A 101,242-nucleotide genomic window follows, 5' to 3' on the forward strand; every position below is an offset into this window, starting at 1 on the left:
AAGCACTTTTTCACCTATTTATGCATTTTTCTTCACGAGGCTAAGGATTGAGGGAATTGTCGTTCAGTTTTGGCGCAAGCAACGGGAATTCCCCCGCGATACCGCCTGGTTGCCGGTGCGAATGCGGCTATACCCCGGTGTGTATCCCATGGGGGTCGGGCCCCATGGGATACACACCGGGGTCCAACCGTTGTCGGACCGGGTCCGCGCCCCGTCTCAACTGCCGTAACCGTGCGCCTTGGCCCGCCAGCCGAGCGCGCAGGCGAGCGTGCCGATGCCGGCGACGATGAGCATGCCGATGAACCCGGCATCCCAGCCATAGGTCTGCACGAGCTTGCCCAGGCCCCAGCCGGAAAGGGTGGTGCTGGCGTAACCGAAGAAACCGGTCAGCCCCACGGCGCTGGCGGCGGCTCGCTTGGTCGCAAGGTTGGCCGCGGCAATGCTGATGAGGCATTGCGGGCCGTAGATGAAAAAGCCGGAGGCGCACAGCAGCAGGGTGTTGAGGAACATGGACTGGCCGGCCACTTTCCAGAACAGCAGCACCGAGACGCCGGCCATCGCCATGTAAAACACGCAGGAACGGAAGCCGCGTCCGCCGAACAGCCGGTCGGTCAGCCAGCCGCCGATCAGCGCCCCCGTCATTCCCGAAATCTCATACCCCGCCACCATCCACCCGGCGTGGGTCAGTTGAAGACCCTTCGCTTGCGTCAGCAGCGTGGGGCCCCAGTCCAGCATGGCGTAGCGGATGGTGTAGACAAAGAAGTTCGCCACCGCCAGCAGCCAGATGTAGGGATTGCTGAAAACGTATTTGACGGCGACGGCTTTCCAGTCGCCTTTGTCCCCCGCGTCGGTCTTGACCTGAGTGCCTTGAACTTCCGGGAGGCCGACGGATTGCGGCGTGTCGGGCAACGCAAACCAAAGGAACGCCGCGCACAGGAAGGCCAGCCCGGCCGGCACAAAAAAGCAGAGCCGCCAGTTGCCGAAGTAACTGAGCAGGTAGCTGCACAGCACCACCACCATCCCCGCGCCGATGTTGGTCGAGGCATTCCAGATGGACATCTTGGTCGCCAGCTCCTGGGGCGGGACCCAGTGGGTGAAGGCCCGCGCGCACGGCGGAAAGCCCATGCCCTGGAACCAGCCGTTGATCATCCAAAAGAACCCCAGCGCGGCCACCGCCGAGCTAAAGCCGAAGCACACGTTCACGATTGCCGACAAGACCAGGCCCGTGGCCATGAAGGTGCGCACGTTGGAGCGGTCGCCGAAGAAGCCGTTGGCAAACTTGGACACCCCATACAGCACGCCGTGCAGCGTCAGAAACAGCCCGAGGTCGGCCTTGGTCACGCCGAGCGTCTGCTCCATCACCGGCATGGCGATGCTGAGGTTCTTCCGAACGAAATAGAAGGTCGCGTAGCCGATGATGGTGGCGACGATCATGCGCCGCTCCCAATAACGGTGTTTGGCCTTGATCTGCGCCGGGTCGGTCAGCATCACCGCCGCGGGCGGGGCCGGCTCGAAAATCCGCAGCAGCCAGGGGAACCGTTTGCGCCCGGCGGGCTGCGGGCCGGGAGCTTCCGTTGGGAGCGTCGGCGCTGACATTTCGGCGGAGCCTGCCTTAACGGCTTCGGGAGGGGAAGCCTACTTTTGCTGGCCCGTCATCCGGGCATACCGCTCCAGCTCGGCCTTTCGGGTTTCGCCGGACCAGCCCAGCAACTCGCCCATCCACTCGGCGACCTCCCGCGCCTTGCCGGCGGCATCGCGGTAGAACCAGTGCCAGCTTGTCCGCCGCACCATCACGTCGTCCAGGTGCACCGCCCATTCGCGGTTCACGTAGTGCTCGACCGGCGCGCGGCTGAATGGCGGCGGCGCAATGGCGCTCACGCCGGCCGTCTCGCTCGGTGGCAGCAACGGCTCCTGCGCCGTCCGGCATGCCCCCACCGCCCCGTTCGACCCTTTCAACTGCTTCAACTTCCTGACAATCTGATCCACCGTCTGCTCGCCCATGTGCCGGTAGGTAGTGAGCTTGCCTCCGGCCACATCCCACCAGCCCGGCTCCGGATTATGAATCTCGTGCGCGCGCGACACGTCCGACGGCCCGCCGTTCGGGTTGGCCACCAGCGGACGCAGCCCGGCCCACGCGCTGATCACATCCTTCTCCGTCAGCTTCGCCTTCGGGAAGAACTGGTTGGTCACTTGCAGCACATACCCGATGTCCGCGGCGTCGGCCCACACATCCTCCAGCGACCCCTGGTAATCGGTGTCGGTCGTGCCGATGATGGTCCGCTCGCCCCACGGAATCACAAAGAGAATGCGCTTGCCTTCGGTCATCACCACCGTCTCGCTCACCGGCGCCCGCGCGTGGTCCACGACCAGGTGAATGCCCTTGGTGGCGCGCAGTTTCACGCGGCTGTGCGGCAAACCGTCCGCCCACGGCCCGGTGGCGTTCACCACGGCATAAGCGCGTGCCTTGAAAGTCCTCCCGGCCAGGACATCCTCAACCTCGCACTCCCAAAGCCCGGACCGCGTCGCGTTGTGGTAGCGGCAGTAATTGAGCAACGTCGCCCCCTTCGCCGCCGCCGAGCGCAGCGTGTCAATTGTCAGGCGCGCGTCGTTGGTAAACCCGTCGAAATAGCGCACCGCGCCCGTGAGGCCGTCAGGCGTCAGGCCCGGCACCATCTGCAGCACCTCGCGCTGGTTGTGCCACGTGGACTTGCCCAGGTTGCGCCCGCCGCACAGCAAGTCATAAATCTTCACCCCGATCTTCAACTGCCACAGCACCCAGTCCTTGTTGCCGCGATAGGTGGGAAAGATGAACGGCAGCGGGTCCGCCAGGTGCGGCGCGATGTGATGAATCACCTTCTTCTCGACGCTCGCCTCGTGCACCAGGCCCACCCGCCCCTGCGCCAAATAGCGCAGCCCGCCGTGCAGCAACCGGCTCGAGCGGCTGCTCGTCCCAAATGCAAAGTCGTGCCGCTCCACCAGCGCCACCCGCAGCCCGCGCATCGCCGCGTCCCGGGCCACCCCGGAGCCGACAATGCCGCCGCCGATCACCAAAACATCAAACGCGTCTTCCTCCAAAGCCCGCACCGCGGCCTGCCGCTGCGCGCCCGGGCCCGCCTTCTCTTTGCTTGTATTCGTGTTCATCAATTCAATCCTTTCGCTTGCCGCGCCGCTTTCAACCGCTCGCCCAGCTCCGCCAGCCCGGACAAAACCAGGTCCGGCGGCGGCGAGCACTTGGCGGCCGCCGCCGCCGTCGTCTCACCCGTCAACACCAGCACCCCCAACGCCCCGGCCTTCCGGGCCATCGCCATATCCGTGTACAAACGGTCCCCCACCATCGCCAGCTCCGCCGCCGCCAGCGCGTGCCGATGCAGGATCCCGCGCAACATGCACGGGTCCGGCTTGCCCAGCACCACATCCGGCCCCCGCCCCGCCGCCTGTTCCAACGCCGCGCACACCGCCCCGCAATCCACCAGCACCGTCGGCTGGTCCGTCGGGCAAATCCGATCCGGATGCGTGGCCACAAACGGCTTGCCCCGGCTGATCCAGTACGCCGTGCGGCACAAACGGGCGTAAGTCAGCTCCGTGTCGAAGCCCGCCACCACCGCGTCCGGCTCATCCTGCGCGCTGTCCGCCGTCAACGCAAACCCGGCGGCCGCCATCTCCTCCCGCATGCTCGCGGTGCCCAGAATGAACAGCCGCCGCGCCGCCGGCATCCGCTCCCGCAGATACTCGATCGTCGCCTGCGTGGAGGTGTAGAGCTGATCCGCGCCCGCCGAAATGCCGATCTGGCGCAGCCGGGCCAGGTAATCCTTGCTGCTCTTGGACGAGTTATTCGTCAGGAACGTGTGCCCAATGCCCAGCTCCCCCAGCAAGCCCAGGAATGGCCGGGTCGAATCAAAAAGCGTGCCGCCGCTGTAAATGGTCCCATCCATATCCAGCGCGACATGGCGAATACATTGCAAACGACTATTCATCAAACGACGGCCAGCAGCCGTAAATCTCACCACGCCCCGTGATCGAGCGTTAACGCACTAAGTATCAAACCGCGAACCCACTGTCAACCCTGCAACGTCCAAAGGTGAGAGACAGCATTCTTCCGGAGTGAGAGCATCCACGGAAGACAAGGGGTCCGGCATCCAGGTTGCCAGGCACCGAGACCGGCAACCTCTCATTAACACCCCGCTTGAGCGGGGTGTCACGGTGTGATGACGGTATCGCAACCGTTTCAACGGTTTGCCAGACACCGGGCCGGCTTGGAAACCGTTGAAACGGTTCTGTTCCTTTGGCGGTCCTGGCCACCCCGCTCAAGCGGGGTGTTAATGAGAGACGCTGGCAGAATTCCGTCGCACACCCAATCCCCAACCAAGTCCGCCCCAACTCCCCGCCCTGAGGCGCCAGGCGCCTTCCACGCGCCGACCGCCAGGCGATCGAGTCCATCTGACCCCGAAACCCGGCCCCCCCGCGCCAGGGATCCCCTCCGTATCCGCACCGTATCCACACCGTATCCACACCGTAGGTTCAATTCAGTAACCTATTGTGGTTGCTTCACTTGCGGCCACTTGCCGGGTGGCATCCCTCAACTGCCGGGTCAAGGCCCGGACAATGGGTTTCCGCGGTAAATCCGCAGAAAATACACCAGCGCGGCAAAATCATAAGCGGCATGCGTGATCATCGGGGTCAACAGGTTCCCAGTCCAACTCCACAGCAATCCCAAATACACTCCAATGCAAGTTGCCATGATGGCGTAAGTCCAGGTCAGCAAGTGGCAGGCGCCAAACAGCGCGGAAGCCAAAACCAAAGCCACCAGCATAGTGACCCGCTCCGACAGGCTTCCCTGAATGGCGCCCCGGAAGAACGCCTCCTCGGCGATGCCGGCGATCGCCGAAATCGTGAACAACTGCAGCATTGACCACTGCCCGAACAAAGGCCGGAGCAGAGAATCCAGCAGGTCGCGATGACGGGCGAAGGGCTGAAGATTTGACCTGAGCGACCAGAAGAAGAACAGCAGGGGAGGAATAGCCGCGATGATTCCAAGAACCGCTGATCGGACGTTCCACTGGATGTCCGAAAGAGCGGGCCGATGAAACAGCCCGCTCCACCCCGCCGCCAGGACCAACAACGCCAGTTCGCACAGACAGGCGGCAGTGAATGACAGGCTTCGGTTTGGGCCAGCCATCATTTCCTCCTGGGCGCGAGGTTGGTCCCTGGGCTGGCGACCTACAGGGAATCCGGACGTTGGAAGTTGATGTCGCCCTTAATCGAAACAGAACGGGCCGGGAACGCCAACCACAAGAAAGTCCGTGCGCAAGGAATCAACTTCATGTGCCGACGAAATCAAACCAGCGACAGGGTGTAAAGGATGGATGTCGCCCCTCCCCGGCATGCTCTGCGCCCTGAAATCCCTCAGGGAGGGCTCTTGCGGCCACTGGCTTTGCCATCCAGCAAGCAGGCGGAGGTCTTGCGGCGGCGTCGGTCCCGTCGGGGGCACCACCGGCGACGCCGGTCGCGCCGGCGCAGTGCGGCGGGTCAGGAAAGCCGAGCCCACAACGGTAATGCTGGCCCCGCCTCCTCCGGTCAGACTTAAAGCAGTAATGTTCATGCCGGCCGATTGCGGCGCGTATTGAAGCGTGATGACCTGGTTCTGTGAGTCTCGCAAGGCATACCGGCTGCCCTCGACAATTCTAAACGGAGCCGACACCTTGGCCTCACCGCTGAGAGTGCCCGCACCCGCGTTTTGCACCGTCAAAGAAAGCTGGATGATTCTACCCACGGGGACCGACGCAAAATCCAGCCGGCGGGGTGAAACCGCGATGGCCGGCCTCCCGGAACCTGTGCTCGTGGCCGTGACCGGAGCGACCTTGACGTGATCCGCCGCCGCCGTCCTCTCAGTGGCGGGAGCCGATTCCATCTGTGCACCCGCATTCCGGGCCACCAGCAACTGCAAGGTGGCCAGAATCGCGCACAGAACCGTCTTCATCGTCATGTGCCTTAGGTCTTCTGACATTTTGGCCGACAACCAATCCTATCCTAGATTCAGACGCAAAGACGGCAATTCCGCCCAATACGGAGGCGCGTCCAAAGAAGTACGGAGAGCACCCCGGCTTTCCTCCTGGCAGGCCATGAGCAGGGAGCACCAATCGGCCCGGGCGGAGCCGCCCCTTGTAGTCCTATGCCCTACAAAAGCGCAAGTGTTTCACCTGACAGACAGAGGCCAGCCAATCATGTAAATACTGTGCACATAGCGGCGAAGTAATGAAGTAGCCACCGGGACGAGACGGCGTGTCGCGAGTGCCCGTCCTCACGCGGTGAAATTCTCGGACACCGGCAGGGCAGTCCGTTGCCTCGCCCTTTGGTCCATGAAGAATCGCTACGAGATCACCAGGCAGTGTCCGCGAGATCGGGAACGAAGGGGATGCTGCTGAGAAACGAATGAAAGTGCTTTTGCGGAAGACAAACAACAGCCACTACTACGTCGGAAAAGACCACTGGACGGCTGACTCCAGGTGCGCGCGGGATTTTGGAGAGGTGGAAACGGCCATCCAACTGCATCGGGACGAACGGTTGACGGATGTGGAGGTGGTGCTGAGTTTTGATGACCCCCAGTGCGAGTTGGTATTGCCCATTCGGCCGGGTAGTTAGCGCAGCAACTGACCCCGCTTAGGGCCTGAGCCGAAGCAAGCCAGGCTGAGCCGGAAGCTGCGCGGAGAGGCGGGACCCCATTCGCTGACCAAATTGCCCTCGCAGGAATTCAGGGCTGCCGCTGCAACTTGATCGCTTCATCCAGCAGTTGAAACAGCGCCTCCTTGTTGATCAATCCCACACTCGTCTTCACAACCTTGCCATCCACAATCACCAGCAACGTTGGGATGGAGCGTATCTCATACTTCTCGGCGAGCTTCGGCTCCTGGTCAACATTGACCTTCCCAAAAACGACATCCGGCCGCTCAATCGATGCCGCGGCGAAGATGGGGTCCAGCTTCCGGCAAGGGCCGCACCAGGGCGCCCAGAAATCCAGGACAATGGGTTTGTTCGCTTCCTTGACGAGCTGATCAAAAGCAGCTGTCGTAACCACTACCCGGGCGTCGGGTGTCTCCGGCTTGGTGCATCCGGCCAACGCGACGAGCGATGCCAGAAGCACACAGAAAAGGACTTGCGGCAGGTAATGTCTAAGCGGTGTTTTCATCATTGGTCCTGTACTGGACGGTTGTTACTCCGTCATTGTTATCTTCAAAACTCTCAGAATGGCCGCGCCTCGACTTGCTCTCCCAAGTTGCCGCAGGTCCACATCACAGCGCAGCTTTGCCCACCAATCTAAGGCTTCAACGCGCCCGCCACAAGCCCTGTTCCCGGGCTTGTCCAGCCTCTGTTTCAGGGAGCTGCGACGCCCCGGAAGGCCCGGTGGCCGCCGGTCGCAAAATCCTGGCAGGTCACCAGCAGGGAACCGTCGCGCAGGGACAGAGCGCCAGGAACATAGCAGTGGTGCGTGCCCGCAAAGATCGTCTCCGCGGCGGGCGGCCAGGTCCGCCCTTCATCAGGGCTGATCACGCATTTTACATCCGCCTTGATATGCCGGGGGTGGGTGCCGGATCGGCTGGGAACAGGCCGGTCTTCGTCCGTTGCGAAGACGCAGAGCAGTTGTCCGCCCGGCAGGCGGGTGATCCACGGCGACACGGCCAGGTGGTTGGGTTTGCCGCTCTGAAACACAATGTTCCGCTCCCGGTGCTGCCAGCTCCAGTTGTGTCCGCCGTCATCACTGGTGACCTGGCGGATGCAGTTGGCGTGGGGCGGAGAGGTCTGAACACTTTCAAACGCGCAGAGCAACCGGCCGGAGGGCAACTCCACCACGCTCGGCATCCCGTCGCGGGATAAGTGCCGGCGACGGTGCGCGCGGGAAACCGTAACCGGGTTTACCCACCGCTGCCGGGCCGCATCCCAGGTTTTCATGGTCAGCCACTGGTGCCGGAAAAAGCCGGCTCGATGCGGCGTATCCTCGTCGTCGAAGTAGCATTGCAGTGTGCCGTCGCGTTTCAACAGCAGGTAGCTCGACCAAAGCCCGCGCAGGGTCTGGTGTTCCGCGGCCGGAGCCAGCACGGATTCGGCCACAACTGAATGCGGCTGCCAGGTCTGCCCCGCGTCACGGCTGATTGTTGTTCGGATGGAATAACGGCGCAGACCGGCCTCGTTGGTGCGAATCTGGTTATCCCGGTAGCTGAACAACACCGCGCCATCGGGCAACTGGATCAGGTGCCCGTCGCCCATATCCCGTCCAGGCCGGGCCTGTGCGATCACCGAAAGGTCCCGCCAGCGCCTTCCCCCATCGCTGCTGCGGGAGCAAACGACGGCGGTCTCGCCCGCGCGCCATTCCGTGCGGGTAGCCAGGATGTCTCCCGTGGCCAAGAGCAAGGCCCCCTTCGCCCCGCCGGCTTGCGCGGACAGTTCGGACCAGTGGATCCGCCAATGCGATTGCACTGGCCGCAAGCTGCTGCAAGCGAACAGCAGCCCGGCCAAAAGGACCAGGGGGGCCGCGCCCAGCAAGGGGACTTTTGAACGCAGAGTCTGGCGGACGTTCATCCTCATGCCCTATCTCAACTCGGTGCCGTGTTCCGGCGTCGCAGCGTGCGCATCGCCCGCCAACTAAACATTTTCAATCCCACCTGTCAGCTTGTAGATTCAAGCCAACACGTCGCCGTGAAAAGAAATTACATTACCTTGGTCCTCCTGGCCGCTGCCGGAGGGTTGTGCATGAGTTGGTGCGGTTGCCGCAGCAATCCCGCCGCCGGCGCTGAAGAGCCAACCGCTTCCGTCCGGCCCATTGACGCGCGATTAACAGTGGTCGCCAGCCAATTCAAGCGAGCCGGCGATGGAAGCTGGGTGACCGGCGAACTGACCCCGAAGTTTGCGTTTGATGAATTGATTTATTCATGGCACCTCCGCCTCGCGCCGCAAGAAGGATTCCGGCTTTACTTGCGGGTCAAGCCGGCGGAGGGCGACTCCTCGCCCTGGCTCTACGGCGGTTACTGGGGTACGGTTCGGCGTCTGGAGAAGCGCAAGGAGCCTGCCTTCGATTGGGGGAAGGTGGCCATGGACCAACTCCTCCTCCAACGCAAAGCCAAAGCCTTCCAATTCAAGATCGTGGACGAAGGCCCCTTGCCCTTGAAACAGCCTCCCTCCCTCTCGGTGCTGGTCACCGACAACTCCCCGACGCCGGCGCTCGCTCAGCGCCATGCGTCCAGGCAGGCCCGGTCCTCCGCGCCCAGCGTCATTCTGGACCTGCCTTTTCGACGCCAGGCCGACTCACAAGGCAACCCGATGCCCGATCGCTGCCAGTCCGCAGCCCTGGCGACCGCCATGGAATACTTCAACAAGCCCATCGGATTGGAGAATATAGTGCCCTTGGCTTACGACGAAGAGTATGACTATCCCGGCATCTGGCCGCGAACCATTGGCGCCGGCATTCAACATGGATTTAAAGGCTACATTGACCGTTTCCGGGACTGGGACTATGTCCGCAAGACTGTTGCCGAGAACAAGGTCATCCTTTGCTCGATTAACATGCCTCCCGGGGAATACAAAGCCCCTCCCTACCCCAAAATCGGCGGACACATCGTCGCGCTCAATGGTGTCACCGATGACGGGCGGGTGGTGGTGACCGACTCAGCCCTTTGGCGGGATGGCCGCGGCTACCGGCTGCAGTGGTTCAAACAGGACTTTGAGAAAGTCTGGATGAAGACCAAAGGCGGCGTCGGCATGGTGATCTGTCCGCCGGCCAAAGCCCCGATGAAGCTCGTCAGCGATCTCCCGCCGTTTCCCGCGGACCGCCTAAAGCCTGCCGCCTCAGCGAAGGCGATTGGGACAAATCCGTAATTGCTGCTCACTGGCGCTACGCCGTCATCAAGCTGCCGTTCCGGTTAGGCGAAAACCGACCCCCCGGCTCCACACTATCCCGCCTGCACCCTGGTTCGGCCTGAGAGGTCCAGGGTGATGGCGTCGAACTCGAAGCCGTGCAGGTTCCGGCGAGTGCTGGGCACGGGCTGCCCATTCACCGCGATGCTCCGCCCCTCCGGACCGGAGCGCAGCAGCAACAACGTCGCCTGGGATAGGGCGTGCGGCGCTCGCAACGTCACCATGCCCGCTGCCTCGAAGGCGGCCGTCACGCCTCGCCGCCGGCTTTCCCATTGATGAATCTGCTCATTGGTCCACCACTCCAGCCGCTGCGCCCGGCCGTATTCAACCAGGCGGGTCAGCGCTTCGGCCACACCGGGCTTGAGGATGTGCGCGGGATGAAACAGAAAATGCGCAACGCCGTGATGCCGCAATGCGGAATCAAGCAGTTGTGAGCCGTATTCGGGCGGGCAGGTCACCACGAGGTCCTGCGTCTGCAAATTGACCTCCAGCACGTTCAGCCGGCGTGGTGAAGCGGCTTCGTCATCGAGCGGGAAATAGGGTTGCGACCCGCCCAGCGGAAAGCCGATCGTGCCTTTCTTGCTCGGCCCGCGGGTTTGGTCCGAATGCATGCCGACCTCCTCGCACCAGCGCCAGAAATCAAGCCGGCCCTCCCACCGCGTGTAATGGTTCTTGTTCGAGCAGAGCTGGTCGAGCCCGGCCGTCTGGCGCAGCCAGCGGTGCTGGAGCAGGAAGTTCTCTTTCGACCAGGAGGTTTGCGGCCCGCCGGTAATGGCGTCGTAATGCAGGCCGATCTCGCAGCCGTACTGTTTCAACTCACGGTAGAATTCGGGCGGGTAGCCGCCGGGATAGAGCAGAAGCCAGGTGGATTGCACTTGGCACCGCCGCAGCACTTCCTGCAGCGCGGAGGCCTTCGCCGGGTCGTTCCCATCGGTGTCGTGTGAGATAAGTCCCACGCCTTCAAGCGCGCGCGGCCAGTAATAAAGCACGGGCAGCAGCAAACGCTGCAGCCGGGCGAGATGGAAGACGCCGCGCAGGATGAGTTCGCGCAGTTCGTCACTGATGGGTTCGAGGAAGATCTGCCCGCCGTCCGGCATGGCGGGCGCCCGGTCCCGCTGCCAGTCGAGCACGAGTCCATCTTCGGCCTTCAGCAGGCCTTCGTTGACCGGCGCCGAGCCGTCGGGCGCCGGCTTGCCATCCTGCAGCACGCTCATGCCTTGCTGGATATGCACTACGGAGAAGACCAAGTCGGGTCCCAGCAACAATGTCCGGCCGTTGCCATGGCGGTTTTCCAGAATGGCACTGCCATGCGCGGCGTGGGTGGCGGTCTCGGCTTCGGCCAGCACCACTGCCGAACCCGGCGTGAGAGTGTAGCCGCCAAACACATGCAAGGAGCTGCGCAACCCGCTCGTCACCGGATGATCGCCGGCGGTGACCTTCAGCCAGCCTTCCGCCAGCGGACGCTCGTTCTTGACGCCAAACACCGCCTCCAATCCCGACGTGCCACTCAGACCGAGCAGGGAACCGCCGCGGTTCACCCAGGTCGCGAGGGCGTGGCGCTGCCTGGTTGTGAGGGGCAAGTGGCCGGCCAATATCACAACGCACGGGGGTCGCCGCAGCAATTCCTCCAAGCGAGTCGGCGGCATGGACTCGAAGAACAACCCCGCTCTCCTCAGGATCTCCGCAATGCAGCACCAGGTGCTCGCCCGCGGGTTTGCGTCGGTAGCGACCGGCAGGGTGACAACGACGACGGGGGCGGCCCCCCGCGAAGCAAGTTCCGTAGTGGAGGCGGCTGTGGCCGGCGATCGCAACCCGTGGAGCACGAGGCCGCAACTGGCAGCAGCAGTCCGCTGGAGAAAGCGACGTCGGGGTAGCCGAATGGCGCTCATTCAGGTCGGATGCTAGTAATTGCCTGCGGCGATGAGCAATATGAAAGCGGCACAGAACAATCCGCTGCCGCTCTGCGGCGCGTCATGACCTCATGCCATGGGGCCGCGCGCCCGCGTTCATTTCGGCGGCCGGCTGAAGAACTCCCGTTGCAGCCGCAGCAGCAGCGGAACGGAGGCCAGCAGGCCGATCATATTGGGAATCGCCATCAAGCCGTTAAGCGTGTCGGCGATGTCCCATACCAGGTGCAGCGAGCCGGTCGCGCCCAGGTAAACAAACACCAGCCAGGCAAACCGATAGGGCAGAGCGGCCTTTGCCCCCAGCAAATAGACGATGCCTGTTTCCCCGTAATAACTCCAACCGATCACCGTCGAGTAGGCGAACAACACCAGCCCGCTGGTGACGACAATGGCTCCGAAATTCCCGGGCAGCCCGGTCTCAAATGCCTTCACCGACAACGCCGCTCCGGTCAGGCCGCCGCTCCAGGTATCCGTCAATAGAATTACCAGCGCGGTTGTCGTGCAAATCAGGATGGTGTCCACGAAGACCTCGAACACGCCATACATCCCCTGGCGCACGGGATGGTCCGTGTCCGCCGCGCAGTGGACCATCGGCGCGCTGCCCAGCCCGGCTTCGTTTGAGAACAGGCCCCGGGCGATGCCATAGCGCAGAGCCATCATCATTGTGCTGCCGGCGAAGCCGCCCACCGCCGCCGTGCCGGAAAACGCGCCTTCGAAGATCAGCCTGAAAACGTGTGGCAGTTTGTCGGCGCAGAGCGCCAACACTACTGCGGCCCCGGCCAGGTAGAATATCGCCATGATCGGCACCAGCCACTGGGTTACCCTGGCAATGGACTTGATGCCCCCCAGAATGACCAGCGCGGTCAGAACCACCAGCCCGAGGCCGGTCACCCAGGTCGGGACATTCAAAGTGGACTGGAGCGCGTCGGCGACTGAATTGGCCTGCACCATGTTACCGATGCCGAAAGCCGCCAGCGCCGTCAGCAACGCGAATGCGCCCCCCAGCCACGGCCAACCCAGCCCTTTCTTCAGCACATACATCGCCCCGCCCCGCATCGCGCCCGAGGCATCCGGCTCCCGGTAATGCAGTGCCACTACGATTTCCGCATACTTGGTGGCCATCCCAAACAGGCCGGACACCCATAGCCAGAACACCGCACCGGGGCCGCCGATGCTGATGGCCGTGGCCACGCCGGCAATGTTGCCGACCCCCACTGTTGAGGCCAGCGCCGTGGCCACCGCTTGAAACGGCCGGACGTCGCCTTGCCCGCCGCCGCGGCACGTGACCTTGCCCAGCACTTCGCGCAAGGTAAATCCCAGGCGGCGGAACTGCACCCCGCCCGTTAGAATGGTCAGCAGCAGGCCGGTGCCGACCAGCAGCACGATCATTGGCCAGCCCCAGACATAACCGTTGAGGGTCGAGTTCAGCCGCAGAAGCGTCTCGGTCATGATGTGGGCACGACTCTAAATCGGAGGGCCTCCAACTTCAAGCAGCGGCGTCGGCAACAAAAGTGAGTGCGGCGGCCCTTCTGTCCGGCCTGCTGGCGCTTTGGGTTTACGCGCCCGGCTTGGCTTGTTACCGTCCCGCCCATGAAACAGGCGATAGACCCAGGCGCGCCTTTGCTCAACCCCAATCCATGACGCCGGAGCAATTGCCTTACCTTGCCGTCGGCATGTTACTGGTGGCGTTCCTCTACTCGTCGGTGGGCCACGCCGGGGCCTCCGGCTATATCGCCGTCATGTCCCTGTTCAGCCTGGCTCCCGCCGTGATCAAGCCTACAGCCCTCCTGCTCAACATCCTGGTCGCCAGCATTGGCGCCTTTCAATTCTGGCGCGCGGGGCACTTCTCGTGGAGACTATTCTGGCCATTCGCCGTTCTTTCAATTCCGGCGGCCTTCCTGGGCGGCTACGTCAACCTTCCCACTCACGTATTCAAAGTGATTGTCGGTCTGGTGCTCTGGTTCTCGGCCGCGCGGTTTCTGCTGCGGCCCGGCCCCGACGAAGTGCTCCGCGAACCCTCCCGCCCGTCAGCCCTCTCCATCGGGGCGGGCCTGGGCTTGCTCTCCGGGTTGACGGGCACCGGCGGGGGCATCTTCCTGACGCCGCTGCTCCTGCTCATGCGCTGGGCCCGCACCAGGACCGCAGCCGCCGTATCCGCCTTGTTCATCCTGGTGAACTCGGCTTCCGGTCTCCTGGGCAACTTTGCCAGCACGCGCTACCTGCCGCCGCTTGCCTTGGTTCTTGCGGCAACCGTTATCATCGGCGGCACAGCCGGTTCCTACTTCGGCAGCCGGCGCTTTCCCCATTTCGTGATCAAACGCCTCCTGTCGGTCGTTCTCCTCATCGCCGGGGCCAAGTTGATTTTTACTCCCTAGCCCGAACGAGGGAGCATCGCCGCGAAGAGCCAGAGCGCCCGCGGGCGAGTTTGGGCGGAAGAAGTTTGTGGCGTTCTGCCGGGCGCGGGACATTGCACGCGCTGTGCGGGGCGTTCGGGGATGGGCGCGCGGGTGCGCCCGGTTACACACTTGCTTGAAATTTATACTTCCCCAGTGGGGGGGTCAGGGCCGATGATGCGAGGCAAACCGAAAGATAATTTATGGGTCTGATCAATTACTTAAAGACACAGTTCCTCGAGATCATACAGTGGGAAGACGATTCCCGTGATACCATCTCGTTCCGCTACCCGGATCAGGACAAGGAAATCAAGCGGGGCGCACAGCTCATTGTCCGCGAGTCCCAGGCCGCCCAGTTCGTGTATCTTGGGCAATACGGCGACACCTTCGGCCCGGGCAAACACACCCTGACGACCGACAATATTCCCATCCTCTCCACGCTCAAGGGGTGGAAGTACGGTCTCGAATCGCCCTTCAAGGCCGACGTCTATTTCATCAACACGCGCCTGTTCACCGGCAACAAGTGGGGCACGGCCAATCCCATCATGATGCGCGATCCGGACTTCGGCATCGTGCGGGTGCGGGCCTACGGCACGTTCGATTTCCATGTCGTGGACCCGCAGGTCTTTCTGCGGGAGGTCGCCGGCACGGACAATCATTTCCGCCTGGACGAGTTCGCCGACACGATGCGGTCGCGGATCGTCAGCGTGTTCAGCGACGCGCTGGCCTCCGCGAAAGTGCCGGTGCTGGACGCGGCGTCGCGCTTCCAGGAATTGGGCGAGGCGCTCCAGCCGCTGATCAACCCGGCGATGACGGCCAAGTACGGCATCGAGATCCCCAGCTTCATTGTGGAGAACATCTCGGTGCCGCCGGAAGTCGAGCAGGCAATTGACAAGCGTTCGAGCATGTCGGCGGTCGGCAATCTCAACGACTACGTGAAGTTCCAGTTGGCTGAGGGCCTGGCCAAGGGCGAAGGCGGCGGCCCCGCCGGCGCCGCGGCGCAGCTTGGCGCCGGCCTGGCCCTGGGACAGCAGATGGCCGCGGCCTTTGGCGCCGGGGCACAGCCCGGTGCTGTGCCGGGCGCGGTCCCTCCGCCAATTCAGGGTGCCGCTGCCGCCGCGCCGGCCGCCGGACTCCCGGAGTTGCTCAGCCCGGCTGACGCCGCCAGGATGCTCGGAGTCAGCGAGAACGATGTGCTGGCGACGCTGGCGGACGGCTCGCTCAAGGGCAAGAAGATCGGCACAACGTGGCGCATTACCCGCGCTGCCATAGACGAGTTTCTCAAGTCCTAGCTCCGCGGCCATGGCTGACGCAGTAGCCCGGAAGAAGTTCTCCTGCCCCGCCTGTGGGGGCGAGGCCCAGTGGAATCCGGCCAAGAGAAGCCTGGTCTGCCCGTTCTGCGGCACCGTTTCGCCGGCGCAAGTCGAGCTCACCGCTGCCGGTGAGGAGAAGATCGTCGAGCACGACCTCGTTGCGGCGCTGCGCAACATCCCGGACGAGCAGCGCGGGTGGCAGGCGGAGAAGACCTCCGTCAAATGCCAAAGTTGCCAGGCCATCTCCGTCTTTGACCCGGCGCGCGTCAGCCAGAGCTGTGATTTTTGCGGCTCCACGGCGCTGGTTCCTTATGAGGAGGTCAAGGCCGCTTTCCGCCCGGAGAGCCTGCTGCCGATGAAGGTAAGCGAAACCCAGGTGCGCGACTCCATCCGGCGCTGGTACGGCAACCGGTGGTTTGCCCCCAACCGGCTCAAACGCGCCGCTCTCACCGACATCGTCAAGGGTCTCTATATTCCATACTGGACCTTCGATGCCCAGGTGCATGCTGACTGGACTGCGGAGAGCGGTTACTTCTACTACGAGACCGAGACCTACCGGGACGCGAACGGCAAGACCCAGACGCGGCAGGTCCAGAGAGTCCGTTGGCAGCCAAGCAGCGGCTCGGTGGACCACTTCTTCGACGATGAACTGGTGCCGGCCTCGCGTGGCGTGCAACCGGAGATGCTGCGGCGCATCGAGCCGTTTCCCACCCAGGCGCTGGTGCCCTACAACGCCGGCTTCCTGTCTGGCTGGGTCGTCGAGCGCTACCAGATTGACCTCGTGGCCGCCGCCCAGGCCGCGCGCGGAAAGATGGACGCCCAGATGGTGAGCCTCTGCGGCAGCCAGGTGCCCGGCGACACGCATCGGAATTTGAATGTCGCCACGAACTATTCCGGCCAGACCTTCAAGCACATCCTGGCTCCCCTCTGGCTGCTCACCTACAACTACGGCGCTCGCAACTTCCAGGTCGTTATCAACGGCTACACCGGCGCCATCGCTGGCAAGTATCCCAAGAGTTGGGTTAAGATCTCCCTGGCGGTCCTGATGGCGACAATCGTGCTGGCGCTGGTTCTTTTCTTCGCCAACCGTTGACGCCTGCGGGGGGCCGGCCCACACTTCCTCCAACGCCAGCCCCTGGCGCGGAATCCAACCTGGCCACTATCGGTTGGAATCATCTCGCCGGGCAGGCAGGCCCAAGCCCCGCGCCGTAAGCCGGGTGTATCCAGCCGCCGCCCCTCCCCCCCACACCCAAGCCGGCTACGGCGATGGGACGGTGACAATCCGGCGGGACCCCGGTGTGGTTCCCATGGGGGTCGGGCCCCATGGGAACCACACCGGGATGCAACGGGTGTCACAGCGTTGTCACACCGGGGCTGCTGTTCGGCCCAGGATTAGTAGATTGCGGTGCCACGGATTGAGGCCTCGGCGCGCTCCCCCAAAATAGGGGTCGAAATCCCTTCCGCGTTGGCGCATTCTGCCTCGGCGCGGTGCTGTGTCTCGCGCCGGATGTCCTGATGGCCCAGACCAACCAAACCGATGCGGCCCGCTGGCTGGCGAAGTCCGAAGTCGCCCCGCGGTTCACCGTGCCCGCTTCCCGGACCGCCTGGGAGAAAAAGCGCCGCCAGGTGCGGGCTCGCCTTTGGGAATTGCTGGGCAAACTGCCGCCACGCCCAAAGCTGCCCAAGGTTGAAACGCTCTCCCGGAAGACCCGGGGCGACTGTGTGGTCGAGAAGTTACAGTTCGACAATGGCGCGGGGGCCACCGTGCCCGGATACCTGCTCCGGCCAAAGGGGCTTTCCAGAAGAGCGCCGGCCGTTCTCTATTGCCATTGGCACGGCGGCGAATACGACATTGGCAAAGAGGAGCTGTTTCAGGCCAGGCACACACCCGAGGCCCCGGGACCGACCCTGGTGAAGCGTGGCTTCGTCGTCCTGGCGATTGACGCCTATTGCTTCGGCGAGCGGAATGGGCGCGGGCCGGGCGGCACCGCCGAGACGGGCCGCGAAGGTGAAATGACGGCCAGCAAGTTCAATCTCTGGGTCGGGCGCACGCTCTGGGGCATGATGCTGCGCGATGACCTGATGGCGCTGGACTACCTTGCGTCACGCCCGGAAGTGGACGCGCGGCGGATGGGCGTGACCGGCATCAGCATGGGCGCGACGCGTTCGTGGTGGCTGATGGCGCTGGATGAGCGAATCCGGGCGGGCGTCGCCGTCGCTTGCCTCACCCGCTACCAGAACCTGATTGAGCGCGAGGCGCTCCAGGCGCACGGCATCTACTACTTCGTGCCACGGCTGCTAAATCACTTCGACACCGAGGCAGTCGTGGCGCTGATCGCGCCGCGCCCCGCCCTGTTCATGAACGGCGACCAGGATGACGGGTCGCCACCGGACGGCATTCACTCCATCGAAGCGGTGGCCCGTCCCGCTTATCGGCTGTACGGCAGAGAGAGCGATTTCCTCAGCGTAATCTACCCCGGTCAGGGGCATGTATACACTCCCGAGATGTGGTGCAGGACCCTTGACTGGCTGGACGCAAAGCTGAAGAGCGGCAAGCCACAGCCGTCAGCCACTGGGACGCGGCCTCGACCGGTGGGTCCCTCCGGTGCCCGCCGCTAATCCGGATTGCGGCTTGGCCGGGGGCCGCCTAAGTTCGAAGGGTGAGCTTGTCGGTAAAGAGTGATTACGCGACGCGCGCGGTCTTGAGTCTGGCGCGGCATTATCCCACCGGCAGAGTCGTGCGCATTGAGGATGTGGCGCGGGATCAAGGGGTGCCGCCGCCGTATCTCTCCGCGATTCTGGCGGAGTTGAAGGGTAAGGGGATTGTCCAAAGCGTGCGCGGCAAGGACGGCGGCTATTTGCTCAGTCGCCCCCCCGCGGAGATTACGATGGGCGATGTGCTGCGCGCGGTGGATGCCAAGATGTTTGACATTCCGGCGCTGCGGGCGCCGAAGTGTCCCCCTGAACTGCGGCGCGCCTGGAAGCAGATGATCAAGGCGGTCGAGGGCGCCGCCGACGGCATCACCTTCCAGCAACTGCTCGACGAGGGCGCCGAGAAGGACAGGATGTACTACATCTAAGCCCGGCCCGCCCCGGGCCCCGGTGTGCCGCGTCAAATCCCGCTGAAGACTCTGACGAGGCGGTTATTGACGTAAAGGCGGTTCTTGCAGCCCAACAGCGGCAGGCGCTCCTTCTCGATCCGGACGTTGGATTTTTCGTGGTCGCCGACCATGAACGCATGCACCTCCAGCACCGGCTCATTGATCAGCCGGACCGATTGCTTGATCGGCTTCTCGTTGACTTTGATGACCAGGCTGCCGAGGAGCTGGTTGAAATTGTATTCCAAACGGTGTTTCTCGGCGTCTCCTATTTCGATGGCAAACTTCACAGGCCACTCACTTTCGCAAACAACATTGACCTGCTCCACGCAGGTGTTGTGCCAAGGCAGGCAAATTCAGCCGTCTTTATCCCCTTCCGTGCGAATTGAGTATCCACCGCCGTTACTACCCAAAAACCGGGGCAAACAGGCACCGGCGCAGCCGGGCCGGGGGCGGGTGCCGGTTGCCGCCCAACTACCCCCCCTGACTGCCGACCGCCCAGGTTGTCTCACTTCGGAACAAGGCAGCCCTCAATTAAAGCAGGCGCGGCCAGCAAGCCCCAGCCGGGCTATCGGTATTCCGGAGCGGCTCCGGCAGGACCTCAACCGCTTCTCACGAACATCTTCCCCGGCAATTGCCGAATGAGCCGCTTCATCTCCAGGCTCAGCAGCGCTACCGACACCGCCGAACTGGGCAACCCGCTCTTGCGGATCACGTCGTCAATGCTGATCGCCTCGTTGCTTAGCGTGTCATGAACCTTCTGCTCGCTCTCGCTCAGCTCCAGCGCGGGCAGGACGCCGGTATCGCCGGGTGTGGGGGGGCGGTTGCTGGCCGGAAAGAGATATTCGAACTCGCTCAGAATATCCTCCGCGCCCTCGCAGAGCTTGGCGCCTTTCTTGATGAGGTCGTGGCAGCCCTTGCTGCGCGGCGAATCAATCCGCCCCGGGACGGCAAACACCTGCCGCCCATATTCCGTGGCGAAATTGGCCGTGATCAACGCGCCGCTGGTGAGGTTGGCCTCCACCACCACCGTGCCGAGCGTCATGCCGGCCACGATGCGGTTGCGGATGGGGAAGGATTGTTTGTCGGCGGGCCGGTTGAAAGGGAATTGAGTAATCACCGCTCCGCTGGCGGCGACCTGCTCGAACAGCTTAGCGTTCTCGGGTGGCGTAACCAAGTTGATGCCCGTGCCGAGCACCGCGATCGTCCGGCCTTTGCCGCTCAAGGCGCCCTGATGCGCCGCCGTGTCAATCCCGCGCGCACCCCCGCTGACCACAGTCACGCCGAGATACGCGAGCTGGTAGGCCAGCTTGCGGGCGGTCTCGATGCCGTAATGTGTAGTCATCCGCGAGCCGACCATGGCCACCGAGTTCTTGTCCTTGGCGCTCAACTCACCTTTGACGTAGAGCACAATGGGCGGGTCATAAATCTGCCGCAACAGCTCCGGATACTCCAAGTCGGCTTGCGTCACGATGCGGCAGCCGAACTCCGCGATGCGCTTCATCTCGGCAGCCAGGTCGGTGGTTTGCTCCCAGTTGGCGATGGCCGCGGCGGTGTCCTCGCCGATGCCGCGGACCTGGAGCAACTGCTGCCGGGAGGCGCGCAGAATGGCCGTGGCGTCGCCGAAATGTTCGATCAATTGCCGCACGCGGACTGGGCCGACGTGCTCGATCAGATTCAGCGCCACGAGGGCTTCGCGTTGCTCCATGCCGCACCGATAACCGTTTCATTCTCGCCCCGCAAGGCAAAACCATGCGCCACCTGTCGTTGGCGGCTACCATCCCCGGGATGATTGAATCTACTCTGGCACCTCGCGGGGGACGCGTTTGAAACGCCGGATCAGGGGCACCAGCCAGACGCCAATCCCAGCCAGCATAGTGCCGATCATGGCCCAGGTTGTGGCCGACGAAAGCTGCGGCTCCGCCAGCCGGTTGGCTTGGATGGTCGTCAAGTGCGTCCCGATGACAAAGCCGGCCATCAGCGGAGCGAGCCATAGCGAGTGACTGAAGAGATAGGCGAGCGTCTCCCTCCGCCTCTCCGGGGCGAGCCAGTAGCCGCGGTGTGGGATGTTGCATAACCAGTCCGGCAGGAACCGGGCCGCATAGCAGACGGCTGGCGCGAACAGCGGGAAGGCCAGGCCAAACACCAGCATGAACCGCACATACGACGCGCGGCTGCTCCAGCCGTCGGGCTGGCCGCCGGCATCAAAGTGCGTGGCCATGCGCTCCGGCAGTCCTGAAATCGAACTTGTCAGGTGGCCGACCAGCGCCAGGTAGAGTAGAGCAGCGATGACCAGGGGTATGCTTGCTTTCTTCATAGCATGAGTTGTCAGGGGCGCTTTCACATCTGCCCGTTGTCCATAGGCGTTTAACACTCAAACCGATACCCGATATCCCGGATCGTATGAATAAACTGCGGGCTGCGCGGGTCCGGCTCGATCTTGCTCCGCAGCGTCGTCACGCACCGGTCCACGCTCCGGTCGGTCACGATCACCTCGTTGCCCCAGACCGCCTCCAGAATGCTGTCCCGCGTCAGCGCCCTGCCCACCCGCTTCACAAAGAACTCCAGCAGCCGGAACTCCTTGGCCGTCAGCACGATCTCCTTCCCCTTCCGGAACAGCTTGTGCGCCGTCAAATCCAGCCGGCAATCGCCAAACTCGTGCACCGCCGCCTCCGGCCCCTGTCGCCGCAGAAACGCCTTCACCCGCGCGAGCAACTCCCGGATGCTGAATGGCTTGGTCACGTAATCGTCGGCCCCAAGCTCCAACCCTCGCACAATGTCGTCCTCCTGCCCCTTGGCCGTCAGCATCATGATCGGCATGTCCAGTTGCCGCGCCCGGGCCGCCTGGCAAATCTCGTAGCCGTTGACCTTGGGCAGCATCAGGTCCAGCAGCAACAGGTCCGGCGGCGCCGTCAGCAGCGCCTCCAAGCCCTTCTGGCCGTCCCGCGCCGCGCGCACCACGTAGCCCTGCGCCTCGAAGTTGTCCTTTAACCCGCGCAGCAACACCGGGTCGTCTTCAATGATCAAGATGGTCTTGGCGCTCATTGTGTGGGTTGTCGGCCTGGCGCAGGAGCCCCGCTTCGGCTCAAACGTTTTGCACGCGCGAGCAGGTCGCGGATGCCGAAGGGCTTGGTCAGATAATCGTCTGCGCCCACCGCAAGGCCGCGAAGGACATCGTCCACCCGGCATTTGGCCGACAGCATGATGATCGGGGTGCTCAGGCGGCGCGACCGGGCCAGGCGGCAGATTTCGTAGCCGTTAACCTTGGGCAGCATAACGTCAAGCAGCGCCAGATCCGGCGGGTCGCGGAACAGCGCCTCCAGACCCGTCTCGCCGTCGCGGGCGGTGCGTACTTGGTAGCCTTGCGCCTGAAAGTTGTCCTTCAGACCGCGCAGCAAGGCGGTATCATCTTCGACAATCAGTATCTTTATCGCGGTCATACAAGTCTCCTGTTTAACCGGCATTTGGTAGTGGTTTTTGTTCCGGATCGGGGCGGGCGGCCGCCCGGGGCAGGGAGATGATAAACGTGCTGCCGCGGCCGGGTTGGCTTTCGACGCGCACACTGCCGTGGTGGGCGGTGACAATGAACTTCACGATGCTCAAGCCCAGGCCGCAGCCGCCGCCGCTCCGGGACAGGCGCTGGTCCACCTGGAAGAAGCGCCTGAAGATGCGTCTGGTATCGCGCGGGGACAAGCCGATCCCGTTGTCCTTGACGGCGAAGAAAACGCTGCCGTTCGCCGCGCCGGCGCTCAAGGTAATTTGCTTTTCCTCCCCCGAATACTTGTAGGCATTATCCAGCAGGTTGACCAGGGCGGTGACCATCGCGTCGGGGTCTGCCATCACCTCCGGCAGCGCCGGCGGGACTTCGGTCTTGAACTCGCAGCCGGAGGCGTTAAAGCGCTCCCGCACCGCCGTCACCGCTCCTTCGACGATTACCGCCGCGGGCACTTCCTTGAAGCCGAAGGAATACTTATTGCGTTCCATGCGCGAGAAGGTGAGGAAGTTGTCAATCAGCCGGCTGAGCCGGAGGTTCTCTTGGGCGATGAGCTGGAGATACTCGCGGGCGGTCTGCTCGTGGAGCGGCTGCGAGTTCAACAACGTGTCCACCAACAGGCGCATGGAGGACAGCGGCGTTTTCAGCTCGTGCGTCACGTTCGCCACCAGATCGTTCCGGAGTTGCGTTAGCGCCATCTGCCGACGCACCAACCGCAGCGCCAGCGCTGCCAGCACGATCACCGCCGCCAATACCAGCACCCCGATCCACACATACGCCGTCACCCGCTGCTCCGCCGCCGTCTCAAACAGCCCTTCCCCCTCCGGCGACAACGCCAGCCGCCACCCCGATAAACTCGCCCCCGCCGGCACGCTCATGAGGAAGCGCTCGAACTCCTTGCCCGGTGGCACAAACGCCAGCTTCACATCCTCTGGCAACAATTGCGCCGACACCGCGCCCCGCATCCGCCCCACTACGCCTTCAGTCCGGTGCAGCGTTAGTACCCGTCCCCGACCGCACGCAAGCTGCCACACTCCCGGCAGCGCCGTCCCGCGCAACCCGGGCTCGGGGGAAATCTCCACGCCTGTCTCCACCCACCGCGCCGCCAGGTCTTCCGCCGCCAGCAACCGCTGCAGCGCCTCATCCGGCGACAGCCGCTGCAACTCGCGCATGAGGAAACGCCGCTGCGGCGCAGACATCCCCGCGTCGTCATAATCCAACACGCGCTGCCGCAACCGTTTCAGCGGCTCGCGCGCCCGTTCCGGCGTGGAGTCCTTCAGCAGTTCGACCGCCATCAGCTCCGCGTTCGGCGCCACCAGCCGGCCCTGTGCATCCGTCGCCGCCCGAAAGCGCTCCTCCGCCAGCGGCCCCGTCAGCACCGCCAACGCCTCCTCTCGCTTCCCGGCCTTGACCAGGCAGCGCGCCTGCGCCTGCAACCCGCGCGCCGCCAAACAGCTGTCGGTCGCTTGCGCCGCCAGCCGGGCGAACGCGGCTGCCGCCCCCGCCGGATCGCTTTGCTCCAGTTTCTCGGCCTCGGTCCAGTCGGCGCCTGCCGCATCCGGCTCCGGCGCCGGAGCGGGTCCCGGGTAACTTGCCTTCCCCTCGGCATCAACGCAGACAACCGCTTCCGCCAGTCCCGCGCGGACCGTCTTGGCGAACAACGCCGCCGGCGTTAACCGCTCCGCATCCGTTTCCAACTCCGCGATCGTCCGCGCCCAGTAGCCTTCCACCTCTTTCTGCGCCAGCCCCAGGTTGACCCGGTAGGCGTCCGCCAGCTTTTGCCGCGCCGCCAACCGCTCGTTGTGCGCGGCCTGGCTCATGAACCACAGCAGGCACACCGACGGCACCAGCACCGCCAGCAACAGCAGCAGCATCAGCCACGACCCGCTCGGTCGCCCGCCGCCCATCGCCAGCTTTGCCCTGATTGCCTTCACGTTATCACTGCTCTCACACTTAAACCGTAAGGAGGCAGGGCGCGCCGTCCCCAGCGCGCCCTCCCCATGTATCTCATGTAATCCATGTAACTCTTCTAACTCTCTTAACTCCCCGCCTGCAGCTCAGCCTCGCTTCTCTCTATACGAATCCACAACTGCCTCGAACGCAGGTTTGCACCCCTCAAAGTCCTTCTCCGGGACGATCAACGTCATTACTGCCGTGTTGGCCTTGCCGGGCACGAATACCGCATAGCCAACCTTCTTCTCTTTCTTGTCCATGAAGTCACCGACCACGCTCATCCCGGCCTGGCCCGCGACTGTTCGTTCCTGCCAGCTCTCCGGCCGGATCTTCAGCGCCTTCAACGTCTTGACCGCCTCGCCCGCGATCACTTCCTTCTCCGCCCACTCGCGCAACGACTGCCCCGCCTTCGGCCCATGAATCTCGCGGCTCCCCACGTTCACCGCGATCATCGCCACGGCATCCGGATCGAGCACCACCACGCGGGTTGTGTCCTTCTCGTCGTCCGTTTCCGCGGCATGGAACACCCACTCCGCCGGCGCCGTCAGCCCGAACCCCAGCTCCGCATCCTTGTAGGCCACCGGCTCCCCGGCCTTCCGCTGCGTCACCTGCGCCAGCTCCGCCACCACTCCGCCCGCTTCGAACTTCACCAGATAACGGTGCGCATCCGCCGAGTAGTAGAACGTCTGGTTCACCGGGGTGAGCTCGATCTTGTAGCAGTCGAACTCTCCCGCCGGCACCTTCACCTTCTCCTCGCCCGCCACCTTGACCCCCAACGGGATGATGTTCCCGCCTCCCAGCCCGCTGAAGATGCGCAGCGTCGTCTTATAGCCCGACCTCAACGGCAGCCGTCGAATCAACTGCGCCGCCTCCTCGTTGTCATACACCACCCCCGCCAGGTTCACCTTTTTGATTCCGTCCTTGCCTGCAATTCTCACCTCTGCCTGCCCGTCCGAATAGGCTACCTCGGTCTCCCCCATCAGATCCACCTTCCACCAGGCGCGCAGCGGCTTGAACGTCTCCGCCTCCGCCTCCACCCGGCTCGCCTGCTGCGTCGTCGCGAACAGCCGCGAGGACACCCGCCATAGCTTCTGCCCGTTGGTCTCCCCCGCATTGATCCGGTAAACCACCGTCCCGAGCTTGAAGCCGGTCGGGAACTTGATATCCAACTGCATCTCCTCCCCCTCCACCCACGGCGCCCGCAGCAACGGCGTCGCTCCGGTCAGGTATCGGCTGGCCAGCGCCACCAGGTCCCGCTGTTCCGGGTAGTCCCGCACCACCCGCTCGAACGCCGCCGTCGCCTCGGCGTAGTTCTTCTTCTTGTGGAAACACATCCCCAGCCGGTATTGCGCCTGCGCCGCCACCGCCTGCCCCGCTTTGCCCTCCGCCACCACCTGCTGATACAGCTTCATCGCCTCGTCAATGTCTCCCTTGGTCTGCTCCGAGTAGAGGCCCTGTTCGAGCAGCTCGGCGGGCGAAGGGGCAGCGGCGGCCAGCGCCGTTGGGAGCGGGTTTGCAAGCGAAAGCAGGAGGAGCGTCGCACCGGTCCTGCGTGCCAATTTGGTTACAAGATTTGTTGTTTTCATACGCCACAACCTAAAGCGTGATTGTTACCGGCGTATTACCAGCATATCCGTTGTTTGTCACCTTCAGCCTCTGAAGGCAGGGCCGCCAAATTCGCCGCAGCCCGCCTGTAACCAACTCGACTCGCGGGGAAGGTCGCCGGCTCCACCGCGGAATTGCTCCGGAGGGGATACGGGTCAATTACTGAGGGTAATGGCTGTTCGGACGGGGGGGATTCTGGGTTGCGCAAGGGGCGGCGGCCTTGCCGCTCCGTTATCGTGGCGGCGCCTCAGCCAGCACTTTCTCAATCTTCGGTGCCAGCCGTTGCGCCATTCTCTCGTTGCCCTCGTCGTTGGGATGCGTGAAGTCGGTGAACAGGTTCTTGTCCGCCTCGCCGAATAACTCCAGGCCCTCGACCACGAACATCAGCTTATCCCCAGCCTGACGGCGGTCCAGCGCGGCCTGGCGCATCACGGTCCGCAAATCTTCGGACCGCTTTTTATAGTCAGGCTGGCTCGCCTCTTTGTCCGAGTAGATTGGGGTGACGCAGAAGATGGGGGCTTGGGGGTGCGAGGCGCGTATGGTGTCGAGCATGCGACTGTACCGTTCGGGCGTGGGTGCGCCGTAGGATTTGCCCAGGTCGAACAGGTAGCAGCAGGCGTCCAGTTGGTTGACCAGCGCGACCACTTCCGCCTCGGCTTTGCCGGCGCCGCCGAAGCCAAGATTCACGAAATCCAGGTTCAGCCGGCGAGCCACCGCGGCCGGATAGGTCCGGGAGGGATGGGCAGCGCCAGTCCCTTGCAGGACAGAGGAGCCATAGCAAACCATGGGACGCTTCCCGGCGAAGGCCGGCGGCGTTCTGAACTTGGCATCGCCGTCCACCCCCACGGCGAAGACCCGAATTTCACGGTTGTGGGGCAGGTAGATCGTGATGTCTTTCCAGCCGTGATCCTTCTTCTCGAAGAAGACCAGGTCCACCCGCTGAGTCCCTGTCGCGCTGACGGAGCCGGCGTATTCGCCATTTACAAAGGCATCAAAGAACCATCGCTTCCCACCTTGCTGGAGGGTTTGGACCCTAATGCCGAGCCATGTGCTGTTGCAGGACAAGCGGATCCGCCCGCCGTCGGGAGCTACCGCCCGGTTCCAAACCGCCTTGGGCACTTGTTCTTTGGCGCTCCTGGGCAGGCGCCACAGATCCGGCGCATTCTCGGCCAGCCACGGCAGCCCGCGCATTTCGAGTTGGGGGTGAGGCAGGGCGAGCCATTTTACGGCCGCCGACTTTCCAGCCGCGGCCGGTGCTGCCGCCTTTACCCCGGCGGGCCAGAATAGGGCCGCCGCCAAGCCAACCTTAAGAACCGCAGCCTTGCGCATAATATTTTCAATTCCCCGCACCCACGACGCTGCCCGGGTGCGTCTCGATTCGCCGGGACGATCCCGCGGCGCACGATTATTCAAGTGTCGAAGGCCCGATTCTGGCGTAAGCTCCCGCCATGCGCTATCGAATTCTGGGCAGCACGGGTCTGCGCGTGTCAGTCATTGGTCTGGGCACCTGGCAGTTTGGGGGCGAGTGGGGCCGCGCGTTCTCCCAGGCTGACGTTGACGCCATCCTCGACCAGGCCGCCGAACGCGGCGTGAACTTCCTCGACACCGCCGAGTGCTACGGGGACCACCTGTCCGAGAGTTTGATCGGCGATTACCTCGGCCGGCACGACCGCTCACGCTGGATCGTCGCGACCAAGTTCGGCCATCGCTTCAACGGATTCCTGGACCGGACCGCGGAGTTCTCTGCTGCGGACATGTGCCGGCAACTCGAGGCCTCGCTTCGGGCGCTACGCACGGAGACCGTTGACCTCTACCAATTCCATTCCGGCTCGGACGAGCAACTGCTGAATGAGGACTTATGGACCTTGCTGGCCGAGCAGAAACGGTTGGGCAAGATCCGGCATCTGGGCATCTCAGTGCTAGGCAAGGGCAGCGAGTTGCAGGCCCGCGAAGCGCGGCGGCTCGGAGTGGAGGCGCTCCAGGTGATCTACAGCCGGCTGGATCGCCGGTCGGAGCAGCTCCATTTTCCTTATGCCCAAAAGGACAACCTCGGCATCCTCGCGCGCGTCCCGTTGGCTTGCGGGTTGTTGAGCGGCAAATACCGTTCCGGCGCAACCTTCCCGGCCAATGATCGGCGCTCCGCTCTGGAGGCCAGGCAAATGCACGACGATCTCGCGGAGGTGGAGCGCATCCGCCAAACCGAACTGCCCGCGGGCGTGCCGATGGCGCAGTGGGCCCTGGCGTGGTGTTTGAAGCATCCCGCGGTCACAACGGTTATTCCTGGCTGCAAAGATCCGGCGCAGGTCGCCGCCAACGCCGCCGCGGCCGAGGTAGAACTTCCATAGGAAAGAGGCGCGCGCTGGGTGCCGCTGGCGCTTTGCCGGTGTCTCCTGGCGCCTAAGGGGCGCGCTTCCGCCACCAAGCCAACAGGACAAACCCAGTGAGTGTCACGACCCCCACGCTGGGCTCGGGGATAATCGCTACGCGGAAGCCAATTTCCCACCGCTCTTCCGTCGGGTCAGTGGATCCTATGAGGCCTGCGGATCCGCCGTCCGTGGAGTTCCAGCTTCCGCCGAGCAGCACACACAAACCGTCGCTGACGGTCTCAGTCCATTCCACCACATTGCCGGCCTGATCGAAGGTGCCGTAATAGCTGCGAGCCAAGGTATAGGCCCCCGCGTCCGTCAACGCGTTGCCCGACGGCAGGTTAATGGAATTGTTGAGGGCATTGCCACCGTTGTAGCCATTGGCGATGCCGTCGTCGTAGTAGTAGTTAGCACTGTTTGGGTCGGATGAATTCCCCGGCCGGCTGTTGGGCTGGTCGTTGCTGCGCGTGGGGTAAAGCCAGTAGCCGGCGTTGCCCGAGGCGCCGGTCGGATCGTAATACGCGGCCTTGTGCCACTCATCCTGGGTGGAGAGGCAGAAAAGCGCCCCAGGGTCCCTGGCAAAGCCGGTGCCACTGGTCGCGCCATTAAGGGTGTAAACCCCGGCCTCAGTCGTGGCCGGCCCTTGCAATCCGGTCGGTTGGCCGTTCTGGAGCCAGTTGACGAAGCGCGCCGCGTCAAACCAGCTTACATACGTCACGGGCCGGTTGCCGCTCCCGAAGACGGAGTAGTGGTAGCTGCCGGAGGAGCCGGTCCGTATAATGCCGCGGACCTGCGGCAGCGAGTTCAGCAAGGGGTTGTAGAGGCTATAGGTATCAGTGGCGCCGACGGCGTTGAGGAAAGCGCAATACTGATTAAGGGTCACCTCGTACTTGCCCATGGAATAATCGTAACCGACGGAGCCCGCATCGAACATCCAGTCTGCGGGGTTGTTGATGTTCCCGACCGGCACGGATTGGATGGTGATCAGGGCCGAGGCGTTTCCCACCAGCAGTCCCAAAGTCCCCAGTACCAGGGGCAACATGTTGGATGCTCGCTTCATGATAAGTGCGGATTGTGGCCAATTGCCGGCTTGATGTCGAGGCCTGTTAGCTTGCATTCTTCCGCCAGACCGCCAGGCCACCGGCGACGTTCAGCAGCGCCGTCAGCAGGCAGACGCCTCCGACACCAATCAGCGGGATTAACACGGTGCAAGCCAGCAGCGCGCCCAGGCAGGCGCCGACAAAGTCCGCCTCGTAGAGCCGGGCGGCGCCGCGGATCGTGCCGTCATATTCCAGGCGGTTGGCCAGCGGGAACTGCATTCCGACCAGTATTGCCAGTATCAGCGTCAGGAGCGCGATGATTGCTTGAACCATTGCCAGGGAAGCAGCCGACCCGCCCATCCGGTTTAGCAGCGGCAGCCAGAGCGGTAGCAGTGCGGCGAAGCCCGCGATGAGAAACGCCAGCAGCGACAAGCTGCCACTACCGAGACTCAGGAGCTTGTTGGTGGATTCGCAGGTATGACTACCTGCAACGCCTGTTTCTTCCCCGCCCCGTCCGGGTCTGTTGTGGAGCGTGGGAGGCGCAGTCAGCCTTTCGTTTGCGCCGGACGGGCTCACCTCGCTGGCAGACTGGCGAGGGCTCTCTCTCTGTCCAAGAGAGAAGGGGAATGAAGCGTGCGTCTTGCCAAAAAGATCATTCTTGGGACCTCCCGCCACCCGGACTCCAAAGAGGCCCGGAACGGCACGCCAATCCTCGCCCTTTACTGCAAGCCGGTTCACCACGAGCGCCCCCAGCGCCAATCCCGCCATGAAGACCGTTACAATGACCCCCACCTGGTGATAGACTGAGCCACAAAGGACCTGGAAGGCCAGCAGCAGAACTAACTCCAGGGCGGAGGCGGCGAAGCCTGAAGCAAACAGTACAAAAGCATTGCCGCGAAACCGCACAAGGTACAAGCCAAGCGCCAGCAGCAATCCCGCCTCGATCAGTCCGACCCGGACGTCGAACTGACTCATCCAGTGGCGAAGGTAGTAATAGTAGAGGACGGGGCTGAAGTCCTTATTCGTCGCCGCCGGCTGTTCCGCGGCGTTGGCGAGGGACGCCATGCGGTCCGGCGTCAGCATGGCGGACAGGTAGTGGCGATTTACCAGGCGTGTCTTGATCTGCCGCTGCTCCAGGCGCGAGGCAACATCGGCAAACAGCGGCCCGTCCGACGCCAGGAAAAACACCCGTCCGCCGGGGATCAGCAGCACATTGCGGAACGATCGCCGCGCCGCCATCCTCGCCGAGGACAGCATGCGTGCCAGCTCCGGGCTAACGTAGTTCTCATACTGGCCGAGCGCGAAGCACACCACTCCGTTGCCGACCAGCACGCTTTTGACCTCGGCCAGGAATTCCGCGGTATAGAAGCGGTTGATCTGAGCGCTGGCAGGAGCGGGAACGTCCACAATGACCACATCGTATTGCTCCTTGGCCTGCTTCACGAACAGCCGCCCATCCGTGTTGATGATTCGGATCCGGCTGTCGGCCAGGTTCTGCGGCAGATACTTCCTGCCGAGCGCCAGGATCAGCGGGTCCAGCTCCACGTAATCCACCGTCCGGACGCCATGCTTGAGAATCTCGCGCGCCGTGCCCGAGATGCCGCCGCCAACGAGCAACACCCGCTGCGACTCCGGGCGCTGCGCCATCGCATAGTGCACGGTTTCCTCCACGCGCTGGTCGTCGCGGGTCGAGGTGATGGGGATGCCGTTTTCAATGAAATCATACTGTCCAGCCGATTTGGTCACGACCACCTTGCCGTAGGGCGAGTTGGCATGGGCGACAACGCGCGACCGAGGATATTGCAGACAGGTTGAAATGCTGTCCAGGTCCGCCAGGAACGTGATGCCGACCAATCCAACCCCCAGTGCGGGGGCAAATGCGGGAACCAGGCGGGCAGCCAACCCCGTCCCCTGCTCCTCCAGCCCCACCCGCCATGCCAGTGCCAGGTTGAGCGCGGCGGGACAGACGAGGATAGCGATATGGTCGAGCCAGTGAACCAGCACCAGGCTGAATAGGACGCCGCCGGTGATGCTGCCGATGCTGTCCGCGACGTAGGCGCGACCGATTCCCGCCGCTCCCTCTTCGCGCACCAGGATTGCGCATGCCAGGGTCAGCGCATAGCCCGCCAACAGGCAATATGGCAGAAGCAATACGAACGTGGCTCCCACCGTCTCCGTGGCGCCCGCCGCCGCGCCGCGGACGAATACCACATTGCGCAATGTCCGCAACAGGAACACCTGCGCGAGCGGCAGCACCGCCACCAGCATCTGGATTCCCGCCAGAGCGCTGAATTGGTTGCGCAGCTTCGCCGCGGTGCGCCCCAGCCCCGCGCCAAGGCCCATCAACAGGAGCCACAAGCCGAGCACCACGCCCAGCACCATCTCATTGCCGGAGAATACGGCCAGCAACTCGCGCATTAGCGCCAGTTGCGTCATCACGCACGACACCCCGAGCGCCGCTACGCTCGCCAGCACCAGCCGCCGGCGATCAGGAGCGCGGATGTTCTTCCTCAAAGCATTCCACGTGATAGGTGGAAACCGAGACATCCGTTCCTCGCCACGCGGAGGGTTCGCAGCCGGCCTTCTGGGAGAGATGGTTGAGGAATGCAGTCTTGTCGGGTATCTGCGCCCAGACCTGCGGCAGAAACGTCGCGGTGCGCGGGCCGATGTGCAGCAGCACCCCGTCCTCGTTCGGGTGCAGCTTGCTCAGCAGGTCGTCCGGCGAAGTGAACGCCAGCGGCTGCGGCTCCGTCAGCACGCTGATCTCGATCTTGATGTCGCCCAATTCGCCCGGCTGGACTGGTGGGAAGCGCGGGTCGCGCAGGGCGGCGTTCCGGGCGTTTTCGGCTACCGCCCGGTGCAACGGCTCGATAGCAGTCAGGTGGCCGATGCAGCCTCGCAGCGCCCCGCTCTTGGTCAACGTGACGAAGCAGGCCTTCTTTTCGAGCAGTTTCGGCGGCAGGCTCCTGGCTTCCGACTCCGGCAGGCTCCCTGTGGCCGTCACGCTCTTCAACGTTCTGCGCGCGAGGTCCAGCAGTGATTTCCGCTCCTCCGCCGACAGGGTCTCCGATGTCGGCGCGTAAAACGCCACTGCCGTGTATCCCACCACACGGTCTTTCTCGCCGGCCACATCGCCACTATTACGGTAATCGAGCAATTGCGCCTTCCAACCCTTCTGCCGCGCCAGGTGCAGCAGCGCCAGCACCGGAAGCTTGCCGCACGCTTCCTGCGCCTTCATCGCGTCAATGTCCAGGTCGCAGATGGCTTTGACGCAACGGCTGTCCAGCCCTTTCGCGGACTCGTAGGAATGATAATGGCTCAAGTCTGTGCTGGCGACAAATATCGTCCGATCATCCATTCGCTCCGCCAGCGCCCTCGCCAACTGTTCCGGGTCTGCCTCGCCAACTACCACGGGCAAGAGCTGGAAGTTCTTGAGCACCTTCTGCAGGAAAGGCACCTGGACCTCGACTGAGTGCTCCCACGTCTCAGGCGTGTCCTGACCAGCTTCGGGCGCGGTCTTTGGCGCCTGCCGCCACCAACCCGGGCGCTGGACCATGCACTGCGGTTCCAGCACAAAGGGCGCGACCGACGCCAGCCCCTTCGCTTTGTCTGAGATCGGGACCAGACCCAGCGGCGTCCGGTAAGCCTCCGCGTTTGGGACGCACGCCCCTTGGAACAGCGCGTAGTGGCTGGCGCCAATGACGACCACCGTGCGCACGTCGCGCCCGGCCAACTGCTTGTAGGCTATGGCCGCCGTCTGTCCGGAGAAATCATAACCCGCGTGCGGACAGACCAGGCCCTTTAGCCGCGAGATATGGCGGTCCGGCGCGGCCGCCAGCAGCCGGTCGAGCGCATCGGAAAGCTTCGCCGCCTCGCCCGGGTAGAAGAGCCCCGCCACCGCGGGCTCACGGATTCGCTGCGCGCTCTTGTTGGACGCCGCCAACCCCACCTGGTTTGTGGGCTGCGTGTCATGGAACGAATCCGGTCGGGCTCCGCACCCAAAGCCGGCAAGCAGCAGCGCCAACGCGATACCGCCGCCACACCCTCTAGCACAGCCTTGCGAGTGATTTGCCATGCCTGCAAGGCATACTCCTTCGCCGGCCGATGGCAAGGCCAAAATCATGACCTTCACCACTGCTTCCCTTCCTTGGCAGAGCCAGCTTATCCTTCAGTTTGAGTACAATCGGCTGGATTGCGCCCGAAACACCCGCCAGACCCCGATGCGAGCCCGCCGATACCCCGGTGTGTATCCCATGGGGAGCGCTCCCCATGGGATACACACCGGGGTATCGCCATGGTCTAGCCGAAGTCAGCCCGTGCAAACGCGCCGTACTGTCCATTTTTGAGACAGCCGGAGGAAGGGTGACAGCCAGGGATCAGCGCGCTTTGCTCTGCGCAGCCTGCCGCAGTTGAATCTCGAACAGACGGAAATGTCGACGTTCCTCCGCAAGAAACCGGGATACGCCCGCCGCCTTTGTTGTTCGCGCGAAAGGTATTGGCAATTCTGAAACGTCGCACTACCATGGAAAGGCAAAGCAAGTATGTGCCGCTTCACCCAGCACCTCGGGGTAACCGTCAGCCGAAGCCTCGCACTGCTTGCACTGGTGCTGGGTAGTGCTTCTGGCTTGGGAGCAGACAACGCGGTTTACCTCTGGAGGACCTTCGCGGGACAACCGGGCAGTTGGGGCACCAACGATGGCGCGGGCGGCGCGGCGCGTTTCTACTATCCGGGCGGAGTAGCGGCGGACGGCGCGGGCAACCTCTTTGTGGCGGACACCATCAATCACACCATCCGGAAAGTGACGAGCGCCGGGGCAGTGACGACCCTGGCGGGCAGCGCGGGCAACGCCGGCACCAACGATGGCACTGGCAGCGCGGCGCGGTTCTGGTATCCGTCCGGGGTGGCGGTGGACGGCACGGGTAACGTTTATGTGGCGGACCAGGGCAGCCACACCATCCGCCGCATCACGAGCGGCGGGGCAGTGTCAACGCTCGCGGGCTTGGGGGGAAATAGCGGCACCAACGATGGTACCGGCAGCGCGGCGCGGTTCTCGTCTCCGTCCGGGGTGGCGGTGGATGGCGCGGGCACCGTGTATGTGGCCGATTACTTCAACCACACCATCCGCCAGGTGACCAGCGCCGGGATCGTCACCACACTTGCGGGTTGGGCGGGGCAGAGTGGGACGAACGATTCCCAGGGCACCGCGGCGCGGTTCTCGCTTCCCTCAAGTGTCGCGGTGGATACTGACGGAAATGTGTTTGTGGCGGATTTCGGGAACCACACCGTCCGCATGATCACCAGCGGCGGAATCGTCTCAACGCTTGCCGGGTTGGCGGGAAATCCCGGCAGCGATGACGGGCCGGGCGGCAGCGCGCGGTTTTACTATCCGCAAGGCGTCGCCGTGGACGCCGCGGGCAATGTGCTCGTGGCTGACCGCTTCAACCACACGATCCGGAAAGTGACGGGCGCAGGGGCGGTGACGACGTTGGGGGGTAGTGCGGAACTGAGCGGCACCAACGATGGCCCCGGCAACGCGGCACGGTTTAACTTGCCTTACGGCGTGGCGGCGGACAGCGCAGGCAATGTCTATGTGGCCGACACCTATAATCATCGCATCAGCAAAGGCATCTCCCTGCCAGTGCTTGCCATCCGGCAGTCTGGCAACAGCAGCATCGTGTTCTGGCCGTCGCCGTCCGCGAGTTTTGTGCTGGAAGAGAATTCCGACCCGGCCAATGCCACCGGCTGGGTGACCTGCGGCTACCCGATCGCCGACGACGGTACCAACAAGAGCATCACCATCACTTCGCCGACGGACAACCAATTCTTCCGGCTTGTGTCCGACTAACGGCGGCGGAAACGAAGCCGGTGTTTGTTCGCGCGGCCTTTCCCACCGGCTCCCATTTCCGAATTGCGCTTTCTAACGGGTTGGCCCATAACGGTGCGGATGTTGGCCAAGGTCTGCTCCGCCGCGGTCAGCGGCATCGAAGCGTATCCGGTCGAGGTGGAAGTCAATGCCGGCTACGGCGACACGCTCATCGTGATTGTTGTCAACAAAACACCCAAAGATTCTTTCGCTCATTTTCCCCTAATTTTACAGGGGTTTCGTGAGGTTTAGCCCCATTGACCCGAAAAAATGAAAGCCGAACAGAGGGAAATTGCCATTGTCGGGGGCATCCTGTTTGCCCTGCTTCTCGGGGCATGGTTTTTCACGGGACACAAGCCTCTCGAAAAAGACCAAGTGGGGGCGGTGATGGTCTTGCTGGCCTTGTTTTGCGTAGGGGTGTTTCTGGACAGGTGAACATTGAATGAAGGCACAATCGCTAAAGAGGATTACAAAATCACTGGAAACGGTTCTGGCCGAGATTGCGGCTTCGGGGCTTAGGGACCGAGACATCAGGCACAGGTATGCGGAGTTTTTGGTTGCCTCTGCTCTGGCCGAGCGGGGGCACGCCGTCCAAGTCCTGGGCGAAAGAGAGGACACCAGTGCAGACATTTACTTGCCCGCAACCCGCAAAAAGGTAGAGGTCAAATCCTGCAAGGCTCACGATGGCAATGGGGAAACCGATTGGGCCTACGCATCATTTGGAAAGGGGACTCAGATAAAACGCGGCAAGTTTGATTACTGCGTCTTCGTGGTGTTCGACAAATTGAGCGAAAGCGTTAGGGAGATTCTCATTTTCACGAGAGGCGAATTGAAAGAAGTCACCAAGATAAGGAAGGGCCTTGCCGCACATGAGGACACCAACCCTTGCCTGCTGATTTGTGCGCCAACCATTCAGGCTTATGACAGCAATCTAAAGCTGTGGGGCATCACGCCATTACAAATTGAGCGCGACCTTCGCCAGTATCCGAGAAGATTCGTGAACGCCTGGAGCAAGATAAAGTAACCGCATGGAAAACAACACCATGCTGGACGAGAACGCGGTTGTGGAAGCCGTTTGCTCGTTCCTAGGTCAGAAGGGATACGTCATCAAAAGCAAGTGCTCAACCACTGAGCAGGGGATTGACGTTTGCGCCGAAAAACCTTCCACGGGAGAGAGAATCGAAGTCGAAGCAAAAGGGGGCACCAGTTCGCGACAAGGGAGCAATCGGTTCGGGAAACCATACACTGAATCGCAGGTTATTGACCGAGTCGCGAAGGGATTCTATACGGTTTTCAAAATGAAGGGAGAGGGCTTGCCGAATACTCGATTTGTTCTGGCCGTGCCAGACACCCGATGGTTCCGCAAGCACTTAAATCCCGTAAGGCCAGCCTGTGAGGCAGCAGGAATCGGCGTCTTGTTGGTGACTGACGGGGCACAAGTGAAAATGTTCACTAGCTTTCAATTGTGAAAATCGTCTCAGGCGGTCAAACTGGCGCTGACCGTGCTGCCCTTGATTGGGCCATCGAGCGAGGCATTCCGCATGGGGGCTGGTGCCCGAAAGGCAGGCTGGCCGAGGATGGACCCATCGCCCCGCGCTACCAATTGCAGGAAACCCCAACCAGCAACTATCCTCAGCGGACAGAATGGAACGTGCGGGACAGTGACGGAACGGTGGTTTTCTCCATCGGCGCAGTTTTGTCTGGCGGTTCAAAGAAAACGGTTTCCCTTGCCCACAAGCACGGCAAACCAGTCCTCCACATTTCGCGAGACGGTGGGCCAGCGTTTCCAGACCAAGAATTGGTGCGGTTTATTCAGGCGCACAACATCCGCGTGCTTAACGTGGCAGGGCCGCGAGGGTCCAAAGAGCGAGAGGTTGCGGCTTTCGTCAAAACCGTTCTGCAACAGGCTTTGGGTTAACAGCGTGAACGCCACTGACCGCAGACACCTTGAACACGCCCAAGGCTGGTTGGGCTTGGGCAACTGGCAAGAAGCCAACGCGGAGTTGGAAGAAATTTCACCCGCCATGCGAGCACACCCCGAAACGTTGCGCGTGCGGTGTGGCGTTTACGCACTGGCCAAGAAATGGGACGGGGCTTACGAGATTGCGAGCGCACTTTGCCAGCGTCCAAAAACCAGTTGGCAGGACGCCTACAACCTTGCGCGTGCTGCCTGTCAGGTGGGACGCTTGAAAGAAGCCTACGCCAGCTTGCAACGGGCGATTGAATTGGCGGGGCGTGAGGACATCCGATTAACCGCCTTGAACGATGCGACTTTGGAACCGCTTTGGTTGAGGATTGGAGAATCCTGAAAAAGGAATTGTTTCACGTGCGGCCTTTCGGCATTTGTTTGCCCGCGCAAGCTCGACAGACCGAGTTTATTCAGTGAGTATTCGCAGTATGCAAGTAACAACCGTCACAGGCGAGACAATCCGTTTCAGCAGATGGGGAGCGCTGGCCCTGAATCACGTCATTGAATGCGGGCATGATTGGGTTGCAAATGTTTCGGTCATAGACGGAAAAAAGCAGAAGAACAGTCGCCGCGTTCACGTGTTTGTTTCACGGAATCCAGACGTGGCGCATTTAATGCAACTGGCGTTGCAACGGCATGACCTCAATATTCAATCAGGGAATGGGTAGCGTGATGATGCGAGCGCACTTGTCGCACGCAAGAGCCGACTTGTGAAGACCTCTGCAACCTTGCGCGTGCTGCCTTCCAGCTTGGACGCCTGAAAGAAGCCTACGCCAGCTTGCAACGGGCGATTGAGTTGGCGGGGCGTGAGGACATCCGATTAACCGCTCTGAACCATACGACTTTAGAACCTCTTTGGGTGCGGATTGGCGAGACGTGAAATCGGATGGTTGCTGGGCCTCAATATGTCAACAGCAACCTGTCTGAGACGTGTTCGCCCTCAAGGGTCTTCCCGTTCATTTGAAACCGTCTCAACATGGACCTGCCGCAATGCACTGAAAGCTCACGTTCAAACAGACCCTTTGGAAGCGGCAGGGCACAGACGGTCTTCCCCGATTTCTTCGTCCCGTCAATGCTGAGGGCGACGTAAACGCCCCTCGCCTTGCATTCCGCGATTCGTTGAAGGAGGTCTTCAAGCGAGAATGATTGAGCACCATACAAGATTGATTGCGTGTGACTGTATGGCGGGTCGCAGTAAACGAGGTCGCCAGCCTTGGCCATCGTCAACGCGGTGCCGTATTCCATCCGCAGAAATCTGGTGTTGGCCACTCGTTTCCGCCAAGCGTCAACGCGCTCCGCGAACGAATGGGGCGCTATTGGCTTATGAATGCCCACGGGGGTTGAAATGTAGCCATCCTTCTGACGAAAGCGAACAACACCGCCGTAGCAGCTACGGCAGATAAACAGCAAGTCCGCTCCGTTCGGCTTGGCGTTGTATCGAGCCTTAATGCGCTCGAAAACTTTCACCTTGTCGCCAGACATCATTTCGTGCCAGCGGTCTGCATACCACTGCTTCAAAGTTTCGGGGGCATCGTGCAAGGTCTTCCAAATCTCAATCAGAGGTTGGAATGAATCAGACCCTACACCGTGAGCAGGTGCCAGTGTTCCGAGGACACCCCCACTGCCCAAAAACGGCTCGTAGTACGTGCCAAAGCGTGGCGGGAAAAACGATATAATTTCCTCAGCCATACGCTGCTTGTTGCCAATCCACTTGAGCAACTGGCCCTTCAACGGGGCTGGCTCTGTGCCGAATAGTGGCATCTGTGCTTTGTCTCGCATCTTTTACCTGGGCCGACGGTATCCGAAAATGGGATAGTTGTCAAAGGTTCATATCGTCACCGCGTTTATGCAGAAGTCAATCTATAGTCGTGAGCAAAAGTGCTTACAGGGTTTGCTGCGAACGCTGCGCGTTGACGCTGGCCTGACACAAACGGCGATGGCAGCACGGCTCAAGCTCCCTCAATCATTTGTCAGCAAGTACGAGTCTGGCGAACGGATGCTAGATTTTGTGGAAATTCGCAACGTGTGCAAACACCTTGGAATTTCGCTCGCTGAGTTCGCAAAGCGGTTTGAAAGGGAGTTGAACAATGAAGCCCGATAACAGGTTTCTTGCTCAACCGAAACAATTTTGGGCGTGTGTCAGGTCAATTAGTCAATTGGTCGGATACACCGTAAGGGGGGAGGGCACAATTAAAGTGCCGTCAGTTGCCGAAATTCGTCAAGCATTCAGACAGCTAACGCTAGACGTTGACAAGATTGCTGACGCAACTGGCCACCCTACAGAGCTTGCAGAGATTCTGCGCCTCTATTTCCAACATCGTGCTACGGTTCTATATGACTCGGTACGGCCAAATCTGATGGACCTGGCGAGGGCACGTCAAACATTTCAACGGATACACGATGCCCGTTTGCACAATTGCCCTATGCCCATGAACAAGCAAAAGGGCGAAAAGAGGGCTGTTGCCTTCCTGACGGCAATAACCAACATGCTGATTGAGGAAAACTTAGGAGGGCTTCCCTGTTGCCATGACCCAAGAGTTTTGACAACCGTTACCAAGGATGGACTTCCATTGCGGACACTATCCCGCAGAGTTGACGGCGCATTTCCTGACACAATTAACCCGATAGCTATTTGGGAAATCAAAGAATACTACTACACAACTACCTTTGGCAGTCGGGTTGCGGACGGCGTTTATGAAACCCTAGTTGACGGGATGGAGCTTGAAGAACTGCATACCACAGAAAAGGTTAAGGTTAGACACTACCTAATGCTAGACGATTACAATACATGGTGGAACGATGGCAGGTCTTATCTTTGTCGAATAATAGACCTGCTACACATGGGCTACCTTGACGAAGTATTGTTTGGGCAGGAAATCGTTCAGGAATTGCCACGCATCGTGCGAGAGTGGGTGCAAGTTTATCGAGAGCAGCAACTCGTATTGCAACAAGCTGGAAGGGCATAATCATTGGCACACTCTGCTTTAATGAATGAACTTTCTAAAATCGCGTTAATGCGCGAACATATACCACTGCCGACGCCAAGGGGCACGGAGCTAGTTCATCATGTCCTAGGCGAGTACAGGCACATGGCAAGCACCATTGGGCCAAACAAGTCCGTTAATCTAGTATGCTGTGTCGGGGGGCGTGAATTTGACGTTTACAGCATTGGCAAGTATGGAGACATTCTATCTGTAGTAGGCAAGACTGCGGATGGGACAGAGTTTAGGACCTACGCGCCTATTGAGCTTGTTAGCTTTACCATCATCTTAAGCAAGAAGGTTAAGGCAGGAGCGCCACGCGAAATCGGCTTCTCTGCCGAAATGAAACGGCAACGGGCAAAGTAGCTAATACTACTTGGTTGCTGGCGGTTGTAATGCGGTGGAGGCAGTGGTGCCCATGCCAGTTTTCTGTGCCTGCTTCAAGCGGTCTAAAGCCTTCTTAGCTTCTTGAACCATGAATGGCGCACTGTAGAGATACTCTAAAATAGCACAGGTCATGTTCTCTAAGATTGGAACTTCCCTTACGGTCAGTGTGCCCAAGCCTGCGTGTGCGCCGACATTGCGAAAAATCCGCAGTTTATCCGCAACTGGCATCAGGTTGTCGGGAATTGCGCCGTGTTTTGAGAGGTATGCCAGTTTGTTATAGAGGTCTTTTCCTTTTGCGTTCCTATCTGCGCAAACTAAGTCAATCACACGCCCAATTATTCCACCGTAGGCATTAGCAGAAACGTTTCTAACCTTGAGTGCTTCGTTGTAAGCCTTAGCAATTGCTGGCGGTAGTCCGCGAGGAACTTTCGGGCCAATAGGGTAAAGAGTGTCATAGACAACATCCCTTCCGTCCATCCATTCGGCCCATCCGTAGCTGCGAAGCTCCATTTTTTGGCAGGCGGGGCATTTCAACAATTCGTAACCTGTCCCTTGCTCGAATGCTTCTCCCGTCCCTTCATCAACATAGTTCGCATTATCAAAGTAGTGAACAACACGCTCCATTGGTGCTGTGTTGCCACAATGCCTACACCGCTTAACCTCACTAAATTCAGGTTGTTTAGGTTTCTTTACCATGACCTCACTGTTTTTGAAGCGGGCTTTGCTTGCAAGAATAATCAGCGTTGCTGTGGTGCCCACGCTTGCGCCGTCAATCCCGTCAACTCGTGGGCAGCGTTGCTAACGGTCTGGTGCGAGCCGTTTAGCCTGTCGGCAATTCCCCGTATGTGGAAGCCATTAGCCAGGTTCTCGCACAACCCGCTTTCGTGCTGCCCGTTCACCAGCCCCACAAGGTAGTAGGTGCTTTCAGGCTCAGGTGTGGTCAGGTTCGGGCTGCTGGCGGGCACACAAAAAGGAAAGGGCGAGCCGCACGCCAAGGCGGAAAATCACAAATCGCCTTAACACGCGACCCGCCCCAAGGCTGGACTTGCGCCAGCCTCGCTTAGGGGTAGTAAACGCACCAAACGTCATTTGGCGGGAGCTTGGCGACAATCACACAACCAAGCCAACTGCCCCTGTAGAATCTAATAGCGGACGGTTAACTCCAACTTCACTGGCTTGCCCCCATTGTCGGCCAGGGCAACAAACTTTTCCTCTCGGGTGAGCACTTTGGGCAACTTAAGAGCGATATTCTTCCTGTCTCTACGCGCAATCGCTAGTTGCGCCCGCTGGTGGTCTGTCAGCTTTGATTCGTCAATCCCCGACACTTCAATGTCTAGCTTGCCAACCCTATCGTTGAATTGACGAACGTAGCGCCTTAATCTCGTTAGGGGATTTGCGTCAATACCCGCGTGCTCGCGATTCAACCGCTCTAGCTCGCTCTGGATTGATGTTACAGCCGCCTCTGCCGATTCATTGCCGTAGTCCTCAATCATGTTCCGAAACACAAGCTCAGGGCTTCTCTGCGCGGCAATGGCTTCGTAGAACCTGCCAACCAACGTTTGCACTTGGTCAGTGTTCATTCCCGCGTTTACAGCAAGGCAGTACTTGAGGCGGTTGGCATAAACGTCATTCGTGTTCATGGGGTCTAGTCCTCGCCTTTCAAACCCAAATCTTCGTGCGTCTGGTCAATAAGGTCTTGCAGCCTGTCCTCTGCCTCCTGCCTGTCTTGTTCAGTGATGCTCTCAAATTCGGCAGGAGCGTCTATGCCTTCGTTGAACGCCTTGCCTTTCCTAAGTGGATTGTATTTTGTTTCCATACTGTTAATTACACGATTTCAAAGATTGTGGCCCCGTCGTAACAACTAGGGACTTCGCTAACCCTGCCATTCTTGACGGCGACCTTAATCCAGCGCGAAAAGAGGCTTTCCACTTCGTCTAGTGGCAAATCATACCTGCGCGTTAACTGGATAACGTCATTTATGCGAAACGTCCTGTAGCTGCCAGATGCCAAGAGGAAGGAGACTACGGAAAGGAACTCGGCAACATGACTGTTAGAACCCTCACGGGCCGCTGGCAGTGAGGCGATGAACGCCTTGCTAAGCTCCGCGTCAGAGACGCGCAAGACGCCAGGTGTGGGCTTTGGGGCAGTGTGTAGTGTGGTCCTTTTCATGGTTACTTCCTCGCAGTCTTAGGCACGTTAGCCTTTGCCTGTTCGACAATCCCTAATACCTGCTCGCGGGGCACAAGCCTGTTGCGCCTAGTAATGGGACTAACCGTAAGCACGCCTCGCGCAATAAGGCGATACAGCGTTGACTTCGACAGGCTGAGGGCGTGGCCTACCTCTGGTAACGTCATCAATAGCGGTTCATTCATCATTGTTTTATGTTCGGGTCTATTGCCCATTGCCGCGCAATAGCACCGTTCCATTTCTTATTACACACAAATATGCCTATTGTCCCTGTTAGCTGCCGAAAAGTTAATTAAGCAGGGGGTAGCGCCATTGGTGTGCTAACATATTAAATAGAAGTCAGAGAGGCTCCTTCGTCCATGAAATAGGCTGGTTTAAGGCTACGTAGGGGCGGCGGATTTCTCTTTTTCCAAATAGCAAATAGAGGCGCACTAGACGGGTGCGTTTGTAGGTAGGTAGGTGCGACACAACCCTAGCGGGGACTTTAGCTGCCAGGTAGAGTGACTTGGGCCTAGTGTACTATTGTTGGGTGCTCTAGCTTGGGTGGGGATAGTGGATTGTAGCAGTTTAGAGTAGAGTCTAGGTGTGTCGGTATAGTGCCTAGCAGGTGGCGGGCTTTATGCTCTAGTAGAGTGACACAAATGTGATAGAAAAGAGCCTAGACGCATTGACACGTGAACTAGTAATTGGGTATTCTATGCACATGAAATTGAACGTTGCTAGAGTAAGGAACCTAGCACTGCCAATTCTATTGTGGCTGACATGGAGTGCCGCCCAAGCCCTCGGCCAGAGTTACCAAAACCAAGGGCAACGTGCTTGCAACACGGGGCGGCAGAACAGAGTTACAATGAACGAAGCAGTATATCAAGTAGTAACAGACCGCATTATTGCCCTTTTGGAAAAGGGCGTTATCCCGTGGCATCAGCCTTGGAACTGCGGAGAACAAGCCCCACAGAACCTTTTGAGTCGCAAAGCTTACAGGGGCGTGAATGTGTTCCTGTTGCAATCCATGCACTACGCCAGCCCGTTTTGGCTCAGCTATAAGCAGGCGCAAGACTTGGGCGGGCACGTCAAACGGGGCGAGAAGGGGTGCCCCGTGATTTTTTGGCGCTGGCTGGACACGAAAGACAAGGCGACAGGGGAAACGCAAAGGGTGCCCCTCTTGCGCTATTACACCGTCTTTCACGTCAGCCAGTGTGAGGGCATACCCGCAGACAAAATCCCCGCTCTGAAGGGCAGCGAACGCCAGCACAGCCCACTAGAGCAGGCAGAGAAAATCGTTGCCGCGATGCCAAAGCGGCCAGAAATCAAACAGGGGCTTGACCGTGCTTTCTATTCCCCTGCGGGTGACTTTGTGGGCATCCCTTCTGCCAATCAGTTCAAGACGGGTGAAGATTACTATTCCGTTCTTTTCCATGAACTGACGCACAGCACAGGGCACCAGAGCCGATTAAATCGCAAGGGTTTTGCGGGCACGGATGGCGACTGGTCGGCCTTTGGCTCTACGCCCTACGCCCGCGAGGAATTAGTTGCGGAAATGGGGGCGGCTTTCCTCTGCGGGCAGGTTGGCATTGTCGAGCGCACGATTGAAAACTCTGCGGCCTATGTTGGTTCATGGCTTAAGCGGTTGAAGGACGATGCCAAGTTAGTTGTGCAAGCTGCCGCTCAGGCTCAAAAGGCGGCAGACTGGATACTTGCCAAGCAATGGCAGGATGAACCGTCAGCCGAGAGCTAACCAACCAGAAGCGGAAGCCTGTCGCTATACGGTGGCAGGCTTCCATTACCTTATACCTATATGCAAGCCGCTACGGCACCGCGCAAAAACGAGCTAACCAACCCGCTCGAAAATGTCCGAAGTCGGGAGAGTCTTATTTCAGCCGAGCAGGAAAATGGCACGGTTGTCGAAGTCACCTTTCCCCATGCCAATACTCGTTTTCGGCCCACTAGCCCAAAACCCCCGAGAAAACCCCGCAATGCAGACAGACGCAGCAGGGAGTACTTAACCCCTGCTGAGGTTGAAAGCCTTATCAAGGCTGCTGACGGAATCGGCAGGTATGGGCATAGGGATTCGACTCTAATCCTCCTAGCGTATCGCCATGCGCTCAGGGTGTCTGAGCTTGTCTCGTTGCGATGGGACCAGATTAACCTCGGTCAGGGTTTGATTCACATTAACAGGTTAAAAAACGGCAATCCAAGCACGCACCCATTACGCGGCCCTGAACTACGGGCACTGCGCCGACTGCAACGCGATTATCCTAGCGCCTCCTACCTGTTCATTGGCGAGCGCGGCCCGCTGACAGACTCCGCAGTAAGGAAAATTGTGGCGAGGGCTGGCAGGAAAGCGGGGTTGCCGTTCCCTGTTCACCCTCACATGCTGAGACATGCGGCGGGCTACAAGCTCGCGAACGATGGTCAGGACACCAGAGCAATTCAGCACTACTTGGGCCACAGGAACATAACGCACACCGTCAGATACACCGAGTTGAGTCCCGAGCGTTTCAAAGACTTCTGGCAAGACTAGCCAGTTCATAAGCATCGCAACGCGCCCGCTCGACTGAGCGGGCGTTTTTGTTATACGCATTAGCCAGGTTAATGAAAAAATCGCCACGCCCATGCCGACAAATCGGCAGGGGGTGTTGTGTTTCTCTCGGCCCAGGCTGCGAGTCCAAAATTTGTCAATGCCAGAACTGCGGGGCTTAACACTCCTTGGGCAATGGCGGCACTCGCTTACGTTCACGGGCTTTTGCCTCTTTGATGTAGTTTGCACCCTGCGGGTAACAATGCTCCAAGAACTCTATTACCTTTGGGTTAAGTATGAGCATAACGGCTTGCGCCGTGTCTGGCACCATCACCGCACCAAGTCTTTGGTAAAGCCTTACCAGTTTGTAGCTCGGCATGGACTCGCTTGACGCATGGCCTATGAGGCGATGCACGGTGAACGACTTTAGCCCAAACAAAGTCCCCGCGACTTCATCAATCAAGAAGCTCCGCAGACCAAAGAAACTCCCCCTCCAGGGCTGTTCCACTTTCAACATAAGGGTGTTAACAGCAAACCCTGCGCGGAATGGTTCCAAGGTGAAAGTGAAGTGTGCATGGTGGTTGCCAGACGCCAAGCGATATGCGTAACCCGCGTAAACCCGTGCGCCGACAGGCCACGTTTCAGGTTCGGAAAATGGGAACTCCGCTTCCGCACGGCTGAGCGCGAGGCCAGTTCCTTGTCTCATAATTGTGGAAAGCACGTCCAGTTCAAAGGGTAGTTTGTCGGGCCAGTCAGTTTCAAAGCTCCCGATGGTAGGGCTACTTCCCTCGGGGCAGATTGACAGGAAACCTTGCTGTGCGGAGCGTTGCACTTCCGAATAATCGAGCACGATGCGGGCGCGGGGCCGCGTAAAAACATCTGCGTTGCTGGCAGTAAAAGAGTTCACTACTAAGAGTTACACCGCAAAGTGGGGGTTATCGCCACAAACGACAACCCCACTAGTCGCAACGGACTAGCGGGGCTGTTGTCAAACGGAATAGCGGCCTAGACGCTAGAACCGTTCACCTTGGCAGGACAAAGTAGTTGAGAGGCTTGGCTACAAGTTCACCGTCCATCACCATGCAATGCAGTTCCGTATGTAGTTCTTGGGTCAATGCCTCACGGGCAACCGCTGAGAGACTGTAGTTGCGGTATAAGTTCAATGACATACACTCAGCAATGTCTTTCGCTTTCAATCCCCGCCATCTACCGTAGCGTTTTCGGAAGCTCCATACGATGCCCGCTCGTATGTCGGGCTTACCCTTGAACTTGCGTGCGCCTAGTTGGTCGTCAATTACGTCTATCGCTCTCGCGTAGTCTTCTCTCTCGGCCAGTAGCTCGTTAACATCTTCTCGCTTCGTGTATTTACGTTTCATGGATACGCTGGATATAGAGCCTCACACAAACTGTAAGCGGATAGACTTGCCAGCCTGCGCCCGCTCGCGTATCGCATTCAGGATTCCCCGCGTTGCAATGACGTAGTATCCGTCACAGTCAGGGCAACATCTGCCATTCGTTAGCGGATAAGCATTCCGCCCGCCCGTCCAGCCTGTTGCTAGCTCTATGGGTATCGGCCCGCCGCATACGCTACAGATGCGGCGCTTGCTGGTTGTTTCGGTTGCACTGGTTTTGGTGACTTTCTCACCCCGATTCCTATTACTTGTAGGAGTTTTCATGCGGAGCATGGTATAGATTCAAACGCACTTGTCAAGCTTTTCCTACAATGTGCATTCCACCCGCATAAACATTGGTCGGGAACGCTGTTGCCCATAAGGGCCAGAAAGGAAAAAGGCTGGCATTCCGCTAGAATGCCAGCCGAATTGAGTAGAAACGGGAACTAGAGCCTAGATTTGCCTGCGGCTTTGGCCTTTTTCCAGCGTGCCTTTGCTGCCGCCGACAGCATTGCCTTTGCTGCCGCGCTCATTTTGCGCCTGCCCCTCTTGGCGGTGGGTGCGGGTGCTGCCCCCGCCTTGGCGGGTCTGCCCCTGCGCTTTGGAGCTTCTGCCCCCATGTCGGCAATGACCTTGTTTACGGCCTCTAGTTTCGCTTCTAGTTCTGCTTTGTATTTGAATATGTCCATAGCGTGCTTGCTTTCGATTTGTAACCGATGATGCGTTAGACTCTAGCGCACGGGCGTTAGCTGTCAACACCCCTCTTTGCGTCTTGCACGTGACTGCGCGCCTGATACCCTACAACGCAGCAATCGTGAAAGGCTCTTTATGGACTACAACCAACTACTTGCACAGCAACAGGCGGCAGTGAATCAGGCAATGCAGCTTTACTGGACAATTCTTTTAGGCGCAGCATTGATACAGCTTATTTTGTTTGGCGTGGGCTGTTGGGTCATTTACATGTTCTACGCTCGCCTGCGAGACATTGCAAACGAAGTGCGTAAACTTCGCGTTGCTTACGAAGCTGGACACACCGCGCAAAGCGGTTCAACGCCCCGACAGCCGTATTGGTCGCCCGAACAAGAAAACCCGTTTGCACCCGCAGGAGGGGACGCGAAGTACATGCCCAAGCATTAGCCGCTAGCCACTCGCATACTTCTGAGCGAGCTTTTCGAGTCCTGCGAGCCGTAAACCAAGGCGCAACTCGCCAGTCCACCGAGAACGGGCACTAGAACCTGTAACACGTATGTTCTTATCCTGAACGTATGATGACCTAAGAGAAGAAAGAGAAGATTGATTATTGTACTCTATACGTGGTACAAGTTCCTTGCTGGCGTTAAGCGTCATACGCTCCATAGTAATGACAGGTAAACAGCCTACTAGACTCTTGGCGGCATCCCTTACGATTTGCGAGACTGCGTAACGCTCCGCAACCAGCCCCAGCCAACCATCGTGCATAGGCACATAAAAAAGTCCACGCCTAGCGCACTCGGCCCCCACGGTTTCAACCATGATGTGGGCTTCTAGGTTTTGGAGCGTTGCGGCCATGTTTTCCCTGCCTAGCTCTTGGACACGCGTGGCGATGCCAGGAAAGTGAGCTTTGTAGAAGTCGAAAAAGTAGTTTTCAATCGCTCCGTTACAGAACCGCATGAAGTCCACATGCTTGACGGTATCCCTATCTGACTTGACCCCCGCCCAGTCGCGCACATGAATGTAGATGTCAGTAGATTCCAACAGCGCGTAGTATCGGGCCTGCTCCGCTTTGTCTCGTGTGAACGTGCCAAGCAACCACGGGTGACACGCCTTCAAGTCAAATTCGGCCAGTTCCCTCTTGCCTTTGTGCCTAATGAACTTGCGCCCCTCTTTGGGCATTTCAACAATCGTGTGGTACAGCCTGTTAACCACGCGCCCCTTAACCAAGTTTACCGCACCCGAATGCACCTTGGCCAGACCGTCCAGGGCTTTTGCGCTCAACTGCTGACGGGGTGCGATGTCCCGAGCCTCTAGTTGCTGGCAGCACGCAATTATCCAGTCCGCTACGGTGCCCTGTGCCGTGGAATGGTCCGCTTTCTTGCGGAGCCTCTTTGCATTGAACCGTGCCCAAGTGGTTCCTGTGGCGCGTGCCTGTGCGGGTATTCTGTAGGACTTTGTGAAGCCGCGCTTGTCCTCAGTGCTTTCTTGGTAGGACTCATTAACCTCTATCTCGCCCATGCTCACAAGCTGGTTAATGTATTTGCGGTAGTTCTCCCCGAGGCCGTCATTGAAGTATCGTGCCCCGATGTTGACGAAAAACGCGGGGTTGCGCTGTTTCTTGCTCAGGTAAACAATGATGTCTTGTGCGTAAGCCAGGTTGCGAGCCTCACGGTCGGGCAGTGCGGCCAGCTTGGCGTGCAATGAACTGGTTACTTGGAAGGACTTGGCTTTGAGCCAAAAAGGAGCAGGGGGCGATGGGAAGATGCTGCGGTCAGAAACCGCGTTTTGGTGCCCACCGCCCCCGTTCACCAAATTGAAATTGCTGCAATTCTGAGTTTGCATCTTACTGTATATTACACGTAGAAGACCTGACCTTACACAATTTCTACTTGTGCCTCTATAGGTTGCCCTCTAGTCAACTCAGCCTAGACGGGTTTCGAGCGATTCTATTCACCCGCGCCTAATCCAATCACACGATTGACCCATTTTGGACACAATCCTGTTACACGCTTGCGCCCGCCTGCCTAATCCAATCACACTTAAGCCCGATTGCTGAGCAAAAACGCGCACGCCTAATGGCGTGCCGTATTATATTGTTAATTATTGTAGGGCTGAGCTACTCGCGTGCTAGACTTGACCTATTTAGGAGTTGACAAGTTGCCAAGTCCTTGGTCTAATGGAGCTATAATGGAAAACACACTGCTCACACGCTATTCGGTCTATTTCGCTTACGTAAGAACGTTTGTCCGCAACTGTCTCAGGAGGAAACGCCAACGGTGGACTAACCCGCAAACGGGTCAGGTGTGTATGCGCGGTACTGACGGCAGGTTTGTTTCGTCGGGTAGAAGTGGCAATTGCCCGAACTATACTTAACATGTCGGGCAACTCGAAAATCTCTTGGACACACCATACGTTTAACCCGTGGTGGGGCTGTGAGAAGATTTCAGAAGGCTGTGCGAACTGCTACGCGGACAGTCTTAGCTCACGGTATGGTTTCGACGTGTGGGGCAAAGGCAAGCCCCGTAGAACTTTCGGCGCGACACATTGGGCCGAGCCTCTACGGTGGAACAGGAAAGCCGAGTCCGCCCGAACCCGTGCCCGTGTATTCTGCGGGTCTATGTGTGACTGGTTGGAGCAGCACCCCACGATGAACGCTCAGCGGCCTAAACTGTGGTCCCTGATACGCCAGACACCCTGCTTAGACTGGCTTCTACTAACGAAGCGGCCCGAACGGCTCGCGGAAACCCTTCCGAACGATTGGGGCACGGGGTATCCTAATGTCTGGTTAGGGGTAACAGCGGAATCAGACAGCTACACAGACCGTTTCAACAGATACCTCGCCCCGCTTCCCGCAACCGTCCGCTTTGTCAGTTGCGAGCCTGCTCTTGGCCCCATTACAAGACTGAATTGGCCGCGCTTGGATTGGCTGATTTATGGCGCGGAAAGTGGCGCACATTACAGGCCGCATAATGTGCAATGGGCCAGGGACGTTAAGGCACGGTGCAGCGAGCATGGTATTGCGTTCTTTTACAAACAAGGCAACGGGGTCCGTGCAGGTCAGGATACGTTGCTAGACGGTGAGCTGGTCCAACAGTTTCCAAATCAGCTTCATTGCCGTGCCGTAGCGAATCGAGCCGCATTGATGCGAGCCGAAATGCAACGCCTAAACTGAGCTTCCTTTCATCCCACAACGCCACGCGAGCGCGGCAGGTCACTCCTGCCGCGCTTTTTATTTTGTTTATTAGAGTTACGCCCCGCCCGCCCTACCATAAAGCGTTATGCTCTCAGAAGCGGAATACCAAGACAAAGTGATATGCGGGGATAGTGCTCAGGTATTGGCCAGGTTGCCCGATTGTTGCATTCATCTAATCGTGACCTCGCCGCCTTACGACCTGCAAAGAACGTATCACAACTTCAAGGGCTTTGACTTTGAGGCAATAGCTAAACAACTATACCGCGTAGCGTGCGAGGGCGGGGTTGTGGTCTGGATTGTGAACGATGCCACCGTAAACGGGAGCGAGACAGGCACGAGTATGCGCCAAGCCCTCTACTTTATGGACATTGGCTTTCGACTGCATGACACCATGATTCACGAAAAGTGCGGGGCGAATTTCCCTGATAGGGTCCGCTACTGGCAGGCATGGGAATACATGTTTGTGCTGTCCAAGGGTAAGCCCCGCGTAGTCAACCTGATTGCCGACAGGCGCAACATTTACGCAGGCCAGAAAACACACGGTTGCGACAGGTTAGCCAATGGCGGGTTTAAGCCCAAGGTGCAGGGCAGATTAACGCCCGAGTTTGGGCCGCGCTTCAATGTGTGGAAGATTTGTCATAACAAGCGGGGGAGGTTTGACCATCCTGCGAGCTTTGCGCCCGAGCTAGCGCGTGACCATATTGCCAGTTGGTCAAGTATCGGGGATACAGTTCTGGACTGCTTTGCAGGCTCAGGAACTACCCTTTGCGCGGCAAAAGCTCTTGGAAGGCACTTTCTAGGCGTTGAAATTAGCCCCGAGTATTGCAAGCTGGCCGAAAGCAGACTGGCCGAGACGAAAGCACCAGAGAGGCAGGCACTTGCGTTCGCCGCTTGATTTTGATATGCGAAGGCCGTGAAACCGCTTGAAATCGAATCTTGGGCACTGCGCGTCCTGCAACTAGTAGAAAGCCGCCAGCGTGTGGAAGACCTAAAAGTGGAGCTAAAGAGCGAATGGCCTACCGATTTTAACAAGACCGCTAGACAGTTGGCGGGACATGCCAACTTCGCACGTGGGGAAAACATACTCTGGCTGATTGGCGCTGATGAGAAGCAAGGCGTCATTCGTGGTGCGAACTATGCCGACCTAGCTAGCTGGTTTCAGCAAGTCCAGTCGCCTTTCGAGAGTGTTTACCCGTCATTGGCGGGAGACATGAGCGTTGCATACAAGGGTAAGACGGTTGCTGCTTTATGCTTTGACACGTCCCGCTTTCCTTACCTAGTTCAGAATCCCGCATTTGGTAGGACCGCAGGGGATGGGGTGCAATTTGAAGTTCCTTGGCGTGAAGGCACAAGGACGCGCACGGCGACACGAAACGAATTGGTCTTGATGCTCGGGTCATTAGGCACTGTGCCAAAGGTTGAGATTCTGTACGCCGAGGCCATTTATGTTGTTGGCAAGCATTGGAATATCACTCTAGCGGTTTATGTGGTGCCCTTGGGTAGTGCAACGTTGACTTATCCGTTTCACAAGACCTCTGCGGTCCTCACGGTGGAGAATGAACGACTTGCAGATGAATTTGTTATCATGCTAGACACTCCCGAAGGTAAGCATCGGCGGTCACAACAGCGGTGGACAGAGTGGCACAAGAGGCACGAGACAATACCTGAGTCGCCTCCTGCACGGACGGAGATAATTGAGGCTACGCGAAGTGAATTAGTAATTCGCGGGTGCGGCAGAATTGAAATCGAGGGCACAGCCGAAACTCAGGTGGGCACTGAATGCGAAACTATTCAACTACAGGTAACACTTATTGAAGCTGCATCGGACTCACGGATACTCCTATCCGCGACGTTGACCAAACAGGCAGGCGGAACAGAGCAGGCGTGGCGCTATGACCCGCCAGCACAATAGGCTCAATTCCACCCCAAACACTAGTGGCGTGTCCGTTTCCTCTTTGTTCCAGCCGTAGTAATCTTTACATCATTCACGCTTACAAAAAGCCGCATTGAGCCTGCCTCGGGGAAGAAAAACCCGCAGTCGCAGCCCTCGACAAGGGGCTCGTAACGGCCTCGTATCCCGTAGCGCCCAAAGAAATGCTCAAGCTGCTGGTGCTCGTCGCACCATATTCTCTCATCAATGGTCTCGCCTATGTAAATCGCGGGCTTCACTTTTCGTATTCTTCCCAATTAAAGTAGAACATCTTGGAGGGAGAGTAAAAGAAACTCCCGACTACTCCATCACGTTTGCGCCTCACCGCTACATACGGAAACTCAAAACCAATGACCTCATACTTCTGGGCCAATTGCTGAGAAGTGAGGACATTTTCAGGCCCGTAGATTCTATCAAGCAACGCCCGCACTTCCAGTGCTTCTGTGTTTATCGCCTTTGCCATGTTGTCTATAAGCGTAGTTCCAGCGCGGTTACGAAGTGCCTGTACGACGCATGGAGTATTTCAATAAGGAAAAAGCACCAGACAGAGCAGCAAAGCCCGCAAGGCAACCCGTTGCTAATTCAAACCAAGGGAGACCCTGTTTATTTCTGTAATACTCAGCTTTTGAGTAGTCGTGGTCTTCCACAGCTTGGCGCTCAAGGAAGCTACGCCCCGAGTTCATGTCATCATAGAACGCCTTTGTGCGGTAAGTAGCCCTGAACATAACCACGGCGACTATGACTAGGAGAACACTACCCACACCACCGAGTATTCGCTTCATAAGAGGCGCGGGGCTATTTGGTTATCAGTTGAAGTGCTGCTTGACCTCCGCACCGCCTCGCTTCATGCCAAGGAACACTTCGCGGTGTTCGCCAATTCTTACCATAACATTGTCTGGCGCGACGTATTCCCAACACCAGACTTGGTTTTCGTTCAAGGTCCACGTCATCTTGGGAATGTTGTATGCCTGAGAAAAGGTTTTCATAAATGCCTCTGCGCTCAGGTCGCCCGCATTGAAAAGCAACCTAGAGCAGTTTTGACCAATACCGATGGCGGTTGCGTGTTTTGATGTATCTAACCAAACGTTTATCGCATAATCAGGTTTATCGAGCAGGCAGTTTAGGTCTTTGCTGAGTATTTCGATGAAGTAGGGTTGTTCTTTGCTCGGGTATAGATGCCAACGCGGCCCTAGTTTGTCTCGCACCACTTGTGGCAGTTCTTGGGCGCTCATGCCGATGTATAAGCCCTTCACCACGATTGGAGTTGCCTCGGAGGCTCGTGGGGGTGTTGGTTGCGGGCTGGCCTTCGTCTTGGGCTTGTCGCAGCCTACTACGGCCAGCGCAACGAGTGCCACGAGTAGAACGGAACGGGAGCAAGCAAGCAGTCTCATGGGCTTTTTCCCCACGCGAGGCGACAGCGGAAATGAAAGGGCGTGGAACTTGACAGACCGCCGCACCAGAAGCAAACCAAGACCGCTAACCATGAGCAGTGCGCTGCACGGTTCAGGAATCTCGCTCACGTTTATCCAATCAAGCTCTGTCACACTGCCATCGCTTATCCAACTACCACCGCCACCGCCTTCGCGGTTGGAAAGGCCGATTGCATTCCCATAGACGGATGAATCACTCGCCGTCAAAAGTGGATTAACCAAATCGTTGACGTAAAGAGCTACGTTATTTCCGTCGTCAGTGATGCGAAAATCGTAGAAGGTGTTGAGGGCCATTGGAAAAGTCCCGCGAGCCAGTTCCGTGCTGACACCAGGCCAGCCGTGAGTGACAATGAAAACGTTCCCTGCCGTTTGGTTGGAATCGTTCTCAATCGAGAAACTAAAACCGATGCCGTGGTCAAACTCTGCCCACGGATTCGACGTTATACCATCCGTTCTCGTAACTATCCTGAAAACGTCGTGGATGCTGCCCGCGAACTCGAACCTGCCAGTAATGTCCAGAGCGGCGGGAAATGATGCAGTGGTCAGCAACCTGCCTCGGTTTTGAAAGACGGCAGACCCGCCATTCTCAGTAATGGAGGAATCTGAGAAGGGTGTTGATGCTTGCCAAAGGGAGGGGTTTATCGTGCTTCCGTTGAAGTCATCATACAAGAGCGTCTGCCCTGCGGCCTGCCATGTGATGAACGCCAAAACCGCCGTCAGTAGTGTATCCAATCTGGTGCTGCTGTGTTTCATGCTGCGTTTCCTCGCGAGCCGACAGCGGAAATGAAAGGGCGTGGAACTCAACGCTCCACCGCCCTCAAGGCTCTGGACGAGCCTGTTACGGGATGAAACGCCAAGCCCACGCCGATTGTCGGCGTGAACTCGGCGCGGTCCCGTAACTAAAATTGTCCAGATTTTGAGGGCAACCGCAGCCAAAGCTACGCAAATTCGATTATTAGGTTTTCAGTCTATTCTCTCTGCAATGTCCTTTCGTTCAGGAAGCTTAAACCAGTTTCCCCGTGTGCTGCAATGTCAAAGTCGCTAGACTTGCGCGGACCCCTGTAAACAAAGGGCGAAACGATGTTCGGGGCATGGGGATTTTTAAGCATAAAAAAGCCCGCCAGCGGTTAAACTGGCAGGGCGTGCGGTGTGCGGGTGCCTCTAGGCTTCTACTAGCGCGGCCTCGCCTACCTGTATCGCCTGCTTAGGGTTGTCAGCAATCGTAACCTTGCCAATTTTCACGCTATGCGGGGTTTTCCACACTAGCACATGGTCAAGGTAGTCCTGTCTCTCGCCCCACAACAGGAAGCTGGTTGCGGCCTCATTCTTGTTTACTTGGTTGGCGGGTGTGGGGTTCCAAGCCAGTTCAAACCGCCCCTTGGGGGCTTTTGGTTCCTTAAGCTGTAGTGTGGCGGTGCGTTTCTCAGCGTCCAAGGTTAGGCTTTCAATCTGGTTTGCGAGCACAGCTTGAAGGCGTAGGCGGTTGTCAATCGTGGGCGGCACTTGCTGCCAGCCCGTTAGCGGGTTGTCCTCAATCGTGGCCGATAGGCTTTCAATCCGCCTACTCAGTGCCTTTGCTTTAGTCTCGTAAGCGTTCATCTTCTGCATGGCAATCGCGGGCTTGGCCTCTGCCGAGTCTAGCGCGTCAGCCCATATTTTGAGCTTGGCTTGCACGTCCTTTAGTTCCCCGTGCAACTTTGCTAGTTCATCGTGGCGCGTATCGGTTTCGGCCATTACTGGCAACACCTTTAACCAGAGCGTTGTTAAAATGGCGCGTTCAACCCATGAGTATTGGATTGTTTTGTAATCGCACCCGTTGCCGCGTAGAGCGTTGCTGCAAATCAAAGAGGTATAGTGATAGTGCCGCTCGCCGTGTGTGCAAGGGCTTTGCTTAATCACCATAGACGCCCCGCACTTGGCGCACTTCACAAGACCCGTGAAAAGGTTTGTTGCATTTGTCTTTGGTCCCTTAGCTTGGCCCCCCGCCCAACGGGGTTTACCCGTTTTGCTTTTTGGGTAAAGTATCTTCTTTCCCGTCACGGGGTCTGTTACGGTTTTGGGTAACATTTCTTGGACTTTGTAGAACGTGGCCTTGTCCACAACGGCGGGGTAGTAATCCGTAACTGATGGGCCAACGGGAACGCGCTCGCGGTCAACGTAGTTGCAAGGCTGGTACTCGCCAATGACGCCACGAAAGCAAAGGATTCGGCGCAAGTGAGTGTTTGACCAGCTTTTGCTTCTGTTTTGGTTGCCTTTGCCAAAGGTCGGGATTTTGTCTGCGTTCAACTCGCGCATTATGGTGCGAATGCCTTTGCCGTTGGCGTACGAATTAAAAATGCGCCTGACAACCTCGGCCTTTTCGTTAGGGGTAATCGTGTTGTGTTCCTTGTCCACGTCCAACCATGCGGGGGCCATCGTCGTTAGTTTCACCCCATCGGCGGCACGGGCTTTCTTCTGCTTCCAAGCCTTGCCCACACGGTCAGACAGTCTAGCGGCGTATTCGTTAGCTGCCGCTAGTTCAAGCAGGGCTATAATGCGGTCAATCGGCCTGTTAAGGCTTTCCCTAGTTAAGTGGTGCCCTCCCCTGTCAACGTAGATTTCAAGGCCCGCTCGCAGCATGTCTTTCAGCACGTCCTCTGCTGTGTCAATGTCGGCACGGGAAAAGCGGTCAAAGGCTTCAATAATCATCACTGCCCCCTGCGGTATTTTGCCTGCCCTGACTGCCTCAGTAATGGCTTTCAAGGTTTTGATGTTGTCGCCCTTGAAGGCGCTAACGCCCAAGTCTGCGGCGTTCAAGTCCTCCCTGAGAATCCATCCTTTTTCCTTGGCCACGCGAGGGGCAATTTCACACTGCCGCCTCTCACTGTCGCCTTTTGCTTGTATGCGGGAACTGAACCGAATATACGAGAAACAGATTTTAGCTGTTGAAACCTGTTCCTGAGTTTTAACTGTCGTTTTCATCTTAGTTGTGACATTTAATTTTCACTGCAACCCAAGTTGCCGTGCGAGTGGTACGACCTCTGGCACCGCAACTTTATTCGGTGAAAAGTTACCGCCTATTGTCATCGTGGGCCTCCCGGACGCCGCCGTCAAAGAATCGCGCGACCGGGTGATGACGGCGCTGATTAATTCCGGTTACAGTTTCACCTTTGGCCGCACCACGATCAACCTGGCGCCGGCGGATGTGAAGAAGGAGGGGCCGAGCTTCGATTTGCCGATCGCGGTGGGGATGGTGGCGGCGAGCGAGCAGCTTGAGACCGACCAACTCGATAATTTCGTGATGGTGGGTGAACTGGCCCTCACCGGCGCGGTGCGATCGGTCAAAGGGGTGCTGCCCATAGCATTGCGGGCGCGGGCGGCGGGCAAGGTGGGCATCCTGGTCCCGCCAGACAATGCCGCCGAGGCAGCGGTCGTTGCCGGCCTGCAGGTCATCCCCGTGCAGAACCTGCGCGAGGCGGTGAGTTTCCTGGAAGGCGAAACGAAGCTATCGCCGACGAAAGTGGACATCGCGCAGATCTTTGAGCAGGTGCCGGACGGGGAGCTGGACTTTGCGGAGGTCAAGGGGCAGGAATCGGTCAAGCGGGCGCTGGAGATCGCCGCGGCTGGGGGACATAACGTGCTTCTGATTGGGCCGCCGGGAACCGGCAAATCCATGCTGGCCAAGCGCCTGCCCACCATACTACCGCCGCTGACGCTGGACGAGGCGCTGGAGACCACCAAGATTCACAGCATCGCCGGGCTCCTGTCGCCCGGCCAGGCGCTGGTGACGCAGCGGCCGTTTCGCGCGCCGCATCACACGGCCAGCGACGCCGGTTTGTTGGGCGGGAACGCCAATCCCACGCCCGGCGAGATCTCTCTGGCGCACCATGGTGTGCTGTTCCTGGACGAACTGCCGGAGTTCAAACGCGGCGTGCTGGAGACCATGCGCCAGCCGCTGGAAGAAGGCCGGGTGACGATTTCGCGCGCGGCGGGCACGATGACTTTTCCTTCCCAATTCATGAACTGAGATGCTAGTTGACAGACTCGCTTTGTCGGGCATTCTGGCCGCATGAAGCGATTAGCAATCAGTTACCTGAGATTCTCAAGCTCAAAACAACGCAAAGGCGCGTCCTACACCCGTCAGATTGAGGCAACGGAAGCCTACTGCCGCAACCACGGTTTGACACTCGTTGACCAGTTGGAAGATTTGGGCGTGTCGGGGTGGAACGGGGCCAATCTTGATGACACAGCAGCATTGGGCGGTTTCCTCAAGCTGGCCCAAGATGGCAGAATCTCAAAAGGCACAACGCTCATTATTGAGAATCTGGACCGCCTGAGCCGCGCCAAGATTACCAAGGCTGTAAATGTGCTGACAGGCATTCTGCTACTGGACATTGCCATTGTAACCACGATGGACGGCAAGCGATACGCCAAGGATTGTGAGCCAACAGACTTGCTCATTGCCGTTACCATCCTGTCCCGTGGCAACGAGGAATCGGAAACCAAGTCCAAGCGCGTAAAAGACGCATGGATTAAGAAACGTGCCGCAATCAATCGGGGCGAATTTGTGAAGATGACACAGCACCCGAATTGGCTGGAAGTGAAAGACGGAAAGTATGTCCCCAAGACAGACGCGGCCAAGACGGTAAAAGCCATCTTTGAACTGTATGCCAGTGGCAAGGGCAGTCACGTTATCGCCAAGGAACTCAACAACGATGGGGTGCATACCTACTCGCGCCGTGGCGAGAAGTTCACCTTTTCCTCTATTGAGCGACTTTTGAAGTCGGAAGCTGTTATCGGCACTTGTGACGTTGTGGACCCGCCCAAGAAAGGTTACTGGCCTCGCGTTATATCGGATGAGCTTTGGTATAAAGTCCAAGCCCTGCGCCAACAGAACAACCATTACAAAGGCACGCGCAACGATGTTCAAAAGGTCAACTTCCTTGGCGGGTTGGCTGTGTGTGCAAAGTGCGAAGCTAAGGGCATCAAAAGCAGCATGGTTCGCTATTCCTGCACCGGGAAGAATGGTCAGCGTTACCACTACCTGACTTGTCACAACGCGAAGTATGGCGAGCACCCCCTTAACTTGGCACCTTATCAGGCAATCCAAGAATCGTTCATCTCAGGAATGAGCATCAACGGTTTCCTTGAACCATTCTTGAAGGCGAAAACGGATACCAGAATCCAAGACAAGACCCCTGAACTAGAGGGCAAGCTGATTGAACTGAATCAGCGGATTGCACGGTTAGCCCGACGCATAGAAGAAACGGACAACAACCAAGACGTTGTTAACCGTCTCAACGAGCTTCAAGCGGAACGCAAAGCCATACAGGCCGAGATTGAGGCAGAAGCCATTAGGGTCAAGGGTGCAACCAATGCCAACGCTGCCTATTACGAGTTGCTCAAACACCTAGACAAGAAGATTCAGGACAACGCTTTCCGCATGTCCCTGCGGAACTTCCTTCGCACCGTCATTGACAAAGTAAAAATCGGGCGCGATGAACAACGCAACCCGTTCTACTCTGTCCACTTCAAGAAATCCAAAGACGTTGTAACCGTTGAGCATTCAAACTCTCACAAGCCCGATAAATCCTATCGCGTTAGCCTGAATGGCACTTGGCAGGTTGGCGTTACTGAATTTGCTTAATTCCACAACGACACAACGCGCCCCGCTAGATTGACTCTGGCGGGGCTTTTTTGTTGGGGCAAGGGGTCATGCTCCCCTAAAGAATTTGGGCGGGGGCATCGTGCGTTGTGCATCGTCTATCGCAGTAGGCGCACACGATAACCCCCGCCCGTGGCTAGCAGAGAAGCGAGGGGCTAGCCAAAGGTTGGCCGTATGGGTTGCCAACCAAAGATTCCTTAACTGATAACGTCCAAGGTCAGCTTCTTAACCTTGCTGTTTTTGTCTGCCGCGTGCGCGACATACGTTGTCCTGCCAGCCGCGAAGCAGGACGGCACTTTGGGCAACGCACTTTCAATTTCCTCTTGGCTCAAAGCTTTGCCGTTAACTTCAACCGAGCATTTCAGGATATTCTGCCTGAGTCTTTCAATCACGCTGCGTAACCGGAGCAAACTGTTTGTTTCAATCTTCTGCTTGTTGGCAACCTCCAGTTGCTCGCGGATTGCTTGTGCATTTGGACTGAGGGGCAGAGAGGCTTTCGCTTCAAGTTGCTGCTTGAACTTCTGGCAGGCTTCCAGAATCACGGTCAGTGCTGTGTCCTCTCCGTAGTGCTGCACCAAAGTATCAAAGTGCCGCATAATTTCCTCAGAGTGTGAACCAAACTTTGAGGCAACCATGATTTGGAAGATAGCCCTTGTGTTCATGTCAGTCCTCACAATCTCTGGGCAGGGGGTCCAAGCTGCTGCTAGTATGGTCCATCAGGGCTTGCAGATTGTCCTGTGCGCGTTGCCTGTCATCGTCTGTGATTTGGTGGAACGTGACAGAGGGCTGATAATTGATTGGCTGTCCGTTATCGGCTGGGTTAGCTGGTGCGATGCTTGGTTGCATAATTCTAATTACACCTAGACAACCTGAAAAACAGGCTCGTCAACACTTTGAAGCAAGACAATGTGACCGGATTTCAGAGCCTTCTTGATGTATTTTTGAGTCAACTTCTTTACCTCTTGCGGGTCGAGGTCGAGGCTCTTGGTCAGGCTGTAAAAGTCCTGTGCTGTGAATGTCCTGTAATTGGCCAAGACCATTTTCCAGACTGCCGAAAATTCGGTTTCATGGCTGTTGCTGCCAGTGTCTTTGAGGTTGTCAATTCCGCTGGCAGGCAAGGGCTGGAATGAACAGTTTAGTTGAGGGGTTGGCATAGGCTTACTTCTCTTTCTTGGTTTCTTTTTGCTCAACGAATTGAACAAGGTCTGAGAATCTAAAAAGCTGGTTGCGCCGTGGGGCTGGTGGTGGTAGTGGCTTGAACACCCCTTTCCTGCGAAGCACGTAAAAATTCCCGCGAGACATAGAGAGCAGGGCTGCGGCTTGTTTTGCTGTCACTGTTAATGGTTGTAAATGCATAAAGTCTTTGTCTCTCTGTAATACACTTCTGATAGCACAAGAGAAATGGCGTCTATATGCAAAGCGGGAAGAGCCTCTAAGGATTTTCCTAGTCCCTGCTTGTGACCAAGAAAAAGCTCCAATCGCTTAGTCTCATTTCTCAGTGGCACGGTTCTAGGTGTAACTGTTTATGGTAGTCACTATGTTAAATGTTTTACTAAGAATCTTGTTGCGGGTCGTAGAGGATTTATCTTTCTCAAATATCTTTTGCGCCCGTGGCAGTGGCTACCCCCTCACTCAACAGAAGATGCTGAGTGAGGAAGGAATAGACCGGGGAAGCGAGTAAGGGTGTTGCTCTGGCCACTCTGCTTGCCTCTTACGTCAGAGACGGTCTGACATGGCGAACCGTCCAAGTATTATAGTTTTTCTAAGCCGATTTGTCGGGGGAAGTTTGATTGCTCCAAGCTCCCCAGAGCAAGGCAGGTTGGCGATTCTTTGCTGATACTTTGAAACCCAAGCAACGCCTTATGGCGAACGGCTTGGGAATTGTGGGCAACCCTCACCGCCGTTGACTAGCTTTCACTTGGGCTAGCCGCAACTCCCCGGCCTGTTCATTCCTTGAATGACAATCATTGTTGTTCAAGGAGAGTGGCCCCATTTATTGATTAAATTAGATTTACTATGCAAACAGACATTATCCCGGTCAGTGACCTTTTGAGGAAGAAACCGGATTGTCTCATCTACCACTTTTGCGGGAAGCCGATAACGGAAAGCGAGGTCCAGATTGAAGCCCAAATTCTAAGCTCAATTGAGCGTAACGGAACTGGCCTGTCTCTCTTTAGGACAGAGGGGATAGTCAAGGGGGAATTCTTTACACAGAGGAGAAGCACCGTTTATCAATTAAGACAGGGGCATACCAGAGCCGACTTTGCGTTTCTTAAGCACAATGAGCAAACCGTGGCAGACATCATTATGCTGTATCGTAATCCGATTTCTCAGGGTGACTATTTTTCTTTGAAGGACTTCGTTCTTAGAAAACTTTGCCTGACCTTATTTGATGTTGGAATTTCTATGATTTTGGGGACAGCGAGCCCCAACTCGATGGTTGTGAAAAAAAAGCGAACCGAAGAGGCCCTTGTGAAGCTCTACCAGCACCTTGGCTTTTCAAGGGTTCCCGGCTCCAATGAGGTCTTTATGACCAAGCAGGTTTTTACTGAGGCACTAACCGGAAGAAAAGTGCATTCCAGTTTTCAACGTCCCAGTAATTTGTCGGACGCCAGTAGGAGTCTGTTGCGGTGAAAGGTGCGCCCTGATTGGTCCAGTTCACCATGTCGGAGGAAACTTGGAATTGATAATTTGAGCCAAAGGTGAGGTTGCTCGAATCCACATACACCGCCTTGTGAATCATTATGCTGCTGTTGGATTCCACAAAATACAATTGTGCCACTTCATTTGATGACAGGGCGCGATTGTAAATGCGGATGTCGTCCAAGGCTCCTATCCAACGAAGGTAAGGATTGGCAGGCTCGTATCCGACATAAAGCGGCGTATTTGTGGTTGTATTCCACGAAGAAAACTCTGAGGCCGAAATGTATGATGGTATCGCCACACCGTTCGTGTAGAGACGAATCCCAGACAGACTATTCGAGTAGGTGTAAGCCAAGTGAAGCCAATGGCCCGTGCCTACATCCATACTCGTTCTCACGCTGGTCACATCGGAATAGATTCCGTTGGCCTGAAATACTCCCGGCACTAGGAAAAGTAGTCTTGAAGCCCTGCCATGCGAGGCGTTATCACCCCACCTGAGCAGGATACCATCTTGGATATTTGTTCGATAGCACCAAAGCGATACGGTTCGCGCCATGTTGCTGACAATGGGAAAGGCACTGGTCGAGGCCAAGTATCCAGTGCCGTCAAACCAATAGCTTCGCCCCGGCATACCAAAACGGTCAGGTTGTAGGGTTGCGCCATGATTGACCAAATGGATGCCGTTCCCGCTTGCGTCAACCCCGCTTCCATTAAACGGGTAGTAGGCAACCAAGCCGTTAGTAAGCCAAGCTTGCCCTTGTGCGGTTGTGACCATCGCGGCCACAACGCCCAGAAATAGATTTAGTTTTCTCATTGAGCGATGAGATTACCAACCCATTAGTAAAACCACAATAGCAGCGGATTGGTAAAATATCATTGGCGGCTATGGGCAGAACACCCAAAAGCCGCCGGGACAAATACGGCGCATGGCTTCAACACCTGAGAAAAGAGAAAGGGCTGTCGCAGGACGCTCTGGCCGAAATGACCGGGGTTCCGCAGTCCACGCTGGCCTATTGGGAACGAACCGGGAAGCTGACGGGCCGGGAAACCATTTTCAAGCTGGCCAAAGCCCTTGGCGTCTCAGTCACCAAACTCTTGCGGGAAGGCGATTAAACGCCCCGCCCCGCGCTCCCAGTGGCCCCAGAGCCATCCTGAGGCACTGGTTGAGGCGTTGACACCCCCAGACTTGCCCAAGCCCCGTAGCGGCTTGCCCAAGAATTATCATCTAGAAACGAATGTTACTAGTTGACACAAGAGGGCTTTTTGAGGTAATTTGGGGGCCATGAAACGATTAAAGTTCGTCGCCTACTACCGGGTAAGCACCGGAAAACAAGACAACGGCATTGACGCCCAAAAGGCGGCTGTAGCCCGATACCTCGCCTCCCTCGACTGTGACTTGCTGGCCAGTTTTGAGGAAGTGGAAACCGGAAAGCACAACAAGAGGCCGCAACTACAGGCTGCGATTCAACTCGCGAAGTCCAAGAAAGCGATTTTGGTTATCGCCAAGCTGGACAGGTTGAGCCGCAACGCGGCTTTCCTGCTACAACTACAGGATAGCGGGATTGATTTTGTTTGCTGCGATATGCCGAACGCAGACAAGTTGAGCGTTGGCATTTTTGCCCTGCTAGCGCAGAAGGAAAGGGAGATGATTTCTCAGCGCACCAAAGAGGGGCTGGCAGTCGTCAAGGCGCGTGGGGTGAAGCTTGGCAACCCAAACCCTGTCCCGTCTCTGAAAAAGGCTAGGGCAGCCTTCCAAGCGCAAAAGCGAGCCTTTGCCGCAGAAGCCTTGAAAGCAATCCGCGAAATTCAAAGCACAGGAATTGAGAGCCTGAACCGGATTGCCGATTGCCTGAACAAGCGGGGCGAAAAAACGGCAAGGGGCTGTAGTTGGACGGCAACGGCGGTCAAACGTTGCTTGGCTTGTGCGGTCTGAACAGCTAACCTTAAGGAAGCCAATGATTCCCAAAAACAAAGTCGGCAAAGCCTTTACTCGCCTGCTTGAGAAAATGGACCGCTCTGCGGTTAGCGCGATGCTGGGCGATTGGAACGGCTCTGACTTGTCAGAGGACGGCGCAAAGATTTTTTGGATTGATGAGCGGAGCGGGACTGGAAAGCTGTATTACAGCAAGAGTGAGTTTTTTGCATGGCTGTTCAGCGATGAACCACTAGACCCCGCGCAGTATGCCCTAGACCAAGAATGGGTTGACCGGGTGAAGCTGGCGCGGCAAATCGCAACGGAGGTTTGACCATGAATGCCCGAACTGCTCACCGCAGCTTGCGCCGAGTCCTCCCGCAGGTCACCCCGCAGGAAGTGGCCGAACTGCTTTTGCGGGAACAAAAGCGCAAACAGGCTAAGGCAGAACAGGGCAGGCTTTTGGGGCAGATTTCTGATTTGCTTTTCCGGTTGGACCCCGAAGGCATTTACCTGTCAGGCCGGGGTGCGTATGAAAATGAAGCCGGGGAGATTGCCCTTGAGTTGAGGCACTGCCGCACGGCAAGCGATGTTCAAGCACTGGTCGAACGGGTGTTCTGCGAGCAATTCGGGCCAGCGGAGCCGGGGAAGTATCAGGGGCTTGCTACTGAACTGAGAAAGGAGGTGACCAGACCAGCATTTTGACCATTAGCGCGAGTTGTAATTGCGATTAACGCGCAGTTGCGAGGCACCCCGAATTTATCCTTTTTTTGGGTGCTTGAGGGGGAGGCGGCGTGGCCGGGGTGTCCAAAAGTTAGCGCAGCACAATTTTACGAGGGCACCAATTCTTGAAATTCTAATCGGTGCTCGCCTTTGCAAGATTTCATTCGGCCAATTTTCCTGCGAAGCCCCCATCCTTCAAAACCATTTTTCGCACCAGCAACCGCTTTGGCGGGAACAGCATGGCTTTTAACGATGAATCTTGTTATGGTCCTCGCGTGTCCGTTGATGTTGGAAAAAAGTTGAACGCCAGTCAGCCCCGCGTTGCTGAGTTTTTCGCGGGAATCGGCCTTATGCGTTTGGGCCTGCAAGGTGCTGGCTGGCGCGTGGTTTATGCGAATGACCTCGACCCCGACAAAGAGGAAATGTATTCGCACCATTTCCCAGACGCCCCAGAACATTTCCATTTAGAGGACGTTCACAAGGTTGCGAAGATTGCGGGTGAGAAAATCCCTGACATTGATTTGGCTACCGCCTCATTTCCTTGCAACGATTTATCGCTTGCGGGTGCGATGGAGGGGCTAGGGGGCAAACAGTCCTCCGCATTCTGGGGGTTCATCAAAGTTCTAGAGAATCTTGGCGAACGCCGCCCCAAACTGGTGTTGCTGGAAAACGTTTTGGGCTTCCTCACTTCGCACAAGGGAGGCGATTTCCGCAAAGCCATGCTCGCGTTGAACAGCTTGGGATACGCGGTTGACCCGTTCATAATGAATGCCGCTTGGTTCGTGCCGCAGAGCAGGCAACGGCTGTTTGTCGTTGGCAAGCGTGGGGCACAGTCCAACGTCAATTTTACAGATTCGATTTTGCGGCCCCCGGCCTTGGCGAAATTCATCAAAGCGAACAAGTCCATCCGGTGGGCCATTGCTGACCTGCCAACACCGCCACAGTTGAAAGTGAGGCTAGAGGATATTTTGCAACCCCTGCCGCACACTTCTAAACAATGGTGGTCAACGGACAGGGTTGAATATTTTCTGAACCAGTTGAGCGAGAAGCACGCCGCGCTTGCCGCGCAACTAAAGGGGCAAAGAAACTACACCTACGGCACAGCCTTTCGGCGCATACGGAATAAACGCTCAATGGCAGAACTGCGAACAGATGGCATCGCAGGCTGTTTGCGAACGCCTCGCGGCGGCAGCGGAAGGCAAATCGTTTTCAAAGCTGGCAAGGGTGAGTTTTACGTAAGGCTCATGACCCCGCGTGAGTGCGCCCGATTGATGGGGGCAGACGAATTCAAGATTGATGTTCCCTTGAATCAGGCTCTTTTCGGTTTTGGCGATGCGGTTTGCGTTCCTGCTGTTAAGTGGATTGCTGAGAATTATCTCAACAAATGCCTTGAGCCGCAGCAGAATGGCAAACCAATCGCACAGTCGAAGGCACAAAAAGTCACAACTCGTGATACCCGAATGAAAGACCAAGTTTTGAGAGCGTTTGAGGCGTGGTTTGCTGCGTTGCCCGTCTATCCCGAATCATGTGGCCCAGCCAGAGGCACCATTGCTGCCGCCCTTCATGTCCTTGAACTTTGCAAAACGAATTACTGTCTCAATTTGGATTCTTATCGCACAGCCCACGGCAAGGCGCAGATTCGTGGACTCTCGCCAAAAAAGGTTCAGGGCATACTCGCGGGTTTTGACGAACATCGAATTTACCTAAAGGAAACGGGGCGAACAAACCGGGGTGGGCCGGGGGATATTGGCACGATGTTAGACGCCCTACGCCCCTTTGAACTGGAAAGATTGCCAACGGAGGAACGGAACGAGATTCTGAAATCACTCCAAGGATTCTTAGTTGAGCGCGTAAAGGATTGGCACAACCAGCAGAGGCTTGAACCCTCCTTTGACCCGACGAAAACCACATGGCAATTCGTCGCAGATTTGCTAACGAAGGCGAGGGAGAAAGGTAAGGACAGGATTTTATCTCAACACTTGGTCGGCGCGAAACTCGCGCTCCGGTTTCCAACCATGACCATTCAGAATTTTTCCTACAGCACCGCCGACAATCAGTTGGGCAGGGCGGGAGATTTTCACGTGGGCGACACCGCTTTCCATGTGACCGTTAGCACCGGGGCTGGTGGTCAGGGCAGCGGGGTTTTCCAAAGATGCCTCGAAAACATTCAACAGGGAATCAGGGTCTATGTGATTGTTCCTGCCGGTAAGCTAACCGCAGCCCGAACACTTGCCGCCGAAGCTGCGGAAGGGAAGATAAGCGTGGAGAGCATCGAATCCTTTGTGAGTCAGAATATGGAGGAAATTGCTGAGTTTTCTGGCGAGCATCGGAAAGACAGACTTCGGGCGTTGCTGGAAAAGTATAATGAGCGCGTGGGGGCCGTTGAAACGGACAAATCGCTTTTGATAAACATCCCGCCAAACCTCCTGCCATAATCGTGATGGCCATGACACGTTCTCAAATCATGGCGCGAGTCCGTTCGCGAGGGAACGAGTCAACCGAGTTGAATCTGATTAAGATTCTGCGAAGCGCGGGGCTGCGAGGGTGGCGGCGTCACTGGCCAGTTTTCGGCAGTCCCGATTTCGCTTTTCCAAAAGCACGGCTCGCCGTTTTCGTTGACGGCTGTTTTTGGCATGGTTGCCCGAAGTGCTACCGCGCCCCGGCTTCAAACGTCCCTTACTGGCGTCAGAAAATCGAACGCAACCGGAAACGAGATTTACGGGTGAAAGGGGAATTGCGGAAACGCGGTTGGACTGTGATGCGGTTTTGGGAATGCCAGTTGAGGAAGGCTGGCAGAATCACCAACCGAATCAGAACCGCGCTAGGTAAATTCTAAACCCCCTGTGATGCAAAAAAATTCAACTTTTTTTCAGGGGGCAAAAGGCGCAGAATGGCCCTGTATTTACAGGCGTTTTAGATGATTCTTCCTCTAGTATCTCAATTCATGCTGGTGGCGGCGATGAACCCGACGCCCGACGGCAAGATGCCCGGCGAATCGCGCAGCTCGCCGCGTGAGATTCAGAGTTACCTGGGCCGCATATCCGGCCCGCTGTTGGACCGGATTGACCTGCACGTGGAGGTGCCCCCGGTCAAGTTCCGCGAGATTACCGGCGAGCGAAACGGCGAGCCGTCCGAGCAAATCCGCGCCCGGGTCGTCGCGGCGAGGCGGATTCAGCAGGCGCGGTTCAAGGACAAGCCGAAGATCACCTGCAACGCCCGCATGGGCAGCCGGGAGCTGAAAAGCTACTGCGCCCTGGATGAGGCGACGATGGAGCTGCTGAAGTTCGCCATGACCGACTTGAACCTCAGCGCGCGCGCCTATGACCGCATCCTGAAAGTGGCTCGGACCATTGCCGACCTGGCGGGCGAGGAGAAGATCGGCAGTGCGCACATTTCCGAAGCCATCCAGTACCGCTCGCTGGACCGGCAATTGTGGACCTGAACAGCCGGCGTGGCGGACAGTGACAGGAATCCCTTGAGGTGACGCAGACGTCCAAGCTGGCGTTACGCCGTTATGCGGGGACCACGCGCGTTCAGGGGACGAGTTCGGCGCGGTAGAATCGCTGCGGCGCGTTGGTCGCCGCGTCGTCCACGAAGCTGACGGAGCCGCTGACGTTCGGTAGGTTGGTCAACGTCTCCCAGCTCGTAAGATTGCTCGAGACCAGAACCGTGTAGACCAGGCCCGGCTCAGCGCTGAGTGTAACCTGCGGCCGCCGGTCGGGCAGCCAGGCGATGGCCTCGAAGCGCGCGGGCTTGCTGAAGAAACGCAGGATGTCCGCCATGTAGGCGCTGCGCGTTGTGGCGTTGGTGATGGTCTCGAAGGGAAAGCCGAAATAGACGACTTTGCCGCCGCCTGCCGAGCCGTCGTATTGCACCGCGGCGGTGCCGCCGCTGCCGCCCACATAGCTCAGCGCTGCGCTGGCCCCGGCGCCCAGGGGCGTGAGCGCATCCGGGTTCTGCACCCAGTATATCCCATTTGTGCCGTTGTCGAACGTGGCGTCGCCGCTGCCGGCAAAGATTGTCCCGCCCGCCGGGCTAACTGTGTAGCTGCCGCTATTGTTGTTGGCGTCCGCGCCGAGATCAGCGTGGAGCGCGTTGTTCAGGAAAGCACGATCGGCTGCGGCAGGTCCAGTGGCGCGGTCCAGATCCCACCCAATGTCCGCGCCGGATACGAACAGGTGGCCGCCCGCGCCGCGGAAGGTGTTGAGGAAGCTGCGCTCCACGCTGCGGAAGGTGTTGGTCAGGCTCGTGCCGCATTCCCAGACCACGATGTCGTAATTGCCGAGGCTAACCTTAGCGCTGGTCACCGCCTGGCGGGAGCAGGAATCGAACGGCATTCCGAAGGCGCTGATGGCTTTGCCGTGCTGCACCACATAGTCAAACGCGTTATTGGCTTGCGGCATCACCCGGCCGGTGGCCCCGGTGTTGCCCGGCGGCACATAATTGGTCTTAGTGAGGTCCTGGCGCAGATTGGTCGTGCGGTCGAACCGGTCAAAGGCGTTCACAAAGAGCACCCGCGACTGCGCCGGATTCGAAGCGCGCCGGCAACCGACGACTTCTGACGGAAACGATTGGCCCCCGTTGTTCACTGCCGCCACGCGGAAATAGTAATCCGCATCGGCGGGCAGTGTCGTCAGCGTTGTCGAAGTCGTCCCGCCGCCGCCCACCGCCACGGGACTGCCAAAGCCGTAGCCATTCGTGGAGACATAGACGACATAGCCCGTCGCCGCGCCGCTGCCGGCTTGCGCAAGCGGGGTGTTCCAGGAAATCTGCACGCCCGTCGGCACGGCCACCGCGCGGACGCTGTAAGGTGGTTCAGGCAGGAAATTCAGCGCCAACCCGTCATACTTATTCATATACTTCACCACGGCGTGATAAGCAGCCCGGGCGACCCAATTCCGCGCCTTGGGATCCAGCAGCAGCTTGATGTCTTCCGTATTGTCGTGGAAGGCCACCTCGATGATGGTGGCGTCCATCTCGCCGCTGAAATTGGCCGTGTTGATCTCGGCGTAACTCCCGTCGCCGTAAGTGATGTAGGGACTGCGATCGTGCCAGGGCACCTCCAGGAAGGCATTCATGCTCGTCAGATCATAGGTGACTTCCTGGCCGCAGGCTGTGGCAAGCCAGACCTGATTGGGCGTGCGGTCGGCCGCGTTGCTGTTGTAAAGCCCGACTGTGCCCCGCGCGGTCGCCGTGTTCGTATTTCCTGAGGTGGCATTGGAATGGAACCCGATGTAGATACGCTTGTACATGCTGGAAACGACGTTTGTGTAGTTCATCTCCCGCGCCATCCGCGCCGTGGTGCCGAAGTCATCCGTTTCGTCATTACTGCCCGGAATGTCGTAGATCTCGCTCGACTGCCCTTGCCCCAGCGAGTTCTGCACCCAGTAACGCGTCGCCTCCTCCTCGCGCGGGTATGTGGAGACTTTCCCGCCCCGTGCGATCGAGCCCATCCCGTTGCCGAACCGAATTGCGTCGGCGATGACAACGCCCGTGGCGCCGGGCACCGGCCCCAGATTGCTGACCAGCACCGCGCCATCAGCCGAATTCGCGCCGGCTGCGAAGTAGTAGGTGCCCAGGTAAACCCACCCGTTGCCCACCATGTGATGCGGCACGCGCACCAGCGCCTCGCCTCCCGTATGGCGGATGCGGTAGAGCTGGTTGGTCCGGTCGCTGCCTGCGGTCACCCACGTGTAAACCGGGTAGAAGCCTGTTAACGGTATGTTGGGCGTGTAAGTCGCCGTGGCAGACTCGGTGTCGGACACAGCCGCGGAGCGGGACGGCACATCGCCCGCGCTGCCGTAGAACACCGTGTCGCTGGTGTCGCTCCAAGCGCCGCTCCATGTCACGCCGGCACTGTCATTGTCCAGCACCACCTCGTTGGTTTGATGTCCCACTGGCCGCAGCGGCACCACCGTGGCGCCGGCGTTAAAGCAGTAGAAGGCGAACAGGGTCATCTGGTCCAGGTTGCCGTTGTCCTCGTTGATGCCCGCATACTCGGGCCGGCACAATCGCCAGGCGCTCGGATCGTACACCCATCCATGCCGCGCGCCGGCAAAGACGATCCGCCCGCTCAACGCCCCACTCGGTTGCCCGGGCGCCGGCGCAATGGGGCCCACCGCCGCCGGTCCAGCCGACGCCTCCGCCAGCGCGTCATAGGACAGGCTGGCCTGGGCTGCCAGCGCTTCGGCGGGAAGCGGTTCCGGTGTCAGGAATGCCCCCGCGGCGGACTCAGGCCGGTCTTCCTGAGTCGCGCGCAGGCCGGGCGCAAAGCCGGCCAGCACCAGGCATAACACGCCGCCAACGGGGAAGAAGTTCGCTCGCAAGAGCCGGAAACAGCCAGGCAGAGAATTCATAATCAGCACATCGCCAATCCGAGTCCTTCTCGGACATCTGCCCACTCTAGCCCACCTGCGACGGCTGAATCAACTGATTCGACAGAAAGTTGTGGTGTGGGCAATCAACGGCCGACTTGTGGCGCGCAACTACAGCCGGCCGCGGTTGCTCAGGACCGAATGAACACCAGCGCCTCCTGCTCGGACGTATCGGCTCGGAGCCAGACGCGTTGGGAGGCGCCGCCGCATTCGATCACCTTCACGACCTCCGCGAGGGCCGCGGCGCCGGGATCAAGGCTTAGCAGCCGGTTGGGCGCCTGGCGGAACCATTCCTCGTTGATGCTGTTGTCAGACTTCTTCGGGAAGTAGGCCACGTAGAGCATGTCGTGCTCCACCAGATCATTGAAGAAGTGCGTGCCCAGCGACACATCCGGGATGAGGTTCTCGTGCATGGCCACGACCTCGCACACGACGGAAGCGCGGCTGATTTCAGTGAACGAGACGGGGATGCCCAGCGAAGGGCTATGCGTGCCCCAGCGCCCGGGCCCGATCAGCATGAGCCCGCGGTCATCTGCGGCCTGGAGCCGATTGAGTTTTCCAATCAGCCGGGCCACCGCATAGCGGGACTGCTCGGGGAGCGCCGCGTACTGATCGGTGACAATGTAGATGATCCGGCTGAGGGGTTGCTCGCGCGAAACGCCAATCACACCGCCATGAGCTGCCAGCAGGGTTGTGTGCGCGGCGGGCACCGGAGGGGCCACGCCAATGCTCTCACGCCGGATTTGAAAGGTGCGGCATTGGAGCAAGTGGATGCGATAAGAGCCGTCGCCCAGGAAGTTCACGGTGAATTCAATGTCCACCGGGTGCTCATAGACCGACTCCAGGATCTCCAGCATGCGGCGCAGGTCCCGCGCCACCGGCGTTTCCCGGAGCAACCGGTCGAATGTGACGAGAGGATAATCCCGGGCCGCCCGCGTGAGGTAGAGGTCGAGCGGGAAGTCGGGTCCTTCTTCGATGACGTCCTGGAAAGGCAGGGAGACGAACTTATCATCCTGCAAGTCGAGGCAATCCATGCGCCGCTGGGAATGCTCGCACACATCGTCGAAATCCGCCTCGGGCCGGCGGGAGGGAGCGTTCAGCGCCACCAGGCGGGTATAATCGTCGTCGCTGCGGTCCACGGCCCGGGTGCCGAGGCCAAAGACCAGCCGCACCACTCCGGCCTGCGGCTGGATATCCTTGTGCCAGGCAAAGGGATTAAAGGAGAGCCCCACGCCGGCTGCTTGGGGGTAGTAGTAGCGGCCATTGGGAGCGCCGCTCACCCGCATGATAAGCAGCGCCATCCGCTCCTCACTCTCCAGCAGGCCGCGGCGTTTGCGGTAGAGCAGCGCCTCTTCGTCCAGCACGCTCGCATAAACGCGGCGAACCGCCTCGAGCAGGCCCTGCTTGCGCTGCTCCCGCGAGCCGCGGTTGGCGACAAACACGCTCTCGTACTTGCCGGAGAAGGCGTTGCCCCGCTCGTCCTCCAGAATGGAGCTGGAGCGCACGATGTAGGGCGATTCGCCGAAATAATCCAGCATCCCCTGGAACTGCTCCAGAATGCCCGCCGGGAACTGTCCCTGGAGGATGCGTTTGCGCCCCTCGTCCAGGCCCTGCAGAAAGGACGCGGGCTTCTTCTGCTGCTCGCGAATCCACCAGACTTGATTCTGCACCAGGAAAGTGACGAACACTTCCGCCCCCACGAAGAAGGAATCGTGCACCTCCAGCCGCGCGGCCAGGCCGGGGTCGCGTTCACGCAGAATCGCGCGCGCCACGAGCATGCCGAGAGTCTTGCCGCCGACCGAGCCGATCCCGATCATGCGGTCGCGGACGGCCAGATAATCTTCGAGCTTGAGGAACCGTTCCGCCAGGGCGGCGATGCCGGAGCGGTGCACGCGCAGCGCCCAGCGGACCCGCCGCAGCGTATCCTCGAGCCGCTCGGGAGGGCAACGGTCCTGGCGGTATTCTTCGGCCACTGATTCAGCCTCACGGAACAGCCGCCGCCAATGGCCCATGCGCTGGTCGCTCTGGAGGCGCGGCCACTGCGTGTGCGACAGGATGGGCGCCAGGACCGCGCTCTCCTTCACCGGCCGGTACCGGTCGCCGCTGCGCACGTGCAGGGTGTTCATGACCTCGCGCGACCGGTGCTGGACCTTCACCGGGCGGATATAGAGCCGCCCGTCCAGCCGGAACACATCGAGCATGAACTGCGTGATGTTGCGGATTGGCTCGACCGCGTAGGCCGAGTGCAGGTCGCGGAAGATGCCGAAGTAGGTCACAGTCTCCAGATCCAGCAGCCGGGGGCAGGTGAGTTGGAAGAAGTTGCCGAGACCCTGATCGGAGACCCAGGTGTCCGCGAGGTGCGAGAGGCAGTCGAAGACATACAAGGTGCCCCGGCCGGCGTTTTCGATCACGGCATGGACATTGCGCACAAAGGCCTCGAATCCGGCTTTGGGATCCAGGTCATGTTGCTCGACCGCAGGACCCGGCGACAGCAGCTGCGGGTGGTCGGCAAAGCGGAAGTAGACCAGGCGCCGGCCGGCCGCCTGGGCGGCCGCGGCGTAAGGCGACACGAACTCCTGGTAATCAGCGATCGCATCCACCTCCCAGACGATATTATCGCCCGGTTCGATGCCACTCAGCACCGCGTCGAGCCCGGGCAGGCCTGTCGTTGCTGGAGGCTGGTGCTGCATGTTCGACTGCCGTCCCCGGACCACCAGCGGGCTGCGCTAGACTAATCCCTGGTCAAGCATTGCGTCGGCCACCTTGACGAAGCCGGCGATATTGGCGCCCATCACATAGTTGCCGGGCGCGCCGTATTCCTCGGCCGTCTCGCGGCAGTTGTTGTGAATATCCACCATGATGCGATGCAGGCGTTGATCCACTTCCTCGCGATTCCAGCTCAAACGCATGGAATTCTGCGTCATTTCCAGTCCGGACGTGGCCACGCCGCCCGCATTGGCGGCTTTGCCGGGGCCGTAAAGGATGCCGGCTTGCAGATAGACAGCAACGGCCTCGGGGGCGGAGGGCATGTTCGCGCCCTCGGAAACCAGCTTGCAGCCGTTCTTGAGCAGCGTTTTGGCCTCTTCGCCGCTGATCTCGTTCTGAGTGGCGCTCGGAAAGGCACAGTCGCACGGCACCGACCAGGGCCGCTCGCCGGCCAGGTAGGTTGCGCGGAACTTCTGCGCGTACTCCTTGATGCGTCCGCGGCGCACGTTTTTCAGGTCCAGCACCCACGCCAGCTTCTCCGCGTCAATCCCGGCCGGGTCGTGGATGGTTCCCTCCGAATCCGACAGCGTGACCGGTTTGGCGCCGCATTGCAGGAGTTTCTCCACGGTGTATTGCGCGACGTTGCCGGAGCCGGAAACCGCGCACACTTTGCCGGCGAGCGAATCACTGCGCGTATTGAGCATCTCCTCGGCGAAGTACACCGCGCCGTAACCGGTGGCCTGCGGCCGGATGAGCGAACCGCCCCAGTTGAGGCCCTTGCCCGTGAGCACACCGCAGAAATCGCTCTTGAGCCGCTTGTATTGGCCGAACAGGTAACCGATCTCCCGGCCGCCCACGCCGATATCGCCCGCGGGAACGTCCATGTCCGGACCGATATGCCGGAACAGCTCGGTCATAAAGCTCTGGCAGAAGCGCATCACCTCGCTGTTGGACTTGCCCTTCGGGTCGAAATCGGAGCCGCCTTTGGCGCCGCCCATTGGGAGCGTGGTCAGCGAGTTCTTGAAGATCTGTTCAAAGGCGAGGAACTTGAGGATGCCGAGGTTGACGCTCGGGTGAAAGCGCAGCCCGCCCTTGTAGGGGCCGATGGCGCTGTTGAACTGCACGCGGAAACCGCGGTTGACCTGCATCCGGCCGGCGTCATCCTGCCAGGCAACGCGGAAAATGATCTGCCGCTCCGGCTCCACGATCCGCTCGAGGATTTGCGCCTCGCGGTATTTGCCATGCCGTTCGATGACGGGGCCAAGCGACTCAAGCACCTCCCGCGCGGCTTGAAGAAACTCGGGTTCGCCGGCGTTGCGGCGGGATACTCCCTCCAGGACTTCCGCAGTATAAGTGCTCATTTGTCAGGATTCTCAAAGGGCATCAATGCCAGGCCGGTAATTTATAGCGGCAAACTCCAAAGGTGCAAGTTCGGCCGCCGGTGGCAAGGCGCCATCGGCTGCTTTGATCCCGGCACTGGTGCTACTTGTCGGCGGCTTCGAACGTTGCCACGATTGGCCGGTGGTCCGAGCCGACGCCCCAGTTGGCAAGGGCCAGCACGCAGGTGCCGCCGGGGACCCATTCGCGCGCCATCCCGGGACTGAGGAGCAGGAAATCAATGCGGCTGTAAGCGTCCTCCCTTCCGTAATAATGAGTCCACGTGATGTTGCGCGGGTCCCAGGCGGGGTTTGTGCTTGGGGCATCATCGCCGTTGCGTTCGGCGGGGCGAGTGTCCGTCAGCTTGTACTTGCCTCGGCCAATGACTGCCCTGGTGGGGGCGGCGTCCTTGTGGTCGTTGAAGTCGCCGAGGACCACCAGGTTGGCGTTCGGGTTGGCGGCAAACCGGGCGTCCACCTTCTCGCGCAGCAACTTGGCTTCTTCCAGGCGCAGTTCGGCCTCGTCGGCCTGGGCGATGGGCCGTTTGGACTTGAGGTGCGCGGCGATGAGGGTGAATGAGTAATTCGGGTTCACCGCGATGTCCACCTCGGCAAAGCCGCGGCTGACGTGAAACCGGCGCCCGCTCAACAGGAAGTTGTCGTTCGTATGCGAGCGGCGGGCGCTGAACGGGAACTTGCTCAGGACCGCGACGTGGACGTTGGTGTCGAAGCCGGCGACGTGTTCCCAATAGGGGAGGTCGAGGCCCTCGGCCTTGAGCGAGTCGCGGAGCTCAATCAGCGCGCTGATTGAGCCCATCTCCTGCAGGGCGAGCACATCGGGGCTGAGGGCGCGGATGCTCTCGCGGATCTTGGCCTTCGCCTCGGCGGATTTGACATAGCGGGTCTCCGTGGCTGCATCGAGATAATTCTCCACATTGTAGGTGGCGACGCGGAACGTCTCCGCGCCGGCGAACCGGGCGGCCGGCAGCAGGGCCAGCAAAGTGATTACGGGGGGAAGCAGGCGTGCGGGTATTTTCATACCGGCGGTAATATTCGGAGGTCCGGCTCAAGTCAAAGGAGTTTTTGGGGCAAAACCTTTTGCAAAACATCGCTTCACTGTTACGTTGCGAATATGTTCAAGCCGAGTGAGAACAAATCGGGCCGTCTGCGTCGCCGTCCGGCCACCGCGAAGGGGCGGCACGCGAGCCGGGGCAACGGAACGGCGCGGGTCAGCGTGGAGCGCGGGCGCGCCACCCTGGAGCCGCTGCATGACAAGCAGAGCGAGCGCGACCACCGCGAGTTGCGCATTGACAAGGTGGGAGTGCGGGGGTTGCGTTTCCCCATCCAGGTGCGGGACAAGGCGCGCGCGGTGCAGAACACGGTCGCCACGATCGGCATGTTTGTGGATTTGCCCATGGAATTCAAAGGCACCCACATGAGCCGCTTCCTCGAGGTGCTCAACGCGCATGGCAACATCATCCACGTCGAGAACATCAGCGACATCCTTCACGCGCTGCAGGAGAAGTTTCACGCAGCGACCTCGCATTTGGAGATCGAATTCCCCTATTTCATGGTGAAGCGGGCGCCGGTGACGGGAAAGGAAAGCGTCATGGATTACCGGGCGCGTTTCGATGCGGCGGCGAGCCACAGGGAGATCGAGTTTCTGCTGACGGTGAAAGCGAATGTAACCACCCTTTGCCCGTGCTCGAAGGCCATTGCCGCCTACGGCGCGCACAACCAGCGGAGCGAGGTTACCGTGCAAATTCGCTCCCGCAAATCCGTGTGGATTGAGGATGTGATCGCCATTATCGAGGGCTCCGCCAGCTCGGAGCTGTATGCGCTGTTAAAGCGGCAGGACGAAAAGGCGGTTACGGAACGGGCTTATGACAATCCGGTGTTTGTGGAAGACCTGGTGCGCAACGTGGTTGTCCGGCTCAAGGCTCACCCGGATGTGACCTGGTACAAGGTCGAGGCGGAGAACCAGGAGAGCATCCATAACCACAATGCCTACGCCTGTATCGAGAAGCACTGACCGGCTGCCCCGATGACGCCGCCCGGGCCGGGGGGCGGGCGGGGCCGGCGTGGGTGCAAATTCCTGAAGATTGTTGTGGAACTTCTGCGTTCCTTTGATACATTCCCACGCTTTCAACCGGACCCGCAAAGTTCGGGATGAGAGTTTGCAGAGCCATTTGACCGATCGGAAAGAACCGAGCAGTTTGAGTTGTGAGTGCGAAGAAGAAGAAGAAGATCAGCAAAGTGAAGCGGTCGTCCAAGCCGCACGGCTTGGCCACCGCCGCGGCCATTCTTGGCCGCCCGATCGTGAAGTCGAAGAGTAACGGCAGGGCGAAGGTCAAGGCGCAGTGGGCCAAGTACTACAGTAGGCTGCTGGAGTTGCGCGATCAGCTGACGCGGCAGATGGATGGGCTGGCCAAAGAGTCCGCCCAGGAGATGCCCGGCTACAGCCTGCACATGGCGGATTCCGGCACCGATAATTTCGACCGAGATTTCGCTTTGAGCCTGCTTTCCGCCGACCAGGACGCGATGTACGAGATTGAGGAGGCGCTCAAGCGGATCGAGAAGAACACCTACGGCATTTGTGAGCTTACGGGCAAGCCGATCCCCCGGAAGCGTTTGGAGGCCATCCCCTGGACGCGGTTTACCGTGCAGGCCCAGGCGCAGTTGGAGCGCGAAGGCGCCTTGCGGCAACGCCGCCTGGGAGCGCTCGGGACCGTGGATGCCGTCGGCTTGGCCGAAGTTGAACCTGAGGAAGATGAGGCTGAAGAGAAGCCTAAAGAGAAAGAATCGTAATGCCCCGCGAAATCATCACCATCGAATGCACGGAGGCGCGCAAGGAAGGCAAGTCCCCTTCGCGCTACACCACCACACGGAACAAGAAGCTCAAGCCGGAGAAGCTGGAAATCAAGAAATACAACCCGGCCTTGCGGCGCCACACTGTCCATCGCGAAATCAAGTAGCCACCACGACTTATGCCTCGCAAGACTCGTCCCGACAAACCGGGTAAACGCGGCGCCCGCGGCCGGTCCTCCTACGGTGAAATCCGCACCCCCCGCCCCAAGCCCAAGATTGACTTCACGGTGGACGCGCTTGATTTCAAGAATGTCACTTTGTTGCGGCAGTTCGTGACCGACCAGGGCCGTATTCTGCCCCGGAAGTACACCGGCCTGCCCGCGCACTATCAGCGCCGGCTGAATCGCGCCATCAAGCGCGCCCGGCAGATGTTGCTGATGAAGTAAATGAAAAAGCCACGCGCGGGCGTGGCTTTTTCATTTCAATTTGCGGTTCTAATCGTCTCTACGTCGCTTCGCGGGTTTCCCAGTCCCCGAGGTGGAGGTATTCCCTGATCTTCCTGCGTTCGTAGCGATGTTTCAGAGGTTTCTTTGGCTGGTTGTCAACTTTGCGGAAAGGATGTTTGGGGTTACGAATAGCCTCGCTGATGATTTCCAACGATTTGGTCATAGCTTGATTTGTTTGCTTGTTCTTGTTCAGCCATGCATGAAGGGTGCCATCGAGCCATCCTTGTTAGGGCTCACAGTGCTTTGAATATGGCATTTGCCGCTTCAAGCAATTCTATTATAAGACTATTTCCAGAAAAATCCATTCAAAAAACTCGCGTGGCATTTTTCCGGTCCGGCGGGCGTGTCCCGACCCCGCCGCGCTTACTTGCCCTGACGCCGGGGAGCATGGCGCCAGCCAAAGGCGCCGGAGCGCCATTCCCTTTGCGTCCGGGCGGCCAGCAACCGCAGGCCCGCGGCTGAGCAGGCCCGTTGGACCTTCGCGAACTCGGCCGCCAGGATGCCGGCAACCACCATGACCCCATCCCGGCGCAAGCGGGTCAGGAGCCGTTGCTGCTGCTCCAGCAGCAGGTTTGTAACCAGGTTGGCGCAGATCAGGGAGTATTGCCTGCTGGTTTGGCGCGGCAGCCTGGTCAGATCCTGTTGCCGAAAGCGGATTTGACCGGACACGCGGTTGCGGCGCGCGTTGGCCCGGGCAGTTTGAACTGATTGAGGGTCGCAATCGAAGGCATCCACCGGGGCATAGCCGAGCTTGGCGGCGGCGATGGCGAGGATGCCCGAGCCCGTGCCGACATCCAGGCAGGACTGCGCCTGGCCGCGTCGGCGCCGGGCGACCAATTGCCGCAGGCAGAAGGCGGTGGTCGGGTGCCGGCCGGTGCCGAAGCTCAAGCCCGGATCGAGCACAACCACCGCCTGGCCTTTTCGCGGGCGGTGCCGGCTCCAGCCTGGCTTGAGCAGGAGGGCGGAACCAATCTCCATGGGCCGGAAATGCCGCTTCCAGGATTCCGCCCAGTCTGCCCGGCGGATTCGCTTGATGGAGATTCTGCCAGGACCGAGGTCCAACCCGCTGGCCGTGATTCGCTCCAGGCCCGAGGCAAGCTCCGCCCGCCTGGTTCCGGACCAGGCTGACCTCGCGCGAAGGTAGGCTGATACCGTCGTTTGACCGGTTTCAACGTCGGTGTAGGAAGCCGCCGGTTGGGAGAAGGTGCTCCCGAGCAATTCGGCGACGGCGTCTTCGGCTTCGGGAGTCGTCGCGATGGAGATTCGCCAAAGCGAGTTTTGTTTCATCAACTATGCCTGGCCTGGCGCGGGCGCCGGCAGCCGGCGCATGGTCGCGGCTCAGGCGGTTTCACGCCAGGGAGTGAAGTTGACCAGTTGCAGCTCGGCCCCCTCCGGCAGGGCCAGGACGCGGGTGACGCTGGCGTATTCGATTTCAAACGCCGCCATGCGCGCGAGCGGCCAGCGGAGCATGATGCTCAACAGCACACGGATGATGCCGCCGTGACAGAAGACGGCGACTTCCTGGCCGGGGTGGGTGTCCAGGATTTGGCGCAAGCAGGGCTCCACCCGGTCGCGCAGGGTGTCGGCGCACTCGGCATTGGCGATGCCGTCGCAGTCCAGTTGCTCGAGCCAGGCAAAAGCGCTGACGCCGAATTTCGCCTCGACATCCGCCCAGGCCAGTCCCGTCCAGTCTCCGAAGTCGGCTTCGCGCAAGTCCGGCAGGATGACGGGTCTGGGCGTTCCGTTGACCAGGAGCGGCGCCAGCGTTTGCTGGACGCGTTTCATGGGGCTGGCGTAGATCGCGCTCAAGGGCTGCCGGCGGAGGTAAGCCGCCAGCGCGTCCGCCTGCTCGTGGCCGCGGGGCGAAAGCTCCATGTCAATCCGGCCGCCGAAGATGCCCTGGTAGCGGGATTCGACTTCACCATGGCGGATCAGCAACAGGCGAGTTGGGGCCGTCTCCGCGGGGGAAGGACGGTCGGGCGAGGGGCAAGAGGGGCGGGACGGGGCAGAGGTGGTAACGGGGTTCACTGGTTTGCGCTGGGCAGGATCACTTGACGGGTTGGTCGCTGAGCTGGCCTTTTTCGAGATAGACCGTCCGCGAGGCGCGCGCGGAGGCGTGGGGGTCGTGGGTGACCATAATGATCGTCTTGCCGTGCTCGCGGTTCAGCGCCTGGAGCAGGTCCAGAATTTCGTCCCCCGATTTGCGGTCGAGGTCGCCGGTGGGCTCGTCGCAGAGCAGCAGCGTGGGGTCGGTGACAATCGCGCGGGCGATGCCCACGCGCTGCTGTTCCCCGCCGGAAAGCTGGCGGGGGTAGTGCCGCTCGCGGTGGGAGAGTCCGACGATGGCCAGGGCGGTGGACACGTGTCGTTTCCGCTGCGTGCGGGACAGGTGCGTGAGCAGGAGGGGCAATTCGACATTGCGTTCGGCGGTGAGCACCGGCAGGAGGTTGTAGAGCTGGAAGACGAAGCCGATGTGCCGGGCGCGCCAGGCGGCCAGCTTGTGGTCAGACAGCTCGTCAACGTGCTCGCCCGCGATGCTGACCGAGCCGCGGGTGGGCCGGTCCAGCCCGCCGATGAGGTTCAGCAGGGTGCTTTTGCCTGAACCCGACGGCCCCATCAGCGCCAGGAACTCGCCCGCCGGCACCTTCAAGTGCAGGTCCCGGAGGACGTGGATGTCCTCCGAGCCGCGGTGGAACACCTTCTCCACGCCATCCACGTTCACCAGCGCGTCGTTGGCCGAGTCAGTCATGCGTTTCCTGGTTGCTCAGTTCTTCTCGACTACCGCCGATTTGTCGGTCAGGCCCTTGGGCCAGTCGGCGACGATTCGTTCGCCGGCCGCCACGCCGGCGCTGATGACAACCCCCTCGAGGCCGGTGCTGCTGACCGTCACGGCCCGGCGCTCGGTGCGCCCGTCGCGCACGACGAGCACCACGCTGCGGCCGTCCTGCTGCTGCACGGCGGCTTTGGGGACGATCACGGTGCGGCCCGCCGTGGGGCCGGACCCGCCCGCTTCGCGGAAGGCGACCTTGGCGCTCATCTCGGGCAGGATGCGGGGGTCGAGCTTGTCAATCCCGATGCGCACTTTCACGGTGGATTTCTGCCGGTCGGCGGTCGGGATGATCGCAATTACCTTGCAGGGGATCTTCCAGTCCGAGTAGGCGTCGAGCGTCGCTTCCACGGCCTGGCCCGGGCGGACGCGATTGATGTAGCTCTCGTTGACATCTATTTCGATCTCCAGGGACTCCATGTCCACGATGGTGCAAATGCCGGTGCGCGTGAAGCCGCCCCCGGCGGAGATCGGGGAAATCATCTCGCCCGGTTGCGCATTCTTGGAAGTGACGATGCCGGTGAAGGGCGCGCGGATGATGGTGTCGTCCAGTTGCTGCTGCCAGTAGGCCACCTGCTTTTCCGCCACCGCGATGTCGGCCTGCTGCTGGTCTAATCTCGCTTTAAGGGCCAGGTGCGCGGCTTCGGCGTGATCATAGTCGGCCTGTGTGCCGACCTTGTGCTGGAGCAGGCCGGCCTGGCGCTGCAGCTCCTGGTCGGCTTCCTTAATGCGCACGCGAGTTTCGGCCAGGGCGTTTGTGGCCGAGATCCGCTGCGCTTCCGCCAGGTAGAGGCTGGTTTTCACGTTCGTATCGTCGAGGCGCGCCAGGATTTGGCCTTCCTGCACTTTCATCCCCTCCTCGACGAGCACCTCGGTGACTTTGGCGGTGATCTTGGATGAAACGGTCGCCTGTCTCCGGGCGGTGACGTAGCCGGAGGCGTTGAGCACCGTCCGCTCGATGCCCGGGCCGGTGGCCTCCCGCACCTGCACGGTGCGCACGGGGATGGCGCCTGGCCGCTTGAGCCAGAAGGCGGCCCCGGCCGCAAGCGCCAGCACGAGGACGACGGCCAGTAACAGCCAGAGTCGCGAGGACGACTCGGGTCTGGCGCTGCGCTCGATGCGCAAGTCATCCAGCGTGGGTTTCGGCGAACTCATAGATCACGGCCCCGTGGAGGAAACTGGTTTTTCCGCTCAGGGTCAAGGTAATGCTGATCCGGGAGGGCACCGGGGGGGCGATTTGGCGTAAGTGCGGGCTCCGCCGGGGGTTATGCAAATGAACCTACGGTGTGGATACGGTGTGGATACGGTGAGGATACGGAGGGACTGGCTGGCGTATAGGGGACTGGTTCCGGGGAGCATTGGATGAGAGGCGAAAGCGGCCTGCCTGACTGAGGGATTGCGTTCGCGGCTTGTATTGGCTGGCTCGTACTGCCAACGTGGGGGCAGGATGAGTAAGATAGGCGGCCATTCTTTGGTCACTTGCGCGGGGCCAATCAACTGGCAGAGCGCTCTACTGCACCTTCATCATTTCGACCTATGAAACAGATCACCGCAATTCTGCTGCTGGCGTTGGCGGCACAGCTCGCCTCGGGCAAGGAGTTCCATGTCTCCGTCAACGGCAACGACCGGAATAAAGGGTCGGCGTCCAAGCCGTTCCGCACCATCTCGGCCGCGGCGCAAGTGGCGCAGCCGGGGGATGTCGTTACCGTGCACGCGGGCGTTTATCGGGAGCGCATCGCGCCGCCGCGCGGGGGGAAGTCCGACCGGAAGCGTATTGTGTATCAGGCGGCACGGGGGGAGAAGGTCGAGATCAAGGGTTCGGAGATGGTGAAGAACTGGGTGCGGGCGGAGGGGGATGCCTGGAAGGTGACGCTGCCCAACTCGTTCTTCGGCGCCTTTAACCCTTACAGCGACCTGATTCGCGGCGACTGGTTCCTGCCCAAGGGCCGGGAGCATCACACGGGCGCGGTGTATTTGAACGGCGAGTGGCTGAACGAGGCGGCGAAGCTGGACGAGGTGCTGAAGCCCGCGGGCGCCATCGCGCTGTGGTTTGGCCGGGTGGACCAGGACAACACCACGATCTGGGCGCAGTTCAAGGGGGTCAATCCCAACGAGCAGTTGGTGGAGATCAACGCGCGGCGCACGGTGTTTTACCCCGAGAAGCCGTACATCAACTACATCACCCTGCGGGGTTTCACCCTGCGGCACGCGGCCACGCCCTGGGCGCCGCCAACCGCCGAGCAGATCGGGTTGATCGGGACGCATTGGAGCAAGGGCTGGATCATTGAGAACAATGAGATCAGCCACTCGCGCTGTTCGGGGGTCACGCTCGGGAAATACGGCGATCAGTGGGACAACACCTCCGCCGACACCGCCGAGGGCTATGTGAAGACGATTGAGCGCGCCCTGGAGAATGGCTGGAACAAGGAGACCATTGGCCACCACGTTGTCCGCAACAACGTTATTCACGACTGCGAGCAGACGGGCATTTGCGGCAGCCTGGGGGCGGTGTTCAGCCGGATCGAGGGCAATCACATCTACAACATCTGGGCGCGGCGACTGTTCACCGGCGCCGAGATGGCGGGCATCAAGATCCACGCCGCCATTGATACGCGCATCGAGCGCAACCGGATTCACCATGCCGGCCTCGGGATCTGGATGGACTGGATGGCCCAGGGCACGCGGATCACGGGGAATCTTTGCTACGAAAACACCACCTTCGACCTGTTCGTCGAGGTGGACCACGGGCCGTTTCTGGTGGACAACAACCTGTTCCTGTCGCCGGTCAGCATATCGGATATGTCCGAAGGCGGAGCCTACGCGCACAACCTGATGACGGGTCACATCCACAGCCGTCCTGAACCGAACCGGGTCACGCCCTACCATCCCGCCCACACGACGGCGGTGGCCGGGTTGGTGGACATCAAGGGCGGCGACAACCGCTTTTACAACAATATCCTGGTCGGCAAGGGGCCTGGGGCGGGGGACTTCGGGCTGCGTGTGTATGACCCGCGGGAGTTCCCGTTGCAGACGGGTGGCAACGTGTATTGCCATGGCGCTCGTCCTTATGCCAGGGAAACCGGAGCGGTGAACCTGCCGGGAGTTGATCCCCGGGTGCGCTTGGTGGAGGAGGGGCAGAATGTGCATTTGCACCTTGTGTGGGATCACGCGATGCGAAACCCAGGCACGGTGCTTGTGACGACTGAACTGCTCGGGAAGGCCAAGATTCCGGACCTCGCCTACGAGAATCCCGACGGTTCGCCACTGAAGGTGGACCACGACTACTTCGGCCAGCGGCGAAGCGCGTCGCGCCCAACGCCCGGGCCATTTGAGAACGTGGCCGACAAGGAGACCAGGCTGAAGGTCTGGTGAGGGGAGCGTCCGCAGTCCGCATGAGAGTCTGGCACCATGACGCCTGAGGAAACTAGGGAACCGCCGACTCCTCCGCCTGCGGCGACGTTGAGCCGGAGGCTGTTGTTTCCCCAACCGATCGCGTGGATCGTGCTGGTGATTGCGCTGGCGGCCAGCGCGGGGGCGTGGATGGTCGCCTGGAATAAGGCGAAACTGGAGGCGAGCAACCTGTTTAACGAGGAAGTGGAGAGGATTAGGGGGGCGTTGTCGGAACGGATGCAAATCTACGAGGATGTTCTGCATGGAGCCGCGGGCCTGTTCGCGGCGAGCTCCAGCGTGGAGCGCGGAGAATGGCGCGCCTACCTGCAGAGTGTGTCCGTTGAGGAGCGTTTTCCGGGCATTGACAGCGTGGGTTTCTTGGACTTCGTGCCGCGGGCCGAATTGCCGGCGTTTCTCAGGACCGCGCGCGCGGACCGGCCGAACGGCTTTGACGTGAGAGATTCGGGGACCACAAACGATCTGCTGGTCGTCAAGTACATCTATCCGGAGGCGCGCCATCGCAGGATGCTGGGGCGGGACATGTGGGGGGATCCGGAGCAGCGGAGCGTGACGGAGCGGGCCTGCGATTCAGGGCTCGCCGCCATGAGTGGGATGATCAGCCTGCAGGTGGAGGGCCGCGGGCCGCAGGCCGGTTTCTTAATGGTCCTGCCGGTGTATCGCCACGGGATGCCCACGGACACCAAGGCGGAGCGGCAGGCAGCCATCGAGGGCTGGGTATTCGCCCGCTTTGTCACCGCCCAACTGATGCAACAGGTCATGGGCGGCAATCATCCGTGGCTGCACCTCCAGGTTTTCGACGATGACCCTCCAGGGTCGGACAAGCTCATTTTCGACGAGGATCCGAAGCTGACGGCGGACCGGCCACAAACGAAGGCGCTATTCCACGTGAGGGTCCATGCCGAGTTGGGCGGACGCGCGTGGAGCCTGGGTTTTGCGACCAAGCCGTCTATTGAAGCGGAGCGGCGGCGCGGGGCGGGCCTCGGGGTGGGGGCGGTGGGGGGCTTGATCAGCTTGCTGCTGTTCGGCATTGCCTGGTCGTTGAGCCACACCCGCGAGCGCGCGCTGGCGATGGCGGCGGAGATGACCAAGACCTTGCGGGAGACGAACCAGTGGCTGGAGCACGAGCGGTTTTTGCTGCGCACACTCATGGACAACGTGCCCGAGCGCATCTACTTTAAGGACCGGCAAAGCCGGTTCCTGCGCGCCAGCCGGGCGCAGTGGCGCGCCCTTGGCTGTACCTCTCCCGAGGGGGCTGTCGGGAAGACGGATTTGGATTTCTTTTCCGAGGAGCATGCCCGGCAGACCGGAGAGGATGAGCAGCGGTTGATGGCCGGCAGCGAGCCGATCACCAAGGAGGAGAAGGTAACCCGCTCCGACGGCGGCATGACATGGCTCTTGAGCACCAAGATGCCACTGCGTGACGAGCGCGGCAACATGGTGGGCACCTTCGGCATTTCGCGCGACATCACCGACCGGAAGCGCGCCGAAGAGGCCATGCGCCAGGCCAAGGAAGCCGCGGAGGAGGCCAGCCGGACCAAGAGCCAGTTCCTGGCCAGCATGAGCCACGAGCTGCGCACGCCGCTCAATTCTGTAATCGGCTTCGCCAACATTCTGCTCAAGAACAAGGCCGGCAACCTCAGCCCGGCGGATCTCAACTTCCTCGACCGCATTCAAGCCAATGGCCGGCATTTGCTGGCGCTGATCAACGACATTCTCGATCTGTCCAAGATCGAAGCCCGAAAGGTGGAACTCCGCCTGGGGTCGGTGGCGCTGGACGTGCTGGTGCGCGAAACGGTCGCGCAGCAGGAAAGCCTGGCGCGGGATAAATCCGTCGAGCTGCAGACCGACCTGCCCGCACAGGTGGCTCCCATCCTGACCGACGCAGACAAGCTCAAGCAGGTGCTGATCAACCTCATCGGCAATGCGCTTAAGTTCACCGAACAAGGCAGTGTGACGGTGCGCGTCGTGACGGAACCCGCCGGCCATCAGCCCATCAGCCTCGAGGTGGCGGACACCGGCATCGGCATTCCGCGGGAGAAACTGGGGGTCATCTTCGATGCCTTTCAGCAGGTCGAAACCGGCACGACGCGCAAATACGGCGGCACGGGGCTGGGCCTGACGGTTTCCCAGGCGCTCTGCCAGCTGATGGGGTACCACCTGGAGGTTTCCAGCGAGCTGGGCCGCGGTTCGACTTTCCGTGTCCGCCTGGCGCCTGGTTCAAAGCCGGCGGCCCCCGGTCCTTCCGAGCCGGCGCCGGCCGTCGAACCCGCGCCGCCCGCCGGTGCCACCCCCGACTTCAAAGGCAAGCTGGCGCTGGTGATTGACGACGAACCGGACTCGCGCACGCTGCTTGCCCATGCGATTGAGGACTTCGGCGGCCGGGCCCTGGCGGCGAGCTCGGGCGAGCAGGGCCTGCGCATGGCCCGCGAGTTCCGGCCCCATCTCATCACCGTGGACCTGATGATGCCGGGACTGGACGGCTGGCAGGTCATCCGCGCGCTCAAGGCGGATCCCGAGCTGTGCAATACCCCGGTGGTGGTGGTCAGCATCGTGGCGGGGGAGCAGCGCGGCCGCATTCTGGGGGCGGTGGAAGTGCTGCAAAAACCTGTCAGCCGCGCGGAACTGTTTGCCGTGATCCATCGCTGCGTCCCGGTCACGAACCCTCGCATTCTCCTCGTTGAGGACGAGGAGGACTCCCGGCGCATGCTGGCTGTCCATCTTGAAAGCGAGCCCTGTGAACTTCGCGCCGCAGCGAACGGGCGCGAAGCCGTGGAAATCCTAGAGACCTTCACGCCCGACCTGGTCCTGCTTGACCTGATCATGCCGCTCATGGACGGCATGGCCTTTCTGAACCATGTTCGGTCAATTCCCCGGTTCCAGTTCCTGCCGATCGTGGTTGTGACCGCCAAGGACCTGACCCGGGCGGAAACGGCCCGGCTGCGGCAAATGGCCCAGGACATCGTGAAGAAGGGGGAATCCTTCGAGGCCGATTTGCAGCGGATTCTCCGCCGATTCCTGCCGGACGGCAAACAACCATGAACCCCGCGCCGGTCTCGCTCTTGATCGTGGATGACGACCCGGTCTCCGCCCAGTTTGTGCGGCAATTGGTGCTCTCGCTGGGCGGGGAATTTCCGTGCATGCCGCAATGGGCGGAATCAGCGGAGGCAGCGCTGGGGGAGCTGGGCCAACGCGCTTACGAGCTGATGCTGCTGGACTACAACCTGCCCGGGGCCAACGGTCTGCAGTTGCTCGCCCAGATTCGCGATCTGCCCGCGGAGCGGCAACCCGCGGTCATCATGCTGACCGGCAGCGGCAGCGAGCGGGTGGCGGTTGAAGCGATGAAGCGCGGCGCCAGGGACTATCTGCCCAAGGAGGGCCTAGACGCGGCGCTGCTGCTGCGGGCGCTCCGCAGCGCGCTGGCGCAGAAGCAACTCGCCGACCAGGTTGCCCGCTACCACGCCCAGACGCGCGCCGACCTCGAAATGGCGCGCCACCTGCAGCAATCCTTGCTGCCGGACAGTTACCCCTGTTTTCCACGCTCGGCGGCTCCCTCGGAATCGCGGCTGCGCTTTTGTCACCGCTTTAGCCCGGCATCCGAGCTGGCCGGGGATTTCTTCAGCGTGCTTCCCCTGTCCGACACCCGGGCGGGCGTGTTTATTTGCGATGTGATGGGGCACGGCGTGCGCTCGGCGCTGGTGACGGCGATGGTGCGGGGGCTGCTGGAAAACGCCGCCCGGCGCGCGGCCAATCCCGGCCGGTTTCTCTCCGAGATGAATCACCGCCTGGGAAGCCTCCTCAAACCTGCCAGCAGCCCCATGTTCGTCACGGCGTTCTACCTCGTCGCGGACGTGGCGGCGGGCCGCCTGAGCTACGCCACGGCCGGCCATCCGCCGCCGTTGCGTTTGCGGCGGGGCACGGGTCAGGCTGCACCGCTGCCAGTGCCGTCCCGGGCCGGCGCCGCGCTGGGCTTGTTTGGTGATGCCGCCTATGTCACCAGCGAATGCCCGCTGGTCCCCGGTGATGTGATCCTGCTCTTCACCGACGGATTGTTCGAGGTGATGAGCGCCGACACCCAGGAAGAGTATGGCCGGCAGCGTTTGCTGGCGGCTGCCCGGCAACAGATCAAGCTGCCGCTGCCGGATTTGTGCGACGCTCTCATCGCCGGGGTTCGCGCGTTTGCCGGGGAGGCCGCCCTCAGCGACGATATGTGCCTGCTGGGCGTCGAGGTCACCGAGCGCAAGATTACGAGAAAGGAGGCAACACCATGAAACAGATCGCCGTCATCGAAGACAATCCGGACAATCGCCTGCTTGTGCGGGTGATCCTCCAACCGCTCTACGAGGTCACCGACTATGAGAACGGCCGGGCTGCGCTGGACGGCCTGCGGCAGCAGAAGCCCGACCTCGTGTTGCTGGACGTGTCGCTGCCCGAGATGGACGGCACCGAGGTCCTGCGGCGCATCCGGGCTGAAGATTGCCTGCGCGATCTGCCCGTCATCGCCTTGACCGCGCATGCGATGACCGGGGACCGCGACAAGTTCCTCGCAGCCGGCTTCGACGATTACCTGACCAAGCCAATCGTGGACGAGACGTTGCTGCTGGACGCGATCCAGCAGCTGCTGGCCCGGAAGCCGGGGTCGTGCCCGGCCAAGACGGACACTGCACCGCAAAACCTCGATGTCGGCGCGGTGGAGCGGTTGCAGCGGCTGGGAGACAACGAGTTCGCGTGCAAGATGATAGACCTGTTTCTGGACTACTCTGCCAAGAGAATCACCGAGGCACGCGCGGCGCAGGCGGCCGGGAACCTCGCCGGTGTCGCGCGCGCGATGCATCCCCTCAAGTCCAGCGCGGGCAACGTTGGCGCCGACCAGGTCCAGGCGCTGGCGACGCGCATCGAGGAGTTGGCGGAACAGGGCCAGGGCGAACAGGCGGCCGCTTCCCTGACCGAACTGGAGCAGGCGTTTGCCGTCGTGAAACCCAGGCTGGAGGAGACCAAGCGCGGCCTCGCGCCTCCGCCGAAGTAACGGCGGCTTTACAGCGAGTCTCCCGCCCTCTAAGGTCTGGCGTGTTGTGAGTGTGCTGCTTGTGCGAACCAAAACCACAACCTGACAGCCTATGAATTCTAGCCCTGGCGATCCTCAAGCGCCCGCACCCAGGCCCGTGCGGGTCCTCGTGGCGGAAGATTCGCCACTCAACCAACAGGTGGCGCTCAAGCAGCTGGAGAAGCTTGGCTACCAGGCTGACGGCGTCGCCGACGGCGTGGCCGCCGTCGAAGCGATCCAGCGCGCGGCCTACGACATTATCCTGATGGATTGCCAGATGCCCGAACTCAACGGCTACGAAGCCACCTGGCAGATTCGTGATGGGGAGCAGAGGCAGGCGCAGGAGGGCGGCCAGCCACGGCGCATTTACATCATTGCGATGACGGCGAATACCAAGGCCGACAACCGGGACAAATGCCTGGAGGCCGGCATGGACGATTTCATCCGCAAGCCGGTCCAGTTGCCTGAACTGGAGGCGGCCCTGCACCGGGGATTGGCGGACCGCGCATCCCACAAGGCTCTCGAAGCGGTCATTGATCCGGTCGTCATTGCCGGCCTGCGGCAATTGCGGACGCCGGGCAAGCCGGATCCCGTTGTGGAACTGATAGACCTGTTCCTCCAGGAAGCCCCGGGGCACCTCCAGGCCCTGGAAAGCGCCGTCGCCCAGAATGACCACACCTCGCTGGCGCGCACCTTCAGCGCCGCCGTCCGCCTCAAAGGCGGCGCCATCAACCTCGGCGCGCGGAACCTCGCCGCGCTTTGCGACGAGATCGAACACACCGCCCGGAAGTGGTCACTGGCCGAGGACGTGCCGCCGCTGCTGGAGCGGGCGAAACGGGAGCTGACTCGTGTGCAGAAGGCTCTGGAGACGATCAAGCACAGTGAAGAAGCCAGGCCGGCGGGATAGCGACGCCGGCCGGCGAGCGGCAGGGGGACGGACTCGGACTACCTTGTGGCAGGCGTGAGGTCTCGCGTGTAGAGGTTCATGAACTGTGCCTCGCCGCCGGCATTGTTCAAGCCAAAGGCTCCCCGGGCGGGCGCGGTTTCCGGCAGGGTCAGGCGCCGCGATTCTTTGTTGTCGAGTGAGACGACAACCTCCCGGCCTTTGACGTGAATCGCATAACGGTGGTATTTGCCCGATTCACCGGCCGGCAGTTTTACCTCCACTCCCTGCCCGTTCTTTCCACGCAGCCAGGCTGCCAGAGCCGCCGGCCCTTTACCGTCGGCCGGCTTGGCTGGACGGCAGTCCACGATGAACTCCGCATCGCCGAAGGTGCTCTCCGTCCAAAGGATCGTCGCCGTCGGACCCGACTTTGCATTCAGGCGTTCCCCACTCACCTGCCAGCGCGCGGCCGTGGCTGCGTTGGTGCGCCAGCCGCGCAAATCCAACCCGGTGAACAGCGGCTTCCAGCCCAAGTCCGCCGGCGCGGTCAGCTCCGCCGGGGTCCCGCTGCCCGGCAGCTCCTTGATGCGAAGGTTGCGGAATTCCACCGGCCCGCCCTCCGATTCCAGGGCCAGGTAGCCTTTGCGGTAGTTGCAGTCTTCACCGCCCGACACTTCCTTGCCATTGACTGACAGCCGGAGCACGCCGTTGGTCGCGGTGATGCGGTAATGGTTCCACTCCGGCGAGCTCTTGCTGCGCTCCTCGGAGGGAAAGCTGCGCGAGCCGCTGTGTTTGCCGAACGGCTTCATCGTCGCGCCGTGGATGGGGAAAACGTCGCCATGGGTGGTGTACCATTCATTCTTGCCGGGAACGTTGAAGCCGTTGTCCAGCACCTGCACTTCGATGCCGCGCAGAAACGGCACGCCCGGCGCGGCAATCGGCGTGCCCCAGATGAAGACGCCGGAATTGCCGCCCGCACTCAGGTGCCGCCACTCGACCTCGAGGACGAAGTTCTCGTACTGGCGGTCGGTGCGCAGGGCGCCCGTCGGCCGGCCCGTGCAGTGAACCACCCCGTCGCGCACGCCCCACGTTTCCGGCGCGCAGTTGGCGTTCACCCAGCCGGTCAAATCGCGGCCGTTGAACAGCGGGCGGAAGCCCGCCTCGGAGGCCCGGCAATTGGCTAACGCCCCTGCCATCAAGACGGCAGCGAGCACGGAAATCCTGACAGGATGATTCATGGCCCGGCATTGTTCGCGCTTCCCGGGCAGCAAGCAAGCCTGGACCCTTAATGCCAGATTTCGCCGGCCGTGGCGTTGCCCTTCACGTCCAGCACCTGCACGCTGGAGATCGTCCGCATCTTCTCGTGGTTGGCAAAAGTCCATACGACGCGCTTGTCGGGCGCAACCTCGATGAGATGGGGGGCTTTGCCAAACTGCCCGTGGCCCAGCCAGTTGGCGATCACCGTGTTTCCATTGGGCAGCCGGTGAAAGCCCGCAATGAACTTCAAGCTGATGCCGGGCAGGTCGTCGCCGCGCAATTCCCAAACGGTCTTGCCAGACCCATCCACCTCGAACACGCGCGCGCCGCCGGGCAGGTCGCCGCAGGTGATGACGGTGTTGCCGTTCGGCAACCGCGCCGCGCTGTGCGGGCCGCCGGCCGCCTTGATGGTGCGGACCGGTTTGCCTTCGCTGTCGTACTCGCGCACAACGTGCGCGCCGTAATGCGTTACCAGGTAATGGCCGTCCGCCAGCCGGCGCGCGTTGCGCGCGTAAAGATGGCCGCCGTCTCTGCCCTCGGGCAGCAGGCGCACTTCCTTCGCGATTCGGCCGGACGGCTCGACCTCGAGCAGCCGACCGCTGTTACACTCGCCGATGAACGTGTTGCCGTTGGCAAGCCGCTGGCAGGCGTAGATCTCGCTCGGCGACTGATAATCAAACACGATCCGTTTGGCGCGAGTCACTTCCCTCACGCCGTGGCCGGTGTTGAACAGGACGTTGCCGTTGGGCAGCACCCAAAGGTCGTTGCAGCTCTTTGTCTGGTATTCCCACTCGATCTTTCCATCCGGCGCGACCAGAAACACTTTGCCTTGGGTGTAATCGGTGCAGGCGAAGGCGTGGCCATTGGCCGGCGCCGCTTCCGCGACACCGCCGGTGCAGATGCGCAACAGGATGGCGATGCCGAGCGCGCGGCTGAGAGGGCTCCGCATGACAGGTCACTTCCCGCCGAGCGCCGCGGTCTGGCTATGCGGCCGCTCGATGAGCAGGCTGGAGGAGGCGCGGCGCAGTTCGAGGAGCTCGCCCTCCTGCGCCTCGCTGAAATGGCCGGCCCGCTGGGCGTAAGTGTCCAACCACGTCAGCAACCGCTCGCGCGCCTCGGCATCGAGCCGGACTTCGTAATGTCCTTCCGGCGCGTCGAGCAGCGCCCATAACGCGCTGCGTTGCGCGATGCCGTCGCCCCAGACCGAGAACCCGCGCCGGTAGGCGGCCCAGACCTGGTCCTGCAGGCTTGGCGTGCCGTAAGCGACCAGTGTCTCGTACGCCTTGGCCGCGGCGAGGTCGAACTTCGCGGCGACCGCGTTGGTGGCTTGCGCGTTGTGGCAGCTCACGCACTGGCGATCCAGCACCGGCTGCACGAGCCGGTCAAACCGGAGCGGCCAGGAGCCTTCCACACCGGCGGTCAGCCGTGACGGTTCGCGTCGGCTGGCGAGGGCGGGCATCGCCGGCGGCGCCTGCTGGCGCGGCTCGTGGCACCCGATGCAGCTTAGCGTCTGGCCCGGCTGGACATGCGTGGCGCTTCGCATCGTCTGCACGGCCACGCCCCGCTCGTCGAGCGCCTGGAAGAAAACAGTTACGCCGGCTGGCACGCGAAAGTAGGCCGAGCCGTCGGCTTCGACCGGCACCGTGCCGAGCACGCACTTGCCCGGATCGTCCCGCGTGATGCCGAGGTTCGGGAAGTTCATCGTCGGATGCGTCTTCGCCGGGATGGCCACGATGCGGAGCGATTGGATTCCGCCGCGGGGCGCGGCAGCCAGGCCGCGATAGACGTCAGTCACGAGAAAGCGGCCCTCGTTTCCCGCATTGGATCGGACCTGGCTGGCGAGGACGGGCGGGCGCAAGCGAGGCCGGACGGGAATCGGTTCAACGCACGCAATCTGCGCGTCGGCCCAGAGCAGCTCCCGCCGGCGCGTGGCGGCGTCGTAAAGGTAGAGCGCCATGCCGTCGTTGGGACGTTGCACCGCGTGCCAGCGGTTCCATCCCTCCGGGCCCGGCACGCGCTCGCCCTCGGCGCCCCAGGCCACGAGGTAGAACCGTTCGCTTAACGGCCACGGGCTCGCGTAGGACGTCAGGGGCCAGCCCTCGATTTCCGGAAAAGGCACCTCCGGCGTCAGCCGCGTGATGGGATCCCCGCCTTCCTGCCCGGCGCTCGGGTCGAGCAAGCCGAGGCTGCCCATGGTCTGCGAGTGGTGGGCGCTGCCAGTGAAGACGAGCTTGTGCGAGCCGGGAATGGGTTTTGCCTCAAACACGCAGTGCGGCGCTTTGGTGTAGTTCTTGTAAACAATCTGTGCGCCGGTGCCATCGGGATTGATCGCCCACAGCCCCATGTAGGGCATGTTGTCGCGGTCAATGTAGTCCCAGCGCGAGTAGAGGATGCGGCCGTCGCAGCCGATTTCCGGCGTCCACTCGAACATCTCGAACGGGGAAATGGCCGCCAGGTCCGATCCGTCCGCGTTCATCGTGTGCAAGGTATAGACCGCCACCGGCCGTTCCGGGCCCCCGCCGCAGCGCACGTAGCAATCCGGCATATCCGGCCGCGCCACCGTGCGCGCGGCGCTCTCGCGGCCCACCTGCAGCGATTGGCCGCGCCGCGTGGAAAGAAACACCACGCGCCCGTCCGGCAGGTAGCGACCGTCGAAATCATCGTATTTGCCGTGCGTGAGCTGCCGCCGTCCCGAGCCGTCGAGGTTCATCTCGAAGAGGTGATAGAACGCGTCCTCCGGCACGTTCGCTTTGTTGAGCTTGTTGGTTTGGCCGGCGAGATGATCGTAGTGGCGGCACCAGGCGAACAGGACGCGCTGGCCGTCGTAGGAAAGCGTCGGGCGCAGAAAGCTGCCCGGCTCCTTGAAGGCGGTGGTGATGCACTGTTCGCTCGGCGAATCCGTCGTGAATCCGCGCAACAGGTATATCCCCCCGCCCGGTTTGGACCACCAGCCGTAGTACTGGTCGGACATGTGATTGAAACTGCCGGGAACGCGTTTCGTGAAGAGCAGCGTGTCGAACTCGCGGAGCAGCGGATTGGGCAGCGCAAGCTGGCGCTCCAGCCGGCGGGCTTGGAGAAAGAGCGGTTTTGCCGACTGGCCGGAGCCGAGATCCGCGAGCTGTTGCTGGAGGCGGGCAACGTGTTGGTGCACGGGGCTGGAGGCCGGGGCGGTCTCGCCGGCCAGCCGCGCGCATACTTCCAGCGTTTGTTTCGCGCGCGCGGCCCAGTCCGCTTCCGCGGGACGCGCGTTGTGGGCCACCGACCATTGCGAGACGCTTGACTGGTCGGCCGGGCGGCGCAGTGCCAGGTTCTTTTTCGGGTTGGCGGCGCCGAACACCTCGACCTCGTCCAGATGCAGGTAGCTGGTGCCTGGTAAACCCAGCCGCACGTAGCGGGCGCTCTCATTTTTCAGCCTGACGGCCAGCGGCTTCCGGTCATCGAAGCCGCGAAACGCCGTGCCATCGTGCTGGTAAACCTGGCGGAACTCCTTGCCGTCGTCCGAGAGCAGCACCCGGATCCGCGCCGCGCGGTCGCTCGCATCGCACCGATTCCAGATGACGACACGCTGGAGATCCTGTTTCTCGCCCAGGTCCGCCTGCCACCACGAATCCTGGCCGATGTCGGTGTGAAATCCCCATCGGCCGTTCTTGATGCCGTCGCAGCCGCCCGCGGCATCCGCCGTCGTAGTGACCGGCCCGGACGCCGGGCCCGCCAGCACCATTTCTTCCGCCAGGACCCAATCCGCCTGGATGCGCTGCGGCCAGGAGGCCGAATCAAACGCGGCCTGGGCGGCAAAGCCGAGGCCGGACAGGCATAGGATGGCTAACGGCTTTTTCACAGCCCTCGCTCCAATCACGCTTTCGCCGGTTCGCCCAACGCCACCACATCCTGGCGGATGCGGGCCAGGTCGGCGGTTTCCAGTGTCAATTCGCCCGCCTTCGCGTTCTCAGTGACCTGATTGATGTTGCGTCCGCCGGCTAAAACGTGGGTGACGCCTTGCTGAGCGGCCGTCCAGGCGATGACCAGTTGCGACAGGGTGCAATGGTATTTATCCGTGAGGCTGCGCCAGCGCCCGAGCAGGTCCAGCACTCGTTTTCGGTTCACCGGGATGAGCCAGTCGTTCCAGTAGGTATTGCTGCGGAACTCGGTCGGCTTGAACACGCGGTCCAGGCCGATCTTGCCGGTCAGCAGGCCCTGTTCGAGCGACATGTAGGTGAGGGTCGCGAGGTTCTGCCGGGCGCAATGCGGGAGGATGTCTTTTTCCGCCTCGCGGTGCAGCATCGAGTAGCGGAATTGGTCGCTCACAATGCCGCCGCAGCGGATGTTCTCCTTTAGTTCGTCCAGCGACACGTTGCAGACGCCGATGGCGCGAATTTTGCCCTGCTCCTTCAGTTTGAGCAGCACGGCCATCGTGTCGGCAATGGGCGTATGGTCCGGCGGCATGGACGGCCAATGCGTCTGGTAGAGGTCAATGCAATCCACCTCGAGCCGGCGCAGGCTGTTTTCGATCTCGATCTGGAGCGTATCGGGCCGGAGGCTGCGGTGCATTCTTTTGCCGTCGAGGTCGGCAAAGTAGCTGCCGCGCCCGTCCTCCCACCACAGGCCGCACTTGGTGGCGAGGATGGCCTGGTCGCGGCGGCCCTTGAGGGCGCGGCCCACGACGCGCTCGCTGCGCCCCCAGCCGTAGGCGGGAGCGGTGTCAATGAGGTTCATGCCCAGGTCCAGCGCCGCCTGAATGGTGCGCACCGATTCCGCGTCGTCGGTGTCTTGTCCCCAGACTTGTCCGCCGCCGAGCACCCACGCGCCGAGACCGACGATGGAGGCCGACAGGCCCGAATTGCCAAGTGGTTTTTGTTTCATAAATCAATGCCGCAGTCCGAAGTCCATTGGGGCCGACATCAGCGCGCCTGGCAACCAGAATCGCCGGAGCGGTGCTGTGGCCCGGCTGCTTCATAGCGATAGCAAATACTCGTTCAGATCGTTGATCTCATCCGCCGTCAAATGGGACGTCTTCCCGTGCCGGTCGTTCGGGTTGGCGGTCGTCAGCACGTCGCGCATGGTGGGCGCCGAGCCGTCGTGCAGATACGGTGCGGTGCGCCACGTCTCAACCAGCGTTGGCGTGTCGAAGAGGTCGGACGGCTTGTCGAACCGGCCGGCTGTGCCCACGTCGTAGCTTTTCAAATCGGTGCCCAGCGGCCCGGAATGGCATTGCGCGCAAGCGGTTTCCTTGCTCCGGAAGATTTTTTCTCCGCGTTTGGCCGCCGCCGACAACTTGCCCTTCACCAAGTAAGGGCTGGGCACCGGTTGGAGCGACTTGACGTAGGCGTCCATGGCTTCGGCCACCTCCGGCGGCTGGACGGTGAACAGGATGTGATGGATGCCCGCGCGCATTGCGGCTTCGGCGGTCTCGCGCACGCCGGTGCTCATCGCCGGCGGCGTCTGGAACGTCAGCAAGAGGCTCTTGTTGTTCTTGGGATTGCCGATGCCGTCGTTGAGCAGGTCCCAATTCAATGCGTCCATTCGTGCGTCGCCGGGATGGCAGCTCGCGCAGCTTTGCCAGCCCTGGAAGCAGATGCGCGCGTCGTTGAAGTAGAATTCGCCCCGGCGCTCGACAGTGTTGCGCGGCTTCGGCCCGAGCGGGATGGACTCCGCCCTGGGGTGCGTGCCGTCGAGGTTGAGCACGGTCAGGGTGTCCGAGAAGTAGTTCGCCACGTAGGCCCGGCCGCCCGCGACCACCGCCGCGCGCGGGCCCAGGTCGCCTTCCGGCAGCGGCCACCGCTCGCGCACGCCGACCAGGAATGACAGGTCGTTCGCCACCTCCGAGGGCGAGCGGGTTGTCGCGGTGCTGTAGGGCAGCGCCGCGCTCAGGGCCCGAAGGGGATCGGGCGACAGCTTGGCCAGCTTGTCCAACAGTGCGGGGAAATCCGTCACGCTGACCTCGTGCGTTCCCGCCAGCGCCACCACGAGCTTCCGGCCGTCGGCGCTCCAGGCCGCGCCCCAAGGGTTCGCCGCGCCGCGGTCAATCGTGTCCAGCAAGAAGGTGTTGAGCACCTGCATCCGCCGGAGGTCAATGATCGTCTTGGCGTTCGTGTTCATCCAGCCGCGTTCCAGTTGCGTCGTCGGCAGGTGGAAGCGGGCCAGGATGTGCGTGAGGACGGCGTAGCGGCCGTCGGGCGAGACGCGGATTTCCTGCAAGCTCCCGCTGCCGTTGGGCAGCCACAGGTCATCCACCACCCGGCCCTGTGCTGTGTCAATCACGCTCACCACCGCGCCCACGTGTTCGGCGTCGGCGCGGCCGGTGGGCAGATGATTGGCCACCAGCAACCGCTTTCCATCGGGCGTGATTGCCGCGGCCACCGGCTCGCGGCGCACCGGAACGCGGGCAAGCGTCTTTCCGGTGGCAAGATCCATGACGCTGACGTCGTTGTTGAACCGGTTGCAGAGGTACAGGATTTTGCCGTCGGGCGACAGCACGGGCGACATCGCCGTGTGGCCGGCACGCAGTTTAGTGACCACGCGCTCTTTGGCCAGGTCCACGACGCAGACCTGGCTTTCCGGCGCGGCGCAGGTGACCAGGAGCGTGCCGCCGCTGGCGCCAAGCGCCAAGCCGCTGGGTGATCCCGGTGTGGGGATGGTTTTGGTCACCCGCCTCGACTCCGTATTGAACGCCAGCACCCGGTTGACCGTTGCGCAAGCGATGTAGATCGTGCTGCCGTCCGGCGTGGCAACCATGGCGGTCGGCGAAAGCCAGGTTGCCTCAGCCGCTGGCGCGGCGCCGCCCGACCATAGGAGAAAAGTAACAAGCGCGCCCGCGGCGGCTCCGAATCGTGACCCGGACATGGCGATCATCGTCCCGCTAGATTGTCTGGCTTCGCGCGGAATTCAAGCCCGCAAATACCTTCGCGCCGGCTGGGGGGTGTGAGACAGAATTCATCCGAAGTGGGAGAATACTCGGAATACAACGCGTTGCGTATCCAGGTTGCCAGGTGCTGAGACGGATGACCTCGCATTAACACCCCGCTTTAGCGGGGTGTTAATGAGAGACATGCTGCGGTGTATATGTGAAGCGATATACGAGAGGCCCGGATCTGCGGTATAAAACCGCCCAAAACAGAAGACGGTCTTGCGCCCACTTTCCCGCCTCCGACACCGCCGGACGGCGGAGCCGCGTCATCAGCGAGGCAGCCGGGCGGGCCGAGCGGCGCCACAGCAGCAGCCGGTCCAAAGCGAAGCGCCGGACCTACGCGAACATCCGGGCGGCTTTGCGCAACTCCTCTACAAACACAGCGAGCGGCCTGTCTTCCGCCCGGTTGGATCGCTGGCCGGCGGCGATGCACACCGGTTCCGGTGCCGAGGATAAGGTGATCAGGCGGGCACGCTTGGGAAAGAGCCGCGCCACCTGCGTGGTAACGAACGCGACGCCCAGGCCGGATTCCACCGCGGCCATGAGGTTTTCTGTGCCGTTATATTCGCCGGCGATCCTGGGCCGTTGCTTGTGGCGGCGCAGCCAGCCATCAATAAAACGCCAGTACTCAGGATAGTCGCGCCGGCAGAAGCCGAGCAGCGGTTCACGAACGACCTCCGCGGGCGTCACCCGCGACCGCCGGGCGAGGGAATGCTTTCGGTGAACCGCCAGCCGCCAGGGCGCGCGAACGAGCAGTTCCCAAGTGAGACCGGGGGTTGCCCGTTGCTCGCCAACGCTCAGGGCGACATCCAATTCGCCGCTTGCCAGTCCGCTCCGCATCTCGTTGGTGGACAGGTCCATCAGCTCGATGCGCGCGCTGCGATGCGCCTGGGTGAAGATCGCCACCGCCGGTGACAGGATGCCGGCGGAGAGCGAGGGGGCGTAGCCGATGCGCAGCCGCGGCCCGACGCCCGCCTCCCGCACCCGGTCGAGCACTTGCTCGGCGTGCCGCAGCAGTTCGGGAGCTTCGCGGAGCAGGGCCTCCCCGGCCGGGGTAAGCCGGATCGAGTGTGCCTGGCGCTCCAGCAGGCACTGGCCGACTTGCTCCTCCAACGCTCTAATCTGCCGGCTCAAGGCGGGCTGGGTCAGGAATATCTTCTTCGCGGCGCGACTGATGTTGCCCTGTTCGGCCACGGCGACGAAGTAGCGGAGTTGTCGGAGTTCCATGGCGGACAGCATACCCAAAAAGCAGTCTCAGGCCAAGAACTTGGCATTAGCCGCCCCGGCCAAACGCGGCGACTGTGGGGGGCATGAAGACAATAACGACTGAGTTGAATATCCGGCCGGCGAACGAGCGCGGCCATGCCAACCATGGCTGGCTCGACTCGCATCACACCTTCTCCTTCGCCAATTACTACGATCCGGCGCAGATGGGCTTTCGCTCACTTCGCGTGATTAACGACGACCGCGTGGCGCCGGGGCAGGGCTTCGGGACGCACCCGCATCGCGACATGGAGATCTTCAGCTACGTGCTCGCAGGCACGCTGGAGCACAAGGACAGCATGGGCCACGGGCGGCAGCTCCAGCCGGGCCAGATTCAACTGATGAGCGCGGGCCGAGGCATCACGCACAGCGAGTTCAATCCCGCTGCCGCCGCCCCGCTCCATTTCCTGCAAATCTGGATTCAGCCGCGGGAACGCGGCCTGACCCCCAGCTACACGGAGTGGCATCCGAAACCAGAACACGCCAACGCGCCCAAGGTGCTGGTGATCTCGCCGGACGGGCGCGAGGGCTCGGCCACCATCCAGCAGGACGCCGACATCTACCGCATCCGGCTCAAGCCCGGGCAGACCGTGACCCACAAACTCAGGCCAGGCCGGGGAGCGTGGCTGCAAATTGCCGAAGGTGTGCTATCCTTCAACGGGATCGAACTGACCACGGGCGATGGAGCCAGCACCGAAGCCCCCGGCGACCTGACGTTCACGGCCACTGAGGCGACGGAAGCGCTCCTCTTCGATCTCAAGTGAATCGCATTGCGCAACCAGGACCGTTAAGATCAATCGAACATAAAAGAACTATGACCAAACTGCTCGTTGTCTACTACTCCATGTATGGCCATGTTGAAACGCTCGCCAAGGCTATCGCCGAGGGGGCGCGCTCCGTTGACGGCGTTGAGGTGACCGTCAAACGTGTGCCCGAACTGATGAGCGCGGAGAAGCTCGCGCAAGCCGGCGGCAAGACCGACCAGGCAGCGCCCGTCGCCTCGCCGAAGGAACTCGGCGGCTTCGACGCCATCATTTTCGGCACGCCGACGCGCTTCGGCAACATGGCGGCGCAAATGCGCAACTTCCTCGACCAGACGGGCAGCCTGTGGCTGAGCGGCGGGCTCGTCGGAAAAGTCGCGAGCGTCTTTGCCAGCACCGGCACCGGCGGCGGCAATGAATCCACCATCCTCACGTTCATCCCCACGCTGCTGCACCACGGCATGGTTTACGTCGGCTTGCCCTACGCCTGCCCCGAGTTGGCCGACATCAGTGAACTCAAAGGCGGCAGCCCTTACGGAGAGTTCTGAGTCAGTCCGTCAACGGTTTTGTTGAAAGTTATTCACCGCGC

General features: G+C 60.4%; 88 protein-coding genes and 4 pseudogenes. 42 read left to right on the plus strand and 50 right to left on the minus strand.

Going from position 1 to position 101,242, the window contains the following annotated elements; translation table 11 throughout:
• Positions 1–216: 216 nt before the first annotated feature.
• The 5 genes from P5205_14315 to P5205_14335 all read right to left on the minus strand — a co-directional run bounded on the left by P5205_14315 (position 217) and on the right by P5205_14335 (position 5,983).
• On the minus strand, positions 217–1,488 hold the full coding sequence (locus P5205_14315; GenBank protein ID HSA11537.1) for an MFS transporter: 1,272 nt from the start codon (positions 1,486–1,488) through the stop codon (positions 217–219).
• A gap of 147 nt (positions 1,489–1,635) precedes the next feature.
• Positions 1,636–3,141 (minus strand): glycerol-3-phosphate dehydrogenase/oxidase, encoded by a 1,506-nt coding sequence (locus P5205_14320; GenBank protein ID HSA11538.1) that lies wholly within the window; start codon positions 3,139–3,141, stop codon positions 1,636–1,638.
• Positions 3,141–3,974, minus strand: coding sequence for an HAD-IIA family hydrolase (locus P5205_14325; GenBank protein ID HSA11539.1), 834 nt, complete (start codon positions 3,972–3,974; stop codon positions 3,141–3,143). The genes P5205_14320 and P5205_14325 overlap by 1 nt, the downstream gene beginning before the upstream one ends.
• A 614-nt stretch (positions 3,975–4,588) precedes the next feature.
• Positions 4,589–5,179, minus strand: coding sequence for a CPBP family intramembrane metalloprotease (locus P5205_14330; protein ID HSA11540.1), 591 nt, complete (start codon positions 5,177–5,179; stop codon positions 4,589–4,591).
• A 75-nt stretch (positions 5,180–5,254) separates the two neighbouring features.
• Positions 5,255–5,983, minus strand: a complete 729-nt coding sequence (locus P5205_14335; GenBank protein HSA11541.1) for a hypothetical protein — start codon at positions 5,981–5,983, stop codon at positions 5,255–5,257.
• Positions 5,984–6,429: 446 nt separating this feature from the next.
• On the opposite strand from P5205_14335, the gene P5205_14340 reads away from it, so the two are divergent.
• Entirely contained in the window at positions 6,430–6,639 is a 210-nt protein-coding gene (locus tag P5205_14340) for a hypothetical protein (protein ID HSA11542.1), read from the plus strand.
• Between the two features lie 109 nt (positions 6,640–6,748).
• Here the strand turns inward: P5205_14340 and trxA are convergent, their stop codons facing one another.
• Both trxA and P5205_14350 read right to left on the minus strand, forming a co-directional pair.
• On the minus strand, positions 6,749–7,186 hold the full coding sequence (trxA, locus tag P5205_14345; protein HSA11543.1) for a thioredoxin: 438 nt from the start codon (positions 7,184–7,186) through the stop codon (positions 6,749–6,751).
• A 182-nt stretch (positions 7,187–7,368) separates the two neighbouring features.
• Complete coding sequence (locus P5205_14350; protein HSA11544.1) at positions 7,369–8,577, minus strand: sialidase family protein; 1,209 nt, start codon at positions 8,575–8,577, stop codon at positions 7,369–7,371.
• Positions 8,578–8,688: 111 nt separating this feature from the next.
• Here P5205_14350 and P5205_14355 point away from each other — a divergent pair, with 111 nt between their 5' ends.
• On the plus strand, positions 8,689–9,864 hold the full coding sequence (locus P5205_14355; protein ID HSA11545.1) for a C39 family peptidase: 1,176 nt from the start codon (positions 8,689–8,691) through the stop codon (positions 9,862–9,864).
• A 74-nt stretch (positions 9,865–9,938) separates the two neighbouring features.
• Here P5205_14355 and P5205_14360 read toward each other — a convergent pair whose 3' ends face one another.
• Together P5205_14360 and P5205_14365 are read right to left on the minus strand one after the other, a co-directional pair.
• Positions 9,939–11,792 carry a hypothetical protein gene (locus tag P5205_14360; protein ID HSA11546.1) on the minus strand — a complete coding sequence of 618 codons (1,854 nt, stop codon included), beginning with the start codon at positions 11,790–11,792 and terminating at the stop codon, positions 9,939–9,941.
• A 117-nt stretch (positions 11,793–11,909) separates the two neighbouring features.
• Positions 11,910–13,259: a sodium:alanine symporter family protein gene (locus tag P5205_14365; GenBank protein ID HSA11547.1), complete on the minus strand. Its 1,350-nt coding sequence runs from the start codon at positions 13,257–13,259 to the stop codon at positions 11,910–11,912.
• A 188-nt stretch (positions 13,260–13,447) separates the two neighbouring features.
• On the opposite strand from P5205_14365, the gene P5205_14370 reads away from it, so the two are divergent.
• The 5 genes from P5205_14370 (at position 13,448) to P5205_14390 (ending at position 18,596) form a co-directional block, all read left to right on the plus strand.
• Positions 13,448–14,185 (plus strand): sulfite exporter TauE/SafE family protein, encoded by a 738-nt coding sequence (locus P5205_14370; protein ID HSA11548.1) that lies wholly within the window; start codon positions 13,448–13,450, stop codon positions 14,183–14,185.
• 221 nt (positions 14,186–14,406) lie between these two features.
• The gene (locus P5205_14375) at positions 14,407–15,495 is read left to right on the plus strand and encodes an SPFH domain-containing protein (GenBank protein ID HSA11549.1); all 1,089 of its coding nucleotides are present in this window, start codon (positions 14,407–14,409) and stop codon (positions 15,493–15,495) included.
• Between the two features lie 10 nt (positions 15,496–15,505).
• A complete protein-coding gene (locus P5205_14380) occupies positions 15,506–16,609 on the plus strand; it encodes a zinc ribbon domain-containing protein (protein ID HSA11550.1) in 1,104 nt (367 codons plus the stop codon).
• Between the two features lie 422 nt (positions 16,610–17,031).
• Complete coding sequence (locus tag P5205_14385; protein ID HSA11551.1) at positions 17,032–18,135, plus strand: alpha/beta hydrolase family protein; 1,104 nt, start codon at positions 17,032–17,034, stop codon at positions 18,133–18,135.
• A 41-nt stretch (positions 18,136–18,176) separates the two neighbouring features.
• The gene (locus P5205_14390) at positions 18,177–18,596 is read left to right on the plus strand and encodes an Rrf2 family transcriptional regulator (protein ID HSA11552.1); all 420 of its coding nucleotides are present in this window, start codon (positions 18,177–18,179) and stop codon (positions 18,594–18,596) included.
• A gap of 32 nt (positions 18,597–18,628) precedes the next feature.
• Here P5205_14390 and P5205_14395 read toward each other — a convergent pair whose 3' ends face one another.
• From P5205_14395 to P5205_14430, 8 genes are all read right to left on the minus strand, one after another.
• Positions 18,629–18,904: a hypothetical protein gene (locus P5205_14395; protein HSA11553.1), complete on the minus strand. Its 276-nt coding sequence runs from the start codon at positions 18,902–18,904 to the stop codon at positions 18,629–18,631.
• Positions 18,905–19,215: 311 nt separating this feature from the next.
• Entirely contained in the window at positions 19,216–20,322 is a 1,107-nt protein-coding gene (gene dprA / locus P5205_14400; protein ID HSA11554.1) for a DNA-processing protein DprA, read from the minus strand.
• Positions 20,323–20,412: 90 nt separating this feature from the next.
• The gene (locus P5205_14405; GenBank protein ID HSA11555.1) at positions 20,413–20,931 is read right to left on the minus strand and encodes a DUF1648 domain-containing protein; all 519 of its coding nucleotides are present in this window, start codon (positions 20,929–20,931) and stop codon (positions 20,413–20,415) included.
• A 50-nt stretch (positions 20,932–20,981) separates the two neighbouring features.
• Entirely contained in the window at positions 20,982–21,659 is a 678-nt protein-coding gene (locus P5205_14410) for a response regulator transcription factor (GenBank protein HSA11556.1), read from the minus strand.
• Positions 21,656–22,054 (minus strand): response regulator, encoded by a 399-nt coding sequence (locus P5205_14415; GenBank protein HSA11557.1) that lies wholly within the window; start codon positions 22,052–22,054, stop codon positions 21,656–21,658. Before P5205_14415 ends, P5205_14410 begins: the two co-directional genes overlap by 4 nt.
• A 13-nt stretch (positions 22,055–22,067) precedes the next feature.
• On the minus strand, positions 22,068–24,041 hold the full coding sequence (locus tag P5205_14420; protein HSA11558.1) for a HAMP domain-containing sensor histidine kinase: 1,974 nt from the start codon (positions 24,039–24,041) through the stop codon (positions 22,068–22,070).
• 123 nt (positions 24,042–24,164) lie between these two features.
• Positions 24,165–25,646, minus strand: a complete 1,482-nt coding sequence (locus tag P5205_14425; GenBank protein ID HSA11559.1) for a tetratricopeptide repeat protein — start codon at positions 25,644–25,646, stop codon at positions 24,165–24,167.
• Positions 25,647–25,896: 250 nt separating this feature from the next.
• Positions 25,897–26,994, minus strand: coding sequence for an SGNH/GDSL hydrolase family protein (locus P5205_14430; protein ID HSA11560.1), 1,098 nt, complete (start codon positions 26,992–26,994; stop codon positions 25,897–25,899).
• 119 nt (positions 26,995–27,113) lie between these two features.
• Here P5205_14430 and P5205_14435 point away from each other — a divergent pair, with 119 nt between their 5' ends.
• Complete coding sequence (locus P5205_14435) at positions 27,114–28,010, plus strand: aldo/keto reductase (GenBank protein HSA11561.1); 897 nt, start codon at positions 27,114–27,116, stop codon at positions 28,008–28,010.
• 52 nt (positions 28,011–28,062) lie between these two features.
• On the opposite strand, the gene P5205_14440 is transcribed toward P5205_14435, so the two are convergent.
• The 3 genes from P5205_14440 to amrB are packed head-to-tail and all read right to left on the minus strand — an operon-like array spanning position 28,063 to position 33,146.
• Positions 28,063–29,091 (minus strand): SUMF1/EgtB/PvdO family nonheme iron enzyme, encoded by a 1,029-nt coding sequence (locus P5205_14440; protein HSA11562.1) that lies wholly within the window; start codon positions 29,089–29,091, stop codon positions 28,063–28,065.
• Between the two features lie 46 nt (positions 29,092–29,137).
• Positions 29,138–31,585 (minus strand): fused MFS/spermidine synthase, encoded by a 2,448-nt coding sequence (locus P5205_14445; GenBank protein ID HSA11563.1) that lies wholly within the window; start codon positions 31,583–31,585, stop codon positions 29,138–29,140.
• Complete coding sequence (gene amrB, locus P5205_14450; protein HSA11564.1) at positions 31,560–33,146, minus strand: AmmeMemoRadiSam system protein B; 1,587 nt, start codon at positions 33,144–33,146, stop codon at positions 31,560–31,562. Before amrB ends, P5205_14445 begins: the two co-directional genes overlap by 26 nt.
• A 466-nt stretch (positions 33,147–33,612) precedes the next feature.
• Here amrB and P5205_14455 point away from each other — a divergent pair, with 466 nt between their 5' ends.
• A complete protein-coding gene (locus P5205_14455; GenBank protein HSA11565.1) occupies positions 33,613–34,917 on the plus strand; it encodes an NHL repeat-containing protein in 1,305 nt (434 codons plus the stop codon).
• A gap of 72 nt (positions 34,918–34,989) precedes the next feature.
• Here the strand turns inward: P5205_14455 and P5205_14460 are convergent, their stop codons facing one another.
• Positions 34,990–35,151 carry a hypothetical protein gene (locus P5205_14460; GenBank protein ID HSA11566.1) on the minus strand — a complete coding sequence of 54 codons (162 nt, stop codon included), beginning with the start codon at positions 35,149–35,151 and terminating at the stop codon, positions 34,990–34,992.
• A 54-nt stretch (positions 35,152–35,205) separates the two neighbouring features.
• Here P5205_14460 and P5205_14465 point away from each other — a divergent pair, with 54 nt between their 5' ends.
• The 6 genes from P5205_14465 (at position 35,206) to P5205_14490 (ending at position 37,572) form a co-directional block, all read left to right on the plus strand.
• The gene (locus P5205_14465) at positions 35,206–35,370 is read left to right on the plus strand and encodes a hypothetical protein (protein ID HSA11567.1); all 165 of its coding nucleotides are present in this window, start codon (positions 35,206–35,208) and stop codon (positions 35,368–35,370) included.
• A gap of 7 nt (positions 35,371–35,377) precedes the next feature.
• The gene (locus tag P5205_14470) at positions 35,378–35,959 is read left to right on the plus strand and encodes a hypothetical protein (protein HSA11568.1); all 582 of its coding nucleotides are present in this window, start codon (positions 35,378–35,380) and stop codon (positions 35,957–35,959) included.
• A 4-nt stretch (positions 35,960–35,963) separates the two neighbouring features.
• On the plus strand, positions 35,964–36,404 hold the full coding sequence (locus tag P5205_14475; GenBank protein HSA11569.1) for a hypothetical protein: 441 nt from the start codon (positions 35,964–35,966) through the stop codon (positions 36,402–36,404).
• The gene (locus P5205_14480; GenBank protein HSA11570.1) at positions 36,401–36,853 is read left to right on the plus strand and encodes a putative molybdenum carrier protein; all 453 of its coding nucleotides are present in this window, start codon (positions 36,401–36,403) and stop codon (positions 36,851–36,853) included. The genes P5205_14475 and P5205_14480 overlap by 4 nt, the downstream gene beginning before the upstream one ends.
• Positions 36,854–36,908: 55 nt before the next feature.
• Complete coding sequence (locus P5205_14485; GenBank protein HSA11571.1) at positions 36,909–37,244, plus strand: hypothetical protein; 336 nt, start codon at positions 36,909–36,911, stop codon at positions 37,242–37,244.
• A gap of 88 nt (positions 37,245–37,332) precedes the next feature.
• Positions 37,333–37,572 (plus strand): hypothetical protein, encoded by a 240-nt coding sequence (locus P5205_14490; GenBank protein HSA11572.1) that lies wholly within the window; start codon positions 37,333–37,335, stop codon positions 37,570–37,572.
• A 232-nt stretch (positions 37,573–37,804) separates the two neighbouring features.
• Here the strand turns inward: P5205_14490 and P5205_14495 are convergent, their stop codons facing one another.
• Entirely contained in the window at positions 37,805–38,683 is an 879-nt protein-coding gene (locus P5205_14495) for a DNA adenine methylase (GenBank protein HSA11573.1), read from the minus strand.
• A gap of 67 nt (positions 38,684–38,750) precedes the next feature.
• Between P5205_14495 and P5205_14500 the strand changes: the two genes are divergently transcribed.
• Together P5205_14500 and P5205_14505 are read left to right on the plus strand one after the other, a co-directional pair.
• A complete protein-coding gene (locus P5205_14500; GenBank protein HSA11574.1) occupies positions 38,751–39,005 on the plus strand; it encodes a helix-turn-helix transcriptional regulator in 255 nt (84 codons plus the stop codon).
• Positions 39,006–39,333: 328 nt separating this feature from the next.
• Positions 39,334–39,870: a hypothetical protein gene (locus P5205_14505; protein HSA11575.1), complete on the plus strand. Its 537-nt coding sequence runs from the start codon at positions 39,334–39,336 to the stop codon at positions 39,868–39,870.
• A 387-nt stretch (positions 39,871–40,257) separates the two neighbouring features.
• Here P5205_14505 and P5205_14510 read toward each other — a convergent pair whose 3' ends face one another.
• From P5205_14510 to P5205_14525, 4 genes are all read right to left on the minus strand, one after another.
• On the minus strand, positions 40,258–41,031 hold the full coding sequence (locus P5205_14510) for a DUF4145 domain-containing protein (protein ID HSA11576.1): 774 nt from the start codon (positions 41,029–41,031) through the stop codon (positions 40,258–40,260).
• On the minus strand, positions 41,010–41,237 hold the full coding sequence (locus P5205_14515; GenBank protein HSA11577.1) for a hypothetical protein: 228 nt from the start codon (positions 41,235–41,237) through the stop codon (positions 41,010–41,012). Before P5205_14515 ends, P5205_14510 begins: the two co-directional genes overlap by 22 nt.
• Positions 41,238–41,414: 177 nt before the next feature.
• Positions 41,415–41,912, minus strand: a complete 498-nt coding sequence (locus P5205_14520; protein HSA11578.1) for a hypothetical protein — start codon at positions 41,910–41,912, stop codon at positions 41,415–41,417.
• Between the two features lie 5 nt (positions 41,913–41,917).
• Positions 41,918–42,088, minus strand: coding sequence for a hypothetical protein (locus P5205_14525; protein ID HSA11579.1), 171 nt, complete (start codon positions 42,086–42,088; stop codon positions 41,918–41,920).
• 1,218 nt (positions 42,089–43,306) lie between these two features.
• Between P5205_14525 and P5205_14530 the strand changes: the two genes are divergently transcribed.
• Both P5205_14530 and P5205_14535 read left to right on the plus strand, forming a co-directional pair.
• The gene (locus P5205_14530; protein ID HSA11580.1) at positions 43,307–44,194 is read left to right on the plus strand and encodes a zincin-like metallopeptidase domain-containing protein; all 888 of its coding nucleotides are present in this window, start codon (positions 43,307–43,309) and stop codon (positions 44,192–44,194) included.
• 222 nt (positions 44,195–44,416) lie between these two features.
• A pseudogene (locus P5205_14535) lies at positions 44,417–44,980 on the plus strand (tyrosine-type recombinase/integrase).
• 175 nt (positions 44,981–45,155) lie between these two features.
• Here P5205_14535 and P5205_14540 read toward each other — a convergent pair.
• Entirely contained in the window at positions 45,156–45,884 is a 729-nt protein-coding gene (locus tag P5205_14540) for a hypothetical protein (GenBank protein HSA11581.1), read from the minus strand.
• A gap of 1,312 nt (positions 45,885–47,196) precedes the next feature.
• Between P5205_14540 and P5205_14545 the strand changes: the two genes are divergently transcribed.
• A complete protein-coding gene (locus P5205_14545; GenBank protein HSA11582.1) occupies positions 47,197–47,505 on the plus strand; it encodes a hypothetical protein in 309 nt (102 codons plus the stop codon).
• 3 nt (positions 47,506–47,508) lie between these two features.
• Here P5205_14545 and P5205_14550 read toward each other — a convergent pair whose 3' ends face one another.
• Positions 47,509–48,903 (minus strand): hypothetical protein, encoded by a 1,395-nt coding sequence (locus P5205_14550; GenBank protein ID HSA11583.1) that lies wholly within the window; start codon positions 48,901–48,903, stop codon positions 47,509–47,511.
• A 1,436-nt stretch (positions 48,904–50,339) separates the two neighbouring features.
• On the opposite strand from P5205_14550, the gene P5205_14555 reads away from it, so the two are divergent.
• Both P5205_14555 and P5205_14560 read left to right on the plus strand, forming a co-directional pair.
• On the plus strand, positions 50,340–51,149 hold the full coding sequence (locus tag P5205_14555; protein ID HSA11584.1) for a site-specific DNA-methyltransferase: 810 nt from the start codon (positions 50,340–50,342) through the stop codon (positions 51,147–51,149).
• Between the two features lie 18 nt (positions 51,150–51,167).
• Positions 51,168–52,166, plus strand: coding sequence for a hypothetical protein (locus P5205_14560; protein HSA11585.1), 999 nt, complete (start codon positions 51,168–51,170; stop codon positions 52,164–52,166).
• 253 nt (positions 52,167–52,419) lie between these two features.
• Here P5205_14560 and P5205_14565 read toward each other — a convergent pair whose 3' ends face one another.
• From P5205_14565 to P5205_14580, 4 genes are all read right to left on the minus strand, one after another.
• The gene (locus tag P5205_14565; GenBank protein ID HSA11586.1) at positions 52,420–52,647 is read right to left on the minus strand and encodes a hypothetical protein; all 228 of its coding nucleotides are present in this window, start codon (positions 52,645–52,647) and stop codon (positions 52,420–52,422) included.
• Positions 52,648–52,675: 28 nt separating this feature from the next.
• A complete protein-coding gene (locus tag P5205_14570) occupies positions 52,676–52,966 on the minus strand; it encodes a hypothetical protein (GenBank protein ID HSA11587.1) in 291 nt (96 codons plus the stop codon).
• Positions 52,967–52,990: 24 nt separating this feature from the next.
• Positions 52,991–54,367 (minus strand): hypothetical protein, encoded by a 1,377-nt coding sequence (locus tag P5205_14575; protein ID HSA11588.1) that lies wholly within the window; start codon positions 54,365–54,367, stop codon positions 52,991–52,993.
• 408 nt (positions 54,368–54,775) lie between these two features.
• On the minus strand, positions 54,776–56,575 hold the full coding sequence (locus tag P5205_14580) for a recombinase family protein (GenBank protein ID HSA11589.1): 1,800 nt from the start codon (positions 56,573–56,575) through the stop codon (positions 54,776–54,778).
• Between the two features lie 7 nt (positions 56,576–56,582).
• Between P5205_14580 and P5205_14585 the strand changes: the two are divergent.
• Positions 56,583–57,614 (plus strand): annotated as a pseudogene (locus P5205_14585) (YifB family Mg chelatase-like AAA ATPase).
• Positions 57,615–57,662: 48 nt separating this feature from the next.
• Complete coding sequence (locus P5205_14590) at positions 57,663–59,240, plus strand: recombinase family protein (protein ID HSA11590.1); 1,578 nt, start codon at positions 57,663–57,665, stop codon at positions 59,238–59,240.
• A gap of 215 nt (positions 59,241–59,455) precedes the next feature.
• On the opposite strand, the gene P5205_14595 is transcribed toward P5205_14590, so the two are convergent.
• The 3 genes from P5205_14595 to P5205_14605 all read right to left on the minus strand — a co-directional run bounded on the left by P5205_14595 (position 59,456) and on the right by P5205_14605 (position 62,715).
• Positions 59,456–59,854 carry a hypothetical protein gene (locus tag P5205_14595; GenBank protein HSA11591.1) on the minus strand — a complete coding sequence of 133 codons (399 nt, stop codon included), beginning with the start codon at positions 59,852–59,854 and terminating at the stop codon, positions 59,456–59,458.
• Between the two features lie 264 nt (positions 59,855–60,118).
• Complete coding sequence (locus tag P5205_14600; GenBank protein ID HSA11592.1) at positions 60,119–60,412, minus strand: hypothetical protein; 294 nt, start codon at positions 60,410–60,412, stop codon at positions 60,119–60,121.
• Between the two features lie 1,391 nt (positions 60,413–61,803).
• Entirely contained in the window at positions 61,804–62,715 is a 912-nt protein-coding gene (locus P5205_14605) for a LamG domain-containing protein (protein ID HSA11593.1), read from the minus strand.
• Positions 62,716–62,786: 71 nt separating this feature from the next.
• Between P5205_14605 and P5205_14610 the strand changes: the two genes are divergently transcribed.
• The 7 genes and pseudogenes from P5205_14610 (at position 62,787) to P5205_14640 (ending at position 67,978) form a co-directional block, all read left to right on the plus strand.
• On the plus strand, positions 62,787–63,014 hold the full coding sequence (locus tag P5205_14610) for a helix-turn-helix transcriptional regulator (GenBank protein ID HSA11594.1): 228 nt from the start codon (positions 62,787–62,789) through the stop codon (positions 63,012–63,014).
• A gap of 169 nt (positions 63,015–63,183) precedes the next feature.
• Entirely contained in the window at positions 63,184–63,834 is a 651-nt protein-coding gene (locus tag P5205_14615; GenBank protein ID HSA11595.1) for a recombinase family protein, read from the plus strand.
• A 22-nt stretch (positions 63,835–63,856) separates the two neighbouring features.
• Entirely contained in the window at positions 63,857–64,147 is a 291-nt protein-coding gene (locus P5205_14620; protein ID HSA11596.1) for a hypothetical protein, read from the plus strand.
• Positions 64,148–64,149: 2 nt separating this feature from the next.
• Positions 64,150–64,518 carry a hypothetical protein gene (locus P5205_14625; protein HSA11597.1) on the plus strand — a complete coding sequence of 123 codons (369 nt, stop codon included), beginning with the start codon at positions 64,150–64,152 and terminating at the stop codon, positions 64,516–64,518.
• 158 nt (positions 64,519–64,676) lie between these two features.
• Entirely contained in the window at positions 64,677–66,971 is a 2,295-nt protein-coding gene (locus P5205_14630; GenBank protein ID HSA11598.1) for a DUF4928 family protein, read from the plus strand.
• 5 nt (positions 66,972–66,976) lie between these two features.
• Entirely contained in the window at positions 66,977–67,372 is a 396-nt protein-coding gene (locus tag P5205_14635; protein HSA11599.1) for a very short patch repair endonuclease, read from the plus strand.
• A gap of 99 nt (positions 67,373–67,471) precedes the next feature.
• A pseudogene (locus P5205_14640) lies at positions 67,472–67,978 on the plus strand (ATP-binding protein).
• A gap of 91 nt (positions 67,979–68,069) precedes the next feature.
• Here the strand turns inward: P5205_14640 and P5205_14645 are convergent.
• From P5205_14645 to P5205_14660, 4 genes are all read right to left on the minus strand, one after another.
• Positions 68,070–70,892 (minus strand): fibronectin type III domain-containing protein, encoded by a 2,823-nt coding sequence (locus tag P5205_14645; protein HSA11600.1) that lies wholly within the window; start codon positions 70,890–70,892, stop codon positions 68,070–68,072.
• A 149-nt stretch (positions 70,893–71,041) separates the two neighbouring features.
• Positions 71,042–73,600 (minus strand): PEP/pyruvate-binding domain-containing protein, encoded by a 2,559-nt coding sequence (locus P5205_14650; GenBank protein HSA11601.1) that lies wholly within the window; start codon positions 73,598–73,600, stop codon positions 71,042–71,044.
• A gap of 36 nt (positions 73,601–73,636) precedes the next feature.
• Positions 73,637–74,977, minus strand: coding sequence for an NADP-specific glutamate dehydrogenase (gene gdhA, locus P5205_14655; GenBank protein ID HSA11602.1), 1,341 nt, complete (start codon positions 74,975–74,977; stop codon positions 73,637–73,639).
• Between the two features lie 121 nt (positions 74,978–75,098).
• A complete protein-coding gene (locus tag P5205_14660; protein HSA11603.1) occupies positions 75,099–76,031 on the minus strand; it encodes an endonuclease/exonuclease/phosphatase family protein in 933 nt (310 codons plus the stop codon).
• A gap of 93 nt (positions 76,032–76,124) precedes the next feature.
• On the opposite strand from P5205_14660, the gene folE2 reads away from it, so the two are divergent.
• The 4 genes from folE2 (at position 76,125) to rpsR (ending at position 78,246) form a co-directional block, all read left to right on the plus strand.
• On the plus strand, positions 76,125–77,024 hold the full coding sequence (folE2, locus tag P5205_14665) for a GTP cyclohydrolase FolE2 (protein HSA11604.1): 900 nt from the start codon (positions 76,125–76,127) through the stop codon (positions 77,022–77,024).
• A 191-nt stretch (positions 77,025–77,215) separates the two neighbouring features.
• On the plus strand, positions 77,216–77,800 hold the full coding sequence (locus tag P5205_14670; protein HSA11605.1) for a TraR/DksA C4-type zinc finger protein: 585 nt from the start codon (positions 77,216–77,218) through the stop codon (positions 77,798–77,800).
• Positions 77,800–77,967, plus strand: a complete 168-nt coding sequence (rpmG, locus tag P5205_14675) for a 50S ribosomal protein L33 (GenBank protein ID HSA11606.1) — start codon at positions 77,800–77,802, stop codon at positions 77,965–77,967. The genes P5205_14670 and rpmG overlap by 1 nt, the downstream gene beginning before the upstream one ends.
• 12 nt (positions 77,968–77,979) lie before the next feature.
• Positions 77,980–78,246 (plus strand): 30S ribosomal protein S18, encoded by a 267-nt coding sequence (gene rpsR / locus P5205_14680; GenBank protein ID HSA11607.1) that lies wholly within the window; start codon positions 77,980–77,982, stop codon positions 78,244–78,246.
• A 58-nt stretch (positions 78,247–78,304) separates the two neighbouring features.
• Here the strand turns inward: rpsR and P5205_14685 are convergent, their stop codons facing one another.
• From P5205_14685 to P5205_14705, 5 genes are all read right to left on the minus strand, one after another.
• Positions 78,305–78,469: a hypothetical protein gene (locus tag P5205_14685; GenBank protein HSA11608.1), complete on the minus strand. Its 165-nt coding sequence runs from the start codon at positions 78,467–78,469 to the stop codon at positions 78,305–78,307.
• Between the two features lie 200 nt (positions 78,470–78,669).
• Entirely contained in the window at positions 78,670–79,593 is a 924-nt protein-coding gene (locus tag P5205_14690) for a 50S ribosomal protein L11 methyltransferase (protein HSA11609.1), read from the minus strand.
• 51 nt (positions 79,594–79,644) lie between these two features.
• Positions 79,645–80,244 carry a histidine phosphatase family protein gene (locus P5205_14695; GenBank protein HSA11610.1) on the minus strand — a complete coding sequence of 200 codons (600 nt, stop codon included), beginning with the start codon at positions 80,242–80,244 and terminating at the stop codon, positions 79,645–79,647.
• Positions 80,245–80,353: 109 nt separating this feature from the next.
• On the minus strand, positions 80,354–81,055 hold the full coding sequence (locus P5205_14700; GenBank protein ID HSA11611.1) for an ABC transporter ATP-binding protein: 702 nt from the start codon (positions 81,053–81,055) through the stop codon (positions 80,354–80,356).
• A 15-nt stretch (positions 81,056–81,070) separates the two neighbouring features.
• Complete coding sequence (locus P5205_14705; GenBank protein HSA11612.1) at positions 81,071–82,288, minus strand: efflux RND transporter periplasmic adaptor subunit; 1,218 nt, start codon at positions 82,286–82,288, stop codon at positions 81,071–81,073.
• Between the two features lie 381 nt (positions 82,289–82,669).
• Between P5205_14705 and P5205_14710 the strand changes: the two genes are divergently transcribed.
• The 5 genes from P5205_14710 (at position 82,670) to P5205_14730 (ending at position 90,492) form a co-directional block, all read left to right on the plus strand.
• Entirely contained in the window at positions 82,670–84,505 is a 1,836-nt protein-coding gene (locus P5205_14710) for a right-handed parallel beta-helix repeat-containing protein (protein HSA11613.1), read from the plus strand.
• Between the two features lie 36 nt (positions 84,506–84,541).
• Positions 84,542–87,583: a CHASE domain-containing protein gene (locus P5205_14715; GenBank protein HSA11614.1), complete on the plus strand. Its 3,042-nt coding sequence runs from the start codon at positions 84,542–84,544 to the stop codon at positions 87,581–87,583.
• Entirely contained in the window at positions 87,580–88,812 is a 1,233-nt protein-coding gene (locus tag P5205_14720) for a fused response regulator/phosphatase (GenBank protein HSA11615.1), read from the plus strand. The genes P5205_14715 and P5205_14720 overlap by 4 nt, the downstream gene beginning before the upstream one ends.
• Entirely contained in the window at positions 88,809–89,567 is a 759-nt protein-coding gene (locus tag P5205_14725; protein ID HSA11616.1) for a response regulator, read from the plus strand. The genes P5205_14720 and P5205_14725 overlap by 4 nt, the downstream gene beginning before the upstream one ends.
• Positions 89,568–89,658: 91 nt before the next feature.
• Complete coding sequence (locus P5205_14730; protein HSA11617.1) at positions 89,659–90,492, plus strand: response regulator; 834 nt, start codon at positions 89,659–89,661, stop codon at positions 90,490–90,492.
• A 38-nt stretch (positions 90,493–90,530) separates the two neighbouring features.
• On the opposite strand, the gene P5205_14735 is transcribed toward P5205_14730, so the two are convergent.
• From P5205_14735 to P5205_14760, 6 genes are all read right to left on the minus strand, one after another.
• Positions 90,531–91,706: a DUF1080 domain-containing protein gene (locus tag P5205_14735; GenBank protein HSA11618.1), complete on the minus strand. Its 1,176-nt coding sequence runs from the start codon at positions 91,704–91,706 to the stop codon at positions 90,531–90,533.
• Positions 91,707–91,753: 47 nt separating this feature from the next.
• The gene (locus P5205_14740) at positions 91,754–92,674 is read right to left on the minus strand and encodes a hypothetical protein (GenBank protein ID HSA11619.1); all 921 of its coding nucleotides are present in this window, start codon (positions 92,672–92,674) and stop codon (positions 91,754–91,756) included.
• A 6-nt stretch (positions 92,675–92,680) separates the two neighbouring features.
• The gene (locus P5205_14745; protein HSA11620.1) at positions 92,681–95,563 is read right to left on the minus strand and encodes a discoidin domain-containing protein; all 2,883 of its coding nucleotides are present in this window, start codon (positions 95,561–95,563) and stop codon (positions 92,681–92,683) included.
• A 14-nt stretch (positions 95,564–95,577) separates the two neighbouring features.
• A complete protein-coding gene (locus P5205_14750) occupies positions 95,578–96,585 on the minus strand; it encodes an aldo/keto reductase (GenBank protein HSA11621.1) in 1,008 nt (335 codons plus the stop codon).
• Between the two features lie 90 nt (positions 96,586–96,675).
• Complete coding sequence (locus P5205_14755; GenBank protein HSA11622.1) at positions 96,676–98,565, minus strand: cell surface protein; 1,890 nt, start codon at positions 98,563–98,565, stop codon at positions 96,676–96,678.
• A gap of 400 nt (positions 98,566–98,965) precedes the next feature.
• The gene (locus P5205_14760) at positions 98,966–99,856 is read right to left on the minus strand and encodes a LysR family transcriptional regulator (GenBank protein HSA11623.1); all 891 of its coding nucleotides are present in this window, start codon (positions 99,854–99,856) and stop codon (positions 98,966–98,968) included.
• 83 nt (positions 99,857–99,939) lie between these two features.
• On the opposite strand from P5205_14760, the gene P5205_14765 reads away from it, so the two are divergent.
• Together P5205_14765 and wrbA are read left to right on the plus strand one after the other, a co-directional pair.
• Complete coding sequence (locus P5205_14765) at positions 99,940–100,656, plus strand: pirin family protein (protein HSA11624.1); 717 nt, start codon at positions 99,940–99,942, stop codon at positions 100,654–100,656.
• 50 nt (positions 100,657–100,706) lie between these two features.
• A pseudogene (gene wrbA / locus P5205_14770) lies at positions 100,707–101,192 on the plus strand (NAD(P)H:quinone oxidoreductase).
• Positions 101,193–101,242 lie beyond the last annotated feature (50 nt).

The sequence above is a fragment of the Candidatus Paceibacterota bacterium genome, assembly GCA_035452965.1.
Lineage (GTDB): Bacteria > Verrucomicrobiota > Verrucomicrobiia > Limisphaerales > UBA8199 > UBA8199.

What these genes read in the sequence shown, in the direction of transcription:
- P5205_14460 (HSA11566.1), bottom strand. Translation starts at nt 35,151, where the DNA reads ATGAGCGAAAGAATCTTTGGGTGTTTTGTTGACAACAATCACGATGAG.
- P5205_14405 (HSA11555.1), bottom strand. Translation starts at nt 20,931, where the DNA reads ATGAAGAAAGCAAGCATACCCCTGGTCATCGCTGCTCTACTCTACCTG.
- P5205_14720 (HSA11615.1), top strand. Translation starts at nt 87,580, where the DNA reads ATGAACCCCGCGCCGGTCTCGCTCTTGATCGTGGATGACGACCCGGTC.
- P5205_14375 (HSA11549.1), top strand. Translation starts at nt 14,407, where the DNA reads ATGGGTCTGATCAATTACTTAAAGACACAGTTCCTCGAGATCATACAG.
- P5205_14715 (HSA11614.1), top strand. Translation starts at nt 84,542, where the DNA reads ATGACGCCTGAGGAAACTAGGGAACCGCCGACTCCTCCGCCTGCGGCG.
- P5205_14700 (HSA11611.1), bottom strand. Translation starts at nt 81,055, where the DNA reads ATGACTGACTCGGCCAACGACGCGCTGGTGAACGTGGATGGCGTGGAG.
- P5205_14595 (HSA11591.1), bottom strand. Translation starts at nt 59,854, where the DNA reads ATGCGGCACTTTGATACTTTGGTGCAGCACTACGGAGAGGACACAGCA.
- P5205_14635 (HSA11599.1), top strand. Translation starts at nt 66,977, where the DNA reads ATGGCCATGACACGTTCTCAAATCATGGCGCGAGTCCGTTCGCGAGGG.
- amrB (HSA11564.1), bottom strand. Translation starts at nt 33,146, where the DNA reads ATGGCAAATCACTCGCAAGGCTGTGCTAGAGGGTGTGGCGGCGGTATC.
- P5205_14490 (HSA11572.1), top strand. Translation starts at nt 37,333, where the DNA reads ATGCAAGTAACAACCGTCACAGGCGAGACAATCCGTTTCAGCAGATGG.
- P5205_14335 (HSA11541.1), bottom strand. Translation starts at nt 5,983, where the DNA reads ATGACGATGAAGACGGTTCTGTGCGCGATTCTGGCCACCTTGCAGTTG.
- P5205_14530 (HSA11580.1), top strand. Translation starts at nt 43,307, where the DNA reads ATGAACGAAGCAGTATATCAAGTAGTAACAGACCGCATTATTGCCCTT.
- P5205_14725 (HSA11616.1), top strand. Translation starts at nt 88,809, where the DNA reads ATGAAACAGATCGCCGTCATCGAAGACAATCCGGACAATCGCCTGCTT.
- P5205_14750 (HSA11621.1), bottom strand. Translation starts at nt 96,585, where the DNA reads ATGAAACAAAAACCACTTGGCAATTCGGGCCTGTCGGCCTCCATCGTC.
- P5205_14735 (HSA11618.1), bottom strand. Translation starts at nt 91,706, where the DNA reads ATGAATCATCCTGTCAGGATTTCCGTGCTCGCTGCCGTCTTGATGGCA.
- trxA (HSA11543.1), bottom strand. Translation starts at nt 7,186, where the DNA reads ATGATGAAAACACCGCTTAGACATTACCTGCCGCAAGTCCTTTTCTGT.
- P5205_14365 (HSA11547.1), bottom strand. Translation starts at nt 13,259, where the DNA reads ATGACCGAGACGCTTCTGCGGCTGAACTCGACCCTCAACGGTTATGTC.
- P5205_14765 (HSA11624.1), top strand. Translation starts at nt 99,940, where the DNA reads ATGAAGACAATAACGACTGAGTTGAATATCCGGCCGGCGAACGAGCGC.
- P5205_14740 (HSA11619.1), bottom strand. Translation starts at nt 92,674, where the DNA reads ATGCGGAGCCCTCTCAGCCGCGCGCTCGGCATCGCCATCCTGTTGCGC.
- P5205_14330 (HSA11540.1), bottom strand. Translation starts at nt 5,179, where the DNA reads ATGATGGCTGGCCCAAACCGAAGCCTGTCATTCACTGCCGCCTGTCTG.
- P5205_14575 (HSA11588.1), bottom strand. Translation starts at nt 54,367, where the DNA reads ATGAAACACAGCAGCACCAGATTGGATACACTACTGACGGCGGTTTTG.
- rpsR (HSA11607.1), top strand. Translation starts at nt 77,980, where the DNA reads ATGCCTCGCAAGACTCGTCCCGACAAACCGGGTAAACGCGGCGCCCGC.
- P5205_14370 (HSA11548.1), top strand. Translation starts at nt 13,448, where the DNA reads ATGACGCCGGAGCAATTGCCTTACCTTGCCGTCGGCATGTTACTGGTG.
- P5205_14660 (HSA11603.1), bottom strand. Translation starts at nt 76,031, where the DNA reads ATGAAAATACCCGCACGCCTGCTTCCCCCCGTAATCACTTTGCTGGCC.
- P5205_14755 (HSA11622.1), bottom strand. Translation starts at nt 98,565, where the DNA reads ATGTCCGGGTCACGATTCGGAGCCGCCGCGGGCGCGCTTGTTACTTTT.
- P5205_14570 (HSA11587.1), bottom strand. Translation starts at nt 52,966, where the DNA reads ATGAAGCGAATACTCGGTGGTGTGGGTAGTGTTCTCCTAGTCATAGTC.
- P5205_14650 (HSA11601.1), bottom strand. Translation starts at nt 73,600, where the DNA reads ATGCAGCACCAGCCTCCAGCAACGACAGGCCTGCCCGGGCTCGACGCG.
- P5205_14385 (HSA11551.1), top strand. Translation starts at nt 17,032, where the DNA reads ATGGCCCAGACCAACCAAACCGATGCGGCCCGCTGGCTGGCGAAGTCC.
- P5205_14730 (HSA11617.1), top strand. Translation starts at nt 89,659, where the DNA reads ATGAATTCTAGCCCTGGCGATCCTCAAGCGCCCGCACCCAGGCCCGTG.
- P5205_14425 (HSA11559.1), bottom strand. Translation starts at nt 25,646, where the DNA reads ATGAAAACAACAAATCTTGTAACCAAATTGGCACGCAGGACCGGTGCG.
- P5205_14565 (HSA11586.1), bottom strand. Translation starts at nt 52,647, where the DNA reads ATGGCAAAGGCGATAAACACAGAAGCACTGGAAGTGCGGGCGTTGCTT.
- P5205_14455 (HSA11565.1), top strand. Translation starts at nt 33,613, where the DNA reads ATGTGCCGCTTCACCCAGCACCTCGGGGTAACCGTCAGCCGAAGCCTC.
- P5205_14350 (HSA11544.1), bottom strand. Translation starts at nt 8,577, where the DNA reads ATGAGGATGAACGTCCGCCAGACTCTGCGTTCAAAAGTCCCCTTGCTG.
- P5205_14325 (HSA11539.1), bottom strand. Translation starts at nt 3,974, where the DNA reads ATGAATAGTCGTTTGCAATGTATTCGCCATGTCGCGCTGGATATGGAT.
- P5205_14600 (HSA11592.1), bottom strand. Translation starts at nt 60,412, where the DNA reads ATGCCAACCCCTCAACTAAACTGTTCATTCCAGCCCTTGCCTGCCAGC.
- P5205_14555 (HSA11584.1), top strand. Translation starts at nt 50,340, where the DNA reads ATGCTCTCAGAAGCGGAATACCAAGACAAAGTGATATGCGGGGATAGT.
- P5205_14505 (HSA11575.1), top strand. Translation starts at nt 39,334, where the DNA reads ATGAACAAGCAAAAGGGCGAAAAGAGGGCTGTTGCCTTCCTGACGGCA.
- P5205_14760 (HSA11623.1), bottom strand. Translation starts at nt 99,856, where the DNA reads ATGGAACTCCGACAACTCCGCTACTTCGTCGCCGTGGCCGAACAGGGC.
- P5205_14415 (HSA11557.1), bottom strand. Translation starts at nt 22,054, where the DNA reads ATGACCGCGATAAAGATACTGATTGTCGAAGATGATACCGCCTTGCTG.
- P5205_14710 (HSA11613.1), top strand. Translation starts at nt 82,670, where the DNA reads ATGAAACAGATCACCGCAATTCTGCTGCTGGCGTTGGCGGCACAGCTC.
- P5205_14605 (HSA11593.1), bottom strand. Translation starts at nt 62,715, where the DNA reads ATGAGAAAACTAAATCTATTTCTGGGCGTTGTGGCCGCGATGGTCACA.
- P5205_14685 (HSA11608.1), bottom strand. Translation starts at nt 78,469, where the DNA reads ATGACCAAATCGTTGGAAATCATCAGCGAGGCTATTCGTAACCCCAAA.
- P5205_14435 (HSA11561.1), top strand. Translation starts at nt 27,114, where the DNA reads ATGCGCTATCGAATTCTGGGCAGCACGGGTCTGCGCGTGTCAGTCATT.
- gdhA (HSA11602.1), bottom strand. Translation starts at nt 74,977, where the DNA reads ATGAGCACTTATACTGCGGAAGTCCTGGAGGGAGTATCCCGCCGCAAC.
- P5205_14475 (HSA11569.1), top strand. Translation starts at nt 35,964, where the DNA reads ATGGAAAACAACACCATGCTGGACGAGAACGCGGTTGTGGAAGCCGTT.
- P5205_14315 (HSA11537.1), bottom strand. Translation starts at nt 1,488, where the DNA reads ATGCTGACCGACCCGGCGCAGATCAAGGCCAAACACCGTTATTGGGAG.
- P5205_14690 (HSA11609.1), bottom strand. Translation starts at nt 79,593, where the DNA reads ATGAAACAAAACTCGCTTTGGCGAATCTCCATCGCGACGACTCCCGAA.
- P5205_14615 (HSA11595.1), top strand. Translation starts at nt 63,184, where the DNA reads ATGAAACGATTAAAGTTCGTCGCCTACTACCGGGTAAGCACCGGAAAA.
- P5205_14620 (HSA11596.1), top strand. Translation starts at nt 63,857, where the DNA reads ATGATTCCCAAAAACAAAGTCGGCAAAGCCTTTACTCGCCTGCTTGAG.
- P5205_14465 (HSA11567.1), top strand. Translation starts at nt 35,206, where the DNA reads ATGAAAGCCGAACAGAGGGAAATTGCCATTGTCGGGGGCATCCTGTTT.
- folE2 (HSA11604.1), top strand. Translation starts at nt 76,125, where the DNA reads ATGTTCAAGCCGAGTGAGAACAAATCGGGCCGTCTGCGTCGCCGTCCG.
- P5205_14470 (HSA11568.1), top strand. Translation starts at nt 35,378, where the DNA reads ATGAAGGCACAATCGCTAAAGAGGATTACAAAATCACTGGAAACGGTT.
- P5205_14580 (HSA11589.1), bottom strand. Translation starts at nt 56,575, where the DNA reads ATGAAAACGACAGTTAAAACTCAGGAACAGGTTTCAACAGCTAAAATC.
- P5205_14520 (HSA11578.1), bottom strand. Translation starts at nt 41,912, where the DNA reads ATGAACACGAATGACGTTTATGCCAACCGCCTCAAGTACTGCCTTGCT.
- P5205_14380 (HSA11550.1), top strand. Translation starts at nt 15,506, where the DNA reads ATGGCTGACGCAGTAGCCCGGAAGAAGTTCTCCTGCCCCGCCTGTGGG.
- P5205_14430 (HSA11560.1), bottom strand. Translation starts at nt 26,994, where the DNA reads ATGCGCAAGGCTGCGGTTCTTAAGGTTGGCTTGGCGGCGGCCCTATTC.
- P5205_14545 (HSA11582.1), top strand. Translation starts at nt 47,197, where the DNA reads ATGGACTACAACCAACTACTTGCACAGCAACAGGCGGCAGTGAATCAG.
- P5205_14705 (HSA11612.1), bottom strand. Translation starts at nt 82,288, where the DNA reads ATGAGTTCGCCGAAACCCACGCTGGATGACTTGCGCATCGAGCGCAGC.
- P5205_14590 (HSA11590.1), top strand. Translation starts at nt 57,663, where the DNA reads ATGAAGCGATTAGCAATCAGTTACCTGAGATTCTCAAGCTCAAAACAA.
- P5205_14610 (HSA11594.1), top strand. Translation starts at nt 62,787, where the DNA reads ATGGGCAGAACACCCAAAAGCCGCCGGGACAAATACGGCGCATGGCTT.
- P5205_14495 (HSA11573.1), bottom strand. Translation starts at nt 38,683, where the DNA reads ATGCGAGACAAAGCACAGATGCCACTATTCGGCACAGAGCCAGCCCCG.
- P5205_14550 (HSA11583.1), bottom strand. Translation starts at nt 48,903, where the DNA reads ATGCAAACTCAGAATTGCAGCAATTTCAATTTGGTGAACGGGGGCGGT.
- P5205_14625 (HSA11597.1), top strand. Translation starts at nt 64,150, where the DNA reads ATGAATGCCCGAACTGCTCACCGCAGCTTGCGCCGAGTCCTCCCGCAG.
- P5205_14410 (HSA11556.1), bottom strand. Translation starts at nt 21,659, where the DNA reads ATGAGCGCCAAGACCATCTTGATCATTGAAGACGACCCGGTGTTGCTG.
- P5205_14440 (HSA11562.1), bottom strand. Translation starts at nt 29,091, where the DNA reads ATGAAGCGAGCATCCAACATGTTGCCCCTGGTACTGGGGACTTTGGGA.
- dprA (HSA11554.1), bottom strand. Translation starts at nt 20,322, where the DNA reads ATGGAGCAACGCGAAGCCCTCGTGGCGCTGAATCTGATCGAGCACGTC.
- rpmG (HSA11606.1), top strand. Translation starts at nt 77,800, where the DNA reads ATGCCCCGCGAAATCATCACCATCGAATGCACGGAGGCGCGCAAGGAA.
- P5205_14525 (HSA11579.1), bottom strand. Translation starts at nt 42,088, where the DNA reads ATGGAAACAAAATACAATCCACTTAGGAAAGGCAAGGCGTTCAACGAA.
- P5205_14340 (HSA11542.1), top strand. Translation starts at nt 6,430, where the DNA reads ATGAAAGTGCTTTTGCGGAAGACAAACAACAGCCACTACTACGTCGGA.
- P5205_14645 (HSA11600.1), bottom strand. Translation starts at nt 70,892, where the DNA reads ATGAATTCTCTGCCTGGCTGTTTCCGGCTCTTGCGAGCGAACTTCTTC.
- P5205_14360 (HSA11546.1), bottom strand. Translation starts at nt 11,792, where the DNA reads ATGAGCGCCATTCGGCTACCCCGACGTCGCTTTCTCCAGCGGACTGCT.
- P5205_14500 (HSA11574.1), top strand. Translation starts at nt 38,751, where the DNA reads ATGCAGAAGTCAATCTATAGTCGTGAGCAAAAGTGCTTACAGGGTTTG.
- P5205_14320 (HSA11538.1), bottom strand. Translation starts at nt 3,141, where the DNA reads ATGAACACGAATACAAGCAAAGAGAAGGCGGGCCCGGGCGCGCAGCGG.